Annotated in this window: 103 protein-coding genes and 1 pseudogene (2 of these 104 running past the window's edge); 58 read left to right on the top strand and 46 right to left on the bottom strand. The window is 72.5% G+C overall.

Annotation, left to right across the window (positions count from 1 at the left end):
* The 3 genes from FYC51_RS07505 to FYC51_RS07495 all read left to right on the top strand — a co-directional run.
* Positions 1-1017, top strand: partial view of an alcohol dehydrogenase catalytic domain-containing protein gene (locus tag FYC51_RS07505; protein WP_148732977.1) — the 3' portion only. The gene continues 171 nt to the left of window position 1, outside the view; only the last 1017 of its 1188 coding nucleotides appear in the window; the start codon falls outside the window, past its left edge; the stop codon is at positions 1015-1017.
* 121 nt (positions 1018-1138) lie between these two features.
* Positions 1139-2056, top strand: a complete 918-nt coding sequence (locus tag FYC51_RS07500; protein WP_148732976.1) for an NAD(P)-dependent oxidoreductase — start codon at positions 1139-1141, stop codon at positions 2054-2056.
* Positions 2049-2690 (top strand): DM13 domain-containing protein, encoded by a 642-nt coding sequence (locus FYC51_RS07495; protein ID WP_148732975.1) that lies wholly within the window; start codon positions 2049-2051, stop codon positions 2688-2690. Before FYC51_RS07500 ends, FYC51_RS07495 begins: the two co-directional genes overlap by 8 nt.
* A 15-nt stretch (positions 2691-2705) precedes the next feature.
* Here FYC51_RS07495 and FYC51_RS07490 read toward each other — a convergent pair whose 3' ends face one another.
* Complete coding sequence (locus tag FYC51_RS07490; protein WP_420797242.1) at positions 2706-3128, bottom strand: MarR family winged helix-turn-helix transcriptional regulator; 423 nt, start codon at positions 3126-3128, stop codon at positions 2706-2708.
* 194 nt (positions 3129-3322) lie between these two features.
* Between FYC51_RS07490 and FYC51_RS07485 the strand changes: the two genes are divergently transcribed.
* The gene (locus FYC51_RS07485) at positions 3323-3547 is read left to right on the top strand and encodes a hypothetical protein (protein WP_148732974.1); all 225 of its coding nucleotides are present in this window, start codon (positions 3323-3325) and stop codon (positions 3545-3547) included.
* Positions 3548-3782: 235 nt separating this feature from the next.
* Here FYC51_RS07485 and FYC51_RS07480 read toward each other — a convergent pair whose 3' ends face one another.
* Positions 3783-4343 (bottom strand): GIY-YIG nuclease family protein, encoded by a 561-nt coding sequence (locus FYC51_RS07480; protein ID WP_148732973.1) that lies wholly within the window; start codon positions 4341-4343, stop codon positions 3783-3785.
* Positions 4344-4462: 119 nt separating this feature from the next.
* Here FYC51_RS07480 and FYC51_RS07475 point away from each other — a divergent pair, with 119 nt between their 5' ends.
* A complete protein-coding gene (locus FYC51_RS07475) occupies positions 4463-5119 on the top strand; it encodes a hypothetical protein (RefSeq protein ID WP_148732972.1) in 657 nt (218 codons plus the stop codon).
* A gap of 69 nt (positions 5120-5188) precedes the next feature.
* Here FYC51_RS07475 and FYC51_RS19810 read toward each other — a convergent pair whose 3' ends face one another.
* Entirely contained in the window at positions 5189-5320 is a 132-nt protein-coding gene (locus tag FYC51_RS19810) for a low molecular weight phosphatase family protein (protein ID WP_338014705.1), read from the bottom strand.
* A gap of 109 nt (positions 5321-5429) precedes the next feature.
* A pseudogene (locus FYC51_RS19805) lies at positions 5430-5855 on the bottom strand (three-helix bundle dimerization domain-containing protein); the annotation flags it as partial.
* Positions 5856-5894: 39 nt separating this feature from the next.
* Here FYC51_RS19805 and FYC51_RS07465 point away from each other — a divergent pair.
* Entirely contained in the window at positions 5895-6506 is a 612-nt protein-coding gene (locus FYC51_RS07465) for a DUF1349 domain-containing protein (protein ID WP_148732971.1), read from the top strand.
* 18 nt (positions 6507-6524) lie between these two features.
* Here the strand turns inward: FYC51_RS07465 and FYC51_RS07460 are convergent, their stop codons facing one another.
* Positions 6525-7841, bottom strand: a complete 1317-nt coding sequence (locus tag FYC51_RS07460; RefSeq protein WP_187432532.1) for an FAD-binding oxidoreductase — start codon at positions 7839-7841, stop codon at positions 6525-6527.
* 88 nt (positions 7842-7929) lie between these two features.
* Positions 7930-10104 (bottom strand): S9 family peptidase, encoded by a 2175-nt coding sequence (locus tag FYC51_RS07455; RefSeq protein WP_148732969.1) that lies wholly within the window; start codon positions 10102-10104, stop codon positions 7930-7932.
* A gap of 295 nt (positions 10105-10399) precedes the next feature.
* On the opposite strand from FYC51_RS07455, the gene FYC51_RS07450 reads away from it, so the two are divergent.
* Positions 10400-10585, top strand: a complete 186-nt coding sequence (locus FYC51_RS07450) for a hypothetical protein (RefSeq protein ID WP_148732968.1) — start codon at positions 10400-10402, stop codon at positions 10583-10585.
* A 44-nt stretch (positions 10586-10629) separates the two neighbouring features.
* Here FYC51_RS07450 and FYC51_RS07445 read toward each other — a convergent pair whose 3' ends face one another.
* From FYC51_RS07445 to pdxR, 3 genes are all read right to left on the bottom strand, one after another.
* Positions 10630-11019: a hypothetical protein gene (locus tag FYC51_RS07445; RefSeq protein WP_148732967.1), complete on the bottom strand. Its 390-nt coding sequence runs from the start codon at positions 11017-11019 to the stop codon at positions 10630-10632.
* Positions 11020-11029: 10 nt separating this feature from the next.
* Positions 11030-11509, bottom strand: coding sequence for a LysM peptidoglycan-binding domain-containing protein (locus tag FYC51_RS07440; RefSeq protein WP_148732966.1), 480 nt, complete (start codon positions 11507-11509; stop codon positions 11030-11032).
* Positions 11510-11632: 123 nt separating this feature from the next.
* Positions 11633-13114, bottom strand: a complete 1482-nt coding sequence (gene pdxR / locus FYC51_RS07435) for a MocR-like pyridoxine biosynthesis transcription factor PdxR (RefSeq protein WP_187432531.1) — start codon at positions 13112-13114, stop codon at positions 11633-11635.
* A 93-nt stretch (positions 13115-13207) separates the two neighbouring features.
* On the opposite strand from pdxR, the gene FYC51_RS07430 reads away from it, so the two are divergent.
* The 3 genes from FYC51_RS07430 to FYC51_RS07420 all read left to right on the top strand — a co-directional run bounded on the left by FYC51_RS07430 (position 13208) and on the right by FYC51_RS07420 (position 17547).
* Entirely contained in the window at positions 13208-13882 is a 675-nt protein-coding gene (locus tag FYC51_RS07430) for a pyridoxamine 5'-phosphate oxidase family protein (protein WP_148732964.1), read from the top strand.
* Between the two features lie 342 nt (positions 13883-14224).
* The gene (locus FYC51_RS07425; RefSeq protein ID WP_148732963.1) at positions 14225-14422 is read left to right on the top strand and encodes a hypothetical protein; all 198 of its coding nucleotides are present in this window, start codon (positions 14225-14227) and stop codon (positions 14420-14422) included.
* A gap of 110 nt (positions 14423-14532) precedes the next feature.
* Positions 14533-17547: a helix-turn-helix transcriptional regulator gene (locus FYC51_RS07420; RefSeq protein ID WP_187432530.1), complete on the top strand. Its 3015-nt coding sequence runs from the start codon at positions 14533-14535 to the stop codon at positions 17545-17547.
* Between the two features lie 7 nt (positions 17548-17554).
* Here FYC51_RS07420 and FYC51_RS07415 read toward each other — a convergent pair whose 3' ends face one another.
* Positions 17555-17956: a hypothetical protein gene (locus tag FYC51_RS07415; protein WP_148732961.1), complete on the bottom strand. Its 402-nt coding sequence runs from the start codon at positions 17954-17956 to the stop codon at positions 17555-17557.
* A 36-nt stretch (positions 17957-17992) separates the two neighbouring features.
* Positions 17993-19513 carry a leucyl aminopeptidase gene (locus tag FYC51_RS07410; RefSeq protein WP_148732960.1) on the bottom strand — a complete coding sequence of 507 codons (1521 nt, stop codon included), beginning with the start codon at positions 19511-19513 and terminating at the stop codon, positions 17993-17995.
* A gap of 104 nt (positions 19514-19617) precedes the next feature.
* Between FYC51_RS07410 and FYC51_RS07405 the strand changes: the two genes are divergently transcribed.
* Entirely contained in the window at positions 19618-20502 is an 885-nt protein-coding gene (locus FYC51_RS07405) for a hypothetical protein (protein WP_148732959.1), read from the top strand.
* Positions 20503-20537: 35 nt separating this feature from the next.
* On the opposite strand, the gene FYC51_RS07400 is transcribed toward FYC51_RS07405, so the two are convergent.
* The 6 genes from FYC51_RS07400 to FYC51_RS07375 form a co-directional block, all read right to left on the bottom strand.
* The gene (locus FYC51_RS07400; RefSeq protein ID WP_148732958.1) at positions 20538-23675 is read right to left on the bottom strand and encodes a patatin-like phospholipase family protein; all 3138 of its coding nucleotides are present in this window, start codon (positions 23673-23675) and stop codon (positions 20538-20540) included.
* 101 nt (positions 23676-23776) lie between these two features.
* The gene (locus tag FYC51_RS07395; protein ID WP_187432529.1) at positions 23777-26416 is read right to left on the bottom strand and encodes a DUF4062 domain-containing protein; all 2640 of its coding nucleotides are present in this window, start codon (positions 26414-26416) and stop codon (positions 23777-23779) included.
* A 100-nt stretch (positions 26417-26516) separates the two neighbouring features.
* A complete protein-coding gene (locus FYC51_RS07390) occupies positions 26517-29132 on the bottom strand; it encodes a DUF4062 domain-containing protein (protein ID WP_148732956.1) in 2616 nt (871 codons plus the stop codon).
* Between the two features lie 16 nt (positions 29133-29148).
* On the bottom strand, positions 29149-31791 hold the full coding sequence (locus FYC51_RS07385) for a DUF4062 domain-containing protein (protein ID WP_148732955.1): 2643 nt from the start codon (positions 31789-31791) through the stop codon (positions 29149-29151).
* Complete coding sequence (locus FYC51_RS07380) at positions 31788-34391, bottom strand: DUF4062 domain-containing protein (RefSeq protein ID WP_187432528.1); 2604 nt, start codon at positions 34389-34391, stop codon at positions 31788-31790. The genes FYC51_RS07385 and FYC51_RS07380 overlap by 4 nt, the downstream gene beginning before the upstream one ends.
* A gap of 198 nt (positions 34392-34589) precedes the next feature.
* On the bottom strand, positions 34590-37532 hold the full coding sequence (locus FYC51_RS07375; protein ID WP_148732953.1) for a glycoside hydrolase family 32 protein: 2943 nt from the start codon (positions 37530-37532) through the stop codon (positions 34590-34592).
* 124 nt (positions 37533-37656) lie between these two features.
* Between FYC51_RS07375 and FYC51_RS07370 the strand changes: the two genes are divergently transcribed.
* The gene (locus FYC51_RS07370) at positions 37657-38172 is read left to right on the top strand and encodes a GNAT family N-acetyltransferase (RefSeq protein WP_148732952.1); all 516 of its coding nucleotides are present in this window, start codon (positions 37657-37659) and stop codon (positions 38170-38172) included.
* Between the two features lie 161 nt (positions 38173-38333).
* Here FYC51_RS07370 and FYC51_RS07365 read toward each other — a convergent pair whose 3' ends face one another.
* Entirely contained in the window at positions 38334-39329 is a 996-nt protein-coding gene (locus FYC51_RS07365) for a carbohydrate kinase family protein (RefSeq protein WP_148732951.1), read from the bottom strand.
* Positions 39330-39333: 4 nt separating this feature from the next.
* A complete protein-coding gene (locus tag FYC51_RS07360) occupies positions 39334-40338 on the bottom strand; it encodes a LacI family DNA-binding transcriptional regulator (RefSeq protein ID WP_148732950.1) in 1005 nt (334 codons plus the stop codon).
* 234 nt (positions 40339-40572) lie between these two features.
* Here FYC51_RS07360 and FYC51_RS07355 point away from each other — a divergent pair, with 234 nt between their 5' ends.
* The 5 genes from FYC51_RS07355 to FYC51_RS07335 all read left to right on the top strand — a co-directional run bounded on the left by FYC51_RS07355 (position 40573) and on the right by FYC51_RS07335 (position 44760).
* Positions 40573-41673 carry a substrate-binding domain-containing protein gene (locus FYC51_RS07355; RefSeq protein ID WP_148732949.1) on the top strand — a complete coding sequence of 367 codons (1101 nt, stop codon included), beginning with the start codon at positions 40573-40575 and terminating at the stop codon, positions 41671-41673.
* Positions 41674-41883: 210 nt separating this feature from the next.
* Positions 41884-42882, top strand: a complete 999-nt coding sequence (locus FYC51_RS07350) for an ABC transporter permease (RefSeq protein ID WP_238476356.1) — start codon at positions 41884-41886, stop codon at positions 42880-42882.
* Positions 42879-43688 (top strand): ATP-binding cassette domain-containing protein, encoded by an 810-nt coding sequence (locus FYC51_RS07345; protein ID WP_148732947.1) that lies wholly within the window; start codon positions 42879-42881, stop codon positions 43686-43688. The genes FYC51_RS07350 and FYC51_RS07345 overlap by 4 nt, the downstream gene beginning before the upstream one ends.
* On the top strand, positions 43685-44038 hold the full coding sequence (locus tag FYC51_RS07340) for a putative quinol monooxygenase (protein ID WP_148732946.1): 354 nt from the start codon (positions 43685-43687) through the stop codon (positions 44036-44038). The genes FYC51_RS07345 and FYC51_RS07340 overlap by 4 nt, the downstream gene beginning before the upstream one ends.
* 89 nt (positions 44039-44127) lie before the next feature.
* Positions 44128-44760 (top strand): TetR/AcrR family transcriptional regulator, encoded by a 633-nt coding sequence (locus FYC51_RS07335; RefSeq protein WP_148732945.1) that lies wholly within the window; start codon positions 44128-44130, stop codon positions 44758-44760.
* Positions 44761-44979: 219 nt separating this feature from the next.
* On the opposite strand, the gene FYC51_RS07330 is transcribed toward FYC51_RS07335, so the two are convergent.
* Complete coding sequence (locus FYC51_RS07330) at positions 44980-47778, bottom strand: immune inhibitor A domain-containing protein (protein WP_238476255.1); 2799 nt, start codon at positions 47776-47778, stop codon at positions 44980-44982.
* A gap of 304 nt (positions 47779-48082) precedes the next feature.
* Here FYC51_RS07330 and FYC51_RS07325 point away from each other — a divergent pair, with 304 nt between their 5' ends.
* The 5 genes from FYC51_RS07325 to FYC51_RS07305 all read left to right on the top strand — a co-directional run bounded on the left by FYC51_RS07325 (position 48083) and on the right by FYC51_RS07305 (position 52806).
* A complete protein-coding gene (locus FYC51_RS07325) occupies positions 48083-48949 on the top strand; it encodes a hypothetical protein (protein ID WP_148732943.1) in 867 nt (288 codons plus the stop codon).
* A gap of 32 nt (positions 48950-48981) precedes the next feature.
* A complete protein-coding gene (locus tag FYC51_RS07320) occupies positions 48982-50121 on the top strand; it encodes a glycosyltransferase family 4 protein (RefSeq protein WP_148732942.1) in 1140 nt (379 codons plus the stop codon).
* Between the two features lie 6 nt (positions 50122-50127).
* Positions 50128-51273 (top strand): glycosyltransferase family 4 protein, encoded by a 1146-nt coding sequence (locus FYC51_RS07315; protein ID WP_148732941.1) that lies wholly within the window; start codon positions 50128-50130, stop codon positions 51271-51273.
* Between the two features lie 152 nt (positions 51274-51425).
* Positions 51426-52289, top strand: coding sequence for an alpha/beta hydrolase (locus tag FYC51_RS07310; protein ID WP_148732940.1), 864 nt, complete (start codon positions 51426-51428; stop codon positions 52287-52289).
* 85 nt (positions 52290-52374) lie between these two features.
* Entirely contained in the window at positions 52375-52806 is a 432-nt protein-coding gene (locus FYC51_RS07305) for a hypothetical protein (protein WP_148732939.1), read from the top strand.
* Positions 52807-52852: 46 nt separating this feature from the next.
* On the opposite strand, the gene FYC51_RS07300 is transcribed toward FYC51_RS07305, so the two are convergent.
* The 3 genes from FYC51_RS07300 to FYC51_RS07290 all read right to left on the bottom strand — a co-directional run bounded on the left by FYC51_RS07300 (position 52853) and on the right by FYC51_RS07290 (position 55726).
* Positions 52853-53539: an HAD hydrolase-like protein gene (locus FYC51_RS07300; RefSeq protein ID WP_338014681.1), complete on the bottom strand. Its 687-nt coding sequence runs from the start codon at positions 53537-53539 to the stop codon at positions 52853-52855.
* Between the two features lie 136 nt (positions 53540-53675).
* Positions 53676-54371, bottom strand: coding sequence for an endonuclease NucS (nucS, locus tag FYC51_RS07295; protein ID WP_148732938.1), 696 nt, complete (start codon positions 54369-54371; stop codon positions 53676-53678).
* A gap of 50 nt (positions 54372-54421) precedes the next feature.
* Positions 54422-55726 carry an MFS transporter gene (locus FYC51_RS07290; RefSeq protein WP_148732937.1) on the bottom strand — a complete coding sequence of 435 codons (1305 nt, stop codon included), beginning with the start codon at positions 55724-55726 and terminating at the stop codon, positions 54422-54424.
* 404 nt (positions 55727-56130) lie between these two features.
* Here FYC51_RS07290 and tdh point away from each other — a divergent pair, with 404 nt between their 5' ends.
* The 4 genes from tdh (at position 56131) to FYC51_RS07270 (ending at position 60051) form a co-directional block, all read left to right on the top strand.
* Complete coding sequence (gene tdh / locus FYC51_RS07285) at positions 56131-57174, top strand: L-threonine 3-dehydrogenase (RefSeq protein WP_148732936.1); 1044 nt, start codon at positions 56131-56133, stop codon at positions 57172-57174.
* 2 nt (positions 57175-57176) lie between these two features.
* The gene (locus FYC51_RS07280; protein ID WP_148732935.1) at positions 57177-58370 is read left to right on the top strand and encodes a glycine C-acetyltransferase; all 1194 of its coding nucleotides are present in this window, start codon (positions 57177-57179) and stop codon (positions 58368-58370) included.
* A 65-nt stretch (positions 58371-58435) separates the two neighbouring features.
* Positions 58436-58867, top strand: a complete 432-nt coding sequence (locus FYC51_RS07275; RefSeq protein WP_148732934.1) for an SRPBCC family protein — start codon at positions 58436-58438, stop codon at positions 58865-58867.
* A gap of 116 nt (positions 58868-58983) precedes the next feature.
* A complete protein-coding gene (locus tag FYC51_RS07270) occupies positions 58984-60051 on the top strand; it encodes a LacI family DNA-binding transcriptional regulator (RefSeq protein WP_148732933.1) in 1068 nt (355 codons plus the stop codon).
* Between the two features lie 157 nt (positions 60052-60208).
* Here the strand turns inward: FYC51_RS07270 and FYC51_RS07265 are convergent, their stop codons facing one another.
* Positions 60209-61558, bottom strand: a complete 1350-nt coding sequence (locus FYC51_RS07265) for an MATE family efflux transporter (RefSeq protein ID WP_148732932.1) — start codon at positions 61556-61558, stop codon at positions 60209-60211.
* 259 nt (positions 61559-61817) lie between these two features.
* Here FYC51_RS07265 and FYC51_RS07260 point away from each other — a divergent pair, with 259 nt between their 5' ends.
* On the top strand, positions 61818-63566 hold the full coding sequence (locus tag FYC51_RS07260; protein ID WP_222863217.1) for an LVIVD repeat-containing protein: 1749 nt from the start codon (positions 61818-61820) through the stop codon (positions 63564-63566).
* 113 nt (positions 63567-63679) lie between these two features.
* Here the strand turns inward: FYC51_RS07260 and FYC51_RS07255 are convergent, their stop codons facing one another.
* Positions 63680-64327: a DUF305 domain-containing protein gene (locus FYC51_RS07255; protein WP_187432527.1), complete on the bottom strand. Its 648-nt coding sequence runs from the start codon at positions 64325-64327 to the stop codon at positions 63680-63682.
* Positions 64328-64546: 219 nt separating this feature from the next.
* On the opposite strand from FYC51_RS07255, the gene FYC51_RS07250 reads away from it, so the two are divergent.
* The 4 genes from FYC51_RS07250 (at position 64547) to FYC51_RS07235 (ending at position 69651) form a co-directional block, all read left to right on the top strand.
* The gene (locus FYC51_RS07250; protein ID WP_238476254.1) at positions 64547-65923 is read left to right on the top strand and encodes a TrkH family potassium uptake protein; all 1377 of its coding nucleotides are present in this window, start codon (positions 64547-64549) and stop codon (positions 65921-65923) included.
* Positions 65916-66617, top strand: a complete 702-nt coding sequence (locus FYC51_RS07245) for a potassium channel family protein (protein WP_238476253.1) — start codon at positions 65916-65918, stop codon at positions 66615-66617. The genes FYC51_RS07250 and FYC51_RS07245 overlap by 8 nt, the downstream gene beginning before the upstream one ends.
* A 59-nt stretch (positions 66618-66676) precedes the next feature.
* Complete coding sequence (locus FYC51_RS07240; RefSeq protein ID WP_148732929.1) at positions 66677-68647, top strand: M13 family metallopeptidase; 1971 nt, start codon at positions 66677-66679, stop codon at positions 68645-68647.
* A 95-nt stretch (positions 68648-68742) separates the two neighbouring features.
* The gene (locus FYC51_RS07235) at positions 68743-69651 is read left to right on the top strand and encodes a serine hydrolase (protein WP_148732928.1); all 909 of its coding nucleotides are present in this window, start codon (positions 68743-68745) and stop codon (positions 69649-69651) included.
* 28 nt (positions 69652-69679) lie between these two features.
* On the opposite strand, the gene FYC51_RS07230 is transcribed toward FYC51_RS07235, so the two are convergent.
* From FYC51_RS07230 to FYC51_RS07215, 3 genes are all read right to left on the bottom strand, one after another.
* Positions 69680-70399 carry a hypothetical protein gene (locus FYC51_RS07230; RefSeq protein ID WP_148732927.1) on the bottom strand — a complete coding sequence of 240 codons (720 nt, stop codon included), beginning with the start codon at positions 70397-70399 and terminating at the stop codon, positions 69680-69682.
* 108 nt (positions 70400-70507) lie between these two features.
* Positions 70508-72052: an alpha/beta hydrolase gene (locus FYC51_RS19550; protein WP_238476251.1), complete on the bottom strand. Its 1545-nt coding sequence runs from the start codon at positions 72050-72052 to the stop codon at positions 70508-70510.
* A gap of 20 nt (positions 72053-72072) precedes the next feature.
* A complete protein-coding gene (locus tag FYC51_RS07215) occupies positions 72073-72480 on the bottom strand; it encodes an NUDIX domain-containing protein (protein WP_148732926.1) in 408 nt (135 codons plus the stop codon).
* A 76-nt stretch (positions 72481-72556) separates the two neighbouring features.
* On the opposite strand from FYC51_RS07215, the gene FYC51_RS07210 reads away from it, so the two are divergent.
* The gene (locus FYC51_RS07210) at positions 72557-73861 is read left to right on the top strand and encodes an alpha-hydroxy-acid oxidizing protein (protein ID WP_148732925.1); all 1305 of its coding nucleotides are present in this window, start codon (positions 72557-72559) and stop codon (positions 73859-73861) included.
* 59 nt (positions 73862-73920) lie between these two features.
* Here FYC51_RS07210 and FYC51_RS07205 read toward each other — a convergent pair whose 3' ends face one another.
* Together FYC51_RS07205 and FYC51_RS07200 are read right to left on the bottom strand one after the other, a co-directional pair.
* Positions 73921-76476, bottom strand: coding sequence for a phosphatidylglycerol lysyltransferase domain-containing protein (locus FYC51_RS07205; RefSeq protein ID WP_187432526.1), 2556 nt, complete (start codon positions 76474-76476; stop codon positions 73921-73923).
* A complete protein-coding gene (locus tag FYC51_RS07200; protein WP_148732923.1) occupies positions 76473-77774 on the bottom strand; it encodes an alpha/beta hydrolase in 1302 nt (433 codons plus the stop codon). Before FYC51_RS07200 ends, FYC51_RS07205 begins: the two co-directional genes overlap by 4 nt.
* A gap of 112 nt (positions 77775-77886) precedes the next feature.
* Here FYC51_RS07200 and FYC51_RS07195 point away from each other — a divergent pair, with 112 nt between their 5' ends.
* Together FYC51_RS07195 and FYC51_RS07190 are read left to right on the top strand one after the other, a co-directional pair.
* Positions 77887-79272 carry a glycine--tRNA ligase gene (locus tag FYC51_RS07195; RefSeq protein ID WP_148732922.1) on the top strand — a complete coding sequence of 462 codons (1386 nt, stop codon included), beginning with the start codon at positions 77887-77889 and terminating at the stop codon, positions 79270-79272.
* Between the two features lie 151 nt (positions 79273-79423).
* Positions 79424-80038 (top strand): hypothetical protein, encoded by a 615-nt coding sequence (locus FYC51_RS07190; RefSeq protein ID WP_148732921.1) that lies wholly within the window; start codon positions 79424-79426, stop codon positions 80036-80038.
* A 138-nt stretch (positions 80039-80176) separates the two neighbouring features.
* Here FYC51_RS07190 and FYC51_RS07185 read toward each other — a convergent pair whose 3' ends face one another.
* From FYC51_RS07185 to FYC51_RS07170, 4 genes are all read right to left on the bottom strand, one after another.
* On the bottom strand, positions 80177-80872 hold the full coding sequence (locus tag FYC51_RS07185) for a GNAT family N-acetyltransferase (protein ID WP_187432525.1): 696 nt from the start codon (positions 80870-80872) through the stop codon (positions 80177-80179).
* Positions 80869-82287 carry a glutamyl-tRNA reductase gene (locus tag FYC51_RS07180; protein WP_148732920.1) on the bottom strand — a complete coding sequence of 473 codons (1419 nt, stop codon included), beginning with the start codon at positions 82285-82287 and terminating at the stop codon, positions 80869-80871. Before FYC51_RS07180 ends, FYC51_RS07185 begins: the two co-directional genes overlap by 4 nt.
* Before the next feature lie 74 nt (positions 82288-82361).
* Entirely contained in the window at positions 82362-83084 is a 723-nt protein-coding gene (locus tag FYC51_RS07175) for a hypothetical protein (RefSeq protein ID WP_148732919.1), read from the bottom strand.
* A 327-nt stretch (positions 83085-83411) separates the two neighbouring features.
* On the bottom strand, positions 83412-83954 hold the full coding sequence (locus tag FYC51_RS07170) for a GNAT family N-acetyltransferase (RefSeq protein WP_222863216.1): 543 nt from the start codon (positions 83952-83954) through the stop codon (positions 83412-83414).
* A 77-nt stretch (positions 83955-84031) separates the two neighbouring features.
* Between FYC51_RS07170 and hemE the strand changes: the two genes are divergently transcribed.
* The 15 genes from hemE (at position 84032) to FYC51_RS07095 (ending at position 98356) form a co-directional block, all read left to right on the top strand.
* Positions 84032-85180, top strand: a complete 1149-nt coding sequence (gene hemE / locus FYC51_RS07165) for a uroporphyrinogen decarboxylase (protein WP_148732918.1) — start codon at positions 84032-84034, stop codon at positions 85178-85180.
* Positions 85177-86850 (top strand): protoporphyrinogen/coproporphyrinogen oxidase, encoded by a 1674-nt coding sequence (locus tag FYC51_RS07160; protein WP_148732917.1) that lies wholly within the window; start codon positions 85177-85179, stop codon positions 86848-86850. Before hemE ends, FYC51_RS07160 begins: the two co-directional genes overlap by 4 nt.
* A gap of 112 nt (positions 86851-86962) precedes the next feature.
* On the top strand, positions 86963-87445 hold the full coding sequence (locus FYC51_RS07155) for a hypothetical protein (RefSeq protein WP_148732916.1): 483 nt from the start codon (positions 86963-86965) through the stop codon (positions 87443-87445).
* A 15-nt stretch (positions 87446-87460) separates the two neighbouring features.
* Entirely contained in the window at positions 87461-87865 is a 405-nt protein-coding gene (locus tag FYC51_RS07150; RefSeq protein ID WP_148732915.1) for a phage holin family protein, read from the top strand.
* Complete coding sequence (locus FYC51_RS07145) at positions 87852-88160, top strand: DUF3618 domain-containing protein (protein WP_148732914.1); 309 nt, start codon at positions 87852-87854, stop codon at positions 88158-88160. Before FYC51_RS07150 ends, FYC51_RS07145 begins: the two co-directional genes overlap by 14 nt.
* 21 nt (positions 88161-88181) lie before the next feature.
* The gene (locus tag FYC51_RS07140) at positions 88182-88838 is read left to right on the top strand and encodes a GntR family transcriptional regulator (protein WP_238476250.1); all 657 of its coding nucleotides are present in this window, start codon (positions 88182-88184) and stop codon (positions 88836-88838) included.
* 37 nt (positions 88839-88875) lie between these two features.
* The gene (locus tag FYC51_RS07135) at positions 88876-89997 is read left to right on the top strand and encodes a class I SAM-dependent methyltransferase (protein ID WP_148732913.1); all 1122 of its coding nucleotides are present in this window, start codon (positions 88876-88878) and stop codon (positions 89995-89997) included.
* A gap of 132 nt (positions 89998-90129) precedes the next feature.
* Positions 90130-91389, top strand: coding sequence for a wax ester/triacylglycerol synthase domain-containing protein (locus FYC51_RS07130; protein ID WP_148732912.1), 1260 nt, complete (start codon positions 90130-90132; stop codon positions 91387-91389).
* A gap of 42 nt (positions 91390-91431) precedes the next feature.
* Positions 91432-92169, top strand: coding sequence for a hydrogen peroxide-dependent heme synthase (gene hemQ, locus FYC51_RS07125; RefSeq protein ID WP_148732911.1), 738 nt, complete (start codon positions 91432-91434; stop codon positions 92167-92169).
* Positions 92169-93434, top strand: a complete 1266-nt coding sequence (locus FYC51_RS07120) for a ferrochelatase (RefSeq protein WP_148732910.1) — start codon at positions 92169-92171, stop codon at positions 93432-93434. The genes hemQ and FYC51_RS07120 overlap by 1 nt, the downstream gene beginning before the upstream one ends.
* On the top strand, positions 93431-94390 hold the full coding sequence (gene hemC / locus FYC51_RS07115) for a hydroxymethylbilane synthase (RefSeq protein WP_274379480.1): 960 nt from the start codon (positions 93431-93433) through the stop codon (positions 94388-94390). The genes FYC51_RS07120 and hemC overlap by 4 nt, the downstream gene beginning before the upstream one ends.
* Positions 94387-95196: a uroporphyrinogen-III synthase gene (locus FYC51_RS07110; RefSeq protein ID WP_420797221.1), complete on the top strand. Its 810-nt coding sequence runs from the start codon at positions 94387-94389 to the stop codon at positions 95194-95196. Before hemC ends, FYC51_RS07110 begins: the two co-directional genes overlap by 4 nt.
* Positions 95197-95396: 200 nt before the next feature.
* A complete protein-coding gene (hemB, locus tag FYC51_RS07105) occupies positions 95397-96392 on the top strand; it encodes a porphobilinogen synthase (RefSeq protein WP_148732908.1) in 996 nt (331 codons plus the stop codon).
* A complete protein-coding gene (gene hemL / locus FYC51_RS07100) occupies positions 96392-97750 on the top strand; it encodes a glutamate-1-semialdehyde 2,1-aminomutase (RefSeq protein ID WP_148732907.1) in 1359 nt (452 codons plus the stop codon). Before hemB ends, hemL begins: the two co-directional genes overlap by 1 nt.
* A 225-nt stretch (positions 97751-97975) precedes the next feature.
* Complete coding sequence (locus FYC51_RS07095) at positions 97976-98356, top strand: hypothetical protein (RefSeq protein WP_148732906.1); 381 nt, start codon at positions 97976-97978, stop codon at positions 98354-98356.
* 49 nt (positions 98357-98405) lie between these two features.
* Here FYC51_RS07095 and FYC51_RS07090 read toward each other — a convergent pair whose 3' ends face one another.
* The 6 genes from FYC51_RS07090 to FYC51_RS07065 form a co-directional block, all read right to left on the bottom strand.
* Positions 98406-98786 (bottom strand): DUF1304 domain-containing protein, encoded by a 381-nt coding sequence (locus FYC51_RS07090; protein WP_148732905.1) that lies wholly within the window; start codon positions 98784-98786, stop codon positions 98406-98408.
* A gap of 35 nt (positions 98787-98821) precedes the next feature.
* Positions 98822-99988 carry a winged helix DNA-binding domain-containing protein gene (locus FYC51_RS07085; protein ID WP_187432524.1) on the bottom strand — a complete coding sequence of 389 codons (1167 nt, stop codon included), beginning with the start codon at positions 99986-99988 and terminating at the stop codon, positions 98822-98824.
* Positions 99967-100794, bottom strand: a complete 828-nt coding sequence (locus FYC51_RS07080) for an ABC transporter permease (protein ID WP_148732903.1) — start codon at positions 100792-100794, stop codon at positions 99967-99969. Before FYC51_RS07080 ends, FYC51_RS07085 begins: the two co-directional genes overlap by 22 nt.
* Positions 100791-101738, bottom strand: a complete 948-nt coding sequence (locus tag FYC51_RS07075; RefSeq protein ID WP_148732902.1) for an ABC transporter ATP-binding protein — start codon at positions 101736-101738, stop codon at positions 100791-100793. The genes FYC51_RS07080 and FYC51_RS07075 overlap by 4 nt, the downstream gene beginning before the upstream one ends.
* 107 nt (positions 101739-101845) lie before the next feature.
* A complete protein-coding gene (locus FYC51_RS07070; protein WP_148732901.1) occupies positions 101846-102619 on the bottom strand; it encodes an isocitrate lyase/PEP mutase family protein in 774 nt (257 codons plus the stop codon).
* Positions 102620-102628: 9 nt separating this feature from the next.
* Entirely contained in the window at positions 102629-103849 is a 1221-nt protein-coding gene (locus FYC51_RS07065; RefSeq protein ID WP_148732900.1) for a cysteine desulfurase-like protein, read from the bottom strand.
* Between the two features lie 78 nt (positions 103850-103927).
* On the opposite strand from FYC51_RS07065, the gene FYC51_RS07060 reads away from it, so the two are divergent.
* From FYC51_RS07060 to FYC51_RS07045, 4 genes are all read left to right on the top strand, one after another.
* Positions 103928-105013 (top strand): serine hydrolase domain-containing protein, encoded by a 1086-nt coding sequence (locus FYC51_RS07060; protein WP_148732899.1) that lies wholly within the window; start codon positions 103928-103930, stop codon positions 105011-105013.
* A 60-nt stretch (positions 105014-105073) separates the two neighbouring features.
* Complete coding sequence (locus FYC51_RS07055; protein ID WP_148732898.1) at positions 105074-106012, top strand: LssY C-terminal domain-containing protein; 939 nt, start codon at positions 105074-105076, stop codon at positions 106010-106012.
* Positions 106009-106545, top strand: coding sequence for a hypothetical protein (locus tag FYC51_RS07050; RefSeq protein ID WP_148732897.1), 537 nt, complete (start codon positions 106009-106011; stop codon positions 106543-106545). The genes FYC51_RS07055 and FYC51_RS07050 overlap by 4 nt, the downstream gene beginning before the upstream one ends.
* 120 nt (positions 106546-106665) lie before the next feature.
* Complete coding sequence (locus tag FYC51_RS07045) at positions 106666-107859, top strand: fumarylacetoacetate hydrolase family protein (RefSeq protein WP_148732896.1); 1194 nt, start codon at positions 106666-106668, stop codon at positions 107857-107859.
* Positions 107860-107901: 42 nt separating this feature from the next.
* On the opposite strand, the gene FYC51_RS07040 is transcribed toward FYC51_RS07045, so the two are convergent.
* Both FYC51_RS07040 and trhO read right to left on the bottom strand, forming a co-directional pair.
* Entirely contained in the window at positions 107902-109008 is a 1107-nt protein-coding gene (locus FYC51_RS07040) for a DNA glycosylase AlkZ-like family protein (protein WP_148732895.1), read from the bottom strand.
* A 137-nt stretch (positions 109009-109145) separates the two neighbouring features.
* Positions 109146-110072, bottom strand: coding sequence for an oxygen-dependent tRNA uridine(34) hydroxylase TrhO (gene trhO, locus FYC51_RS07035; RefSeq protein ID WP_148732894.1), 927 nt, complete (start codon positions 110070-110072; stop codon positions 109146-109148).
* A 174-nt stretch (positions 110073-110246) separates the two neighbouring features.
* Here trhO and FYC51_RS07030 point away from each other — a divergent pair, with 174 nt between their 5' ends.
* Both FYC51_RS07030 and FYC51_RS07025 read left to right on the top strand, forming a co-directional pair.
* Positions 110247-110783 carry a YbhB/YbcL family Raf kinase inhibitor-like protein gene (locus tag FYC51_RS07030; RefSeq protein ID WP_148732893.1) on the top strand — a complete coding sequence of 179 codons (537 nt, stop codon included), beginning with the start codon at positions 110247-110249 and terminating at the stop codon, positions 110781-110783.
* A gap of 20 nt (positions 110784-110803) precedes the next feature.
* On the top strand, positions 110804-111382 hold the full coding sequence (locus FYC51_RS07025) for a helix-turn-helix domain-containing protein (protein WP_148732892.1): 579 nt from the start codon (positions 110804-110806) through the stop codon (positions 111380-111382).
* Positions 111383-111515: 133 nt separating this feature from the next.
* Here the strand turns inward: FYC51_RS07025 and FYC51_RS07020 are convergent, their stop codons facing one another.
* The 3 genes from FYC51_RS07020 to FYC51_RS07010 form a co-directional block, all read right to left on the bottom strand.
* Positions 111516-111863 (bottom strand): PLD nuclease N-terminal domain-containing protein, encoded by a 348-nt coding sequence (locus tag FYC51_RS07020; RefSeq protein WP_148732891.1) that lies wholly within the window; start codon positions 111861-111863, stop codon positions 111516-111518.
* 58 nt (positions 111864-111921) lie between these two features.
* Positions 111922-112560 (bottom strand): LysE family translocator, encoded by a 639-nt coding sequence (locus tag FYC51_RS07015; protein WP_148732890.1) that lies wholly within the window; start codon positions 112558-112560, stop codon positions 111922-111924.
* 76 nt (positions 112561-112636) lie between these two features.
* The gene (locus tag FYC51_RS07010; RefSeq protein WP_148732889.1) at positions 112637-112837 is read right to left on the bottom strand and encodes a hypothetical protein; all 201 of its coding nucleotides are present in this window, start codon (positions 112835-112837) and stop codon (positions 112637-112639) included.
* Between the two features lie 136 nt (positions 112838-112973).
* Here FYC51_RS07010 and FYC51_RS07005 point away from each other — a divergent pair, with 136 nt between their 5' ends.
* Together FYC51_RS07005 and FYC51_RS07000 are read left to right on the top strand one after the other, a co-directional pair.
* Positions 112974-113471, top strand: coding sequence for a MarR family winged helix-turn-helix transcriptional regulator (locus FYC51_RS07005; protein ID WP_148732888.1), 498 nt, complete (start codon positions 112974-112976; stop codon positions 113469-113471).
* Complete coding sequence (locus FYC51_RS07000) at positions 113468-114157, top strand: GNAT family N-acetyltransferase (protein ID WP_148732887.1); 690 nt, start codon at positions 113468-113470, stop codon at positions 114155-114157. The genes FYC51_RS07005 and FYC51_RS07000 overlap by 4 nt, the downstream gene beginning before the upstream one ends.
* 18 nt (positions 114158-114175) lie before the next feature.
* Here FYC51_RS07000 and FYC51_RS06995 read toward each other — a convergent pair whose 3' ends face one another.
* Positions 114176-114556 carry a VOC family protein gene (locus FYC51_RS06995; RefSeq protein ID WP_148732886.1) on the bottom strand — a complete coding sequence of 127 codons (381 nt, stop codon included), beginning with the start codon at positions 114554-114556 and terminating at the stop codon, positions 114176-114178.
* Positions 114557-114612: 56 nt separating this feature from the next.
* Here FYC51_RS06995 and FYC51_RS06990 point away from each other — a divergent pair, with 56 nt between their 5' ends.
* Positions 114613-115343: the 5' portion of an enoyl-CoA hydratase/isomerase family protein gene (locus tag FYC51_RS06990; protein ID WP_148732885.1), read on the top strand. The gene runs 397 nt beyond the window's last position; the window shows 731 of its 1128 coding nt (coding positions 1-731); its start codon is at positions 114613-114615; its stop codon lies beyond the right edge, outside the window.

Genomic DNA, 115343 nt, shown 5'->3' with positions numbered 1-115343 from the left:
GCGCCCGGTCCCGACGAGTTGCTCGTGCGCATCGAGGCGGCCGGCGTCTGCCACTCCGACCTCTCGGTGGTCGACGGCAATCGGCCGCGTCCGGTGCCGATGCTGCTCGGCCACGAGGCCGCGGGCATCGTCGAGGAGGTCGGCGCCGCGGCATCCGCTGCTGGCTTCGCCGTCGGCGACCGGGTGGTCACCGCGTTCCTGCCGCGGTGCGGCGACTGCGACGGATGCCGCACCGGCGGCGTCATGCCCTGCGTGCCCGGCACCGCCGCGAACACGGCGGGGACGCTGTTCGACGGGAGCATCCGCCTGCACCGCGGCGGCGAGCCCGTGCACCACCACCTCGGCGTCTCGGGGTTCGCGACCCACGCCGTGGTCGATCGCCGCTCGGCGGTGGTCGTCGGATCCGACGTGCCGGCGGATGTCGCGGCGGTGCTCGGCTGCGCGGTGCTCACCGGCGGCGGGGCGGTCGTGAACGCGGGCGCGGTGCAGCCCGGACAGGACGTGGTCGTCGTCGGGCTCGGCGGCGTCGGCATGGCGGCGCTCATCACCGCGGTGTCGCTGCGGCACGGGCGCGTCATCGGCGTCGACGCCGTCCCGGCGAAGCTCGATCGCGCCCGCGAGCTGGGCGCCACGGCGGCGATGACGCCCGACGAGGCGGTCGCGGCGGGCTTGCGCGCACCGCTCGTGGTCGAGGCGGCGGGGCATCCGCGCGCCTTCGAGACGGCGTTCGCGCTGACCGCGCCGGGCGGGCGCACCGTGACAGTCGGGCTGCCGTCGCCGACCGCGCTCGCGCAGGTGTCGCCGCTCACGATCACCGCCGAGGCGCGCACGATCGTCGGGAGCTACCTCGGGTCCGCCGTGCCGTCGCGGGACATCCCGCGCTACGCCGAGCTGTGGCGCGAGGGCCGGCTGCCGGTCGAGGCGCTCATCTCGTCGCACATCGCGCTCGACGAGATCGCCGCCGCGATGGATACGCTCGCCGAGGGCCGGGCGATCCGCCAGGTGATCCGGTTCTGAGGGTCGGCGGCGGCCCGCGGCATCCGTTGCCCGCCGGATGCCGCGAACGTATCGTGGGAAACGCGGGCACCCCGTGGTGCGACACCTGCCGCACTCCGCGTCGATGAAGTCGGGAGGGGCCATGGCGACGATCGCCTGGATCGGTCTGGGGCACATGGGCGGCCCGATGTCGGGCAACCTCGTCGCCGCGGGGCACGAGGTGCGCGGGGTCGATCCCGACCCGGCGTGCCGAGCGGCCGCGGCCGAGCACGGCGTGCAGGTCGTCGACTCGATCGCCGACGCGGTGCAGGGCGCCGATGCCGCATTCACGTCGTTGCCACGCGGCGAGCACGTGCGCGAGGTGCTGGGTGGCGCGGGCGGCGTGTGGGAGACCGCTCCGACGACGGCGCTGCTGCTCGACACGTCGACCGTCGACGTCGAGACGTCGCGGTGGTCGCACGACCAGTCCGCCGCGCGCGGCTTCCGCTTCGTCGACTCGCCCGTCTCGGGCGGCATCGCGGGTGCGCACGCCGGCACGCTCACGTTCATGCTCGGGGGCGAGGAGGCGGCCGTCGCCGAGGCCGCCGAGCTCGTCGAGCCGATGGCCGGGCACGTGTTCCGCGTCGGCGGGCCGACCATGGGCATCGCGGCGAAGCTCGCGAACAACCTCATGCTGTTCGTGTCGCTGCTCGGCGTCTCCGAGGGGTCGCAGCTCGCGGCGGAGCTCGGGCTCGACGCCGAGACCTTCTTCCAGGTCGCGTCGGTGTCGTCGGGCGACTCGTGGCCGCTGCGCACCTGGTACCCGGTGCCGGGCGTCGTGCCGACGAGCCCGGCCAACCGCAACTTCGACGCCACGTTCACGACCGTGCTGGCGCAGAAGGACCTCTCGTTCGCGGTCGCCGCGGGCGACGTCGCCGGGCTGCACCTGCCTGCGTCGCGCATCGCGCTCGACCAGTTCGACCAGCTCATCGACGAGGGCTACGGCGGCAAGGACTGCAGCCTCATCGTGAAGTACGCGTCGGCCGACGGGAGCATCGAGGGGTTCGATCCCGATGCCTGACGCACCCGACCCGGTCGACCGCGCCACGGATGCCGCAGCACCGCGGTCGGGCCGGCGCCGGGTGTGGTGGTGGGTCATCGGCGGCGTCCTCGTGGCCGGCGCCGTGATCGCAGCCCTCGTGTTCCAGCCGTGGCTGCTCTTCATCGACGTGCGGGTCGACGACGCGATCCCGGTGACGTCGCCGACGGCCGCTGCGACACCGTCGGCGGGCGACGACTCCTCGTCGCCGCCGGTGGCCCGCGACACCCCGCTTCCGTCGACGCCGGCGGAACCCGCGGGACCCGTCGAGCTGTCGAGCGGCTCGCTCATCAGCCACGAGCACGAGACGACCGGCACGGTGCGCGTGATCCAGTTGCCCGACGGAACCCGTCAGCTCGCGATCGAAGACCTCCAGACGACGAACGGTCCCGACGTGCACGTGTGGCTCAGCGCCGGACCGGTGATCGAGGGGTTCGACGGCTGGTTCACCGCAGGCGGTCACCCCTACGTCGACCTCGGCATGATCAAGGGCAACCAGGGGAACCAGCTCTACGACATCCCCGTCGACGTCGACCTCGCCGCGTATCCGACCGTCGACCTCTGGTGCGTGCAGTTCAGCGTCTCGTTCGGCGCCGCCGCGCTCGTCCCGAGCTGAGCGCGGCGCGGCCGATCAGCCGCGCTGCACCGCCGCGATCACCTCGGCGAGGCGGTCGCGCAGCGCGCCGAGCTCGTCGAGGCTCATCCCGAGCCGGTCGACGACCTGCGGCGGGATCGCGAGCGCCCGCTCGCGGAGGGCACGCCCGGCGTCCGTCAGCGCGACGTCGAGCGCGCGCTCGTCGCGGGCGCTGCGCTCGCGGGTCACGTAGCCCTGCGCCTCGAGCCGCTTGAGCAGCGGCGAGAGCGTCGCCGGCTCGAGCTGCAGGGCCTCGCCGAGGTCGCGCACGGTGCGCGGGCTGCGGCCCCAGAGCGCGAGCATCACGAGGTACTGCGGGTGCGTGAGCCCGAGCGGCTCGAGGATCGGCCGGTACACCCCGATCACGCCGCGCGCGGCCACCGCCAGCGCGAAGCAGACCTGGTTCTCGAGGGCGAGCAGGTCGTCGGATGCCACGACGCCGGCGTTGCCGACGGTGGTCGCCGACCTCGGGGTGGTCGCCGACCTCGGGGTGGTCGCCATCTGGCTCGCCGCCGCCGTCTCGGGCGTCACCGGGTCAGCGGTGGCGGTCGTCGTTCGTCGGTCGTCCATGGCTCCAGTATGCATCGCGTGCGAATAGTTAGTACACTAATGATATGACACGACCCACCCGTGGCGACCGCACGGGCTCGCGCGGCTACGCGGGCTTCATCGAGCGCCTCAACGCCCGCCTGCTGCCCTACATCGGGCCGCCGCCCCTCGGCCCCTACGACGAAGAGCCCGTCGCGGCGCGCCCGGCGGCGTGCCCGCTCTGCGGCGCACCCATGTCGGAGCACGACATCGACCGCTCGGGGGAGCGCACGCAGCTCTACTGCCCGTGAGCCCGGGCCGAGCGCGCCGACCCCGAGAACCCGGTGCTCGCCGGGCCGCTGCCCGCGGCATCCGTCGCCGTCGACCCACCTCGACCTGACCCGGATGCAGGAAGAATTCGCCGACACGCCGCCGTGAGCGGCCGCCCGACCGGCGTTTCGCCCGGAAGTTCCTGCAGTCGCTCATGTCGACGCGGATCCACGGGCGCAACTCGAGGTATCGCCGGCATCCGTCGCCGTGCCGCCGCTACGACGTGCGCAGCGCCACCCGCCGCAGCACCCAGCGCTCGTACTCGCGCCACGGGTCGTCGACCCCCGCCGACAGCTCGGCGATGTGCTCGAGCAGCGCGTCGTGCACCGCGAACCACTCGGTGCCCGCGAACCGGTGCGCCGCGAACTGGACGTGTCGCCGCTGCTCGACCGCGCGACCGCCGCGCTCGAAGGCGAGGACCTCGTCGTGGGGCAGGCTCGCGAGCCGCAGGCGCGGATTGACCGACGTGCCGATCTTGATCTGGTCGCGGTAGCGGATGTAGTAGACCACCTCGACGCGCGGCCGATCGAGCTCGTCGTCGGGCACCTCGCCCACGCGCCACTCGCACTCGGCGCACACCCACCCCGACGGGTATCGCACCCCGATGCGCGAGCCGCAGGCGAGGCACGGCGACGGCAGCAGATCGGTCGTGCCGACGGCCCGCGCCACCCAATCGTGCGCCTCGAGCAGGTGCCCGGTGCACAGGTTCAGGGGCGCGCCGGCCTCGACGGGCTCGTCGCACGCGCGCCCGTCGGCGAGGATGATCCCGCACGTCATGCGAGCAGGCTACCCACGACCGCCGACACCCGACGGGCGTCCACCCGCCCGCGATAGGCTCGTTCTCCGACCGCCGACCGGCGTTCGGACGCGGGGGTTCGGAGGCGAAGGGCAGCGCGATGCGGTTCTGGCGGCGGCGGCAGGAGCGGAAGCGGTTCACGCCCTTCGACCGCAAGGCCCTGCCCGAGGTCGAGCCGCTCACGTTCGAGGAGTCCTTCACCGAGGGCCTCCTCGTCGCAGAGGCCGCGGGTCGCATGGCCCTGAAGAACCGCATCATCGTCGAGGCGTTGCGTGGCGCTGAGCCGTGGGATGCCGACCGGGCGGCCGCGGCCGCGCGCGAGGTGCTGCACGAGCTCGTCGTGGAGCTCGACGAGGTCGCGGAGTGGTCGGCGGCCGAGCGGGAGTCCGCGGCGCAGCGCGAGGGTCGCTCCGAGCACCAGCACGACTACCACCGCGCGGATTCCTGGAACCTCCGCTTGCGCGAGCGCATCAACGTCGCCGTGGCGGCGCGGCTCACCGAGCTCCGCAACGACGACGCGTACCTCGCCGAATTCGCCGAGCGCGCCCGCCGCGAGGCGTGGGACGAGATCGCCGGCGTCATCGACCAGCGACTCGCGCGCGAGTGGACGGGCTACGAGGTCGACGAGGACTACGAGCTGGAGCGCGACGACCGCCTCGAGGGGCTCTCGCTCGACCTCGCACGCGACCTCGAGGCGGCCCGCCGCAAGCGCGAGGAGCGCGACGAGCTCGACGACTCCTTCGGCGCCTGGGGCTGACCGGGTCCGCGGCGCCCCGAGAGACGGAGGCCGCGGTCGACGAGGACGTGATGCCGCCCCGAACCGCGCCTACAGCTCGAGCTCGTGGATCAGCTCGCGCACGCGCCGCTCGATGTCGCCGCGGATCTCGCGCACGCGCTCGATCGGCAGCCCGGCCGGATCCTCGAGCTCCCAGTCCAGGTAGCGGGTTCCCGGATACACGGGGCACGCGTCGCCGCAACCCATCGTGACGACCACGTCGGACGCGCACCACCTCGTCGGTGAGGGGCTTCGGGAACTCGCCGCCGAGCGACAGCCCGATCTCGTCGAGCGCCGTGATGATCGTGGACTTCACCGTGCTCGCGGGCCGCGACCCCGCGCTGCGCACGCGGACGCGATCGCCGGCCAGCTGCTTGAGCATCGCGGCCGCCAGCTGCGACCGGCCGGAGTTCTGCACGCACACGAAGAGCACCCGTGGGAGGCGGTCACGCGACGGCGCAGCTTCGGTCGCGAGCGCCTCGAGACGGATCGCCGCGAACGTCGCCGTGCGCGACGGCACGAAGCGGGTGAGCGGCGAGTGGTCGATGAGCAGGTCGTGGCTCTCGCGCACATAGCGGCCGACGGTCTCGGGCGAGAACACACCCGCGTAGCGATCGGCGAGATCGGATGCCACGCGCGCGAGCACCTCGCTCGAAGCATGATCGGCGGCATCCGCCTGCTGAACTGCGCGCGTCGGGTTGCTCGCGGGGGTGCTCATCGAGGGCAGTCTAGGCGCTCGCCGCATTAGCGTGGACCCATGGAGCAACGGCGGGTGGAGTGGACGGCCGGGCGGTGGACGCGGGACCCCGTGTCGACCCGGCAGGACGGCGACGACCTCGTGGTCCGCGCCGCCGAGGGCAGCGACTACTGGCGCACGACCCACTACGGGTTCATCCACGACGACGGGCACGGCCTCCTGGCACCGTGGCCGGCGGATGCCGCGGTCGAGGTGACCTTCGACGCGTCGGCGCTGACCGCGCTCTACGACCAGGCGGGCATCCTGCTGTGGGTCGGCGACGAGCAGTGGGTGAAGGCGGGACTCGAGGTCTCCGACGGGGTGCTGCACCTGGGTGCGGTCGTCACGAACGGGGTGTCGGACTGGTCGATGGCTCCGGTGCCGGAGTGGGCCGGGCAGCTCGTCACGATCCGCGCGAGCCGGAGCGGCGAGCTCGGCGACGACATCACGTTGCGCGCCCGCACGGCGTCGAGCGGCTGGCGTACGCTGCGCGTCGCGCCGTTCCCGGCCGCCGCGGCATCCGCCGGACCCATGGTGTGCGCGCCGCTGCGTGGCGACCTCGAGGTGCGGTTCACCGGCTGGGTCCTCGCGCCGGCCGATGACGACCTGCACGAGGACCCGCCGCTGGGGTGACCTGTCGGGTGGCGAGCCCTACGCCGGCGTGATGTGGTGCGCCGGCCGGAACACGTCGTCGGGGTCGACGTCGGCCTTCACCCGCTTGAGGCGCGCGAGCGTCTCGGGCGGGTAGATGATCGCGGTGACGTCGTCGCCGAACTCCTGCGTGAAGTTCGAGTAGTGCCCGGCCGTGTGCGAGAGCGGTTCGTCGACGACGAGCCGCACCGCGGCGACGTCGGACGCGGGAGCGTCGAGCGGCAGCAGGCTGTTGACCATGAAGAACGCCTGCGCGTCGCGGTAGGCGACCGCTGTCGCGTCGGATTCGACGCGCGTGAACGCGCCGCCGAGGGCACGCAGCATGACCATGGTCGGCGCGGGCCCCGCGTAGGCGCGCTCGGCGGCGGCGAGCAGCTCGTCGGAGACGTCGGCGACGAAGCCGTTGCCGCCGACGAACTGGAACGGCGGACGACCGGGCGGCGCCGCTTCGAGCAGCTCGGCGTACGCGACGGGGCCGAGCGACACGTCGGTGATCGACGGGAGCGACAGCAGCGGCTCGAGCAGGCGGCGGAGCTCCTCCTCGGTGCCGCGGAGCGCCACGGCGAGCTGCGGGCCCGCGGGCAGCTCGGGCATGATCGCGGGCATCACGATCAGCGTGGAGTTGAGCTCGTCGGGGGAGGCGAGCGTGATGTCACGCCACGCGCGAAGCACGTCGCCGACCTGCGACTGGTCGAAGTGCAGGTGGCCGCCGACGAGCTCGCCGACCGGCGAGGCCTGCAGCACGAAGCGGGTGGCGATGCCGAAGTTGCCGCCACCGCCGCGAAGCGCCCAGAACAGGTCGGGGTGCGACTCCGCAGTGACCGTGAGCACCGCACCGGCGGCCGTGACGAACTCGATCTCGCGCACGAGGTCGATCGTGAGGCCGTGCGTGCGGACGAGCCAGCCGATGCCGCCGCCGAGCGCCAGCCCGCCGACGCCGACGTCGAGCGTGTCGCCCGACGTGATGGCGAGGCCGTGCGGCGCGATCGCCGCCGCGACGTCGCCCCAGTGGGCGCCGGTGCCGACCCGCACCAGGTCGCCGTCGAGCAGGTCGACGCCGTCGAACTCGGCCATGTCGATGACCACGCCGCCGGTGGCGGGCATGCTGCCGTGGCCGCCGCTGCGCACGGCGATCGGGAGGTTCGCGTCGACGGCCGCCCGCACGGCGGCCGCGACCTCCTCGGCGGTCGTGGGGCGGAAGACGGCCTCGGGGTCGCCGGGGCCGTAGAAGACGGTGCGACCGTCGTCGTACTCGGTGGAGCCGGGTCCGAATGCCCGGCCGGGAACGCGTTCGCTCAACTCGGAGAGGATCGACATGAGGGGCAGTCTGGCAGCGGCCCCCGACATCCGTCACCCGTGCTCGCTGCCCGCGAACGGCGGATTCCTGCCATCGAGGCCGACCGCGCTACTCGCCCGTCGGGTGCGCCTTCGCCCGGTCGATGACCCACGCGTACGCGAACGCGCGCTCGCGCCACGCGGAGTACCGCCCCGACACGCCGCCGTGCCCGGCCGCCATCTCGGTCTTCAGCAGGGGATCGGCGCCTGCGTCGCGGAGCCGCGCCACCCATTTCGCCGGCTCGACGTAGAGCACGCGCGTGTCGTTGAGCGAGGTGACCGCGAGGATCGGCGGGTAGTGGTTCTGGTGCACGTTCTCGTACGGCGAGTACGACTTCATGTAGGCGTACACCTCGGCGTCGTCGAGCGGGTTGCCCCACTCGTCCCATTCGATCACGGTGAGCGGGAGCGACGGGTCGAGGATCGACGTGAGCGGGTCGACGAACGGCACCTCGGCGAGGATCCCCGAGAAGAACCGCGGTCCCATGTTCGCGACGGCGCCCATGAGCAGCCCGCCGGCGCTGCCGCCCTGCGCGACCAGCCGGTCGGGCGCGGTGACGTCCTCGTCGATGAGGTGCCTGGCCACCGTGACGAAGTCCGTGAAGGTGTTGCGCTTGTCGAACTTCTTGCCGTGCTCGTACCAGAGCCGGCCCATCTCGCCGCCGCCGCGCACGTGCGCGACCGCGAAGATCATGCCGCGGTCGAGCAGCGACAGCCGCGGGATGCCGAACGCGGGGTCGATCGAGTGCTCGTAGGAGCCGTAGCCGTAGAGCAGCGTCGGCGCGGGCACGCCGAGGTCGACGAGGTCGTCGCGGTACACGAGCGAGATCGGGATGCGCGTGCCGTCGTCGGCCACCGCCCACTCGCGGCGCTGCGAGTAGCGCGTCGGGTCGTAGCCGCCGAGCACGGGCTGCTGCTTGCGCAGGCGTCGCTCGCCGGTCGCGATGACCACGTCGTACACCGTGGTCGGCGTCACGAAGCTCGAGAACCCGATGCGCAGGCTCGGCTGCTCCCAGTCGGGGTTGCTGCCGACGCCCACCGAGAACAGCGCCTCGTCGAACGGCAGCTCGTGCAGCGTGTCGTCGGGCGTGGCACCGTCCGTCGGCGCTGTCGCGGGGATGCCGGCCGGCGGCACCTTCGCGATCGCGACCCTGGGCAGCCCCTCACGCCGGTACTCGACGGCCACGAAGTCGCGGAACGCGTCGACGCCCTCGAGGCGCACGGCGGGGTCGTGCGGCAGCAGCATCCGTCGCGGTCCCTGCGGGTCAGATGCCGCGACGCTCACGAGCTCGAAGTTCACCGCGCCGTCGTTGTGCACGATCAGCAGGCGGTCCTTGCCGCCCGCGACGACGTGCTCGACGTCGTACTCGACGCCGTCCTTGCGCGGCCACACCACGCGGAACTCACCCGCTGGATCGTCGGCGTCGAGCAGCCAGGTCTCGCTCGTGACGTTCGACCCGGCCTCGATCATGAGGAACTTCCGGCTGCGGGTGATGCCCACCCCGAGCCAGAACCGCTCGTCGGGCTCACTGAAGACCGAGACGTCGTCGGATGCCGCGGTGCCGACCTCGTGCCGCCAGATCGTGTCGGGCCGCCACGACTCGTCGACCGTCGCGTAGAACAGGTATCGCCCGCTCGGATCGAACACCGCGCCCGCGGCCGTGCCCTCGATCACGTCGTCGTACTCGCGGCCCGAGCCGTCGAGCGAGCGCAGGCGGATCGTGTACCGCTCGTCGCCCTCGACGTCGATCGCGTAGAGGAGCGTCGATCCGTCGGCGGTCACGTCGAAGCTCCCGAGCGCGTAGTACTCGTGGCCCTCGGCCTCGACGTTGTCGTCGAGGAGCACCTGCTCGCCGGGGAGCCGCTCGAACGAGGCATCCGCCAGCTCGTCGCCCGTGGTCTCGGGCAGCACCGGCGGCTCCCAGTCGTCGCCCGTCGCGGGCACCCGGCAGTGGATGCCGTACTGCGCGCCCTCGACCGTGCGGGTGAAGTACCACCAGTCGCCCTCGCGGGTGGGAACGCTGAGGTCGGTCTCCTTGGTGCGCGCCCGGATCTCCTCGAAGAGCTGCTCCTGCAGCAGCGAGAGGTGCTCGGTGCGGGCCTTCGTGTAGGCGTTCTCCTCGTGCAGGTGGGCGAGGACGGCCGGATCGTCCTTGGCCCGCAGCCACTCGTACTCGTCGACCACCACGTCGCCGTGGTGCTCGCGTTCGATCGGTCGCTTCGCGGTCTTCGGAGGAGTGAGCACGAGTCCACGCTACGCCCAAGCGCCGACCCCGTTCGAGGGCGTCGTCCCCTGACCCGCCGCGTCTGCGCCACTTCGACATCCCCTGCGCCAGTCCAAGTGGCGCGGACACCGTAGACGTGGCGCAACGGGCGCAGCGGCAGCGCGGCGGAGTGCTCTGGCCCCCGGGTACCTCAGGCCCCGGGTACCTCAGGCCCGAGCCGGCCGCCTCAGCCCGAAGATACGGCGATCTCCCGATGGGCGACGGATGCCTCAGCGCGCACGCTGAGGTCATCACGCACCACCTGGGAGGGACCCCATGCAGCACTCGGCCGACTTCACGTCGTTCCACGGACACCTCGCCGACGTCGCACGCGCGGAGCGCGAGATCGAGCTCCGCCGACTCATCGCCGAGCGTCGCGCGCTCGACCCGGAGCCGCCCGTCGCGGCATCCGTCGCCCGTCGTCGGCGTGCACGTCGCTCGCCGAGGCTGGCGCTGCGATGACGGCGGTGCGGCTCACCTCGACGGCGCCCGGGCCCCGTCCGACGTCACTCGGGCAGCTCGCGGATCTCCCACCGGTCGCCGTCGAGGGGATGCAGCACGCCGCGCACGCGCTCGCCGTCGCGGATCGCCTGCCACGCCATGGGCGGCAGCTCGCCCCCCACCACGTCAGTGGTGCCCGAGAAGGTCGGCGACTCGTAGCCGGCGGCCACGAGCGCCTCCTCGCGGGCGCTCGCGTCCCAGAGGCCGGACATCGACCAGGTCATCCACGCGGCCGCGAGTCCGCCCACCACGAAGAGCGCGTAGCCCGACTCCCGCATGGTCTTCGAGCGGTAGTGGCCGCCGACGAATGACGCCATGACCGCCACGACGAGCACGATGCCCGGGAACACCAGCGGCCACGGATTCCACGGTGCGATGGTGACCACCTCGCTCACGACCACGGGATCACCCCGTCTTCGTCCAGTCGAGGTTGATGACGTCGCCGATGTAGACCGTCTCCCCGTAGTTGTGGATCTGGGGGTTCATGCGCAGGAGCTGCTGCTGCGGCAGCTCGAAGCGCTGCGCGATGTCGAAGAAGCTGTCGCCCTCGACGACGGCGTAACTGTACGGGACGCCGTTGCCGTCGAGCACCGGGGTGCCGTTCGCGCCCGGTCGGGGGCCTGTGTCGTACGCCGGACCCCATTCGACGACGGGAGCGGGCGCGTTGGGCACCGGCTCGGGCGCGACGGGCTCGGGCGCAGCCGCGGGCGGTGGCGTGGTGACGGGCGGCGGCGTGGGGGTCGCCGTGACGGTCGCGAAGACGGTGACCGGTGGCGGGGTCGCGGCGGGTTGCGCGATGCATCCGCTCAGCGCGACGACCGCGACGACCACGCCGACGATCACGCCGCCGACGGCGCGCGCCGACCTGCCGAGTCCACTCCCCACCGAGCCTCCCCACCGACGTGCCGAACGGCGCGTCAGCATCGGGCGCGCCGCTCGCGCCAGCCTATCGACCGTGCCGGGAAGCGCAATCCCTCGCAGGGCGGATCCGGACGGGCGCCGCGCGGCTCAGAGCACCGCGAGGATCGCCGCGCGGATGCGTCCCAGGCCCTCCACGAGCTGCGTGTCGGCGACGCCCGCGTAGCCGATCACGATGCCCGGCTCCTCCTCGCCCGGCACGGCGGAGTAGTCGCCGAGCGGCGCCACCGCGACGCCCTCGTCGTCGAGCCGTCCGAGCACGGCAGCGGATGCCGCGGCGCCGGGCAGGCGCACCACGGCGTGCAGCCCGCCGTCGAGTCCGCTGAGCGGCGCGCCGGGCAGGCCGTCGAGCGCGTCGAGCACGAGCCGGCGCCGGTGCGCGTAGTCGCGCCGCGTTCCGGCGATGTGGCGCCGCACCGAGCCGTTCGCGAGCAGGTTCGCCACGGCGTCCTGCACCACCCCGGGCACCGGGCACCGGTCGTCGGCGCGCATGGTCGCGTACGCCGCGCGCAGCCCGGGGTTGTCGGGCAGCACGACGTAGCCCAGGCGCAGCCACGGCGTGAGCACCTTCGAGAAGCTGCCCACGAGCACCGCGCGGCCGGCGTCGTCGAGCGACGCGAGTGCGGGCAGGGGCGGGCCGAGGTGCCGGTACTCGCTGTCGTAGTCGTCCTCGAGCACGATCGCGCCCGCCTCGCGGGCCCACTCGAGCAGCTCGAGGCGGATCGCCACCGGCAGCCGCCCGCCGAGCGGGTACTGGTGGCTCGGCGTGACCATGACCGCGTCGGGCGGCCGCGGCATCCGTCGCAGCGACTCGACCACGATGCCGTCGGCGTCGACCGCGACGGGCACGGTGCGCGCGCCGTGCAGCTCGAGCGTGCGCCGGGCCGATGGGTAGCCGGGGTGCTCGACCGCGACGACCGGAGGGCGACCGAGCGCCACAGCCAGGGCGGAGGCGCTCAGCGAGAGCGCCTCGCTCGTGCCCGCAGTGACGACGATGTCGTCGGCCTCGCACGCGACGCCGCGAGCCATGCGCAAGTGGTCGGCGATCTCCTCGCGCAGGCGCGGCACGCCGAAGCGCCGCGGGGACTCCGACGGGATGTCGCGGGCCGCCGCCTCGCGCCAGGCCGACCGCCAGGCGCGCGTGTCGATGCGCGACGTCGAGGGCCGGCCCGGCAGCAGGTCGATGCGGGGCACGGTCCGCTCGCCCACGGCCCGCGCGGCGCGCCCGGCCGTCGTCGACTCGCGTCGGGTGTCCGGCCGACCCTCCTGCGGTCGGTCGCCCGACGCGACCTCCATGCCGACGGATGCCGCGACGTCGCGCCGCGCGAGGTCCGCGACGCGCGTGGGCGCACCCTGCCGCATCTCGAGGTAGCCCTCGCCCGCGAGCTGCTCGTAGGCGCCGACGACGGCGCTGCGCGAGACGCCGAGCTCGGATGCGAGGCCGCGCGTGGAAGGCATCCGGTCGCCCGCACGCAGGGCGCCGTCGAGGATGCCGCGGCGCAGCCCGTCGACGAGCTGCACGCCGATCGGCAGGCCGCCGTCGCGGTCGATCACGAGGATGGGTCCGTCCACGGCGCCCTCCGATCCGCTCGACTGGACTGCCGGATGCTGCGAGAACTGGTCTGCACGGCGAACCAGTGTGCTCGCGAGACTAGCAGCGTGACCATGACGAACACCACCGCCGCCCGCCGCATCCGACGCCTGTCCGAGCGCCAGACCACCGACCGCGACGAGCTCTTCGAGCTGCTCGACACCGAGCTCGTGGGGCACCTCGTGGCCGTGGCCGACGGCACGCCGATCGTGGTGCCCATGGGCTTCGCGCGGGTGGGGGAGCACGTGCTCGTGCACGGCTCGACGGGCGGCGGCTTCGCGCTCCGCGCGGCGGCCGAGCGTTCGACGGTCGCCTTCTCGGTGACCGCGCTCGACGGGCTCGTGTTCGCACGGTCGCTGTTCGACAGCTCCATGAACTACCGCAGCGCCGTGGTCTACGGCGTGCTCGAGCCGGTCGACGACGAGCAGGCGGATGCCGCGCTGCTCGCGCTCTCCGAACGGCTCATGCCCGGCCGGTCCGCCGAGGTGCGTGCGATGACGCGCAAGGAGACGGCGGCCACGCGCGTGCTGCGGCTCGCCCTGGACGACGTCGTCATGAAGCGACGCGCCGCCGGGGCATCCGAGGACCCCGACGACGGCGAGGACCACGCGGTCTGGGCCGGCGTCGTGCCGCTCGCGCGCGCCTGGGGTGCGCCCGAGCCGTCCCCCCTCACTCCAGAGGGGACCCCGATCCCCGATTCCGTGCTCGCCCTGACGACGGGGTCGGGCCGGGTCGACAGACTTCGATGATGGAAAGGAGGTGCGCGATGTTCGCGACCTTGCTCGTGCTGGGCCTGCTCGCCGCTGCGGCGATCACGACCTCGCTCGTGCAGTTCCGGCGTGACGGGTACCACCGTACGCCGACGCTGCTGCACTGAGCCGACACGACCCGACGAACGAACGCGCCTCGCCGATCGACCCCGTCGACCGGCACGCCCGGGCCCCCTGCCGCCCGGGCGCTCGAGGGCACCTCAGGTGCCCCGCATCCCACCGTGCCCGGAAATAGGGCGATCGCCCGATGGGTCCAGGGTGCCTTAGCGCGCACGCTGCAGGCATCCGATCGGAAGCATCGGAACGACTCCAGGAGGAATCATGCAGTTCTCGGCAGACTTCGTCGTCCTCGGCTCGCACCGCGCCGACGTGCTCGCGGCCGAGCGCGAGATCAGCCGCCGCATGGCCGCCGACGAGCGCGACTCGGGTGACGCGGGGGCGTCGCACGAGCCGGTCGCCCACCGCGTCCACCGCCGCCACCGTGCGCACCGCCGTGCGCCGCAGCTCGCCCTGCGGTGAGCCTCGCGGCCGCCATGCGCGGCGATGACGTCCCGCGCGGCGTCGTCGGACCCGATCCCGGTCCCGACGGCGCCGTGCGCGGTGTCGGCGGTGAGTGGCACCATGAGAGGGTGACCACGTCAGCGCCGGCAATGATCGGCCGCGACGCCGACCTCGCGATGCTGAACGAACGCCTCGCCGAGGTGCGCGCGGGCGCCCCCTTCACCGTCATCATCGGCGGCGAGGCCGGCATCGGCAAGACCCGCCTCATCCGCGAGTTCGAGGCCGGCCTCCCCGACGACGTGCGCCTGCTCGCCGGGCAGTGCGTCGACCTCGGCAGCGTCGCGGCACCCTACGCCCCCGTCAAGACCGCGCTCCGCACGCTGCTCTCCGAGGTGGGCGCGCAGCGCATGCTCGACGCCGTCGGCCCCGGCCGCGCGGCGCTCATCGCGCTGCTGCCCGAGCTCGTGTCCGGCGAGTCATCCGTGGCCACCATCGTGCCGCCCGTCACGCCGGTCGCGGCGGGGTCGGCCACCGGCCAGCTGCACGAGGCCATCGCGGTGCTGCTCGAGACGTTCTCGCGCGAGCACCCCATCGTCTTCGTGATCGAAGACCTCCACTGGATCGACGCGGCCAGCCTGGCCCTGCTCCGGTTCCTGATGCGCGCGCTCGGCTCGAGCCGGGTGCTCACGGTGCTGAGCTACCGCACCGAAGACCTGACCCGGGGCCACCCGGTGCGCGACTTCCTCTCCGAGGCCGAGCGCGATCGCTGGGTCGAGCGCCGCGAGCTCGGGCGGCTCACCAAGGTGCAGGTCAAGAAGCTCACGAAGTCGCTCATCGTCGACGAGGTGCCGAGCGAGCGCGTGCTCGACACCGTGTTCCGCCGCAGCGACGGCGTGCCGTTCTTCGTCGAGGAGCTCGTCGGCATCGACGGATGCCGCGACGAGGGCTTCGTGCCCGACACGCTCCGCGACCTGCTGCTCGCCCGCTACGAGCGCCTGCCCGAGCCGGCGCAGGGGCTGCTCCGCCTGATCTCAACGGGCGGGGTGCGCGTCTCCCACGCCATGCTCGAGGCCGTCTACACCGGCACGGCCGACGAGCTCGACGCCGCGGCCCGCCAGGCCGTCCTGTTCGGCGTGCTCACCATCGAGGGCGACGACTACGCCTTCCGGCACGCGCTCGTGCGCGAGGCCATCCTCTCCGACCTGCTGCCCGGCGAGCGTGCGCGGTTCCACGCGCGTTACGCCGAGGCCTACGAGGCCGCGGCTGCGGCGGGCGCCAGGCGTCTCGCCGCCGAGATCTCCTACCACTGGCTCGGCGCCCACGACGCCGCGAAGGCCTTCCCGGCCACCATGCAGGCCATGCGCGAGGCGCGAGCCGCCGCCGCGTACGGCACGGCGGCCCAGCTCGGCGAGCGGGCGCTCGGACTGTGGGACGTGGTGCCCGACGCGGCCGCGCTCGCGGGCATGAGCAAGCTCGAGCTCATGGGCCGCACCGCCTCGCACCTGCGCAACGCCGGCGAGGGCGACCGCAGCCTCGCGCTCGTGAAGGCGGCGCTCGCCGAGTGCCCGCGCGACGACCCCAACTACCCGCGGCTGCTGCGCGACAAGGGCCTCTACCTCGCCAACGTCGGCAAGGCCGGCTCGGTCGCCGTGCTCGAGGAGGCGCTCGCCGCGCTCGACGCCCGCGGCGACACCGGACCCACCGAGCTGCGGGCGACCACGCTCACCGCGCTCGCCGGCCGCCTCATGATCGACGGTCGGCTCGACGACGCCGTCGAGACCGCCGACCGCGCCCTCGCGGTCGCGACCGAGATCGGCTCGCCGCGCTACTCGTCCATCGCCACGAACATCGCCGGCATCAGCCGCGCCGACCGGGGCGACGTCGTCGAGGGGCTCGCGCTCCTCGAGCGCGCCCGCGAGCTCGCCGACGGCGACGGCGCCGCGCTGCTGCGCTACTGGACCAACGCCTCCGACCAGCACTACCTCGTCGGGCACTACCACGAGGCCGTGCGCCTCGCCGAAGAGGGGCTCGCGCAGGCGCGCGCGCAGGGCGTCGAGCGCAGCTCGGGGGTCATCCTCGCGTCGAACGCCGTCGACCCGCTATTCGCGCTCGGCGAGTGGGAGCGCGCAGAGGAGCTCATCGACCGCGCCCTCGCGCTCGACCCGCCGACGCCCTTCACGGTGTACCTGCTGCGCGCGCGCATCTGGGCGCTGCTCTGGCGCGGTGAGACCGAGCGCGCGACGCGACTCTGGCAGAGCTCGCGTCCATCGATGGCCGCGGTCATGGAGGTCGAGATGCAGACGCGCCTCGGCGTCGGTCGCGTCGCCGCCGAGATCGCGCTCGCCAACGACGACCTGCCCGCGGCCTGGCGCGAGGTGCGTCCGCTGCTGCACGAGCGGCACGCCCCGCTCGCCGGCTACGCGCTGCCGTTCCTCTGGGTCGCCGCGCGCGTGGTCGCGGCGGTCCGCGCGCGGCCGCACGCGGTGAGCGAGGCCGTCGCCATCGAGGTCGCCGAGGCCGTGCCCGAGTTCCGTTCGCTCCTCGAGCAGCTGTCGTACTGGCCGACGCAGCCGGTGTGGGCGGCCGCGTTCGAGGCCGAGCTCGCGGAGGCATCCGAGGGCGCAGGAGCCGGCGACGCGGGCACCGACGTCGCGGCATGGCGCGCCGCCGTCGAGGCCGCCGCGGCTCCCGAGGCACCCGGATTCCTCATCGCCTACGCGCTGCTGCGCCAGGGCGAGGCCGAGCTGGCGGGCGCCGACCGCGCGGCCGCGCGCACGTCGCTGCAGGCCGCGCTCGACGTCGCCGACTCGGGCGGCGTCATCGCGGTGCACGATCGGGTCGTGCGCGTCGCCGCGGCGGCCGGCATCGCGCTCGAGGGCGTGGGCGGCGGCGCGGGGCTCGTCGCGCCCGAGGCGGGCGTGGCCGGCACGCCGTCCGACGCCGACGTGCTCGCCGCCGCGGAGCTCACCGCGCGGGAGCGGCAGGTACTCGAACTCATCGCCGAGGGTCTCAGCAACCGCCAGATCGGCGAGCGGCTCTTCATCAGCGGCAAGACCGCGAGCGTGCACGTCTCGGCGATCCTGCGCAAGCTCGGCGCGGCCACGCGCACCGAGGCGGCGTACCGCGCGGGCGCCCTGCGCTGACGGTCGGCTACTTCCACTCCCAGTACTCCGACGTGGTCGCGCCGTCGGCGCCCACGCCGTACTCGAACAGCACGAGCACGTCGGCCAGCCGGGCCCACTCGTCGGGCATCGTCTGATAGCACAGCGATCCACGGTGACTGGCCGCGCCGGCGTGGTCCGACCGGCCGAGGCCGTGGCCGGTCCAGGTGGCAGTCCGCCCGTCCTCGGTCGTCATGATGCCGCGCCCCTCGCTGTACTGCGTCCCGTCGGGGCGCAGCACCGTCACGTAGGTCCCGACGTCGCTGACGCTCACCCCGAGGAACGTCCCGGTCGCCTGGAACGATGTCTCGAGCTTCATGCCGTCGTCGTCGCGGAGCACTCGCTGGTACGTGACGCTCCCCGTGATCTCACCCAACCGGTCTCCGAGCACGATCTCCCCCTTCCGTGCGGTATGCGTCCCGCACGCTCACTTCGCGGGCCGGAACTCCCGCGCCACCTCGATGAGCAGGCGCGCGCCGAAGCCGGTCGCGCCCTTCGACCGCAAGGCGTCGTCCGCCTCCGACTGCATGGTGCCCGCGATGTCGAGGTGCGCCCACGGCGTCTCGCCCACGAACTCCGCGAGGAACAGCGCCGCCGTGGTCGCCCCGGCATAGGGGCCGCCGATGTTCGCGAGGTCTGCGACATCCGAATCGAGCTGCGTGCGGTACTTCCGCTCGAGGGGCAACTCCCACACACGCTCGTCCGTGGCTGCCGCGGCATCCTTCACCAGCGCGATCATCGTCGCGTCGTTGCCGATCACCGCCGCGAGCGACGGGCCGAGCGCCATGAGCGCCGTGCCGGTGAGCGTGGCGATGTCGACGATCGCGTCGACGCCCTCCTCGTTCGCGAGCACGAGCGCGTCCATCATGACGAGCCGGCCCTCGGCATCGGTGTTCCTCACCTCGACCGTCGTGCCGCCGCGGGCGGTCAGCACGTCGCCGAGCTTGTACGCCGACCCCGACGGCATGTTGTCGGTGCACATGAGCCAGCCGGTCACCGTCGCGGTCGCCCGGAGTGCGCGCAGCGTCGTGAACGTCGCGAGCACGGATGCCGCGCCGCCCATGTCCATCTTCATGAGCAGGTGCATCGGGTCCGACGGCTTCAGGCTGATGCCGCCCGAGTCGTACATGATGCCCTTGCCGACGAGGCCGAGGTGGCCGGTGGACGCGCCGCCCGGCGGGGCGTAGCGGAGCTTGACCATGCGCGGCTCCTCGGCACTGCCGGCGTTCACGCCGAGCAGGCCGCCGCAGCCCAGCTCGATGAGCTGCTGCCGGTCGAAGACCTCGACGTCGAACCCGAACCGGCGACCGAGCTGGACCGCCACGTCGGCCAGGTCGGTCGCGGTCAGGTGTCCGGGCGGCGCGTTCGCGAGGTCCCGCGCGATCGCCGCGGCGCTCGCCGTGACGACCCCGGTCTTCACGCCGGCGGATGCCGCGGCGCGATCGAACCCGTCGAGCAGCAGTTCCACGCGTTCGAGCGGGGTGTCCTTCGGCTTCCGCTGCAGCTCGGAGTAGCGGTAGCGGGCGAGGATCGCGCCCTCGGCCAGCGCCTGGGCAGCCGCCGCGGCATCCGTCGACCCGATCGTCGGCACCCGGACCCCGATGCGGCCGAACCGCGAGGTGGCGCGGGTGAGCGCGGCGGCCGCGTCGCGGAGCACCGCCGTGCCGAGGTCGGCCGACGGGCCGGCGCCCACGAGCACGATGAGCGGCGTGCCGCGACCGGGGAGCGCGAGGACCGTGCCCGGCTTCGCCTCGAACCCGGCGCGCGCCTGCGCCTCGCGATCGAGCGGCACGCCTGCCGGCAGGTCGCCGTCGGTCGTGACCACCACGCCGATGGCGTCGAGGCGCTGTTCGTCGAGCTCGCCGACGACCGCGACCGCCGGAATCGCGTCGAGCGACGGGACGGCCGTGAAGTCGTCGGGGATGAGCTTCACCGGATTGCGCGACATGCCAGCGCCTCCTTCGTCGGTGCGCCGATGCAGACGGGACTCACTGTATTGCGCGTCGGACCGGCTGGGAACCGGTCGGGCGGGTGATCCGACAGTATGTGGGGATGGACGATCGGCGATCACTGGGGGAGCGGTCCCCGAGCGAGGCCCGCGCCGAGCTGCTGGCGGCTGCGCGGGCGTTCGCCGCACGACGCCGCCCGGCCGACCTGCTCGCCCAGTGGGCCGACGACCCGAGCGTGCGGCCGAGCCACGTCGACCAGCGCCGGTCGACCCGTCTCGATGCGATGGCGCTCGACGCGGCATCCGAGTACGAGGCGCTGTTGCTGTCGCCGGTCGCCCCCCTCGGCGCGAGTTCGGTGGTCGCGCCGACGTCGCAGGATCGCACGCTCACGACGATGCGCACCACGGAGGTCGTGTCGGATCCGTCCAACGTGCTCGCAGTCGTGGCCGCCTCCCGACTCCGGCGCGAGCCACGGGCGTCGGTGCGGCTCTGCACGGCGCATCAGGTGCTGCGCATGCAGGCGCCGCCTCCGGGACGGGGCTACACGAAGCACTTCCGGATGTTCGCGCTCGCCGACGCCGGGCGCGGACTCCCGTCCGACGGATTCGAGGTCGCCGCGGTGATCCGCCAGCTCGGGGCCCACCGCCGGTTGGTCGACGCAGCGGTGGCCGAGTTCGGCTGGATCGCGGATCGTCCGACCATCGTCGTCCGAACCGACGATCGGTACCCCGCGCTCGCCGAACGCCTCGGGTCGGCGCTCGCCGAGGCCATGCCCGAGGTGGCCGTGCGGACGGAGGCCCTCTCCTCGGGCTACTACGCGGGACTCCGGGTCGGCTTCGGCGTCCACGGTCCGGTCGGCGCGCACCTCGGGCTCGTCGACCTGGGTGTGCACGACTGGGTCGCCCGGCTGACGGGCGACGACCGCCAGCGCTTCGTCGCGAGCGCGATGGGGATCCAGCTGCTGCCGCTCCTCGCGCCGGAACGGTGACGGCGCCCTGAGGGCGGTGGGCCGGGGCGTCGGCGTCAGCCGTCGGTGGTGTCCAGCAGGTCGCGGAGCGTGGCCACGGTCCAGTCCTCCGGCGGATGGACCTGGCGCTCCATCGCCCGTTCGAGCGTCGCGACGCTCAGGTCGCTGAGCGCCCAGCCGAACGGCGGGACCACGGCGGGGACGGTCGACGGCGCGACCGTCACGGCGAGCCCGGGGAATTCGGATTCCACCGCCTCGATGGCCTTCTCGGCAGCCCCGCCCTCGTCGCCGACCGTGCCGAGCGCGCTGGAGGCCCGCTGGAGCAGGACGTCGGCCGTGCCGGCCTTCGACAACGCGGCCATCCCGACGATCGGGACGAGCGGCTCCGCGGCCACGCTCTCGAGATCCTCCCGAAGGTCGTACCCGGCGGAGTTCTTGAGGTACACCACGATCGGCACCATGGGCGGGTCGCCCCTGTCGGCCTCCGCGTTGTGGACCGCGATGCGGTCGGCGATGATCGGCGCGAGGTCGGCCGCGGTGCCGAGCCCCGAGCCCTCCGCGTACCCGCCGTCGACGAGTTGCATCTGCTCCGGCCCGCAGACGCCGTCCTCCACCCTCGCAGCGGGCGTGATCACCGGAGCCCTCGCCGACAGCATCGCCGCGGTCGCCCACTCCATGCCGTCGAAGCACTCCGCCGGGACGGGGAGGCTCGCCGCCGGAGCGGTCGATGCGGTCTCGCAGTCGGGCACTGCCTCCACGGATCCAGCGGTGTCATCCGGCCCATCGCCGGTGTCCGCTGCGACCGAGGTCGCGACGTCGTTCGAGACGAGCACCTTGCACTTCGTGCGGACGTCGGTGGAGTTGAGCACCGGAATGCCGATCCGGCCTGATGCCGCGAGTTCGGCGGGGCTGGCGAGCGCGGGCACCTTGTCGATCCAGACCTCCTCGATGAGCGCGGCCCGGTCGCGCCACTCGATGCCCTCCGCGAGCACCGACGGGAACCGCAGGCCGGTCGCCGACGCGACGGTGTCGCCCACGAGCAACGCGGCGGCGCCCGTGCCGACCGCGTCGGGATCCGCCAGGGCGCGGAGCTCGGTATCGGCCGCCTGCCCACGGACTGCGGTGAGCGCGAGCCCCACCGAGCCGCCGCTGACGCCGCTCGAGAGCAGCACCGACTCCCCGAGGCACGTGTCCTCGGCGAGCTTCTCCATCGCCCGTGCCGTCCAGTAGGCGGCGCGGATGCCCCCGCCTTCCGCGACCACGATCAGTGCCGGGATGAACGTCTCGCCTCCGGCGGTCGCCTCGCATCCGTCCGTCGCGAGGTCGTCGAGCCGGGCGTCGAGCCGATCGGCGAACGCCGATTCGTCGACCTCGTCGGGGGCGCTCGTCGAGGTCTCGGCCACCGGATCAGGCCCCGTCCGCGTGGCGTGCAGCCGGGCGTCGTCGTAGCCGAGGCCGGCGGCCACGACCGACCAGACGAGCGGCACCGTGATGGCGAGTGTGAGCACCGGGTCGGCCCGCAGGCGCATGAACCGGAAGATCGGGGCGGGCGGGTGCTCCTGCACGCCGACCGTGAACGCGCCGAGCACGGCGCCCCAGGACGTGAGCAACAGCACTGTGAGGCCCGGGGCACCGACGAACGACGCGGCGTCCACCGGGAAGAAGCCCACCCACGCGAGGACGAGGATTCCGGCGACGAAGAACCCCACCATGAGGATCAGGTGGAGCCGTCGCAGGGCTCCTGCTCCGGACAGTTCGTCGACCCGCCGCTCAGGGTCGAGGAGGGCGACGAGCCGCTGGGATGTGGAAACCTCGGGCGCGCCTGGCTGGGGTGCGCGAAGTTCGGGCGCCCGAAGCAGGAACGGGGACGCCACCGCCATCGCAAGGCCCATGATCAGGAGCCCGAGCGACAGGAAATAGGTGAGGCTCGCGAGGTCGGGCAGTGCCCCGGTGAAGACGGGCGCCGTGAAGGAGCGCACGAGGCCGAGTCCGGCGATGCCCGCGATCGAGACGGCGATGGCGTCCCCGGTGAGCCAGGCCCATCGCGCTCGCGCGCCCCGGTCGGGACGCTGGATGATCGGCCATGGGGCGTCCCACCAGAGCAGGTAGCTCAGGATGACCAGGCCCGGGACGACCAGGAACGCGATTGCCGACGCGCCGGGTGCCCACGTGCCGGTCGTGAGGCCGGTGACGATCCACAGCGCCGCCCAGACCAGGACGGGGGCCAACCACCAGCGCGCGTGCTTCCGCAACGGCGGGATGTCGAACGCGGTCACCGACGTCGCGAGCGCGCGCGTCCGTGCCCGGCCCAGGATCACGGCCGCGAGCGCGGCGATCGCGATCGCCCCCAGGGCGAGGAGGGTGTGGCGAACGGCCTCGCCGGCAGCGTTCGGGTCGGAGCCCCAGTCGTTCGGCACCCACTGCCGCTGCAGGTCGGGCAGCTGGTCGAGCACATCGGCTGCGGGAATGCACGTGAAGACGAACAGGGCCAGCACGAGCACTGCCGACAGGCGGTGAAGCCAGACCGCCTGCGCGAGCCGCTTCACCAGCCGGCCGAGGTATCCTCGGGCGGCGCCGTCCCGGAGCACCAGGATCGCGAAGAGCACGATCGCTGCGCACTTGAGGGTCGCCAGCACGGCGACCACCCCGGCGAAGACGCCGTCGGCCGCGAGGATCCCGCGCGAGAGGTCGCCGAGATCGCCGGGGTCCAATGACAGCATCAGGAGGATCGCGCCCGCGACGAGGACGACCGCCTCGAGCGCCTCGATGAGGATCAACGCGAACAGGACCCAGCCCGCGGCTCTGCGGAAGGCGGTGACGACGATCCGGCGGAGCACCCGGCTGAGGAGCCACACGTAGGACGCGACGAACACCGCGTCGAACAGCACCGACGCGATGATCCACCAGCCGACGGAGTCGGCGGCCGGCGACGACGCCCAGTCGGCCCATCCGTCCCGTCCGATCAACGCGAGCGGACCGATCACGCTCACGAGGGGCGAACTCCGGCCCTCTGGAGTGAGGACGCCCGCGATGAGCCGATCGATCTCACCCATCGCGATGAGGGTCGCGGCGGCCACGAAGAACGCGACCATGACGTACGACGCCCGCCGGCGTCGTTCCACCACCCACGCCGCGATGGGACCGACCTCGGGTGCCACCGGTACCGGTTGTTGCGACGCTGTCGTCTCGGTCACGGGTTTCCCCCCTCCCCGACCTGATCCGGATGCTAGTCCTGTGCACCAGTTCCCCGTCGCCCCCCGTTCCGGTGGCAGCAGCTGAGGCGATGAGCAAGCGGTCAGGCGGTGACCGGCGCCTCGGCCCCGACCGGCCCCGTCGCGTAGCGCAGGGCCGCCCGACGCGACATCGCGCGTCCGTGGTCGCGCGCGGCCTCGAACACGCCCGCGTACTCGGAGGCGAGCACGCGCTCCACGATGGGGCCCGACGTGGCGTAGGTGCGCTGGTCGACGCTGCCCGTGCGCGTGCGGAGCATGTCGGTGACGCCGAGCAGGATGCCGCCGCGCTCGAGGTCGCCCATCACGATGGCGCAGGCGGCGAGTCCGTCGACGGCGTCGACGACCCCCTCCTCGTTGCCGAGCTGCAGGGTCAGCTCGAGGTGACGGGCGAAGAGCGCGGGCGTGGGCTCGCCCATCGCGATCTTCGCCCATCCGGCGTTCGTGTACTCGATCATCTCGACGAACCGATCGCCGATGCGTTCCGCGATCCCGATGACCTGGTGGAAGGTCTCGAGCGCACGGGCCGGGTCGCCCTGCATGAGCGTGATGCTGCCCAGCTGGCCGCGGAAGAGCGCGTTGAACGTCGCGTCCTCGTCGGGACCGACGAGTTCGAGGGCCTTGCGCTGGAGTTCCTCCGCACCCACGAGGTCGGGCGTCGCGGCCATCGCGCACGCCATGCCCTGCACCGTCAGCGCGGCGCCCTCGCCGAACCGGTCGCCCGCCGCTCGGAACAGGTCGGCCGCCTCGTGCAGTGGTCGGCCGTCCATCTCCGTGCTCCGATGCGCCAGTGCGACCCACGACGAGAAGGTGATCGCGATCGCACGGCTGCGGTCGGTGAGCGGCACGCCCGCGTCGAGCAGCCGATCCATCCAGGCCTTCGCCACCGGGAGCTGGTTGCGGATCCACCAGTACAGGAGCACCCGCCAGATCGCGTCGGCGACGATGTCGACCTCGCCGACGGCGATGAGGTGACGATAGGCCGCTCGCACGTTGTCTCGCTCGGCCTGCAGACGCTCGATGGTCGCCTGCTGCGTGAAGCCGCGCAGGAGCGGTTCGGCCTCGGCGGCGAGTCGCACGTAGTACATGGCATGGGCGGTGCGGACCGCATCGGCGTCGGGCTCGCGCCCGAAGCGCAGCGCCGCGAGCTCGCGCACCGGGACGAGCATCGAGAAGAACGAGACGCCCGCGACGTCGTGCTGTCGCAGCAGGCTGCCGTCGACGAGCTCGAGGAGCGTCCCCGGGAGGTCGACCGCCCACGGCTCGTCGCCGGCCACGGCCTCGGCGGCCTCGAGGCTGAAGTCGCCGACGAACACGCCGAGCCTCACGAACAGGGCCCGGGCGAACGGTCCGAGCAGGTCGATGCTCCATTCCACGGTCGCCCGGATCGTGCGCTGGCGCTCGGGCATGTCCCGGTCGGACGTCGTCAGGATCGGGAGGACGTGGTTGAGCTTCTCGAGCATCACAGTGGGCGTGAGCACGCGGATGCAGGCCGCGGCGAGCTCGATCGCGAGCGGCACGCCGTCGAGGGCGTCGCAGATGCGCGCGATGTCCTGCGCGTTCTCGGCGGTGAGGTCGAACCTCGCGTCGGCGGCGTGCGCGCGATCCAGGAACAGGCGCACTGCCGGCGCGGTGGCGATCTCGTCGAGGGTGCCGCTCTCGGGGTCCTCGGGCAGCCCGAGCGGCTCGACATCGAACACCTGCTCGCCGTGGATGCGCAGGCGCGACCGGCTGGTCACGAGCACCGTCGCCCCTTGGAGCTCGGTGAGCAGCGCGGTGACCTGCGGCGCCGCGGCGACGATCTGCTCGAAGTTGTCGAGCACGATGAGGTCCCGACGGCCGCGGCGCGCGACCGCCAGCCGCTCGAGCGTGGGCGCCGCGTCGTTGTCGCGCACGCCGAGCTCCCGGGCGACCGCGGGCAGCACCCCCGCGCCGTCGCGCACGTTCTGGAGGGGGACGAACGTCACCCGATCGAACCGGTCGCGGGCCTGGCGTCCCGCCTCGATGGCGAGCCGCGTCTTGCCGATGCCGCCCGGACCGACGAGCGTGACCAGTCGGCGGGGTTCGTCGCCGCCCAACCACTCGTGCAGGGTCATGAGGTCGGTCTCACGGCCGAGCACCTCGTCGGGGGAGACGGGCAGGTGATCGGCCGCGTCGTCGGACGGGCCCGAGTCGACCGTCGCGGGGTCGACGACGTGGTCGTCCGCGGCCGCGGCTCGCGACGCGTCGAATCGCTCGGCGAGCAGGATCGCGAGGTCGCCCTCGATGAGCTCGGCGAGCTCCTCGGCCGTCTCGAAGCTCTTGTACGAGGTCGAGTCGTCGTCGCGGATCTCCTCGACGAGCTGCGCCAGCCGCTCCTCGCGCTCGGCCGGTTGCTTCAGGTAGATGAGCTTCGGCATGTCGCGCGGCGCCAGCCGGTACTCGTCCTCGAGGCCCGAGGACTCCTCGTCGGGCGCGATCCAGCCGTACTCCTGCCAGTAGAGGCCCACGAACACCTCGCTCTGGTCGAGGTACGCGCGGTACAGCTCGCGGGGCGGATGCGGCCGCGCCCCGAGTTCGAACATCACGGGCGCGAGGTGCATCCGCTCGATCGCGGCGCGGGCGGCGCGGCGCTCGGGCTGCAGCTCCTGGAGCGTCGAGCTCACGAAGACCCGCAGGCGCTGGTCGGGCGTCCGGATGCCGCGCGCCTCTGCGGAGCCGCCCATCAGGACGGCTCCCTCGACCACTGGGTGCATCCGCAGTGACGCCCCATATGCCCATTGTCCGCGCGCTCGGGCCACCCGTCCAGCACCCGGACGGGTGGCGCTACGCCCAGGCCGCGGCGGCGAGCTCGGGACCGAGCGCGAGGTCGAGCACGGCACGGCGCGGCATCCGTCGACCGGTGGTGCGCGCGGCCTCGAACTCGGCCGCCCTGTCCGAGGCGGCCGCCGCCTCGACGAACGGCTGGTACGTGATGTACGAGCGCTGGTCGCTCAGGCCGGTGCGGGCACGGAGCGCCTCGGACGCCCCGAGGAAGAGGCCGGCATGGGCGAGGTCGCCCGTCGCGGCATCCGTGGCGGCGAGCCCCTCGAGCGCGTAGGCCATGCCGTCGTCGTTCCGGAGTCGGGCGGCGAGCTCGAGGTTCCGCACGAAGGACGCGCGGTCGGGCTCGCCGAGGCCGAGGTGCGCGTAGCCGATCTGGGTCAGGGCGATCGACTCGACGAACACGTCGCCGAGTCGCACCGCGTCGTCCCGCGCCGCCTCGAAGAACGGGAGCGACTCCGCGAATCGCCCTCGAGCCAGGTAGATGCGCCCGAGCGCGCTCCGGAAGAGCGCGTGGAAGGAGGGGTCGCGCCGCATGCCGGGGAGTTCGAGGGCGGTGCGCTGCCGTGCCTCGGCGAGATCGAGGTCGGGCGGCTCGGCCGACATGTAGGCGAGCGCCAGCACGGTGAGCGCGAGGCCCTCGCTGAAGTCGTCGCCCAGCTCGCGGAAGATCGCCACGCTCTCCTCGAGCGGCTCGGCGCGCACCTCGCCGTCGGTCTGCCAGAGCGGCACCCATGCCGAGAAGGCCAGGGCGATCGCTCGCGTGCGCGGGGAGAGCGGCTGCCCCGCGTCGAGCATGAGGTCCGTCCACGCCTTGGCCTCGGGCAGGAACCCGCGGATCCACCAGTACAGGAGCAGCCGCCAGACCGCGTCCGCGACGGGATCCACCTCCGCGATCGCGATGAGGTGGCGGTAGGCGGCGCGCAGGTTGTCCCGCTCCGCCTCGAGCCGCGCCAGCGCCGACAGCTGGGTCGTGCCGCGCAGCAGCGGCTCGGTCTCGACGGCGAGCTGCACGTAGTGGTCGGCGTGCGCGCGGCGGACAGTGGCGGCATCCGACTCGCCGTCGAATCGCGCCGTGGCGATCTCGCGCACGGGAGCGAGCATCGAGAAGAGCGGCATGCCCGCGTCGGCGTGCTGGCGCAGCAGGCTGCTGTCGACGAGCGTGAGCAGCGTGCCGAGCAGGTCGGTCGCGAACGGCGCCCCGACCGTGACGGCCTCGACGGCGTCGAGGCCGAAGTCGCCGGCGAAGACCCCGAGCCGCACGAAGAGCGCACGCGGGCCGGGTTCGAGCAGGTCGATGCTCCACTCGACGGTCGCCTGGATGGTGCGCTGGCGCTCGGGCACGTCGCGCGCCGCATTCACGAGCAGGGGCAGCATCTGGTCGAGCTTCGCGAGCATGGCCGCCGGGGTGAGCGCGCGGATGCAGGCCGCGGCGAGCTCGATCGCGAGTGGCACTCCCTCGAGCGCACGGCAGATGCGGGCGACGTCGACGGCGTTCGCAGGCGTGACCTCGAAGCGCGGATCGGCCGCCTGCGCCCGGTCACGGAACAGCTGCACCGCGGGCGACGCGAGGACCTCCTCGACCGTGGACTGGGCGTACTCGTCGGGCAGGTCGAGCGGCTCGACGTCGAAGACGCGCTCGCCGCGCACACGGAGCCGCGAGCGACTCGTCACGAGGAAGGTCGCACCGGGCACGTCGTTGAGCAGCGACACCACGTCGGTCGCGGCGTCGAGCACCTGCTCGAAGTTGTCGAGCACGACGAGGTCGCGACGGCCTGCACGTGCGACGCCGAGCTGCTCGGAGAGCGGGCGGTCGCCGGTGTCGCGCACCCCCAGCGCGCGGGCGATCGCGGGCAGGACCTCGCTGCCGTCGCGGAGGTGCTCGAGCGTCACGAAGGTCACCCGGTCGAAGGCGTCGCCGGCGCGGTGGGCGATCTCGATCGCGAGGCGGCTCTTGCCGATGCCGCCCGGGCCGGCCAGCGTCACGAGCCTGGTGGCGTCGTCTCGCACCCAGTCGAGCAGGGTCGCGAGCTCGCGGTCGCGGCCAACGGCGTCGGCGTACGGCGCGGGCAACCGGCTCGGCGTCTCGGACGCGGGCGCGGGTGCGGACGCGGTCGCGGCGGGCGCCGGCACGCGCAACGCATCGAAGCGCTCGGCCAGGAGCGTCGCGAGGTCGGCCTCGACGAGCTCGGCGAGCTCGGCGGCATCCGTGAACGGCTTGTAGGAGGCGCGGTCGTCGTCGCGGATGCGGGCGAGCAGGGCCGCGAGGCGTTCGTCGCGGTCGGGTGCCTGCTTCACGTAGATGAGCCTGGGCATGTCGCGGGGCGCGAGCCGCCATTCGTCCTCGAGACCCGAGATCTCCTCGTCGGGCGCGATCCAGCCGTACTCGCGCCAGTAGACGCCCACGAAGACGTCGCTCTGGTCGAGGTAGGCGCGGTAGAGCTCGCGGGGCGGATGCGGCCGTGCGCCGAGCTCGAACATGACCGGGGCGAGCCGGAGCCGTTCGATGGCGGCGCGGGCGGCTCGGCGCTCGGGCTCCAGCTCCTTCAGCGTGGAGCTCACGAACACCCGCAGGCGCTGGTCGGGCGTGCGGATGGGCGTGTCGCCGGAGCCGCTCACACCCCGCTCCCCGTGGTCACGATCGCACCTCCGACGGCCGCGGGATCCCTGTGGCGGCCGCCACCGTCTGAGGATCGAGCGCGAACTCCAGCACCGCCTGACGCGGCATCCGTCGCCCCACGACCCGCGCCGCCTCGAACTCGGCCGCTCGATCGGTGGCGAGCATGGCGTCGATGAACGGCTGGTACGTGCTGTACGAGCGCTGCTCGTGCAGACCCGTGCGCGCCCGGAGCGCTTCGGCTGCGCCGAAGAGGAAGCCGGCGCGCTCGATGTCGCCCATCACCGCGGCCGAGCCGGCCAGTCCTTCGAGCGCATAGGCGTCGCCATCCTCATTGCGCAGGCGCAGCGAGAGTTCCAAGGCACGCCGGAACAGCTCGGGTTGCGGTTCGCCAGCCGCGATGCGGGACCAGCCGATCTGATTGAGCGCGATCCGCTCGGCGAACTCATCGCCCGCGCGCCCGGCGATGTCCCGCGCGCGCCCGTAGCACTCGACCGCTCCGGCGGCATCGCCACGGAGGTGCAGGATGCGCCCGAGCACGCTCTCGAACAGCGAGTGGAACGTCGGATCGCGCTGGACGGCGGGGATCGTGAGCGCCGAGCGCTGCCGCTCCGCGGCGCGGTCGAGGTCGGCGGGGGTGGCCGACGTATAGGAGAGCGACGCGATCGCGAGGGCCAGCCCGACGCTGAACTCGTCGTCGACTGCGCGGAAGAGCGCGACGGCCTCCTCCATGCGCTCGGTGCGGATCTCCGAATCGGGCTGCCAGAGCGCCACCCATTCCGAGAACGCGAGCGCGATCGCCCTCGTCCGGGGTGAGAGCTGCCGGCCGGATTCGAGCACGGCCTCCATCCACGCCTTCACCTCCGGCAGCAGGCTGCGGATCCACCAGTAGAGGAACAGGCGCCACACCACGTCGGCGACGACGTCGACCTCGCCGACCGCGATGAGGTGCCGGCATCCGGCGCGGAGGTCGTCGCGTTCCGCCTCGAGCCGGTCGAGCGCGGCGGACTGCGTCGCGCCGCGGAGGAGCGGCTCCGTCTCGGCGGCGAGTCCGACGTAGTAGTCGGCGTGCGCGCGTCGCACTGCCGCGGCATCCGGGTCGGTCTCGAGGCGTGCGGCCGCGAGTTCGCGAACCGGCACCAGCATCGAGTAGAACGGCACGCCGTGGTCGTCGTGCTGCCGCAGGAGGCTGCCGTCGACGAGCTCGAGCAGCGTGCCGAGCAGATCGGCGGCCCATGGCTCGCCGGCCGTGACGGCCTCCACCGCATCGAGGCTGAAGGCACCGGCGAACACCCCGAGTCGCTCGAACAGCGCCCGCGCGTCGGCCCCGAGCAGGTCGATGCTCCACTCGATCGTCGCCCGGATCGTGCGCTGGCGTTCGGGGAGGTCCCTCGCCGCCGTGACGAGCAGGGGCAGCACCCGGTCGAGCCTCCCGAGCATGGCCGCGGGCGTGAGGGCGCGGATGCGCGCGGCCGCGAGCTCGATCGCCAGGGGCACGCCCTCGAGCCCACGGCAGATGCGTGCGACGTCCTCGGCGTTGTCGTCGGTCACGTCGAACCTGGGGTCCGCCGACCGTGCCCGGTCGCGGAACAGTCGCACGGCCGGAGCTTCGAGGATGGCCCGGATCGACGACTGCGAGGGCTCGGGAGGCAGGCCGAGCGGCTCGACGTCGAAGACCCGCTCGCCCCGCACCCGCAGCCGCACCCGGCTCGTCACGAGGAAGGTCGCGCCGGGCAGGTCGGTGAGCAGCGAGACGACGTCGGGAGCGGCGTCGACCACCTGCTCGAAATTGTCGAGCACGATCAGGTCGCGCCGGCCGGCACGCGCGATCCCCAGTTGCTCGCTCAGCGGCGAGTCGCTCGTGTCGCGGACCCCGAGGTCGCGTGCGATCGCTCCGAGCACCTCATCAGGGTCGCGCACTCGTGCCAGCGACACGAACGTCACCTGGTCGAAGCGTGGGCCGGCGTTCCGGGCGATCTCGATCGCGAGGCGGCTCTTGCCGATCCCGCCGGGGCCCACGAGCGTGACGAGCCGCTGGGCCTCCTCGCCGAGCCATTCGAGCAGGGTCGCGACGTCGCGCTCGCGGCCGACGGCCTCCGAGTACGGGCTCGGGATGCGACCGCCGGGCGTCGCCTCGACCGCGGGCGCCGACGCGGCGGGCGCGGACGCGGCGCGCGAAGCGTCGAATCGCTCGGCCAGGAGCGTCGCGAGGTCCGCTTCGACGAGCTCGGCGAGCTCGGCGGCGTCCGCGAACGGCTTGTAGGAGGCACGGTCGTCGTCGCGGATGCGGGCCAGGAGGCCGGTCAGCCGCTCCTCGCGGTCGGGCGCCTGCTTCACGTAGATGAGCCTGGGCATGTCGCGCGGCGCGAGCCGCCACTCGTCCTCGAGGCCCGACACCTCCTCTCCCGGGGCGATCCACCCGTACTGCTGCCAGTAGAGGCCGACGAACACGTCGCTCTGCTCGAGGTAGGCGCGGTAGAGCTCGCGCGGCGGATGCGGGCGCGCGCCGAGCTCGAACATGACGGGGGCGAGGCGCAACCGTTCGATGGCGGCGCGGGCGGCTCGGCGCTCGGGCTCCAGTTCCTTCAGGGTCGAGCTGACGAACACGCGCAGGCGCTGGTCGGGCGTGCGGATGGGCGGCCCCGAGCGTCCGTCGCTCACGGCACCGCCGTTCCGGCCGGATCGAGCACGAGGTCGAGCACCGTCCGCCGCGTCATCCGGCGGCCTCGGGCGCGTGCGGTCTCGAACTCGTCGGCCCGGTCGGACCCGAGCACCCGGTCGACGATCGGCCGGTACGTGAGGTCGGGTCGCTGGTCGACGAGGCCGGTGCGCAGGCGCACGGTCTCGCTGGCGCCGAGCAGCAGGCCGGCGCGCTCGATGTCGCCGACCGCCGCGGCGCAGGCGGCCAGCCCCTCGAGCCCGATGCCCACGCCGTCCTCGTTGCCGAGCTGCAGCGACAGCTCGAGGTGCCTGGCGAACAGGTCGGGGCGGGGTTCGCCGCGACCGAGGCGCGCCCAGCCGCCGTTCGCCAGTGCGAGGCTCTCCACGAACACGTCGCCCATGCGGCGCGCGTCGTCGAGCACGCCGTCGAAGAGCTCGATCGCGCCGTCATGGTCGCCGCGCAGGGTCGTGAGGGCACCCAGGTTGAGGCGGAACATCGCCTCGAACACGGGCTGGTCGGACGCCGTGACGAGCTCGAGCGCCCGGCGCTGGAGCTTCTCGGCCCGCTCGAGGTCGGGCGGCGACAGCTTCGTCGAGGCGATGCTCAGCACCGTGAGCGCGCAGCCCTCGCCCACCACGTCGCTGACGGAGTGGAACAGGGCGACGCTCCACTCGATCGGACCGAGGTCGACGTTCGATCCCGGCTGGGACAGCGAGACCCACGACGAGAGTCCGAGCGCGATGGCCCGCGTGCGCGTGCGCAACGGGAGGCCCGTCCGGAGGATCTCGTCCATCCACACCTTCGCCTCGGGCAGCTGGCTGCGGATCCACCAGTAGAGGAAGAGTCGCCAGACGGCGTCGGCGACCTGGTCGACCGCGCCGATGCCGATGAGGTAGTGCGCTGCCGCGCGCAGGTTGTCGCGCTCGGCCTCGATGCGGGCGAGGCCGCCGGCCTGCGCGGAGCCCTGCAGCTGCGGCCCGATCTCGGCCGCGAGTCGGAGGTAGTGATCGCCGAAGGCACGTCGCGCCTTCGTCGCGCCCGGTTCGCGCTCGAACCGCCCGGCGGCGATCTCGCGCACCGGGACGAGCATCGAGAACAGCGGAACGCCGTGATCGTCGTGCTGCCGCACGAGGCTGCCGTCGACGAGCTCCAGCAGCGTGCCGAGCAGGTCCTCGGCCCACGGCTCGCCATGCGTCACCGCCTCGATGGCGTCGAGGCTGAAGTCGCCGGCGAACACCCCGAGCCGCGCGAAGAGCCGTTGCGCCTCGTCGCTCAGCAGGTCGAGGCTCCAGGCGACCGTCGATTCGATCGTGCGCTGCCGTTCGGGTATGTCGCGCGCGCCCGTGACGAGCAGCGGCAGCATCCGGTCGAGCCGTCCGAGCATCGCCGACGGCGTGAGCGCCCGGATGCGCGCGGCGGCGAGCTCGATCGCCAGCGGCACCCCCTCGAGTGCGCGGCAGATGCGCGCGATGCCCTCGGCGTTGTCGGGCGTCAGCTCGAAGCGCGGATCCGCCGCACGCGCGCGGTCCACGAAGAGCCGGACCGCCGACGCGTCCCTGATCGCCTCGAACGAGGCGCGGGTCGGATCGGGCGGCACGACGAGCGGCGCCACGTCGAACACGCGCTCGCCGCGCACGCGGAGCCGGGCACGGCTCGTGACGAGGAACGACGCGTCGGGCAGGTCGTTCAGGAGCTGCACGAGCTGCGGCGCCGCGCCGAGCACCTGCTCGAAGCTGTCGAGCACGATGAGGTCGCGGCGCCCCGCGCGCGCGACCCCGAGCTGCTCGCTCAGGGGACGGCCGGACGTGTCGCGCACGCCGAGCTCGCGCGCGATGGCGGGGAGCACGTCGCCCGGCTCGCGCAGGTGCTCGAGCAGCACGAACGTCACGCGGTCGAACGGGTCGCCCGCGTTGTGGGCGACCTCGATCGCCAGCCGGCTCTTGCCGATGCCGCCAGGGCCGACGAGCGTGATGATGCGCCGCGCGTCGTCGGCGAGCCAGCCGAGGAGCGTCGCGACATCCTGTTCCCGGCCGACCGCCTCGGTGTAGGGGACCGGCAGGTGCTCCACCGGGTCCACGGCCTCGAGCGGCTCGTGCGCCGCGACGGGCCCGCGCGAGGCGTCGAAGCGCTCGGCGAGCAGGGTGGCGAGGTCGGCCTCCACGAGGTCGGCGAGCTCCTCGGCGGTCGAGAACGGCGTGTACGACGCGGTGTCGTCGTCGCGGATCCGGCCGAGCAGCTCGGCGAGGCGCTCCTCGCGCTCGGCGGGCTGCTTGATGTAGATGAGCTTCGGCATGTCCCGCGGCGCGAGCCGGTACTCGTCCTCCAGGCCCGAGATCTCCTCGTCGGGCGCGATCCACCCGTAGTGCTGCCAGTAGATGCCGACGAAGACGTCGCTCTGCTCCAGATACGCCCGGTAGAGCTGCTGGGGCGGGTGCGGGCGCGCGCCCAGCTCGAACATCACGGGTGCGAGGCGCAGTCGCTCGATCGCGGTGCGTGCGACCTTGCGCTCGGGCTCGAGCTCCTTCAGCGTCGAGCTCACGAAGACCCGCAGCCGCTGGTCGGGCGTGCGGATCTGGGCCTCGGGAGCGCTGCCGCTCATGGCGAGACCCCCGGCCTCACCAGGGTGCATCCGCTTCGGCGCCCCATTCACACATTGTGGGGCGCGTCGGGGCCGTCGTCCACCACCCGAGCTGGGGATGTCGCGCACGCGCCTGGGACGGTCGCGGTCGGGGTCGCGACGCCGGAGTGCACGGCGGGCGGGATGCTCGGTCAGCAGCGCGCACCCCGCCCGCGTGGCTCAGCCGGCGACGCGCACGACGAGGGTCGCCCCGTCGGTGGTGCCGGCCGAGTTCTCCAGCTCGACCGCGTACCGGTGCTCGCCCGGCGCGGCATCCGTGATCGGGAATTCGACGACCCGATCGGACGACGCCGAGCGGTACACCCGGCCGACGACCGAGCCGTCCTCGACGAGCCGCACGACGGTGGTGGGCTGGCCCTTGCCGACCTTGACCTTCACGACGTAGTCGCCGTCGGCGTCCGGCCCGTGCTTCGGGCCGGTGAGGGCCGTCACCTCCGCGGCGGGCGGCGTCGTGGTGGCCCCGTCCACGCCCGCCTCCCGGTACATCGCGCCATGCAGCGGCGTCACGGTGAGCGACTCGAGCGCGGCTCCCGCGCCTTCCGCCCAGAGTCCGATCGCATCGGCCCCGGCGTTCGGGAACACCTGGTCGGTGATCGTCGTGCGCCCGTCGGCGGTGAACACCTCCACCGAGGCGCGGTCCACGTAGGCGGTGATCGCGATCCGGCCGTCGACGAGCGGCACCGGCGCGTCGTCGAGCGACGCGAACGCCGGGTGGAAGCCCGTGTTCCCCGAGTCGCGGCGGTCGACGAACAGGCGACCGGATGCCGCGTCGTAGCCGATCCACGTCGCGGTCTCGTCGTCGCCGAGCACGCTGATCCCCACCGCCTCCGCGTCGCCCGGCCTGAGCACGGCGTCGATGCGCACGACGTCACCCGAGACGGGCAGCACCTCGGATCCCGGCGCGATGGGCCGCGCGGCATCCGTCCAGGCGAGATCGCGCTGCTCGAGCTGCGCGAACTCCGGCACGACCTGCTGCACGAGCCGCGGGCCGCGTTCGGTCGTCACGAGCGAGACGTCGCGCGGCAGGGCCATGGCGCTCCGCCAGGTGCCCGTCGGGATGTCGTTCGCGTAGTCCCAGTCGTTCATCCAGCCGAGCATCACCCGGCGTCCGTCGGGCGCGTTCGCGAACGACACGGTGGCGTAGTAGTCGCGGCCCCAGTCGAGCCAGTCGTAGCCCTCGATGCGCGGCGCGGCCGGGGCATCCGCGAACATCACCTGGTCGACGAGCACGTGGCCCCAGCCGAACCGGTTGTTGTCGACGATGCGCACGGATGCCTCGCGGCCGGCGTAGTCCGCGACGTCCCAGCTCACCCAGTCGAGGTTCTCGCTGTTGCGCCCGGTCGCCGTGCGCACGACCTCGCCGTCGACGACGAGGCTGACGCTCGTCTCGTCGGACCGCACCTGCGCCGGCTCGGCGCCGAGCACCAGGTGGTCGACGGTCAGATGGCCCCAGCCGCCCGTCGCGTCGTCGTGCACCTGGAAGCTCGCGTCGCGGCCGGCGAACTCCGACACGTCCCACGACTGCCAGTTGAGCTGGCCCGCCTCGGGGCCGGTGGCGGTGCGCACGACCTCGCCGTCGACGAGGAGGCGCGTTTCCAGCGTGCCGTCGATCCGCTTGCCGCCGCCGACGAGGAACGAGAGGTGGTCCTCGCCCGGCTGGATCGTGAACGACGGCGAGGTGAGGTCGCCGAGGTTGTCGTCGCCCTTCGGGCCGCCCTCCCACGTGTTGATCCGCTTCGCGCCGAGGTAGTAGTCGCCGCCCGCGGTCGACGGATTGCGCCACGGCTCGGTCGCGAAGTCGCCCGTGATCCGCCACCCCGAGTCGGCGAGGGTCGTGCCGTCGGGCAGCTCGAACCCGTCGAACAGCAGCCGTCCGGCGGGCGGCTCGTTGCCGAGCTGCGTGCCCTCGACGCGCGGGTGGTTCCCGCCGCCCACGAGCAGGTTCACGAAGGTCCGGTCGATCGTGAAGGTCGGCGACTCCATGGAGCCGACGGGCCAGTCGCCGTCGGTGAAGCCGTTGACGAGGCCGGCCCCGATGAAGCCCGAGACCGGGTTCTGGCCCGCGAGCGTGCCGGCGGCCGGGGCATCCGTCCACGGTCCGTTCTTCCAGTTGCCCGGCTCGTTCTCGACCGACCACCCCTCGTACGTCCCGTCGTCGAACCCGGCGAACACCTCGCCGGCCGGCAGTGCGGCATCCGGCACCGTGCTCTCGGACGTGAAGGTCGTGCCGTCGAAGTCGCCGACGAAGTACTGCCCGCCCGAGCCGCCGGCGACGGAGCCCGGGTTGAGGTTCACCACGAGCACCCACCTGGTGTTCGCGGGATCGCCGTCGACCGCGAGGGGGAACAGGTCGGGGCACTCCCAGATGCCGCCGGTCGCGTTGGCCGGGCCGAAGTCGCTGAGGTGGGTCCAGGTCTTCAGGTCGTCGCTGCGGTAGAGCACGACCTTGTACTGCACCGCCTCGACCGCGACCATGACCCAATAGGACTCGCCCGTCGCGGGGTCGGTGTAGCGGAACACCTTCGGGTCGCGGAAGTTCGACGAGCCCCGGTCGAGCACGGGGTTGGCCGCGTACTTCGTCCAGGTCAGGCCGTGGTCGGTGCTGTAGGCGAGCGACTGCGCCTGCCGTCCGGCGAGCGTCGGGTGCGCCGGGGTGTACGCGCTCGTGTAGATCGCGACCATCGGCGGATCCTCGGTCGTGCCGAAGCCGCTCGTGTTCTGCTCGTCGACTACGACCGAGCCCGAGAAGATGTCCTCGATGGCGCGACCCTCGCCGTCGAATCCCTGCGGGATCGCGATCGGCTGCTCCTCCCAGTGCACCAGGTCGGTGCTCGTCGCGTGGCCCCAGCTCATGTTCCCCCAGCGGGTGCCGTAGGGGTTGTGCTGGAAGAACAGGTGCCACGTGCCGTCCTCGTGCACGAGGCCGTTCGGGTCGTTCATCCAGTTGCGCTCCGGCGAGAAGTGCAGGTACGGCCGGTACTGCTCGCTCGCCGGGTCAGGTCCGTCGTCGGCCATGGCGGGCATGGCGCCCGCCACGCCCAGCGCGAGCACCGCGACGGCTGCCGCCGCCACCGTCGCGCGCCAACGTGATTTCGTGGTCATCGTCTGTTTCGCCCTCCATTGCGCGAGTCACGGGTTCATCGTGACATCGTTGTCAGTCAACGGGCGCGATGCTACGCAGTGTCCGCCGGACAATGCAAGGGCGTCGCTGCCGTAGCCTCGACGCATGGACGCGCACATCCGCCGGGCACAGGTCGCGGATGCCCCGGGCATCGCGCGCGTGCACTGGGACAGCCACCAGACGACCTACGTGCTGCCCGGCCGGGTCGCACGCGACAAGGTCGAGGCGTGGACCATGCGGATCCGCATCTCGACCTGGACCGCGAACCTCGCCATCGCGAACGACGTGTACCCGGCGCCCGAGGGGTTCCACCGCATGGAGATCTGGGTGGCCGAGGTCGACGGCGAGGTCGTGGGCTGGGCCAACACGAGCGCCGGCCGCGATGCCGACGGCCCGCGCGATCTCGAGCTCGAGGGGCTCTACGTGCTCGACGCGCACCACGGCACGGGGGTCGGGCAGGCCCTCGTCGACGCGGCGCTCGGCGGCCGGCCGGCGTACCTCTGGGTGCTCGCCGACAACCCGCGAGCCCGCGCGTTCTACCGGCGCAACGGCTTCGAGCCCGACGGCTCCGAGAAGTTCGACGACGAGTGGCAGGTCACCGAGGTGCGCCTCGTGCGCTGACGGATGCCGCGGCAGCCGTGCTCAGCGTCGATCCGTCGCACCTGCATGGTGATGCCGCGGCAACCGTGCTCAGCGTCGATCCGTCGCACCAGCATGGTGATGCCGCCGTCGACCCTGCATCCGCGACGGTTCGCTCACCAGTCGGCGGAGCGATCCGCGCGTCAGCTCGGGTAGATCGTCTCGTGCGCCGGAACGCGCAGCAGCGCCCCCTCGTGGCGCACCGTGGCCGCCGCGATCGTCATCGCCTCGCGAAGGGTGGCCGCCCAGGCATCCGTCGTCTCGGGCACGCCCTGCGTCGCGACATGGTGCACGATCGCCGACAGCGTCGCATCGCCGGCGCCCATGGTGTCGACGACCGGACCGGGCAGGGGGACGATGTCCGCGTGCACGACGTCGTCGCCGGCGTGCACGGTGGCGCCGTGCCGACCCGCGGTGGCGAGGACCGCGCCCGCGCCGCCCGCCGCGCCCGCGCCGCCCGCGCGGCCCGCTCCGTCCCCGCTCGCGCCGTCGCCCCCGCCCGCGCCGCCGGCTCGGCGGAGTCGCTCGACGAACGCGTCGAGCGTGTCGTCGAGGAGCAGCTCCGCGTCCTCGTCGCCCACCTTCACGAGCAGCGACCGGGCCGCGACGTCCTCGAAGTTGGCGAGGAACCGCTCGCGGTCGGCCATCATGCCCGAGCGGGGGTTGCCGTCGACGATGAGGCGCTCGCCCGGGCGCTCGATGGCCGCGACGAGCGACGCGACCTGCGCGTCGTCGTCGAACGGGTAGCAGCTCACGACCACGAGGTCGGCCTCGTCGAGCGCGGCATGAGTGGCGTCGTCGAAGCGCAGGGCGCGACGCTTGGCCGCCTCGTTGAACTCGTAGCGCGGCTCGCCGCCCTCGCTGCGGTCGGAGACGGCGCGCGACGTGCCGTACGGCGAGGGGCTCTCGACGAGGCGGACGCCGTAGTCGTGGAGGAAGGCGCGGATGCGGTCGGCGGGCTCGTCGTCGCCGAGCATCGCGACGAGCGTCACGTCCTCGCCGAGCAGGGCGAGGCCGACGGCGACGTTGAGCGCGGCGCCGCCGACGAACTCGCGGGAGCCGTGCTCGTCGCGGAGCTCGTCGATCAGGGCGTCGCCGACGACGGCGACCCGCCTCGGCGAAGGTGTCGGGTCGGTCATGCGATCAGCCTCCCTGGCGCGGCGGGAGTTCACCGGAGCCGCGCTCGATCAGTCGGGTCGGCACGATCGTACGCGCCGCGGGCGAGTGGTCGCCGTCGAGCCGGGCGAAGACCCGCTCGGCCGCGATGCGCCCGATCTCCTGCGGATCCTGTGCGACGACGGTGAGGCCGGGCTCGAGCAGGTCGCCGAGCGGCACGTCGTCGAAGCCGACGAGCGCGGTGTCGTGGTGCCGGCCGAGCTCGCGAAGGGCGTGGATGACGCCGATCGTGACGAGGTTCTGGCTGCTGAAGATCGCCGTCGGCGGATTCGGCGAGTCGAAGAGCGCGATCGTGGCCGCACGTGCGGACTCCTCGTCATGGAGTCCTTCGAGCACCGGCACGTCGCGCGTCGCGACCCCTGCGCGGCCGAGCTCCTCGAGGAACCCCCGCCGCCGCTCGCGTGCGGTCTGGATGACGGGACGGTCGCCGAGGTAGGCGAGCCGCCGATGGCCGCGCTCGAGGAGGTGGCGGGTGGCGAGCGCGGCTCCCTCGGCGTTGTCGCTGACCACCGCGTCGGACGTGATGCCGGCGGGCTCGCGGTCGACGAACACGACCGGGGTGCCGCGCCGCAGCTCGGGCGCGAGGTAGGCCTGGCTCTGGGACACGGTCGTGAGGATGAGCCCGTCGACCCGGCGTCGCAGGAACGCGTGGACGGCCTCCTGCTCGCGGTCGGGGTCGTCGTCGAGGCTCGAGGCGAAGACCGCGACCCCGTGCGAGAGCGCGACGTCCTCGACGGCGCGGTGGACGGCGCCCGCGAACGGGTTGTCGACGCTGCCGACGAGGAGCCCCAATGTCCGAGTCCGTCCATCGGCGCGGCGGAGGTTCCCCGCGTGCAGGTCGGGCTGGTAGTCGAGCGTGCGCGCGGCCGCCGTGACCTTCGCGATCGTGGCCGCCGAGACGTTGGGCTCGCCGTTGATCACTCGAGAGACGGTCTTGACCCCGACGCCGGCGAGGGCGGCGACGTGCCGCATCGTGGGGCGGGATCTCGGGTCCGCGGCGGCGCCCGAAGCGCGTTGCGGGGCACGTTCCGCCGCGCTTCCCGCTGCGCCCCCCGAGGCCGGCGGTGTCGCGTTTGACAACGATGTCACCTTCTGATCTCCAATATGCAAGTTCGACTTGACTATACACACGGGCATGGTCTAGACCTAACGTGACATCGTTGTCAGGTCGGCAACGATCGCCACGAAACCGGAGGAGATTCATCGATGAATCGCACAGCACCTGCGGCGTTCCGTCGCCGCATCATCACGGCGGGCGCGCTGACCGCGGCCGCCGCCCTCGCCTTCACCGGATGCGCCTCGGGCGGGTCCGCGTCGGGCGACGACGCGAGCGGCGACGGTCCGATCGGCGTCTCGCTCATCGTCAAGACGACCACCAACCCCTTCTTCGTCGCGATGCAGGACGGCGCCGAGGCGGCCGCCGAGGAACTGGGTGTCGAGCTCACGATGGCGGCCGGCAAGGAGGACGGTGACGAGGACACCCAGATCCAGGCGATCGAGAACGCCATCTCGAAGGGTGACGCCGGCATCCTCATCACGCCGAACGGTCCCGCGGTCGAGGACGCGCTCGTGAAGGCCCGCGACGCCGGGCTCTACGTCATCGCGCTCGACACCCCGCCGGCCGACCCCGAGTCGGTCGACATCACGTTCGCGACCGACAACTTCCAGGCCGGCCAGGAGATCGGCAAGTGGACCGCGGCGAAGCTCGGCGGCGAGAAGGCCACGATCGCCCTCATCGACCTCTTCGACGACAAGGTCGTCTCGGTGGACTACAACCGCGACCAGGGCTTCCTCGACGGCATGGGCATCGACACCGCCGATCCCGAGGCGAACGGCGACGAGGCACCGACCGGCACGTACAGCGGCGGCGACTACGAGATCGTCGGCAACGAGGCCTCCCAGGGCGCCGAGGACGGCGGCCGTACCGCGGCGGAGACGCTCCTGTCGAAGAACCCCGACATCAACGTCGTCTACACGATCAACGAGCCCGCGGCCTACGGCGCGTACGAGGCGTTCAAGGCGGCCGGCAAGACCGACGGGCTCATCGTGGTCTCGGTCGACGGCGGCTGCGCCGGCATCGACGCCGTGAAGGACGGCCTCATCGGCGCGACCAGCCAGCAGTATCCGGTGAAGATGGCCGAGCTCGGCGTGCAGGCGATCTTCGACCTCGTCGACTCCGGCACGGCGCCCGAGGTCACCGACGGCCTCGACTTCTACAACACCGGCGTCGCGCTCGTCACCGACGAGGCCCAGGACGGCGTCGAGTCGATCGACACCGCGGAGGGCGGCGAGATCTGCTGGGGCTGATCCCCGGCACCCGACCGTGAGGCGGTGCGGGTCGGGAGGCGGATGTCGCGAGCGGGCCGCGCCCCGCGGCATCCGTCGCCCCCGCCCGACCCGCACCGCCTCACCTCACCGCATCACGAGACAACGGAGAACCACGTGAGTCAGCACACGACCGAGCCGGCGGCATCCGGCAGCCCACCGCAGGGCGAGCCGCCGACGTCGGCGCTCGACCTGGCCGAGGAGTTCCTCGACCGCACCACCCCGCTCAGCCGCATCCGCAACACGCTGCACCGGTATCCGGCGATCAGCCCGGCCATCGTGCTCGTGCTCGCCGTCATCGTGTTCGGCCTGCTCAACGATCGCTTCCTGAACCCGGCGAACCTCTCGCTCATCACCCAGCAGGTCGCCGTGGTCGGCACGCTCGCGATCGCCCAGACGCTCATCATCCTCACCGCCGGCATCGACCTCTCGGTCGGCGCGGTCATGGTGCTGAGCTCGATGGTCATCGCGCAGACGACCGTGCAGGCGGGGCTGCCCGCGGTGCTCGGGCTGTTCCTGGGCCTCGTCGTCGGCCTCGGCGCGGGCGCCATGAACGGGTTCCTCGTCACTCGGCTCAAGCTGCCGCCGTTCATCGTGACGCTCGGCACGCTCAACATCTTCGTCGCGCTGACGCTGCTCTACTCGGGCGGCGCCACCGTGCGCGGCGCCGAGATGCCGCCGCTGCTCACCTGGACGGGCGCGACCTTCGACGTGCTCGGCGTGAACTTCACGGTCGGCGTCGTCATGATGCTGCTCCTGTACGTGGTCGTCGCGTTCATCCTCGCGAAGACGGCGTGGGGCCGGCACGTCTACGCCGTCGGCGACGACCCCGAGTCGGCGCGCCTCGCCGGCATCCGGGTCAACCGCGTGCTCATGAGCGTCTACCTCGCGGCGGGCGCGATCCTCGCGATCGGCGCGTGGATCCAGATCGGCCGCACCAACGCGGCCTCGCCGAACGCGGGAGTCGACCTCAACCTCGACTCCATCACCGCCGTCGTCATCGGCGGCACGAGCCTCTTCGGCGGGCGCGGAACGGTGTGGGGCACGCTGCTCGGCGCCCTCATCGTCGGCGTGTTCCGCAACGGCCTCTCGCTCGCCGGGCTCGACGTGCTCTGGCAGACGTTCGCGGTGGGCGTGCTCATCATCGTCGCCGTCTCCGTCGACCAGTGGATCCGAAAGGTACGCAAATGACCGACACCATCGCAGCGGATGCCGCGGGCGGCCCGGCCTCGGGCGAGACCCGTACTCCCATCCTGCGGGCCCGCCGGCTCGTGAAGACGTTCGGCCGCGTCGTCGGCCTCGACGGGGTGAGCCTCGAGCTCTATCCCGGGGAGGTGCTCGCGGTGATCGGCGACAACGGCGCCGGCAAGTCGACGCTCATCAAGTGCCTCACGGGCGCCGAGGTGCCCGACGAGGGCGAGATCTTCCTCGACGGCCGGCCGGTGCACTTCAAGCGGCCGCAGGACGCTCGCGCGGCGGGCATCGAGACCGTCTACCAGAACCTCGCCGTCTCGCCCGCGCTCGACGTGGCCTCCAACCTCTTCCTCGGCCGCGAGGAGCGGAAGAAGGGCGTCCTCGGCTCCGTCTTCCGAGTGGTCGACCAGAAGGGCATGCGTCAGAAGGCGAAGGCCGAGCTCACCGCGCTCGGGATCTCGACCCTGCAGGACGTCACCGTCGCCGTCGAGAACCTCTCGGGCGGGCAGCGCCAGGCCGTCGCGGTCGCCCGCGCCGCGGCATTCGGGTCGAAGGTCGTGGTGCTCGACGAGCCGACGGCCGCCCTCGGCGTTCGCGAGTCCAACCAGGTGCTCGAGCTCATCCGGAACCTGCGCGATCGGGGCATCCCCGTGATCCTCATCTCGCACAACATGCCGCACGTGTTCGACGTGGCCGATCGCATCCACGTGCAGCGGCTCGGCAAGCGCGCGGCGACCATCACGCCGCAGACCCACTCGATGACCGACGCGGTCGCGATCATGACCGGCGCGGCGCGCGCATGAGCTGGTCGAGCGAGGAGGGCCGCGTCGAGCTCGTCGCGCGCTTCACGGCACGGCCCGGGCGTGAGGAGGAGGTCGCCGGCCTCCTCCTCGCGCTCACCGCGAAGGTGCGGGAGGAACCCGGATGCCTCGCCTTCGAGCCGTACCGGGTCGCCCCGGCGCCTGCAGGAGCGGGCGTCGCGGCCGGGCCCGAGCGCGCCGGTGCGGCGTTCGCGGTGCTCGAGGCCTATCGCGACGAGGCGGCATTCGCCGCGCACCTCGCCGCGCCGTACGGCGCCGAGTTCAACGCGGCGCTCGGCCCGCTCATCGTCGAGGACCGGTCGGTGCTCACGTTCCTCGCGCCGCTTTCCTGACCGAGCCCTCACGGCGGGGCCCGGAGTCGTCGGAGCGTCCGGGCCCGCCGTACCGAGCGGGTACGGTGGGGAGGACCTCGAGGAGCACCATGAGACCCGGACCCCGGCGCAGCATCAGCCAGGCCGACATCGTCGACGCCGCGTTCGAGCTCCTCGAGCAGAAGGGGATGCCGGCGGTGTCGGTGCGCGGCGTGGCCGCCTCCCTCGGGCTCACGCCCACCGCGATGTACACGTACTTCCCGTCGAAGAACGCGCTGCTGCGCGCGATGGTCGAGCAGCTGCTGTCGACGATCGACCTCGCCGCGGCATCCGATGCCGACATCGCCTGGCGCGACCGGGTGCATGTGCTCGCCGGAGCACTGCTCGCCCGGCTCGGCGAGCACTCGGGCTCGCTCGTGCTCGTCACGAGCGGACCGCTCGACGGCACGCACGCGCTCGGCCTCAACGAGGCGCTCATCGCGGGGTTCACGGGCGAGGGGATGCCGCACGCCGAGGCCGCCCGTGCGGCCGTCGCCGTGCGCGCCTACGTGCTCGGCGCCGCAGCGCTCGACGCCGCGGAGCGTGCGGGCCGCGAGACGTCGGCCGACAACGCCGCGCCCGAGGCCCTATGGTCGGATGCCGCGGCGTTCCCGCTCACCGAGGCGTCGACGGATGCCGCGGGCGACGGGTTCGCGTGGGGGCTCGACCGCCTGCTCGACGGGTTCGAGCGCCGCGCCGCCTGAGGACCCCCTGCCGGTGATCGAGTAGCGCCCGGCGCAGCCGGACGCGTATCGAGATCCTCGCTCCCGGTTGAATTCGGGATCGCGTCTCGATATGCGTCGCCTGCGGCGGCGCTACTCGACGACCGGGCCGAGCGCCTGCGGCGACGCTACTCGACGGCCGGAAACGCGGCGAGGCGCCGACCCCGAAGGGCCGACGCCTCACCGGTGCATCCGGTCAGCTCACTGCGCGCTCGGCGGGGTGATGCTGATCAGCGCGGCGCGGTTGTCGTCCATCGCCTTCATGACCTGGATGACGGTGCCGTAGCCGACACCCGAGTCCGCCGGGTTGCCCGAGCCGAACGGCCCGAGCCCGATGTCCAAGCCGTCGTACGCCGGCAGGCGGTTGCCCAGCATGTCGTACAGCGGCGTCGTGTACTGCGCATTGCCGACCGACGGCATGACGGTCGAGGCGTCACGGTCGCGGTAGTACAGCTGCCCGGTGGCCTCGTTCAAGGCGAAGCCGGGCACCCAGCCCTGGTCGTCGGTGAAGGTGCTCACCGGCGCCTGGCCCGCGATGTCGGTGCAGTACTCCTTCAGCGCCGCATCCGTGATGCACTCCGTGAAGGGGTACGTCTCGGTCAGGCCGAAGGCCGCGTTCGAGGACTGCGCCCGCGACGGCATCACGTTGAGCGCCGACGGGTCGAGGACGGCCGCCGAACCCGTGCGCTGCAGGGGGTCGAAGTGGCTGTCGACGATGAGCAGGCCGCCCTTGGCACCGTAGCTGGGCAGAGCCGTCTCGTTGGCCGTGATCTGGTTCGAGCTGCCGTAGGTGGTGTCGCGGTACCAGACCAGCGCGCCGGGCGCGTTGTAGGCGAGCTTCTCGACCTTCCACGCGTCGACGCTGTACGTCGAGTTGTAGGCGTACTTCAGGCCCTCGTCGAAGCCGTCGAGGTTGCGCCACTCGACCAGGTAGTACTGCGCCTTGATCGAGGTGCCCGTGTCGACGCGCCAGCCGGGGCCGGCGGTCGTCGTGAACGACGAGACCTCGGCCTTCCAGCCGTTGTCACCGCTCTCGACGTCGTCGCTCCAGACGGTGGTGGCGCCGCTCGTCAGCGAGAAGTCGTCGCTGAACCAGCCGCGGTCCTGGTAGGCCGCATCCGTCGCGAGGCGCAGGCGGAGCTGGATGTCCTGGCCGGCGTAGGCCGAGAGGTCGACGTACTGGTGCGCCCAGCCGTGCGAGTCGCCCGTGAGGCCGTACTTCTTGTTGCCGTAGTCCGCCATGCGACCGTTCGGGTCGGCGTAGCCGTCGGGCGTGGAGGCCTCGGTGCCGTCTTCGGCGCGCACCTTCAGCTCGGTCCAGTCGGCGCCGCCGTTCGTCGAGACCTCGACGAAGCCGTAGTCCCAGTCCGCCTCGATGACGAAGTTGTTCCACATCCAGAACTTGGCGTCAGCCGGCACGTTCGTGATCGAGCGGCCCAGGCGCAGGTCGGCCCAGTCCTGGTCGGCGCCGGTGTACCACATGTTCTCGCCGCTGTGCGGCTCGGCCAGGGTCACCACCTTGTCGGGCAGGTTGACCTTGACGCCGTCCTGCGTGCCCTTCTTCGGGCGCGACGTCTGGCCGACCTTGACCGTGGTGGGCTCGTCGCCCGGGTTCAGCTCGACCGGGTCGACCCAGCCGAGCACCCACTTGTCCCAGAGGCCCATGTGCGTCGGCATCGACTGGAAGATCGGGCCCGAGTGCGAACCCGAGCTCATGAGGTCCCAGAAGTCGACGTCGGAGCTGGCCGCGTTCGACGTGTCGTACAGGTCGGGCAGGCCGAGGTCGTGGCCGTACTCGTGCGCGAACACGCCGACGCCCGAGTCCTCGGGCTGCACGATGTAGTTCGACAGCTTCAGCTCGGTGCCGGGGATGTCGGCGCCGCCGGCGACGGCCGACGAGTGCGCCCAGACGGCGTACGTGCCCTGGGCACCGCCGCCGCCCGACTTGTCCTCACCGGCGTGCACGAGCACGACGTGGTCGATCACCCCGTCGGGCTCGAGCAGGTCGCCGTCGTCGTCGCGATCGCCCTGGTCCTCGATGTCGTAGTCGGCCCACGGGAAGTCGGGCTGCGCCGCGGCGAGGGCCGCGACCGCGTCGATCGGCAGCTGGCCGGGCCCGAGCGGGTTGTCGGGGTGGCCCTGCATGTCCTGGATCGCGCCGGCCTGGTACTGGCCCTGCTCGTTCTTGAAGCAGAGGCTCGCGCCGTAGTACGCCTCGGAGTGGGGGACGGTCACCCACGGGGTGGCCGAGCCGTGCACGGTGTAGGCGCCGCGCGACATCTCCTCGTACATGTTCTTCATGGTGTAGCCCGAGATGTCGAAGCCGGGCTTGCCGTCGGGACCGGTGAGGTCCGTGCGCACGCGCTCCGTGATGCCTTCGTCGGTGAAGAGCATCTTGTTGTAGTGCTCGGAGGAGAAGTCGGGCACCCACATCGAGTTGTTGTCGTCGAGGTCGTAGCTCGCCGGGTCAGGGATGTTGTTGTGGAGCGGGCCGTTCTGCACGTCACCGGGCTTGCACTGCGTGGAGCCGAACGCGGTCGGCACGTAGCTGTCGGTGAAGTCGTCGTTCGCGTTGTCGTCGAACTCCACGAGGATCGTGAGGAGCTTCGCCTCCTGCGTCGTCTTCGACTGCTTCAGCTGCTGCTGCTTGAGCTGCTTCGGGCTCTGGCCCGTCTCGACCGACTCCGCCTCGAGCTTCGCGAGCCCGCCGGCCGCGACCGGGTTGCCCTGGCCGAACTTCCGGTCCAGCGCATCGGCCTTCTCGATGGCGGCCTGCGTCGTGTCGCCGCCCAGCGCGGATGCCCCGCCCGAGATCGACCCGACGACGGCCTCCTGGTCGACGCCGAAGGCCTCCTCGGCGCGAGGCGCGACGTAGTTCATGTAGTACTCGTCGTCGCCGATCACCGGCGCGGAGACGTGCGATGGCGCCGCGTTCGCCGTGGTCGTGCCCAGGGTCGCCAGACCGGCGGCCGCGAGCGCGAGCACGGGGATCGTCGCCACCGCGCGCCTGCGCGCGCGAGTGGTGTTTCCGAACATGCTTCTCCCTCCAGGTGCCCGGGGGATGACCCTCGGAGCACGAAACAACGTCCGCCGGGTAGACGGACGTAAGCGGCATCCTGCACTGCCACGACGCCCTATGGAAGGGCTTTCCGAAATCTGTGGATGACGTGCGCACTTCCATTGCGCGGAGCTGCACGAAATCGTCGATTCACCCCCGAAGGGGGCACGGATCCGCTGAAGCTGAGGGGCCCTCGGAAGCCGTCGTGTTGGCGATGCCGCAATCGTGGGGCATAGCCTTGGCGCGATGGGAAGACGGATTCGGATCAACGCCTACGTCCTGGCCGCGGATCCGTGGTGGCTCGAGGAGAGCGTTCGGGCCTACTATCCCGTCGTCGACCGCATCGTCGTGTCCTACGACGAGGACTCGACGTCGTGGACGGGCACGCCGATCCCCGTCGAGGACTGCCTGTCCCGGCTCCGCGCCATCGACGTCGAGGGCAAGTGCGACTTCCGCCCCGGGCACTACGCGCGGCTCGACGAGCACCCGCTCGACAACGACACGTTCCAGCGCGCCGACGCGCTCGCCGCGGCATCCGACGGCGCCGACTGGGTGCTGCAGCTCGACACCGACGAGGTGATCGCCGACGTCGGCGAGTTCGTCTCGTGCCTCGAGGAGGCAGACGAGCGAGGCGCCACCGGGCTCGAGTATCCGTCGCGCTACCTCTACACCCGCACGCGCTCGGGGCGGTTCCTCGAGATGTCGTCGCGACTCTGGGGGACCATCGGGAACTACCCGGGCCCGGTCGCCGTCGTGGCGGGGACGGTGCCGCGGCACGCCCGCCAGGCCGACGTCAGCCCGTTCCGGGTGGACTTCGCGGCGAACAACACCGACCCACGGCATCCGTCGGACGCCATCGTGCAGCGCGTCATCCGGCCCCGTGCCGGGATCCTGCACTACTACTGGGTGCGCAGCGAGGAGCACATGCGTCGCAAGGCCGGGTGGTCGGGCCATGCCGACACCTACTCGGAGCCCGCGCGAATGCGCGCCTGGCGGTGGCGCACGCGGCATCCGCTGCTCACCACCCTGAGCGCGCCGTTCCAGCCGATGGACAACCGGTTCCGGCTGACCACGCTGCCGCCGAGTCGTCGGCACTGGGTGGGGGAGTCGTGAGCGCGTCGGCCGCCCGCGGGACCGTCGCATTCGTGAACAACAGTCGCGAGACGTTCACGCCGACGGTGAGCGGCGCGATCGCGACCTGCGTCCTCGAGGTCGGTCGGGTCGCGCTCGCCGAAGGGTTCGACTGCCCGGTCATCACGCGTCCGGCGGATGCCGCGCCCCACGACTGGCCCGACCTGCGCCTGGTGAGCCCGATCCGGCAGCATCGGGGGGTGTCCGCGAAGGCACTGCGGGCGCGCCGGCGGCTCAACGGCTGGGCGCGTCCCGACCAGTGGGCGTTCGCGCGCGAGGCGCTCGCGGAGCTCGAGCAGCTTCGGCCGCGAGCCGTCGTCGTGAACAACGACCCCGAGGTCGCGGTCTTCCTGAGCCGGAAGCTGCCGGAAGTGCCGGTCGTGCATTGGTTCCACAACCTCGAGATGTCGAGCGACCGGTTCCGGCGCCGGTTCGCCGCCGGCCGCGGCATCCGCTCGGTCGCGGTCAGCGCGTACCTGGCTCGAGCGGTCGAGCAGGTCTACCAGCTCACGCCGCTGACGGTCACGGGCGCGCTCAACGGCGTGGCGGCCGACCGGTTCACCACGGAGCGCACGTCGCCGCTCGTGACCGTCGGCTACGTCGGCCGGCTCGCCGTGGAAAAGGCGCCAGACACGCTCGTCGCGGCCTGCATCCGCGTCGCGGAGCGCGGGGCGCGCTTCCGGTTGCAGCTCGTCGGCGACACGAACTTCGGGTTCTCGAGCCGCAACCCCTACATCAACCGGGTGTACGCGCTCGTCGCCGAGCTCGAGGACCTCGGCGTCGAGGTCGTGCGCACGGGGCACCTCGAGCGGGCGGACATCCCCGGCGCGCTCGCCGCGAGCGACATCCACGTCACGCCCTCCCGATGGGATGAGCCGTGCGGTCTCACGACGCTCGAGGGCCTCGCGAGCGGTCAGGCCGTGGTCGGCAGCGCGACCGGGGGGACGCCAGAGCTGCTCGACGGCGCGGGGCTCCTCTTCCCACGCGACGACGTCGATGCGCTCGCCGACGTGCTGGAGGGGCTGATCCGCGACCCCGTGGCGCGCGCCTCCTGGGGTGCCCGTGCGCGAGCCCGTGCGGAATCGCTCACGTGGGAGCAGACCTGGGACGGCCTGGCCCGCGCCGCGGGGCTTCGCGCCGACGGCAGGAACTGAGCCCGCATGCACATCGTCTTCGTGCTGCCGATCGGCGAGTACTACAGCCAGGCGTGGACGGGCGCCATCGCCACCATCACCCGGCACGTCGCCGGTGAGCTGACGGCGGAGGGCCACGCCGTCACCGTCATCACGCCCGACGACGGTGGGGCGGACTTCACCGAGGGCCGGGTCGTCCGGCTCCGCCACGGGTCGGCCCACCCCGTGCCGTCCGTGCGGCGCAAAGCGGAGACCGCCCGGGCGCGCCTCCGACGGTGGACCTGGCCCGACTACGGGCCGTACCTCCGCGAGGTGCGGCGCGCGCTCCGTTCGCTCGACGCCCCGATCGACGCAGTGGTCGTCGCGAACGATCCGGGCACCGCCGGACGGCTGGCCGAGGACGGCGTCGCGGGTCGCACCGTGCTGTGGCTGCACAACCGTCTCGAGGGCCCCGAGACCCGGCCGTTCGCGACGCTGCCCGACCGCGTCGCGGTCGTCGCCGTGAGCCGGGCGGTCGCCGACTGGACGCGCGACCGCTACCTGCCGGCGACCGAGATCGCGGTCGTGTACAGCGGGGTCGACCACGAGGTCTTCCACCCCCGGAGCGAGTGGCTCGAGGCTCGCGATCCGGTCCGCGTGATCTGCCACGGACGCATCGATCCCAACAAGGGGCACGAGGTCGCCGCGGCCGCCGTCGCCCGCCTCCGCGGCGAGGGCCTGCCCGTCGAGATCACGCTCATCGGGCAGGTGCGCACGTTCGGATTCAGCGCGGAGGAGGAGGCCGAGTACGGGCGGCGGGTGACGGCCGCGATGGAGGCCGCCGGCGGAACCGTGCTGGGCTGGATGCCGCACGCCGTGCTGGCAGAGCAGCTGCGCGAGAACGACGTGGCCTGCGTGCTCTCGCGCGTCGACGAACCGTTCGGGCTCGTGAACCTCGAGGCCATGGCGTCGGGCTGCGCGATCATCGCGACGCGACGCGGGGGCATCCCCGAGGCGGTGGGCACGGCCGGGGCGTTCGTCGACGCGGACTCACCCGATCAGGTCGCCGACGTGCTCGCATCCTGGGTCCGTGATCGGGCGCAGCTCGCCGCGATGAAGCGCGCGGCGGTCGAGCGCGCGAGCGAGTTCACGTGGTCGGCGACGGCGAGGGAGCTGCTCCGGGTGCTGGGCTGAGGCTCGCAGTCGCTCCGCTGCGTCGCGTTCGTGCAACGGATGCCGCGACGTGAACACGGCGTAACAGACCCTGGCGGGCACTGGCCGATGTCGCCGGGCGGACGTACCCTGAGCCGGTGCCGCAGGTGCGGCCTGCGGGTGAGGAGGCGGCGATGAGCGACGCGACGGGATCGACCCTGGCGGACTGGGAGCTGGCCGAGATCGAGCGCGCCAACGCCTCCGATCTCACGCCCATCGTGTTCGTGCACGGACTCTGGCTGCTGTCGAGCAGCTGGCGGCCGTGGCGCGACCTGTTCGAGGACAACGGCTTCATCACGCTCGCGCCGGGCTGGCCCGACGACCCGGCCACCGTCGCCGAGGCGCGCGAGCACCCCGAGGTGTTCGCCCGAAAGATGGTGCAACAGGTCACCGACCACTACCTCGACGCCATCTCCCGGCTCGAGCAGGCGCCCGTCGTGATCGGCCACTCCTTCGGCGGGCTCATCGCGCAGAAGATCGCGGGCGAGGGCGCCGCCGCCGCGACCGTCGCGATCGACAACGCGCCCTTCAAGGGGGTGCTGCCGCTGCCCGCGTCGTCGCTCAAGTCGGCCGCGCCCGTGCTGTCGAACCCCGCGAATGCCAAGCGGGGAGTCGCGCTGTCGTTCGAGCAGTTCCAATACGGCTGGGCGAACGCGCTCGACGACGAGGAAGCCCGGCACCTCTACGACACCTTCCACGTGCCGGCGGCCGGGGCGCCGCTGTTCCAGGCGGCGTTCGCGAACTTCAATCCGTTCGGCGGTGAGACCGCGGTCGACTCGAGGAACCCCGAGCGCGGCCCGATGCTCATCATCGCCGGCGAGGAGGACCACACCGTCGCGCCCGCGATCTCGCACGCGAGCTACCGGATCCAGTCGAGGAACCCCGGTACGACCGAGGAGATCGTCATGCCGAGCCGCGGGCACTCGCTCACGATCGACTCCGGCTGGCGCGCGGTCGCCGACGAGGCGCTCGCGTTCGTGCAGCGGTTCATCCAATAGCAAGCGGATGCCGCGGCGCGCGCCGTCGCGGCGCAGTGTCGAGGCGGATGCCCGGGCGTACGATCGGTCGCGGGGGTGGTTCGCGATGTCGGGAATCGGGAGTTCGGTGCGGCGAGGCCGCGTGGCGGCATCCGTCGCCGTGGTGCTCGGAGTGGCCCTTGGCGGCTTCGGCCTGACGGGCTGCACGGCGTCGGGGGGCTCGAGCGACGACGGCTCGTCGGCGCTGCCGCCGGTCATCGCCGACCTCGGCGACGTCGACGGGACGACCGTCGAGGTGCCCGAGGGCGGGTCGATCGACCTGACGGGAGACGACGAGACCTACACCGACTGGACGGCCGACATCGCCGACCCGGCGGTCGTGGCGTTCGTGCCCGGCCGCGACGACGGGAGCGCGCAGTTCAACCCGGGCCTCACGGCCGAGTCGGTCGGGACCACCGAGGTGACGCTGGACAACAGCGAGAGCGGCGAGTCCGTCACGTTCACCGTCGAGGTCGTGCCGAAGTCCGACGGCTCCTGATGCCTCGGCCTCGCGCCGGCTGCTCGAGTCAGTCGACCCGGAAGGGTCAGCCGAGCAGCAGGTTGCGCAGCTGGTCCGTCGAGTGCACGACCGCGATCGTGTCGGCTGCCTCGGCCGGGGAGCCGTAGCCCCACTCGACGAGGATCGTCGGCACCCCGTTCGCGGCGGCGCCGAGCGTGTCGTAGCCGCGGTCGCCGATCATGACGGCGTTCGAGGTGTCGATGCCCTTGGCCTGCAGGCGGCGGAGCGCCTCGCGCACGACATCGGCCTTCGTGCTCAGCTCCTCGTCGTCGCTCGCGCCCGTGATCTCGGTGAAGTACTGCGAGAGGCCGGCGTGGTCGAGCACCTGGCGGGCCATCGACTCGGGCTTCGAGGTCGCGAGGGCGATGGGGATGCCGGCGGCGTGGAGCCGCTCGAGCAGGCCGGCGACGCCGGGGAAGACGGGCGAGCGCAGGAAGTGCTCGCCGTAGTGGTCGCGATAGACGTTCAGGGCCTCCCACGCCTCGGCGTCGTCGAAGCCGGCGGTGAGACGCAGGCTGTCGAGCAGCGGCGGACCGACGTACGAGCGCAGCACGTCGTCGGACGGGACGTCGAGTCCGAGCGAGCTGAACATGTGCGCGAGCGACGCCGTGATGTCGGCGGCCGAGTCGACGATGGTGCCGTCGAGGTCGAACAGCACCGTCGACCACGTGCGCGTCGGCGCCAGCGTCTGGGTGGGCATCGTGGAAGTCACCGTGTCATCCTACGGCGGCAAAGCTTGAACGATTCTCAGGTACCAGAGGTCGTTCGGCGATCGTGATGCATGCAATCGCATGGGATCCGAGTGTTTCCGCGCCTCGGGCCCGACCCTGCGAATCCGCTGAAACGACTCAGAACAGTCTGGCGTGCCCACTGTCGATGCCGCGCATCGCGTCGTAGTCGAGCACGACGCAGCGGATGCCCCGGTCTTCGGCGAGCGTGCGCGCCTGGGGCTTGATCTCCTGTGCGGCGAACACGCCGCTGACGGGCGCGAGCCGCGGGTCGCGGTTCATGAGCTCGAGGTAGCGGGTGAGCTGCTCGACGCCGTCGATGTCGCCGCGGCGCTTGAGCTCGACGGCGACCGAGGCGCCCGAGGCATCCGTCGCGAGGATGTCGACGGGGCCGATCGCGGTCATGTACTCGCGGCGCACGAGCCGGTGGCCCTCGCCGAGGAGCTCGATCTGCTCGGCGAGGAGCTGCTGCAGGTGGGCCTCGACGCCGTCCTTCTGCAGGCCGGGGTCGACGCCGAGTTCGTGCGCGGAGTCGTGCAGCACCTCGTGGATCGAGACGACGAGCTGGTCGGCGGTCTTCTTGTGCGTGACCTTCCAGACCTCGACGATGCCGGCGGACTGCTGCTCGTCGTCGGGCGCGACGGCCTCGAGCGTGCAGGGCGGGCTCATCCAGTTGAGCGGCTTGTAGCTGCCGCCGTCGGAGTGCACGAGGAGGCTGCCGTCGCCCTTCACCATGAGCAGACGCGTCGCGAGCGGCAGGTGGGCGGAGAGCCGACCCGCATAGTCGACGGAGCAGCGGGCGATGACGAGGCGCACCTGTCGAGTGTACGGCGGGCCGCCGACGCGCTCAGGCCCTCACGCGCGCTTCAGGCCTTCGCGCGCGCCCGCGGCCCCGACTGCTCGCGTGCGGCGGGCGCCGCGATGCCCGCGAGCACCATGAGGCCGAGGAGCACGAGCAGCGCGTTGAGGAGGCCGAAGTGCTCGCCGAGGAAGCCGAGGAACGGCGGGCCGGCGAGGAACGCGCAGTAGCCGATGATCGCCACGGCGCTCACGCGCGAGGCGGCGAGCCGGCGGTCGGGCACGTCGGCGGCGGCCGACATGCCGACCGGGAAGCCGAGCGAGCAGCCGATGCCCCAGAGCACGGTGCCGACGATGAGCATCCAGGGCTCGCTGCTGAAGATGAAGAGCGTGAGGCCGATGACGCCGATCGCGGCGAGGGCCTGCAGCATCCGCACGCGCCCGAAGCGGTCGATGAGCGGACCGCCGACGATGCGGGCGGCGGTGATGGCCACCGTGAAGACCGTGAACACGGCCGCGCCGATCGTCGCGTCGTAGCCGTGCCCGTCGACGACCGCGAGCGCCAACCAGTCGTTGGCGCCGCCCTCGGCGAACGACATGCCGAGCATGACGACGCCGATGAGGAGCAGCCGCACGTCGGCCCACACGGCGAGGCTCTCGCGCAGGCGCTGCGTCCAGGGCGCGCGCGGTGTGTCGTCGTGCGGGTCGTCGCCGAGCTCCTCGCGCACGGGCACGTAGCGCACGGCGACCACGACGCCGCCCGCGATGAGCAGCGCGATCACGCCGAGGTGCACGGCCACCGAGATGGCGAGGGCCGATGCCACGGCGGCGAGTCCGGCGCCGGCGACCGTGCCGAAGCTGAAGAACGCGTGCATGAGCGGCATGAGCGTCTTGCCGATCTCGCGCTCGGCCTCGGCGCCCTCGACGTTCATCATCACGTCGACCGCGCCGTTGCCGAAGCCGAACAGGAAGAGCCCGATGACCACGAGCGGGACGGACGGCAGGAGCGAGCCGCCGACGCCGACCGACACGAGCCCGACCGACACGGTCACGAGCACGCCGATCATGCCGGCGCGCGCGCCGACGCGCGCCATCAGCCACGGGGCGGCGATGAGGCCGAGCACGGCGCCGATGGATCCGCCCATGATGACGAGGCCGACGCCCTGCGTGCTGAGCTCGGTGTAGTCGCGCACCGCGGGCAGGCGGGCGACCCAGCTCGCCATGCTCAGGCCCGAGAGGAAGAAGACGGCGAAGACCGCGTTGCGCCAGGCGGTGAGCTCGCGGCGCGGCCGACCGGCCGCGGATCCGCCGGGCGCGGGGGACGCGTCGCTGCGCTCTGCGAGGGCGGATTCGTCGTCTCGGTTGTGCGACATGGTTCCTCGTCGTCGAAGGGGCCGGCGGCCGGGATGCTGAAGGTGGTTCCAGTGTAGTCGAATCGATTCGAGCGTCAATATCGACCTGCGCTCGGTTTTGCCGCGGCATCCGTTCGAGTGACCCAAGATGAGTCGGATGCCGCAGCATCAGCCGCACCGAATGCAGGAAGTGCTGGCCAGGTGCGGCGTGTCGGCACGGCCTGAGACGGCGCGTGGCGCGGAACTTCCTGCACTCGGATCGAGAGGTCGGGATCCGTGACATCCGCTCGCCGTCGCCCCCCGGCGTCATCCGCCCGCGGCCGCGATTACGATGAACGGGTCACCTCGACGTGCGTCGTGACCCTCGGCGCACGAGCCCGGCGCCGGCCCACCCCGCAGGCGCCCGTACGAAGAAGGCGTCGCCGATGAAGGCCCTGTACAAGCCCGCGCCCGCAGCGGGACTCGAACTCGTCGACCGACCCGAGCCCGAGCCCGGGCCCGAGGAGGTCAAGATCCGGGTGCTCCGCACGGGCATCTGCGGCACCGACCTGCACATCGAGCAGTGGGACGACTGGGCCGCATCCGAGATCCAGGCGCCGCTCATCCCGGGCCACGAGTTCTACGGCGAGGTCGTCGAGGTCGGCGAGCTCGTGCACGACGTCGCGGTCGGCGACCGCGTGTCGGGCGAGGGCCACATCGTGTGCGGCATGTGCCGCAACTGCCGCGCCGGTCGCCGCCAGATGTGCATCCGCACGAAGGGCCTCGGCCTCCACCGCGACGGCGCGTTCGCCGAGTACGTCGTGATCCCCGGCGAGAACGTGTGGGTGCACCACGCCGATGTCGAGCCCGAGGTCGGCGCGATCTTCGACCCGTTCGGCAACGCCGTGCACACCGCGCTCGCGTTCTCGGTCGTCGGCGAGGACGTGCTCGTCACCGGCTGCGGCCCCATCGGCCTCATGTCCATCGCGGTCGCTCGGCACGTCGGCGCCCGGTTCATCGTCGCGAGCGACGTGAGCCCGGCTCGCCTCGAGCTGGCACTCGCGATGGGGGCGGATGCCGCGGTCGACGTGTCGCGCGAACGCATCCGCGACGTGCAGCCGCGCCTCGGGATGCGCGAGGGCTTCGACGTGGGCTTCGAGATGTCGGGATCGGCGAAGGCGCTGCCCGAGATGATCGAGAACATGAACCATGGCGGACGCATCGCGCTCCTCGGCCTGCCGAGCGAGCCCTACGCGATCGACTGGGGCAAGGTCGTGACCCACATGCTCACGCTCAAGGGCATCTACGGGCGCGAGATGTTCGAGACGTGGAACTCCATGAGCGCGATGCTGCAGACGAGCGCCGAGCTGCGTTCGCGCGTGGCATCCATCATCAGCGACCGCTACCCGGCGCGCGAGTGGCGGGCGGCGTTCGATGCGGCCGCATCGGGCGGCGTCGGCAAGGTCATCCTCGACTGGACGGAGGTCTGAGCGTGTACGGATCGGTGAAGGAGCAGCTCCGGGCGGAGCTCGACGAGATCGAGGCCGCCGGGCTCACGAAGCGCGAGCGCGGCATCCACGGACCGCAGTCCTCGGAGATCGAGGTGGCCGGCCGCGAGGTGCTGAACTTCTGCGCGAACAACTACCTCGGGCTCGCGAACGACGAGCGCATCAAGCAGGCCGCGCACCGCGGGCTCGACGAGTGGGGCTACGGGCTCGCGAGCGTGCGGTTCATCTGCGGCACGCAGGAGCTGCACCTGGAGCTCGAGCGCAAGGTCTCGGACTTCCTGGGCTACGACGACACGATCCTCTTCTCGTCGTGCTTCGACGCGAACGGCGGCGTCTTCGAGGTGCTCTTCGGGCCCGATGACGCGATCATCTCCGACGAGCTCAACCACGCCTCGATCATCGACGGCATCCGCCTGTCGAAGGCGCAGCGTTTCCGCTACCGCAACCGCGACATGGCCGACCTCGAGGCGAAGCTGCAGGAGGCGGCGGGCGCCCGCCGCCGCGTGATCGTCACCGACGGCGTCTTCTCGATGGACGGCTACATCGCGCCGCTGCGGGAGATCTGCGACCTCGCCGAGCAGTACGACGCGCTCGTGTTCGTCGACGACTCCCACGCCGTCGGGTTCGTCGGCGACAACGGCCGGGGTACGCCCGAGTACTGCGGCGTCGAGGGGCGGATCGACATCACGACCGGCACGTTCGGCAAGGCGCTCGGCGGGGCATCCGGCGGCTACGTCGCGGCCCGCCAGGAGATCGTCGACCTGCTGCGCCAGCGTGCGCGGCCGTACCTCTTCTCGAACACGCTCGCGCCCGCGATCGTATCGGGCACGCTGCAGGCGATCGACCTGCTCGAGTCGTCGGGCGAGCTGCGCGAGCGGCTGAAGGCGAACGCGGCGCTGTTCCGGTCGCTGATGACGGATGCCGGCTTCGACCTGTTGCCCGGCGAGCACCCCATCGTGCCGGTCATGTTCGGCGACGCCGCGCTCACCGCGCGCATCGCCGACGCCCTGCAGCAGCGGGGGGTGTACGTGACGGCGTTCAGCTTCCCGGTCGTGCCGCGCGGGCTCGCGCGCATCCGCGTGCAGCTCTCGGCGGCGCACTCCGAGGAGGAGATCCGCCGCTGCGTCGAGGCGTTCGCCGCGGCGCGCGACGAGGTCATGGCCGCCGCCGAGTCGTGACGAGATGACGGATGCCGCGGCGCGACGCCGCGGCATCCGATGGGGCCGACCGAAGGGAGCCGACCATGGCGGAGGGATTCGTCGCGACGTCGACGATCACGATCGGTGCGCCGCGCGAGCGCGTCTGGGCGGTGCTGACCGACCCCGATGCCACGCGCGAGTTCATGTTCGGGACCGACCTCGAGACCGACTGGACGGTCGGCGGGCCGATCCGTTGGCACGGGGTCTGGGAGGGCCGCCCGTACTCGGATCACGGCGTGGTCCTCGAGTTCGAGCCCGGACGGCGCCTCGTGAACACGCACTTCAGCCCGCTGAGCGGCGACGCCGACGTGCCCGAGAACCACCACACGCTCACCTGGACGCTCGAGGACGCCGACGGCGGAACCGTGCTCACGCTCGAGCAGGACGGCAACCGCACGACCGAGGCGCGCGACCACTCCCAGGGCATGTGGGACTCGGCACTCGCGAAGATCAAGGAACTCGCCGAGCGGGAGTGAACGAGCGGGCTCGACTCCGGCGCGCCCGGGCCGCGCCTCCCAGCCGGCATCGAATCGATTCGGCCTACAATCAGGGCGAAGGCCGGTTCCGCCGACCGCCGAGGAGCGACCAGACCATGACCGACACCGCAGCACGTCCCACCCTCGCCGACGTCGCGGCGAAGGCCGGCGTCTCCGCGTCGACCGCGTCGCTCGCCTTCAGCGGCTCCGGCCCGGTGTCGGATGCCACGAAGGAGCGCGTGCTCGCCGCCGCCGCCGAGCTCGGCTACGCGGGCCCCGACCCGCGGGCGCGCTCGCTGCGCCGCGGCCGCTCGGGCATCGTCGGCGTCGTGCTGGAGGAGCGCGTGCGCGCGGCCTTCCTCGATCCCGTGAAGATCCAGATGCTCGACGGCATCACCGAGGGCATCGCGCCGCTCGGCGCCGGCCTGCTCCTGCTCACCGACACGGGCGAGGCGGGCGGCAACGCGGTCGGCATCGAGTCCGCGCCCGTCGACGCCGTCGTGCTCGTCGGCTGCAGCCCGCGCCTCGAGCACTCCGTCGACGCGCTGCGACGCCGCGGCATCCCCGCGGTCGCCATCGAGGGAGACCCCGGCGAGGACGTGCCGCAGATCTCCATCGACAACCGCGAGGCCACGCGTCGCGGGGCCGAGCACCTTCGACAGCTCGGGCACACGGATGTCGCGCTCGTCACGCTCCCGTTCGACGCCGCCCGCACGCGGGGCCCGCTCACCGCCGCGCTCGTCGACTCGAGCACGGCCGACACCGCCACCGAGCGACTCATCGGCGCGCGCGAGGTGTTCCCCGACGCGACCGGCCGCGTCGCCGGTGCGAGCTCGATCGAGGAGGGCCTCGAGGCCGGACGCGCCCTGCTCGCCGACCCTTCGCACCGACCGACGGCGATCCTCGCGCAGAGCGACCTGCTCGCCGCCGGCGTGATCTGGGCCGCGGAGGAGCTCGGGATCGCGGTCCCCGCGGAGCTCAGCGTGGTGGGCTTCGACGGCATCCGGGTCGACGGCCTGCAGCACGACCTCACCACACTCGTGCAGCCGTCGGTCGCGAAGGGCCGCGCCGCGGGCGAGGCGATCGTTCGCCTCCTCGACGGCGAGCCCGGGCAGCCCGCCGAGTCGGTGCAGTTCACGAGCACGCTCCACGTCGGGAGCACGACGGCCCCGCCGCGCGCCTGACCGCCCCCGCGCGCGGCACCACGGAGGCGCTACATTCGGCACATGCTCGAAGGCTTCCTCGCCTGGCACGTCGTCATCATCGCCGCCGTCCTGCTCGTGCCCGCCGCCGTCGTCGCGCTGGCGGTCGTGCTCCTGCGCCGATTCCGCCGCGACTGACTCAGGCGGTCGCGCCCACGACCATCCAGCGTGTGCCCCGCGCCCGGAGCGACAGCGTCACCGCCCGCGCGGCGAGGTAGCCGATCGCGAACGACGCCGTGAGCCAGGCGAGGGATGCCGCGCCGGGGAGGCCCGCGGCATCCGCCCACCAGACGGTGCCGAGCGCCAGGGGCACGAACGCCGCGAGGTTCACCAGGCCGGTCCAGGCGAGGTAGCGGGCGTCGCCCGCGCCGATGAGCACGCCGTCGAGCACGAAGACGAGTCCGCCGAGCGGCGCCGACAGCCCGAGCACCACGAGCGACGGCGGCAGCAGCGCCGCGACCTCGGGCGACGAGGTGAACAGCGCGGGCAGCACCCATGCCGTCGCGACCACGACTCCGCCGAGCACGACGCCCGACCAGACACCCCACTCCACGCAGCGGCGGAGCACCGCGCGCACGTGCTCCACGTCGCCCGAGCCGAGGCCCTTGCCGATGAGCGCCTGTGCGGCGATCGCGAGCGCGTCGAGCGCGAACCCGAGCGTGAAGTAGATCGTGATCGCCACTTGGTAGGCCGCGAGCTCGTCGGACCCGAGCGAGGTCGCCGCCCAGGTCGCGAGCAGCAGCGCCACGCGCAGGCTCGCCGTGCGCAGGAACAGCCAGCCGCCCGACACGGCCCCGCGCAGCACGCCCGCGTGATGCGGCCACGGGCTCGCGCCCACCCGGCCGACATGCCGCGCGATGACCACGAGGTACACCGCGACCATGCCCCATTGGGCGACGACCGTGCCGATGGCCGATCCGGCGATGCCCCACCCGAACCCGTAGATGAAGAGCGCGTTGAGCGCGATGTTCGCGGCGAAGCCGATGCCCGCCACCCAGAGCGGCGTGCGCGTGTCCTGCAGGCCGCGCAGCAGGCCGGTGGCCGCGAACACGACGAGCATGGCCGGCAGTCCGGCCATCGAGATCGAGAGGTACGCGGATGCCGCGTCGCTCACCTCGGCGGATGCCCCGAACACCCCGACGAGCCACGGCGTCGCCGCCCAGCCGGCGAGCGCGAGCACTGCGCCGAGCCCGAGCGCGAGCCACAACCCGTCGACCCCGGATGCCACCGCGCCGCGCTCGTCGCCGGCACCGACACGGCGGGCCACCGACGGCGTCGTCGCGTAGGCGAGGAACACCATCAGCCCGATGATCGTCTGCAGTACGGCGCTCGCGAGCCCGAGGCCGGCGAGCGGGGTCGCGCCGAGGTGGCCGACCATCGCCGTGTCGGCGAGGAGGAACAGCGGCTCGGCGATCAGGGCGCCGAGCGCGGGCACGGCGAGTCGCAGGATGTCGCGGTCGACGGCGCGGCGAGTGAGGGTGGTGCTCATGTGCTCCCGAGCCTATGCGGCGCCCCTGACAAGCCGATCATCCGAAAACGGATGCATTGGAACCGCTTTCCTCGGTACGTTGGTCCGAGGTCGGCCCTCGGGCCGGCGAGCGGCACGAGGAAGTGCCGCCGCTCGTCGGAGGGCATCGATCGTTGCGAGACAGATTCGAGAAGCACGAGAAGAGAGGGCATCACCGATGAGAACCTCATCAACACCCGTCCGATGGCGCAGGAGAGCGCTCGCGGCAGTCGGAGCGCTGGTGCTCGGCACGTCGCTGTTCGCCGCCACGAGCGCGAGCGCCGAAGAGGACGACCCGCGCGAAGGCCTTGCGCCCGGGTACCACGACGCAGGCGAGGCTGTGAGCAACATCGAGTGGCTCGCGAAGCTGCCCCGCGTCGCCCCGTTCGACGCGGCTCCGGGCAACTTCGGGTTCGTGAACTCCGACCTGGCGTTCACGGGCGACAACGCCATCGTCGGCAACTTCAACGGCTTCCAGGTCTACGACATCTCGGATCCCGGCGAGCCGACGCTGCAGTCGTCGTTCGTGTGTCCCGGCGGCCAGGGTGACGTGTCCGTCTACGGCGACCTGCTGTTCATGTCGGTCGAGGAGACGCGCGGCCGCATCGACTGCGGCACGCAGGGCGCCGGCGGCTCCGTGAACCTCGAGCGGTTCCGCGGCGTGCGCATCTTCGATATCAGCGACATCTCGAACCCGGTGCAGCTGCCGGGCGTGCAGACCTGTCGCGGATCGCACACGCACACGCTCGTGACCGACCCCGACGACCCGAACAACGTCTACATCTACAACTCGGGCACGTCGGGCGTCCGTCCGGCGGCTGAGCTCGCGGGCTGCGAGAACGCCAACACGAACACGCAGACCCCCGTCACCACGGGCAACCCCACGCAGTGGCGCATCGACGTCATCAAGGTGCCGCTCGCGGCGCCGCAGACGGCGGCGATCGTGAGCCAGCCGCGCATCTTCACCGACCCGGCGACGGGCGCGTTCAACGGCCTGCAGAACACGCCCACCGGCACTCTGCACCCGAGCGGCATCCCGTACAGCCCGCTGCCGAACACCAACACGTGCCATGACGTGACGGCGTTCCCCGAGATCGGGCTCCTCGCGGGCGCGTGCCAGGGCAACGGCATCCTCGTCGACATCACCGACCCGGTGAACCCGGTGCGCCTCGACGCGGTCGCCGACCCGAACTTCTCGTACTGGCACTCGGCGACGTTCAACAACGACGGCACGAAGGTCATCTTCACCGACGAGTGGGGCGGCGGCACGTCGGCCCGCTGCCGTGTGACCGACCAGCCCGAGTGGGGCGCCAATGCGCTGTTCGACATCGTCGACGGCAAGATGGAGTTCCAGAGCTACTACAAGCTCCCGGCCGTGCAGACCTCGCAGGAGAACTGCGTGGCGCACAACGGCTCGATCGTGCCGGTTCCGGGTCGCGACATCATGGTGCAGGCTTGGTACCAGGGCGGCCTCTCGGTGATCGACTTCACCGACACGGCCAACCCCGTGGAGATCGCCTACGCCGATCGCGGTCCGATCAACACGCCGAACCCGACGGGGCTGAACCTCGGCGGGTTCTGGTCGACGTACTGGTACAACGGCAACGTGCTCGGCAGCGAGATCGCGCGAGGGTTCGAGAGCCTGGCGTTCACGCCGAGCGCGATATTGACGGCCAACGAGATCGCGGCTGCGGGGGAGATCCAGCTCGACGAGTTCAACGCGCAGCTGCAGTCGAAGCTCGTGCACGACCCGAGCTACGCGGTCGTGCGGTCGTTCGTCGACCAGGCCGAGCGCGACGGCAGCCTGAGCGGCAACGCGCTCAAGCAGGTGCGCAAGTCGATCGACCAGGCCGAGAAGCTCTCGGCCGGCGGGTCGGCGAGCGCCAATGCGGTCGCCACGCACCTCGGCAACGCGGGTCGCACCTCGGGCCTGCCCGCCGACTCGAACCTCGTGCAGGCGCTCGACGCGCTCGCCGAGGCGGGGAGTTGACGAGCGGATCCGACTGATCGGATGAGGGGGGGGCCGGGCTTCGTGCCCGGCCTCCTTTCGCATCCCGGCCGGGTCGAGCGCGTCGGGTCGTCAGTGCGACGATGGGCTCGGACTCAGGACGTGCGCTCCGCGAGCATCTCCTGCATGCGGGCGATCTCGATGCCCTGGTCGCCTTCGACGTGGGCCGCGAACTGGCCGACGCCCGGCTCCTGGCCGCCGCCCGCCTGGTAGAGGTCCTGCACCATCTGCAGGGCGCCCTGGTGATGCTGGATCATGTACTCGAGGAACAGCAGGTCGAACGCGTCGCCCTTCGCGGCCTCGAGCTCAGCGAGCTGCTCCTCGGTGAGCATGCCCGGCATCCCGTGCCCGCCGCCGTGCCCGTCGTGGCCGTTCTCGCGCAGCGGCTGCGCGCGGTCCTGGAGCCACTGCGCCATCTGGTCGATCTCGTCCTCCTGGCTGACCTCCATGCGCTCGGCGAGCAGGCGGATGTCGCGGTCGTCCGTGTTCTCCTTCACGTACCCGGTCATCACCAGGGCCTGGGAGTGGTGGTCGATCATGTCGAGCATGAACGTCACGTCGGCGTCGACGTGTTCGGGCACACCGATCTCGCGGGCCTCCTCGGGCGTGAGCGTGCGGTTCGGCTCGCCGGGCGCGCCCAGTTGCACGACCGGATCGGTGGAGGCGGGCTCGCCGCCCACCGTGCACGCCGTCAGGCCGAGCGCCAGCACGACCGCCGTCCCAAGCCCCAGAGACCGCCCCATCGCCGTCATCCCGCTCCTCGCCCTCGATTCGACCGACCGCGGCGATCATCGGTGTCGACGTACCCGCGGCGGTGCAGATGACCTCCAGTCAAGCCGATGTCGGCGCAGATGTCGAAGCCGGGGCAAGCGCATGCCAACCGGGAGCGCCGAGCCGCCGGCCGAACGACCACGACGGCGTACCTGCTGCCGAACCTCCGCCCGCGGGCGTATGGTGTGCCCGTGGCCACCCGCAAGCCGGGCGACGAAGGCCCGGCCGAGCAACTGCGCCGTCGATTCCGACTGCATCCGGCGCAGGTGGTGGTCGTCGGGTTCATGGCCGCCATCGCCGCGGGCACGCTGCTCCTGCTGCTGCCGGGGATGACGGCGCCCGGCCGCTCGACGAGCTTCGTCGACGCACTGTTCACCGCGGCATCCGCCGTGACGACGACGGGGCTCGACTCGGTCGGCACCGCGACGCACTGGACCTTCCTCGGCCAGCTCGTCATCATCGTGATGACCCAGCTCGGCGGCCTCGGAATCCTCGTGTCGGCCGCGCTCGTCGGCGTGCTGCTCGCGCGCCGCCTGTCGCTGCGCACGCGCCTGAACGCCGCCGGCGAGTTCCGCGCCGAGGGGTTCACCGACCTGCGCCGGCTCGTGCGCGCCGTCATCGGCATCACGCTGCTCATCGAGGCGGTCGTCGCCGCGCTGCTGTTCCTCCGCTACGTCACCCACTACGGCTGGGGGCCGGGCAAGGCCGTCTGGAACGCGGTGTTCACGTCCATCTCGGCGTTCACGAATCTCGGCTTCACCCTGCAGTCCGACAGCATGATGGGCTTCGTCGGCGACCCGTTCGTCTGCCTCCCGGTCTGCGCCGCGGTCATCCTCGGCGGCTTGGGATTCCCCGTCATCGTGCAGCTCTGGAAGGAGTGGCGGCATCCGCTGCGCTGGAGCATGAACACGAACCTCGTGATCGTGGGCACGATCCTGCTGCTCGCCGGCGGTTGGGCCTACCTCACGGCGGTGGAGTGGTCGAATCCCGGGACCCTCGGCCCGCTCGATCCGGCGACGAAGGTGCTCGCCGGGTTCTTCGCGTCCGTGATGACCCGCTCCGCCGGGTTCAACACCGTCGACATCGCGGCCATGAGCAGCGAGAGCTGGTTCGCCATCGACGTGCTGATGTTCATCGGCACCGGGCCGGCGAGCGTCGGCGGCGGCATCCGCATCACCACCTTCCTCGTGCTGTTCTTCGTCATGCTCGCCGAGCTTCGCGGCGAGGCCCAGGTGAACATCTTCGGCAAGCGGTTGTCGCGCGCGGTGCACCGACAGGCCATCACGGTCGTGCTCGTGGCCGTCGCCGCCGTCGTCGGGCCGACGCTCCTGCTGCTCCAGATCACCGAATCCTCGCTGGACCGGATCCTGTTCGAGGTGATCTCGGCCTTCAGCACGACCGGGATGTCCACGGGCATCACGCCGGAGTTGCCCGATTCCGCCAAGGTCGTGCTCGTGCTGCTCATGCTCCTCGGCCGCGTCGGACCGCTCACCCTCGGCAGCGCGCTCATCCTGCGCGACCGCCGCATCCTGTACGAGTTCCCGAGAGAGAGGCCCGTCGTTGGCTAGACGCTCATTGTTCGGCGACCAGGGGTACACGCGTCGCATCGCGGAGGCCGACTCGGTCGCGGTCATCGGGCTCGGTCGGTTCGGCCGCTCGCTCGCGCTCGAGCTCATGGCGGGCGGCACCGAGGTGCTCGGCGTCGACATCCGCGACGACAACGTGCAGAGCCTCAACGGCCAGCTCACCCAGGTGGTGCGGGCCGACCCGACCAAGCCCGAGGTGCTGCGTCAGCTGTCGATCGACCAGTTCGACCGGGTCGTCGTGGCGATCGGCGGCAACCTCGAGGCATCCATCCTCACGTCGTCGGCCCTGCTCGCGATGGGCCTGCCGTCGATCTGGGCGAAGGCCGACAGCGCCGAGCACGCGGTCATCCTCGAGCAGCTCGGCGTGCACCACGTGGTGCAGCCCGAGAGCGACATGGGCCGCAAGGTCGCGCACCTCGTGCGCGGAGCCGCGCTCGACTACATCGAGATCGAGCGCGGATACGCGATCGTGAAGTCGGCGCCGCCCGAGCGGCTCTGGGGGATCCCCCTCGGCAAGACCGGGCTGCGCAAGGAGTTCGGGGTCACGATCGCGGCATTCAAGAAGCCCGGCGCCGACTGGACCAACGCCGATGCCGAGACCGTGCTGGGAGCCGACGACACGATCCTCATCGTGGGCCCGACGCGCAAGGCCGAGGGGTTCGCGCAGCTGAGATGAGCGGGCGGCGCTCGCACGTGCTCGCCGGGCGGGGACCGGCGAGCGAATAAGCTCAGGGGATGACGAAGCTCCCCTCAGGCATCGCGAAGGACGAACTCGACGACGAGGTGCGCCCGCAGGACGACCTCTTCCGGCACGTCAACGGCAAGTGGATCGAACGCACCGAGATCCCGGCCGACAAGGCCCGCTACGGCTCGTTCCTCGTGCTGCACGAGGAGGCCGAGAAGGCCGTGCGCGAGATCATCGAGGAGGCGCAGCAGGCCGATCCGGGCACCGAGGCCCGCAAGGTCGGCGACCTCTACGCCAGCTTCATGAACGAGCAGCGCGCCGACCTCCTGGGCGCCACGCCCATCGCCGCGCAGCTCGTCGAGGTATCGCTCGTCAACTCGGTCGAGTCGTTCCTCGAGACGCTGGGCAAGCTCGAGCGCCAGGGCATCGCGGGGCTCGTGCAGCTCTACGTCGACAACGACCCGGGCGACCCCGAGCGCTACCTCGTGTTCGTCGAGCAGGGCGGCATCGGCCTGCCCGACGAGAGCTACTTCCGCGAGGAGCGCTTCGCCGCGGTGCGCACCGCGTACAGCGCCCACCTCGAGCGCATGTTCGCGCTGGCGAAGCTGCCCGACCCGGCCGACCGCGCGGTGCGCGTGTTCGACCTCGAGACCGACCTCGCGAAGGCGCACTGGAACAACGTCGACACCCGCGACAGCGAGAAGACCTACAACCTCTACGCCTGGGGGGATGCCGCGGCCGCGTCGTCGCTCGACCTGCAGGTGTGGCGCGACGCCATGGGCGTGCCCGAGGGCGCGTTCGCCGAGCTCGTGCTGCGCGAGCCGTCGTTCGTCGAGGCGCTCGGCGGCCTGCTCACCGAGGAGCGCCTGGAGGCGTGGAAGGACTGGCTCGCCTGGCAGGTCATCCGCTCGACGGCCGCCTACCTGTCGAACGACTTCGTCGAGGCGAACTTCGACTTCTACGGTCGCACGCTGACCGGCACCCCGCAGATGCGCGAGCGCTGGAAGCGCGGCGTCTCGCTCGTCGAGGGCGCCATGGGCGAGGCCGTCGGCCGCATCTACGTGGAGCGCCATTTCCCGCCCGCGGCGAAGGACGCGATGGACGACCTCGTCGCCAACCTCGTCGAGGCGTACCGCGAGTCGATCACCGGGCTCGAGTGGATGGGCGACGAGACGCGCGCGAAGGCGCTCGAGAAGCTCGACAAGTTCACGCCGAAGATCGGCTTCCCCGTGAAGTGGCGCGACTACTCGACGCTCGAGATCGACGCCGACGACCTCGTCGGCAACGTGCGGGCGACGGCCGAGTTCGAGTTCAACCGCGAGCTCGCCAAGATCGGCAAGCCGATCGACCGCGACGAGTGGTTCATGACGCCGCAGACGATCAACGCGTACTACAACCCGGGCTTCAACGAGATCGTGTTCCCGGCGGCGATCCTGCAGTACCCGTTCTTCGACGCCGGCCGCGACGCCGCTGCGAACTACGGCGCGATCGGCGCCGTGATCGGCCACGAGATCGGGCACGGGTTCGACGACCAGGGCTCGAAGTACGACGGCGACGGCCGGCTCACCGACTGGTGGACCGAGGCCGACCGCGCGGCGTTCGAGGACCGCACGAAGGCGCTCATCGCGCAGTACGACGCCCTGAGGCCCGCGCAGCTCGACGGCGAGAACGGCGACGACCACCACGTGAACGGCGCCCTCACCATCGGCGAGAACATCGGCGACCTCGGGGGACTCGCCATCGCCTGGAAGGCGTACGTGCTGTCGCTCGACGGGAAGAAGTCGCCCGCCGTCGACGGCCTCTCGGGCGCCGAGCGGTTCTTCCTCTCGTGGGCGCAGGCCTGGCAGATGAAGGGCCGCGACGAGGAGGTCATCCGCCTGCTCGCGATCGATCCGCACTCGCCGAACGAGTTCCGGTGCAACCAGATCGTGAGGAACATCGACGAGTTCTACACTGGCTTCGGTGTGACTGACGACGACGCCCTCTGGCTCGATCCGGCCGAGCGGGTGACGATCTGGTAGATCGCGCCGAAGAACGATCCGAACCAACCTTCTCGAGCGCGCCGCTGACCGCGGTGGGGGAGCGCCGACCGTCCGAGGAAGAGCGTGCAATCACCGTGGTGACGTCGTCGCAGGGTTCCGAGCGGCGAGCGCGCCACGCGAGCATCCGGAGGGGACGACACCGCACGGACGAGCACAACGAGGACTTCACCCGCGGGTTCAACGCCCTCGGCGAGCTCGCGCTCGCGGGGGTGCAGGTCTCCGCCCGCGCGACCGACCTCGCCACCGGGAAGGTGCTCTTCTCGGTCGACGACCACGTCGTGATGCCGACCGCCTCGATCGGCAAGGTGCTGCTGCTCGTCGAGGTCGCGTCGAGGCTCGCGGGCGCCACGGCGGAGGCGTTCACGGTGCTCGACCGGGCCCCGCGCGACGCCGTCGGCGATTCGGGCATCTGGCAGCACATGCAGTCGCCGTCGCTGCCGCTCGCCGACCTCGCCGCGCTCATCGGCGCGTCCAGCGACAACCTCGCCACGAACGTGCTCATCCGCCACGTCGGCCTCGAGGCGGTGCGCGCCCGCACCGAGGCGCTCGGCCTCACCCGCACGGCGCTGCTCGACCTCGTGCGCGACCACCGCGGCCCCGACGACGCCCCGCAGCTCTCGATCGGCTCGGCCAAGGAGCTCACCTGGCTCTTCGCCTCGCTCGCCCGCGGCGAGGTCGTGAGCCCCGAGGTGTCGCAGCGCGTGGTCGGCTGGCTGTCGCTCAACGCCGACCTCTCGCTCGTGGCGTCGGCGTTCGGACTCGACCCGCTCGCGCACCGCATGCCCGACCACGGCGTGCTGCTCATGAACAAGACGGGCACCGACGGGGGCGTGCGCAGCGAGGTCGGCGTGCTCCGCGGCCCGCGCGCGAGCGTCGCCTACGCCGTGTCGATGTACTTCGCCGACACCATGCTCACCTCGCGCCTCGCCGTGCTCGACGGCATGCGCCAGGTCGGGCTCGACCTGCTCGAGTACGTGCACTGAGCGGGTGCCGCGCGCCCGCGCTCGTGCGTCAGGCGTCGAGCGGATGCCGCAGCAGCCGCACGAGCACCGCGCCGTGCACGGCGCCGACCACGGCCCCTGCGGCGAGGACGCAGGCGAGGAGGATGCCGACGCCGAGCGCGTTCACGCCCACGTCGAACATGAGGCTCGGGCCGAGGTAGGTGAGCGGCAGGGCGATGGCCCACGCGACGGCGTTCGCGGGGATCCACCGCCAGGCGTGCTCGACGTGGCGCCGCAGGACGACGACCTGCGCGCTCGCGAGGACCGGCCCGAGGAGCAGCCCGACTCCGGCCGCGGCGAGGAGGATCACGGCGAGCGGCGGCTCGGCGATGGTCGGGGCGGACGCGGCATCCGTCGTCTCGACCTGGCCGGTGACCAGCGAGATCACGGTGCTCGGGACCATGCCGAGCAGCCAGGCAACGCCCGCGCCGATGGCCGTGGCCCAGACCCACGAGCCGCGCGAGAGCGTCGGCAGCGGTTCGCGCAGCACCCGCCACTGCGCGTACCCGACGACCACGCCCTCGAAGAGCGTGCCGAGCGCGACCGCGGCGATCGCCGTCGCGACCTCGAACCATGGCCCGAACTGCGCGCCGAGCAGCACGACGAGCCCGGCGCCGACGAGGAACGAGCCGCCGAGCCCGACGCCCTCGCCGATCGCGTTGGCGAGCACCCAGCGGACATAGAGGCGGCGGTCGGTGTCGGCGCGTGCCTCGACGTCGGTCATGCCCATGCCTGCAGGGTAGGTCGCGCCGACCCAGCCGCGCGGGCCGTTCGTCCCGTGCCCCGACATCGCCCAGCGACATGTCGGATCCGCCTCACCTGCGGCGGATTCGGTAGCTCACTGAGGGGACGCCGGCCCCGAGGGTTCGGCGAGGTCGACGGCGTCGGAGCGGGTCGGGTCCTGCGTGAGCAGCGCGATGCCCTCGTGCACCGCCTCGAGCGTCTCGGGCGCGGCGAGCACGCGGAAGTGGCCCGCGACCGGCACCTGCACGTTCGTCGCGCCCTCGAGCGCGCTGCCGTCGGGCACGTGCGGGTCGAACGTGCCGAACACCGAGACGATGCGCGCGTTCACGGATGCCGCGTCCCCGAGCATCACGATCGTCTCGTCGCTCGGCAGCAGCGCCCGGATGCTCGGATCCCCGAACAGCCGCGCGCGCCGCGCGCCCGCGAACGGCGTGCAGATCGCCACGACCCCGCGCACGCCGAGCGCCGCGCCCTCGTCGTCGATGAGCACGTGCTTGCCGATGAGCCCGCCCTTGCTGTGCGCCACGATCACGCGTCCGGCCGGCGGCGGTGCCGACCGGGCGAGCGCCTTCGCGACGCGCGCGGCGGTCTCGGCGATCGGACGCCGGTTCGCGCGCATGCCGTGCACGACGACGACGCGGTGTCCGGCCGCGTGCAGCGCGTCGCCGAGGGGGCGCAGGAACGACCAGTGCTCGTACACGCCGGGCAGCAGCACGACCTGCGGCTTGTCGGGGTCGCCGTGGCGCCATCCGGCCGGTTCCCGCCCGGCGCCGAAGACGGCGAGCTGGTGCCATCCCGCGAACGCGTAGTCCCGGGCCATCACGCCGAGCGCGGCCGGCACCCCGAGGTGCGGCGCCGCGGCCCCGGGCGCCTCGACGAGCGACACCGGACGTCCGGCCGGCAGCCCCTGCGCGTGCCGCACGATCAGCTCGCCGACGCGACGGCCGGCCCGGATCATGGTCTCGTGCCCGCGGCCCGGCACCTCGACGTACCGCCCGTCGGGCACGAGCCGGGCGACTTCCTCCGCCCACTCCCGCGGCACGACGCGGTCGTGCTCGCCGCGGACGACGAGCGTCGGCGCCGAGATCTCGGGGAGGATGAGCTCGATGCGATGCTCGAGCATCGGCCGGAGGTTCGCGGCATACCAGCGCGGGCCCGCCTTCGCGTAGAGGGCGATGCCCCAGCCGAGGGCCTTCGGATGCACCAGGGCGATGTCCTGCAGGAACCGCAGGGTCTGCTTCCCGAGCGTACGCTCGCGCGGGTTCACGGTCGGCGCGATGAGCACGAGCCGGTCGACGAGGTCGGGATGCTGCGCCGCCGTCTCGGCGACGACCTGCGCGCCCGTCGAGTGGCCCACGAGCACCGGCCGGTCGATGCCCTCGGCCACGAGCAGCTCGGCGAGGAGCTCGCCAGCCGCCGGCATGCTCAACGGCTCGCGGGGCTGGGGCGCGTCGCCGAAGCCGGGCAGGTCGAGCGCATGCACCGTGCCGGTGGCCTCGAGCACGCCGGCGAGCTCCGCCCAGTAGTCGTGCGCCATGCCGAGGCCGTGCACGAGCACGTAGTCGGGTCCGTCGGGCCGGCCCGACTCGTGGATCACGACGACGTCCTCGCCGCGGCGGAACTCGCGGGTCGGCGCCATGACCGCAGTCTATGGGCGCGTCAGTCGATGACGCCGGATGCCGCGAGCCGACGCAGCACCTCGGCGCCGGCGGGCGGGCAGCGGTCGACGTCGGCCGTCGTGACCCAGTGCAGCTCGCCGACCTCCGCCGAGGCGGCGGGCGCGGCATCCGTCTCGGCTCGGAACACCCGCATGCGCACGAGCCGACCCTCGGGCTCGCCGTGCGCCTGCACGACCACCTCGAAGAGCTCGACGAGTCCGTCGGGATCCAGCTCGAGGGCCACTTCCTCGAACGCCTCGCGGGCGGCCGCCTCGGCGGCGGACTCGCCTCGGTCGATCTTGCCGCCCGGCATGTAGTGCACGTCGCGGTCGCGCGCGGTGACCATGAGCACGCGGCGGTCGCGCACGAGCGCGATCGCGGCGACGAGCAGGGCGGGCAGCTGGGACATCCACTCCACCCTAGGCGGCGGCTACGCTGGCTCGCAGTCCGGTCGCGACGGCGCGACGGAGCGGAGGAGCCGAACGATGGGCGAAGCGCAGCGCGGGTACGCACGGGTCGTGCAGTCGGAGGTGTACCGGGCGGGCGTCGGCGGCGCGAAGCCGGCCGTGCCGGTCGACCACGCGGCGCTCGAGCAGGCGGCCCGCAAGGCGATCTCGGCCGAGGCGTTCGCCTACCTGGCGGGCGGAGCGGGCGGCGAGGCGACCATGGCGGCGAACCGCGCGGCGTTCTCGCGCTGGCAGGTCTGGCCGCGCGTCCTCCGCGACGTCGCCGCGCGCGACCTCTCGATCGAGCTGCTCGGGCGGCGTCGCGCGACCCCGTTCATCCTGTCGCCCATCGGCGTCGCCGAGCTCGCGCACGCCGATGCCGACGTGGCCGTCGGGCGTGCGGCATCCGAGCTCGACGTGCCCTACGTGCTCTCGAACCAGGCGTCGCGGCCCATGGAGGAGGTCGCCGCCGCGATGGGGGCGGGCTCGCGGTGGTTCCAGCTGTACTGGAGCCGCTCCGACGAGCTCAACGCGTCGTTCCTGCGCCGTGCGGAGGCGGTCGGCTGCGAGGCCGTCGTCGTGACCCTCGACACCCACCTGCTCGGCTGGCGCACCCGCGACCTCGACGCGGCGTTCCTGCCGTTCACGCGCGGCCAGGGCATCGCGCAGTACACGAGCGACCCCGTCTTCGCCGAGCTCGTGCGCGACCGCGTCGCTCGCAGCACCGGGCCCGGGGAACGGCCGAGGGTCACGCCGACGCTGCTCCGGTCAGCGTTCTCCATCGCACGCTCGGCCGTCGGCACGCGGCTCGTCGACGGCGGCGTGCGCGACGCCCTGCGCTCGCCGCTGCCGCGCGCCGCGGTGGAGACGTTCCTCGACGTGTTCTCCGACCCGAGCCTCACGTGGGACGACCTCGCCCGCCTGCGCGAATGGACGTCGTTGCCCGTGCTCCTGAAGGGCGTGCTGCATCCCGACGACGCGAGCCGGGCCCTCGACCACGGCGTGGACGGCATCGTCGTGTCGAACCACGGCGGGCGCCAGGTCGACCGCTCGGTCGCGACGCTCGACGCGCTCCCCGCGATCGTCGAACGCGTCGCCGGCAGCGTGCCGATCGTGCTCGACAGCGGCATCCGGGGCGGCGCCGACGCCGTCATCGCGCTCTCGCTCGGCGCGACGGCCGTCGGCATCGGACGCCCGTACGCCTACGGGCTCGCCGTCGCCGGGCAGGAGGGCGTGCGCGAGGTCGTGCGCAACCACATCGCCGAGCTCGACCTCACGCTGGGCCTCGCGGGTCACCGCTCGGTCGCCGAGCTGGGTCCCGAGACGCTGCGGGCCGCCGGCTGACGCAGCGGGCGGCCGGGGCCGAGTGACACAGCCGGCTGCGCCGGCGAGGCATCCGTCGGCTACTTCGTCAGCGTCCGCACGAGCGCGACCGCCTCCTTCGGCGAGACCTCGGGCAGGTAGGCGCGTCCGATCGCCACGCCGATGGTCGGCAGCGCGAGCGGGTCGGGGTAGGCCATCGAGATGGTCTCGTACTCGGGATTGAACTTGGCCTTGAACCGGAACAGCGACGAGAAGCCGTAGGCGGGCTCGAGCGTGCGTCCGAGGAACTCGAGCAGGCGGGTCATCGCGGTCGGCTCGGGCGGCTCTTCGCCGGGGGCGAGCGGCTTCGCGGCGAGCGGAGCACCCGAGAGGCTCAGCACCTCTTGGCCCTCCTCCTTCATGTGCAGGGCGGCCGACGCGATGAGGAACTCCATGATGCCGTTCATGCTGTGGTCGGTGCGCCGCATGAAGTCGATCGTCCAGCCGACGACGTCGCCGTCGCGGTACACCGGCAACCAGCTCGTGATCGCCTGCAGGCGCCCGTCGGGCCCGACCGCGAGCATGAGGCGCACGTCGGGGTCCTTCAGCTCGTCCATGCCGCCGAGCGTGAAGCCCATCTCCGGCAGCTCCTTCTCGGACACCCACTCCTCGGAGATCGCGGTGATCTCGGCGACGGTCGGCCGGGGGAGCTCGTCCCACGTCGTCCAGACCGTGGTCATGCCCTCCTTGATGCCGCGGTTCAGCGCCTGCCGCACCTTCTGCCACGGCTTGCCCGTGAGCTCGAGGCCGGTCGTGCGCACGAGCGTCTCCTCGCCCACCGACATGTGCTGCCAGCCGAGCTCCTCGAACACGGCCAGGTACTGCGGGTGCACGCTGTAGAACACGGGCACCCAGCTGTTCGCGTCGCAGAACGCGGTGAACTCGCGGATGACGCGACCGGCCTCCTCGGGCCGGCAGATGGGGTCGGACATCGTGATCGCGATCCCGTTGATGACGCGGTACGCCACCGCCGACTCGCCGTCCGCGCTGAACCACGGCACGTTGCCGGGCCACGTGCCCATGAAGCCGAGCGTGCCACCGCCGTTGCGCCGGATGATCGTGCGCAGCTTCAGGCGGTCGGCGAAGCCGAGCTCGGCGCGCGTGTGCCGCATCAGCCGGATCGCGGCCACGATGAAGATCGCCCAGAACAGCGGCCCGATCAGCTGGTAGGCGATGCTCGTGAGGTCGTGCGCCGGGATCACGATCGGGTCGACCACGGCGAGGAAGTGCGGCGGCACGAACCGCTTGAGCGTGTCGACGAGGAGGTCGACCGGGGTCGCCGCCGGCCAGTACTCGCCGAGGGTCGCGAACCCGATGGCGTAATACGCGGCCGCGAGCACCACGAACGACACGACGACCGTGGTCACGAACCGCGCGAACGAACCGCGCGGCGAACGGACCTGGAAGTGCCGCCGGGTCACCGTGAGCATCACGATGATGCCGATCGGCAGCGCGAGCACCGCCAGCGCCCAGACGATCAGCTCGCCGATGTCGAACACCGTCCACGCGCCGCTCTCCACGTCGGCGGTCGTGACGGTCACGTCGAACGCCGTGCGGGCGAACAGCAGGATCGCCACGTTCACCGAGATCGCGAGCCAGCGGGCGAACCGACGGCCGGAGCGCAGGCCCCACGCCGCGAGCAGGAGCAGCAGCACCGGCACGAACGACAGGAGGAACATCCCGAAGCCCTGCGAGCTGAGCACCGCGAGCTGCTTCAGGCACTCGTCGCCGACGGCGGATGCCGCGGCCCCGCACTGCGAGATCACCACGTCGATGTCCACCGGGTCGTCGTCGTAGAGGTACGAGCCGAACCCGAACGGCGTGAGCTCCGTGCGGTTGACGAACGCGACGACCGGACCGATCGCCGTCACCGCGACGACGGCCGCGACGAGCGTGCGGGTCTCGGCGTGCGAGCTGCGGCGGGCACGCAGGGTCGACGCGTCGCGCGAAAGCAGTGCTCCGAGGAACAGTCCGACGATCCCTGCAATGAGCCGGTAGACGTTCGAGGAGTCGCCGTCGTAGAGCACGAACACGAGGATGAACGCGAACGTCACGATCCGGATGCGGCGACGCCACAGCACGCCCATGAACGCCGTCGAGGTGATGAGCGCGCCGACGATGCCCGCGAGCGGGTCGAGCGTGAGGTCGGCCGCCGTGCCGGTCGCCCACCACTCGCCGAAGAGCGACCCGATCCACTGCAGCCACGTGCCGATCGCGACCCCGAGCACGCCCGTGACGAGGAACGCGACGATCGCGCGCCACGTGCCCATGCGCCGCTCGGCGATGCCGAGCAGCAGGAACGACAGGACGACGCCGAACACGAGCTGGAACGGGTCGAACGGGATGAACAGGGCAGTCACGACGGTCCACCACTGCGCCCCGTCGATCGTCGTGACGACCCCGGCCGCCCAGGCGTTCGCCGTGGCATCCGATGCCTCGCCGACGATCGTGCCGGTGACGATGGAGGTGACGAGCAGCAGCACCGCGAACGCGATGCTGAAGGGCACGCGCCGAGCGAAGCCTGCGAGCGCCTCGCCCGTGGTGCGGAGCCGGCCCTTCGGCTCGACGTCGGTGATCGCGGGATCGGTCTCGGTCACGGGGCCGCCAATCCGAGTCGTGGGTAGAGCACCTCGAATCCCTTCTCGAGTCCGCCGAGCAGGCCGCTGACGCCGTGGTCGGCGTCGGGCACCACGTAGAAGGTCGTCTGCATGCCGGCCTGCGCCGCGGCATCCGACAGCCGTTGCGCGCCCGGCGCGAACGTGCCGTCGTTCGCGCCGATCGTGAAGATCGCCACCGAGTCCGGGTACGGCGCCTTCAGGGCCATGATCGTCGTCGGCTTCACGGCGTCGTAGGCCGCCTGGTCGCCGTTGAAGACGGAGGCCAGCACGTTCGCCGGCTGCTCCGCGCCCTGGTACTCGGTGGGCGACACGGCGAGGAGGTTTCCGAACACCTCGGGGTACTTCGCGCCGAAGTACGCGGCGCACTGCCCGCCGTTCGAGTAACCTGCCACGGTCGTGAACTGCGGGCCCTGCAGCACGTCGAGGTGCGACTTCGCCCACGGCACCACGTCCTGCATCACGTAGGTCTCGACGTTCCCCATCGAGGTGTCGAGGCAGAGCGGATCGACGTTCGGGTCGCCGAGCTGGTCGACGACGAGTGCGATCGGCGCGAGGCCCTCATTCCGCGATGCGAAGTCGTCGAGCACCTGCGCGATGAACGAGGCGTCGGGATCGCCGGGCTGGCCCATCATCATGATCACGAGCGGCAGCCGTGGCGGATCGTCGACGAGCGCCGCGGGCGGCAGGTACAGCTCGGCGTCGCGCGCGGCGAACCCCGACTGCGTGTTCGGCACGCCGCCCTCGGGCGTGCCGACGCGCCCCTGCGCGGGCATGCCGGCCGGCGGCGTCCACGTGAGGTAGAGCGGTTCCGTCGGGTCGGCCGACGGGCTGGCGCTCGGGTCGTCGAGGTCGATCGTGCCCGCCGTCGAGATGCCGAGGAGGGCGCCGAGCGTGCGGTCGATGCCGTAGGCGGCGTTGATGCCGAAGAGCGCCGTGAGCGAGAAGATCGGCACCGCGAGGATCGCGATCAGCTTGCGCCACCAACGGGAGTACCAGAGGTTCCAGATGGCGAGCGCGCAGCCCGCGAAGGCACCGGCCACCCAGAACCACACTTCGGGCAGGATCGGCCCGGGGATCGCCCCCAGCACGTTCACGCTGACCCAGAGGATGCCCGCGCCGACGAGGGCGCCGACGATCAGGACGACGATGACGGTGAGCACCCACGACCAGCCGGGGCCGCGGCCGAGCAGGTAGATGAACACGGCGGCGGCGATGGCGTACACCGTGTACAGGAACGGTCCGTCGACGATGTTGACGTCAAGCAGGAAGTTCCACACCCTCGCCCCCCTCGGACACCGGCCGTGATGGGGCACAGCGTAGCGCCCGTAGGATGGTGGGACCGTGTCGTCTCCGGGCAATTCGCCCGATCCCCGCACCATTGGAGCCACCGTGGCCGCACCCAGCCGTCTCGAGTCCGTCATCGCCCTCGCCCAGCACCGGGGCTTCGTCTTCCAGGCCGGCGAGATCTACGGCGGTTCCCGGTCCGCGTGGGACTACGGACCCCTCGGCGTCGAGCTGAAGGAGAACATCAAGCGCCAGTGGTGGCGCACCATGGTGACGAGTCGCGCCGACGTCGTCGGGCTCGACTCGAGCGTCATCCTCCCCAAGCAGGTGTGGGTGGCATCCGGCCACGTCGGCGTCTTCACCGACCCGCTCGTCGAGTGCCTGCACTGCCACAAGCGCTTCCGCGAGGACCACCTCCTCGAGCACTACGAGGCGAAGAAGGGCCACGCCCCCGAGAACGGCATGGCCGACATCGTGTGCCCGAACTGCGGGACCCGCGGCCAGTGGACGCCGCCGCGCGACTTCAACATGATGCTGCAGACGTTCCTCGGCCCCGTGCAGGACGAGTCGGGCCTGCACTACCTGCGCCCCGAGACCGCGCAGGGCATCTTCACGAACTTCGCGAACGTGCTGCAGGCGTCGCGGCTCAAGCCGCCGTTCGGCATCGGCCAGATCGGCAAGTCGTTCCGCAACGAGATCACGCCGGGCAACTTCATCTTCCGCACGCGCGAGTTCGAGCAGATGGAGATGGAGTTCTTCGTCGAGCCCGGCACCGACGACGAGTGGTTCCAGTACTGGGTCGACCAGCGCTGGAACTGGTACATCGACCTCGGCATCGACCCCGAGAACCTCCGGCTCTTCGAGCACCCGAAGGACAAGCTCTCGCACTACTCGAAGCGCACGATCGACATCGAGTACCGCTTCGGCTTCCAGGGCGGCGACTGGGGCGAGCTCGAGGGCGTCGCGAACCGCACCGACTTCGACCTGTCGACGCACACCGAGCACTCCGGCAAGGACCTCTCGTACTTCGACCAGTCGAAGAACGAGCGCTGGGTCCCCTACGTGATCGAGCCCGCGGCGGGCCTCACACGCTCGCTCATGGCGTTCCTCGTCGACGCGTACGACGTCGAGGAGGTGCCGAACGCGAAGGGCGGCACCGACAGCCGCACCGTGCTGCGCCTCGACCCGCGCCTCGCGCCCGTGAAGGCCGCCGTGCTCCCGCTGAGCCGCAACGAGCGCCTCTCGCCGCTCGCCCGCGACATCGCCGCCTCGCTGCGCAAGCACTGGAACGTCGACTTCGACGACGCCGGTGCGATCGGCCGCCGCTACCGCCGCCAGGACGAGATCGGCACCCCGTTCTGCGTCACGGTCGACTTCGACTCGCTCGACGACAACGCGGTGACGGTGCGCGAGCGCGACTCCATGGGCCAGGACCGCGTGCCGATCGCGGAGCTCGAGGGGTACCTCGCGGCGCGCCTGATCGGCGCGTAGCGCCGCTCGCGACGCTGCTGATTCGCGGCGGAGTCCCGTTTGCGCTGCGGAATCCCGATCCTGTGGGATTCCACCGCACGAACGGGATTCCCACCGACCGAAGTCGGCGGCCCGCGGATGCCGCGGGGCGGCGGCCGATAGCATCGCGGTCATGCACGTGGCATCCGCCGGCTTCTTCGACATCGGCCCCGACGATTCCGACTCCGAGCGCGTGATCGAAGTCCCGCGAACGCCGCCCTGGCTGCAGCCGCCGCAGGACGTGATGCCCGGACGTGTCGTGCTCGACGAGATCGTGCACCGCGACGACGCGATGGTGATCCTCCTCCGCGAGGTCCGCGTGTACCCCGAGGGCGCCGAGTTTCGGATCCGGTGGGTGCGGCGTCGTCGCGGCGAGACCGAGCGGGAATGGCACCGCTGGATCCAGGATCGGCACATGCCGCCATCGAACGACGTGGAGCCCGACGACCTCCACGTCGGCGTGCGGCTCGCCGACGGCACGCGGGTGCTGCCGCTCGGCATGCGTCGCGCCTGGCAGCCCGACGTCGAGCCCTCCCCGCCGACCCTGACGGTGCTGGGCGGGGGCGGGGGCGGCGGCGTCGATCAGTACGACAGCGCCGTCAACGCGTGGCTCTGGCTCGGCGGGCCCGTCGAGGGCGACCTCGAGACGGTGCTCCAGTGGCGCGCCATCGGACTCGGCGAGAGGAGTGTGCGCGTCCCGGCCGACCTGTTGCAGTCCGCGCCGCCGCCGCGACCGCTGTGGCCGTGAGGATCTCGCTCGGGATGCAGGCGATCGCGCTCGATTCAGGCCGAGATCCGCGATTCCCGCCTGAGCAGCGCGCGTTTGCCTGATCCGCGTTCGCACGTCGTCGCACGATGGCGCGCGCGAGCGGCACAGAGCGACCGGTCAGGCGCGCAGCGCCGCCCACTCGCGGCGGAGGATCCCGTAGACGGCGGTGTCCTGCCACTCGCCGTCGTTGTACTCCTCCTCGAGGAGGGACGCCTCGCGACGCATCCCGAGTCGTTCGCACAGCGCAGCGGATGCCGCGTTCCGCGCGTCGAGGAAGGCCTGCACCCGGTGCGGGTTCAGGTGCTCGAACGCGAAGTCGCGCAGGGCGGCGGCCGCCTCGCGCGCGTAGCCGCGGCCCTGGACGTCGGGATGCAGCACCCAGCCCAGTTCGAGCTGCGCGTGCTGCACGCTCGAGACCCGGATCATGAAGTCGCCGATGAGGCGGTCGCGGGCGCCCGCCGCCGGCTCGTCGGCTGCCGACCCCGGCAGGATCGCGGCGAAGAAGACGAAGTCGCCGTCGGCGGCGAGCACGCGGCCGGCTGCGCGCCGTGCGGTGTGCGCATACGCCTCCGCCCGCTCGCGCATCGGCCACGGCAGGTAGCGGAGCACCTCGGGGATGCGCTGGTACTCGTAGACCTCGGCGGCGTCGGACGCCTCGAGCGGACGCAGCACGAGGCGCTCGGTGCGGAGGGGCTCCTCGGTCAGCGGTGCGGCGTCGTAGGGGAAGCGGAGCGCGGGCGGTCCGTCGGCGGCCGCGGCGGCGGGGCGCCCGGGATCGTCGAGCAGGTCGGAGGTGGACGGCGCCCCGCTCACGAGGCGTCGGCCTGCTCGGCCCGCCCCGCGGCATCCGTCGACGTGGCATCGTTCGACCCCGACACCGACGGGGTCGACGACTCGCGCACCGCCTGCGCGGTCGCGTCGGGCTTCACGCCGAAGAGGGCCTCGAGCCCGTCGATCCAGGCGGCCTGCTCGCCGGCGCGGGCGAGCTCGCGCGAGCGCACCATGGGCGTGTGCAGCAGGACGCCGGCCATGTGGCGCAGTGCCGCCTCGGTGCGTCCGTCGTCGTCGCCGCGGGACTTCGCGCGCTCGATCTCCGCGTCCATGAGGTCGAAGACGTGGCGGCGCAGGGCGACGACGGCCGGCGCGAGGTCGCGCTCCTCGGCGATGTCGCCGAAGGCGCGGGCGTCGTGGTTCACGATCGCGCGCGCGGCATCCGTGGCACCGAGCTCTTCGAGCGGCGCGTGGATCTTGATGGTCTCGAGGTCGAGCAGCTCGACACCGGGAAGCTCGACGACGTCGGGGGCGACGTTGCGGGGGAGCCCGAGGTCGATGACGAGTTGGCGCGGCTCGCCGGGTGCGCCAGGGCCGGCGGGCGACGCGACACCCGGCAGCACCGTGACGGTGCCGGCGGATGCCGCGAGCTCCTCGCGCCCGACGGCGATGAGCGTGCGGTCGACGACGTGGTGCTCGGCCGTGGTGCAGGTCACGATGATGTCGGCGTCGGCGGCCGCGGCGGCGAACTCGCCGCGCGCCACGGCCTCGATGCCGTGGCCGGCCGCGAACTTCGCGCCGCGGCCCGACGGGGAGTGCACGCGCACGTCGGTGACGCCGCGGTCGCGCAGGGCCGCGAGCGACGCGCCCGCGAACCGGCCCGTGCCGACGAGCAGCACCCGGGTCTGCGCCCAATCGGAGACGCGGCTCTCGGCGAGGTCGAGGGCGAGGCGCACGAGCGAGCGGCCCTCGCCGCCGATGCCGGTCTCGTTCTTCACGCGGCGGGACGTCTGCGAGGCGCGCTGGAACAGGCGCTCGAGCTCGGGCGTCGTGGTGCCCTCGCGGCGCGCCTGCTCGAGCGAGCGACGCACCTGGCCGGCGATCTCGCCCTCGCCGACGACGACGGACTCGAGCCCTGAGGCCACCGAGAAGAGGTGTCCGGCGACGGCGTTGCCGTGCACGAAGCCGAACGTGGTGCGCAGCTCCTCGGCCTCCAGCCCGGCGACCGAGCCCACGGCGCGGATCGCCTCGTGCACCGCGGCGACGGGCGACGCGCCCTCGGGCGTGTCGAGGTCGAGGTACGCCTCGAAGCGGTTGCAGGTCGCGACGACGACGGCGCCCTGGAGGGAATCGTGCCCGTCGAGGATGCGGGGCGCGGCGTGCTCCGCGTTCGCCGAAAGACGCTCGAGCATGTCGAACCCGGCGTTCTTGTGACTCGCGGTGAGGCAGATGAGCACGAGGGGATTCTACCCGCCGTCGAATGGGGCTTCGAATCGAGTGGACGCCGGGCGACTCGGGAGCCGAGGACTCCTCAGCGGCGACCCATGGCCGCGGCGGCCTGCATCGCGGGCGTGATGATCGGGATCGGCGCCGTCAGCGGCGGGAGCTCGAGGCCCTCGGCCGCGAGGGCCGCCCGGTGCATGGCCTTCCAGCTCCGGACGGTCGCGAAGAACGGCGCGTCGGCGAGCGCGTACCGGCCCACCTTCCCCGCCGAGAGGATGATCGGCAGCTCGACGCTGTGGCCGTGGTGGCGGATGCGCAGCACGGCGACGGGCACCTTCGCGTCGCCGACGACCATCGAGTCGGCGCGGATCGTGCGCACCTCGCGCCACGGGAAGTGGGCGGCACGTCGCGGACGGCGCCCGCCGTTGAAGAAGGCGATGCCGAGCTCGTCGACCACGATCGAGTAGCGGGCGCCGAGGCGCACGCGCTCGTCGGGCAGCAGCTCGTTCATGCGCTGCTCGAGCAACCGGCTCCGGATGCCGCAGCTGAGCTCACCGCGAACCGACGACGCGAGGGCGGCCCGACGGGAGCGGGCGCGGGCCGACCGGGCGAGCCGGGCGATCGCCCAGACGAGGAACACGATCACGCCGATGCCGACGATGACCGTGCCGACCCCGTTGGCGGGAACGGCCGGCATGCTCGGCAGGTACCGCTCGAGCATCGGGGTGCCGGCCATGATGCCGGCGACCACTGCCACGGCGGCGAGCGCGACGAGCACCGTGAGGCTGACGCGATGGGCGGCGGGATTCATCGGCCCCCTCCGCCCCCCGGAGCCGGGTGCCTTCGCCGCGTCGGGTCGCCGGGGCGAATGATGGACCTGGTGTTCGAAACGATCGGGGACACGTCGTTCTTCTTCTCCGTCGGGGGCGGAGGCGCGCCAGCGCTGGCACGTCGTCGTGCGGGGAGACACGACGTGACCGACTGTATCGTGCGAGCGCTCTCATGCAACAGGGGGAATCGCGTGTCATCGTGCCGATCGACGCGTGATTCCGTTTTCCACGAGGATGCCTCAGCGTCGTTCCGAGGAGGCGGCGGTCGCCGACGGGGCGGTCGCCCCCCGGCGAAGAACCTCCGAAGTTCACAACTCCTTGGAGAACGCGACCCGGTGCTCGCCGGGGCCGTCGTAGTCGCGCCACGCGCGCACGCCGTCGAAGTCGGTGTCGCCGGATGCCGCGAACCCGAGCGAGGCGTGGAACGCCTGCGAGCGGCGGTTCGGCACGCCCGTGATCGCGTCGACGCGGTGGCATCCGGCCGCGCGCGACTCGGCGAAGAACACCTCGTAGAGGGTCCGCGCCAGGCCGTGCCCGCGCAGGTCGGGACGCACGCCGACGAAGTGGACGTACGCGACGCCGGGCTGCGCGTGCGACCGGAAGCCGATGAGGAACGCGGCGAGCCCCGCGGCATCCTCGCCCAGCAGGCTCGTGTCGCTGAAGTGCTGGAAGAACAGCGGCGGGAGCAGCAGCGGGAGCGGGGTGCCGGGCATGCCCCACCACTCGGGGATCGCGTCGACGACGGCGGGATGGTCGGCGACGAGCGGCCGGCGCAGGGCGAGGCCGGGCGGGAGCGCGGCGTCGGCGGGGAGCTCGATGGGCGGCTGCAGCATCCGTGGTTCGCGGGCCATGCTCGATCCTCCCAGCCGCCGCCGGCGGGAACGCCCCGACCGGCCGCCGAGCGGCACGCCCAGCCCGATACGCGACAATGTCACGCGTGATCCTCTCGCCCCAGCATCCCCTGTCCGCCGGCCTCACGGGCGACTCGCGCCTCGTGCGCGCCTACCGAGGGGAGCGCAGCGACACCACGCCCGTGTGGTTCATGCGCCAGGCCGGGCGCTCGCTGCCCGAGTACCGCGACCTGCGGGTCGGCACGCGCATGCTCGACGCGTGCCTCGACCCGGCGATGGCGAGCGAGATCACCCTCCAGCCGGTGCGCCGCCACACGGTCGACGCGGGCATCTTCTTCAGCGACATCGTGGTGCCGCTGAAGCTCGTCGGCGTCGACGTCGAGATCCAGCCCGGTCGCGGTCCGGTCTTCGGTCGTGGGTACGCGGATGCTGCGGGCGTCGCCGAGCTGACGGCCGTCGACCCCGCGCGCCTCGACGAGGCATCCGGCCCCATCACCGAGGCGGTCGCGCGCACGGTCGCGGAGCTGAACGACACCGACAACGGATCGGGCACAGCGACGCCGCTCATCGGCTTCGCGGGCGCGCCGTTCACGCTCGCCGCGTACCTCGCCGAGGGCGGTCCTTCGAAGGACCACCTCGCCGCCCGCACGCTCATGCACGCCGACCCGGGCGCGTGGCGCGCCCTCATGGACTGGACGGCCGAGCTCACCGGCCGCTTCCTGCGCACCCAGGTGCTCGCGGGCGCCTCGGCTGCGCAGCTCTTCGACTCCTGGGCGGGCGCGCTCTCGCTCGCCGACTACGAGACCCACGTGGCGCCGGCGTCGGCGAAGGCCCTCGCGCACGTGCACGACGTCGAGTACGAGACCACGGATGCCGCGGGCGCCGGAGTGACCCGCGCCGTGCCGGTCGTGCATTTCGGCGTCGGCACCGGCGAGCTGCTCGGCGCCATGCACGGCATCGGCGTCGACACGGTGGGCGTGGACTACCGCGTGCCCCTCGACGTCGCGTCGCAGCGCGTGGGCGCCGACGTGCCGCTGCAGGGCAACCTCGACCCGGCGCTGCTCGCCGCGCCGTGGCCCGTGCTCGAGGCCGCCGTGCGCGACGTGCTCGCCCGAGGCCGGGTCGCGCCCGCGCACGTCTTCAACCTCGGCCACGGCGTTCCGCCCGAGACCGACCCCACGGTGCTCACGCGCGTCGTCGAGCTCGTGCACGAGGCCGGCGCATGACCGACGCCTCCGACGCCTCAGGTGGTCGAGCGGCGCCCGGCGAAGCCGGACGCGTCGCGAGACCCGACGCCCAGCGCACCGACGTCATCGTCGTGGGCGGCGGTGTCGCGGGCCTCGTCGCCGCGCTCGAGTGCGCGAAGGTCGGCCTGCGCGTCACCGTGCTCGAGCGGCGCGAGGCGATCGGCGGATGCGTCGGCCGCATCGAGCTCGACGGGCTCTCGCTCGACAGCGGCGCGGAGTCGTTCGCGACCCGCGGCGGCACGGTCGCCGAGCTCGTCGACGCGCTCGGACTCGCCGACGCGGTCGAGTCGCCGAACGCCGCAGGCGCCTGGCTCGTCTGGCCCGCATCGAGCCGCCGCCTCGACGCCGCGCCGCTGCCGCGCACCGGCATGCTCGGCATCCCCGCGAACCCGCTCGGCGACGACGTGCGCCGCATCATCGGCTGGCGTGGCGCCTGGCGCGCGTATGCCGACCGCCTCATGCCGATCCTCACGATCGGACGCGCGCACAGCCTCGGGAAGCTCGTCCGCAGCCGCATGGGCGACGCCGTGCTCGAGCGCCTCGTCACCCCGATCTCCGCAGGCGTGTACTCGACCAACCCCGACGACCTGGACCTGGACGTCGTCGCGCCCGGCCTCAACGAGGCGATGACGCGCACCGGCTCGCTGTCGGGCGGCGTCGGCCAGCTCGTCGAGGAGCGCCGCGCCGGAGGCGCCGTGCAGGGCCTCCGCGGCGGGATGCACACGCTCGTCGACGCGCTCGCCGCGCAGCTCGAGCGCTTCGGGGTCGAGGTGCTCACCGGCACGGAGGCGACGAACCTCGAGCGGCTCGGCAGGCGTGCCGAGACGGACGCCGAGCCGACGCACGAGCGCTCGGGCGCGCCCGCGACGGGATGGCGCGTGAGCGCGACCCGGGTCGACGCACCCGCCGAGCCCGCGGCGGCAGGTGACGTCCTGGTCGCGGGCGAGCCCGCCGGCGCCGAGCCGCGCGAACTCGCGCTCGACGCGCCCTACGTGATCCTCGCGGCGCCGGCCGACGCCTCGCGCCGGTTGCTCGACGAGGCCGCGCTCGGGTGGTCGGATGCCGCGGACTGGCCGAGTGCGGCATCCGTCGAGCTCGTGACGCTCGTGCTCGACGCGCCCGCGCTCGATGCGGCCCCACGCGGAACGGGCGTGCTCGTCGCCGCCGGCACCCCCGGCGTGACCGCGAAGGCGCTCACGCACTCGACCGCGAAGTGGTCGTGGCTCGCGGAGCTCGCCGACGGGCGGCACGTCGTGCGCCTCTCCTACGGGCGCGCGGGCGAGTCGAACCCCCTCGACGGCCGCACCGAAGACGAGGTCGCGGCGCTCGCGCTCGCCGACGCGAGCGCACTGCTCGGCACGCCGCTCGACGCCTCGATGCTCCGCGCCTCCGGCCGCAGTGCGTGGCGCGACGCGCTCTCGCAGGCGACGATCGGGCAGCGCGACCGGGTGCGGGCGCTCGAGGACGTGCTCGCCGCCGAGCCCGGCATCGAAGCGACGGGCTCGTGGGTCGCGGGCACGGGGCTGGCGTCGGTGATCCCGCACGCGCTCGAGGCGGCACGCCGCATCCGCCACCTCGCCGTGAGCCCCGGCGACGTGCCCGGCTCGGGGGCCGACACCTCGACCGACGCTCCCGCAGACGACGCATAGCCGCAACGGCATACTTTCTCCGCAACCCCCTTGCGCCACTTCGCACGGGGTCTACGCTGGAGGGGTCGCTGTGGTCATCCAACGGCCGGCCACAGGGGGAGATGGGGTGCACATGAAGGGCAAGATCCTCTTCGTCGTCGGGCTCGGCGTCGGCTACGTGCTGGGCACGCGCGCCGGCCGCGAGCGCTACGAGCAGATCAAGCACGCGGCCGAGAACGTCTGGAACACGCCGGCGGTGCAGCAGGGCGTCGGCACCGCGAAGGAGTTCGCGATGAGCCGCGTCGGCGACCTGAGCGACACGGTGCTCGACAACGTGAAGGGCCTCATCGGCAACGCCACGAAGAGCTCGGGCGCGACCAAGGCCGACGTGAACCGCGCGGCGCGCAGCGCGAAGGCGAACATCTCGAAGGCCGCCACCGCCGCCCGCTCGGCGGTCGACGACGCCGCGTCCAAGCTCGAGGACGCCGTCGACGGCGCCGCCGACGTGGCGTCGAAGTCCGCCTCGTCGGGCACCTCGAAGTCGAGCTCGTCGAGCTCGAAGTCGACCGGGAAGGGCGGCTCATCGTCGCGCGGGTCGACCACGTCCGGCTCCTGACCCCCGGAGGCGACCATGCCAGCACCGTCGAATGACGATCGTTCGCTGTTCACCCTCGTCGGCGAGCTGCCCGACCGGGTGTCCGACCTCGTCCGCGCCGAGCTCGACCAGATCAAGGCCGAGATCAGCTACAAGCTCAAGCACTTCGGCATCGGCTCGGGCCTCTTCGCCGGCGCGGCGGTCGTCGGGGTGTTCCTGCTCTTCACGCTCATCGTCGCCGCGATCTTCGCGCTCGCGCTCGTGATGCCGGGCTGGGCCGCGGCGCTGACGGTCTCGGGCATCCTGGTGCTGATCATCGCGATCCTCGTGTGGATCGGCGTCGTCAACTTCAAGCGCGGCAGCGAGCCGCTCGAGTCCATAGAGAGCCTGCGCAAGGACCTCGACGTGGTGAAGGGAACGGGCGAGTATGACCGCGACTGACGCCGGCAAGGTCAGGGGGCGCGATGCCAAGACGCGTCAGCGCAACCTCACGCGCCTCGAGGCGCGGGCGAACTCCGAGCGCGCCCGCAAGGCGTTCGCGGGCACGCTCGACGCCCTCGAAGACAAACTGAACGTGCCCAAGCAGGTGCGCGCAAAGACCCAGCGCGCGAAGGTCGAGTTCCGTCGCTTCGCGAAGGAGCAGCCGGGTGCGGCGATCGCCACGGGCGTGACCGTCGCCGCGGTCGTCGGCGTGACGGTCTGGCTGATCGTGCGCGCCGTCGTCTCCGACACGTGACCCCGGCGAGCGGATGCCGCGATGTCACCGCTCGACGCCACGGGCGCTGAAGCCATGCACCCCGCGCCGACCGCGGTCGAGCGCGTGGCCGACGAGGTGCGCGCCGAGATCCTGAGCGGCGAGCTCGCGGCCGACGCCCCGCTCCGCGAGGAGGCCGCGGCCGCTCGCTACGGCGTCTCGAGGCACACCGTGCGCGCCGCGTTCCAGCGGCTCGTGGCCGAGCGGCTCGCCGTCGCGCTGCCGTACCGCGGGGTGCGGGTGGCGAGCTTCGACCGCGACACGATCGTCGCGCTGCAGCAGCTCCGGGCCGCGCTCGAGGTCGAGGCGGTGCGCATCGCGCGAGAGCGCCTCGGGCAGGAGTGGCCCGATGCCGTGCTTGCGCCCGCCCGCGACGCGCTCGATCGGCTCGCGGCATCCGCCGACTGGCTCGAGGCCGAGCGGGTGCACGCGGAGTTCCACCATGCGCTCGTCGCGGCATCCGGGAGCCCCCGGATCATCGAGGCGCACGCCGCGCTCGGCAGCGAGCTGCTGCTGTTCCTCCTGCACGTGCGACCGCACTACACGCTCGAGTCGCTCGTGGCCGAGCACCGCGAGCTGCTCGACGCGGTGCAGGCCGAGGGACCCGAGGCGCTGCGCGAGCATCTCGAGCACTCCACGCGCCTGCTCGTGGGGGAGTGAGGCCGCACCTGGGCGGCTGCGATCGAAGGAGATCGAGATGACGGATTCCGCAACGGCACCCGAGGCCGCGCCCGACGGCGCGACCGCAGCGACCCAGGCCTTCGCCGATCGGGTCTTCGGCTCGGTGCTCGGCGCGATCGAGCTGCTGAGCATCCACCTCGGCGATCGGCTCGGCTGGTACCGCGCACTCGACGAGTCCGGTCCGCTGTCGTCGGCCGAGCTCGCCCAGCGCACCGGAACGGTGGAGCGCTACGCCCGCGAGTGGCTCGAGCAGCAGGCGGTCAACGGCATCCTCACCGTCGACGAGTCGGATGCCGCGGCGCCCGCGTCCGAGCGTCGCTTCGCGCTGCCCGCGGCGCACGCCGTAGTGCTCGCCGACGCGGCCTCGCTCGACTACATGGCGCCCGTCGCGCGCATGATCACGGCGGCCGCGATGCGGGCCGCCTCGCTCGTGGAGGCGTATCGCGGTGGCGGCGGCGTCTCGTGGGAGCAGTTCGGCGACGACGCCCGCGAGTCGCAGGCCGACGTCAACCGGCCCTGGTTCGAGCGGCGCCTCGGCGACGCCGTCGCCTCGGTCACCGAGCTCGACGCCGTGCTGTCGCGGCCCGGCGCGCGCATCGCCGACGTCGGGTGCGGGCACGGCTGGTCGACGCTGGCGCTCGCGCGGGCGTATCCGTCGGCGCGAGTCGTCGGCATCGACGTGGACGAGCCCTCGATCGTGGCCGCCCGCGAGAATGCGGAGGCTGCGGGACTGGCCGACCGGGTCGAGTTCCGGTTGGCGGGCGGCGAGGAGCTGGCCGAGCCCGGCGCGTTCGACGCGGCGTTCGTGTTCGAGGCGCTGCACGACATGCCGCGACCCGTCGAGGTGCTCGACGCGATGCGGCGGGCGGTGCGCGACGACGGCGCCGTCGTCATCATGGACGAGGCGGTCGCGCCCGGGTTCGCTCCCGACGGCGACGAGGTCGAGCGGCTCATGTACGGCTACAGCATCCTCATCTGCCTGCCCGACAGCCTCGCGACGCCGGGGTCGGTCGGCACGGGCACCGTGATGCGCCAGGCGACGCTCGAGCGATACGCGACCGAGGCCGGGTTCTCGCGCATCGAGGAGCTGCCGATCGAGGACTTCGCGATGTTCCGGTTCACGCGGCTCGTGCACTGACGGTGGCCGCGGCATCCGCTGCGCCACTTCGACGCGGTCTGCACCCATACGACTGGCGCGATGCGCGCACAGGTGGCGCAGCGGTGAGCCGGCGGCGGCCGGAGCGACCGCCGCCGGAGTAGGCTCCGGCGCGTGGAGGGGCAGGCGGCGGCGCGCATCTCGCCGATCGACGCGGCGACGTTGGGCATCAGCGTGCACGGCGGCCAGCCGTACCTCATCACGCTGGCGGGTGTCCTCGGTACGGGCGAGCTCGTCGACGCGGCGGGGCGACCGGATGCCGCCGCGATCCGCCGCCTGCTGGCTCGCCGGATCGGCGGCCTCCCAGTCCTCAGGCAGCGCGCGGTGCGCCGCGACGAAGCGTGGTGGTGGGAGCCGCAGGAGCCCGACCTCGCCGCGCACGTGCTGGTCGAGGAGCCCGGCGCGGGTGGGCGCGGCTTCGAGGCGGTGTGCGCGCGCCTCCTGATGCGGCCGCTGCCGCCCGATCGACCGCTGTGGGAGATCGTGCTCGTGCCCGGCGCCCGCCCCGGCGGCTGCGGCATCGTGATCCGCTTCCACCACGTCATCGCCGACGGCGCGCACGCCGTCGCGCTCGTCGAGGGGCTCTTCGATCCCCTGCCGGTCACGGTCGAATCGGATGCCGCGAGCCCGCCGTCAGTGGCGAAGGCAGGCGCACCCGCCGCCGGGCATCCGTCCCGCACGGCCGTGCTCGCCTACCGCCTCCGCCAGTTCCTGCGCCCGTGGATCCGCTCGCGGGTGCTGCTCGGACCGCTCGGACCGCGAAGGGATGCGGCCGGGGCATCCGTCGACCTGGACCGACTGCACCACGCGGCGCACGCTGCCGGCGGCACGATCGGCGACGCGTTCGTCGTCGCCGTCGGCCGCGGGCTCGCGCACGCGATGCGCGCGGGAGGCGAGCGCGTGCCCGCGACGGTCACCGTCTCGCAGCCCGTGCGCCTGGCCTCGCACGACGGACAGCTCAACGCGGTCGGCGTGATGCTCGTGCCCGTTCCGCTGGGAGGCGCCCTGCGCGACGCCATCGAGCGGATCTCACGCACCACGCGTGCGGCGAAGCCCGTCGCGCGGGCGTCGGGCACGGTCATCCGCTCGCCGGCCGCCGCTCGCGGATTCGACGCGTTCGCGCGGCACCAGCGGCTCATCGCCGCGGTCGTGTCGAACGTCCCCGGACCGAGCAGGCGGCTGTCGCTCGCGGGCTCACCGCTCGTCGAGCTCCTGCCGCTCGCCCCGCTCGCGGGGAACGTGCGCGTCGGCGTCACCGCCGCGTCGTACGACGGGCGCCTCTGGATCGGCGTCGTGACGGACGCCGAGCACGTCGCCGCGGCATCCGATGTGGCCGACCGCATCGCCGCCGCGCTCGAGGAGCTCGGCACCTGACCCCTTTTTGGCCGATGGCCCCGGAAGGGGGAGACTGGAGGCATGTCTTCCCCCGCTGCCGAAGCGGCAGCCGACGCGCTCCAGACCGATTCCGACGCCGAGCAGTCTCCCGAGGGCTACACGGTGTTCGTCGTGCTCCGCAAGGACCCCGCACGACCCGACGACCTCGACGGCCACGACGTTCCCCGATTCGTCGAGGAGCTCGACGGCGTCATCGCCCTCGTCGAGGACGAAGGCGTCACCCTGCGCGGCATCTACGACGTGTCGGGCCTCCGCGCCGACGCCGACGTGATGCTGTGGCTGCACGGCCCCACCGCGGAGGGCCTGCAGTGGGCCATCCGCGAGCTGCGCCGTGCGCGCCTGTTCCGCGCCCTCCTGCCCACGTGGAACGCCATGGGCGTGCACCGCGACGCCGAGTTCAACAAGGCGCACGTGCCCGGCTTCCTGCGCGGCCTCGAGCCGAAGCAGTGGCTCACGGTCTACGCGTTCGTGCGCAGCTACGAGTGGTACCTGCTGGCGCCCGAGGAGCGTGGGCGCATGCTCGCCGAGCACGGCCGCAAGGGCGCCGCCTTCAGGGGCGTGATCGCCAACACGGTCGCGTCGTTCTCGCTCGGCGACTACGAGTGGCTCCTGCCCCTCGAGTCCGACGAGCTCACCGACCTCGTCGACCTCATGCGCGACCTGCGGGCCACCGACGCGCGCCGCCACTTGCGCGAGGAGGTCCCGTTCTACACGGGCCGCCGCGTCTCCACGGCCGAGCTCGTCGAGGTGCTGCAGTAATGGCGGCGGCGAACCTCGGCTCCACCGGCGCAGCGGATGCCCCGGGCACCGCGCATCGCGGTCGCAAGCCCGCCCCCGCGGCATCCGCCCCCTGTGCGCCCGGAGCGGTCGTGCCGGGCGCGACGCGCGCTGCACAGGCCGGCCCCGAGCACGTGACGGAGCCCGTCGCGTACGACGCGATCCTCCTCGCCGGCTTCGGCGGGCCCGAGGGCCAGGACGACGTGATCCCGTTCCTGCGCAACGTGACGAGCGGTCGCGGCATCCCCGACGAGCGGCTCGAGGAGGTGGCGCACCACTACCGCCACTTCGGCGGAATCAGCCCGATCAACGAGCAGAACCGGCAGCTGAAGGCCGGGCTCGAGGCCGAGCTCGCGCGGCGCGGCGTCGAGCTGCCGGTCATCTGGGGCAACCGCAACTGGGACCCCTACCTCAACGACGCGCTCGCCGAGGCGAAGGAGCGCGGGTTCACGAAGCTCATCGCCATCGCGACGAGCGCCTACAGCTCGTACTCGAGCTGCCGTCAGTACCGCGAGGACTTCGCCGACGCGCTCGCCGACACCGGCACGGGCGACGAGATCCAGATCGACAAGGTGCGGCAGTTCTTCGACCACCCGGGCTTCGTGCAGCCGTTCATCGAGGGCGTGCGCGATGGCATCGGCGGCCTCGTGGCCGACCACCCTGGGCTCGACCGCACGACCGAGGTCGAGGTGCTGTTCGCGACGCACTCCATCCCGTCGACGGATGCCGCGAAGTCGGGCCCCGCCGAGCGCGGGTTCGGCGAGGGCGGCGCCTACGCCGCCCAGCACCGCGCCGTGGCCGAGGTCGTCATGCGCGAGGCCGGCGCGACCGACGTGCCGTGGCAGCTCGTCTACCAGTCGCGCTCGGGGCCGCCGTCGATGCCGTGGCTCGAGCCCGACATCAACGACGCGATCGAGCAGCTCCCGACCGCGGGCCGCAAGGCCGTCGTGATCGTGCCGCTCGGATTCGTCAGCGACCACATGGAGGTGCTCTGGGACCTCGACAACGAGGCGCTCGAGACGGCGCAGGAGCAGGGCCTCGCCGCCGTGCGCGTGCCGACGCCGGGCACCCACCCGGCGTACGTCGCCGGGCTCGTCGACCTCGTGCTCGAGCGCGTGCACGGCACGCCCGTCGCCGACCGTCCGGCCATGACCGAGCTCGGTCCCTGGTACGACGTGTGCCGCCCCGGATGCTGCGAGAACGTGCGCCTCGGGTTCCGCCCGGCGCTGGCGGGGATCGCGCCGTGAGCGGGTCGAACGTCATCCGCGTCGGCACCCGGGCGAGCGCACTCGCCATGGCGCAGACGACGCAGATCGCCGAGCGCATCGCGAAGGCCGCCAAGGCCGACATCGAACTCGTGCCGGTGACCACCGAGGGCGACACCTCGCGCGCGTCGCTGGCGTCGCTCGGCGGCACGGGCGTGTTCGCGGCGGCCCTGCGCGAGGCGCTGCTGCGCGGCGAGGTCGACGTGGTCGTGCACTCCCTGAAGGACCTGCCCACGGCCGACCACCCCGGCCTGCGCATCGGGGCGATCCCGAAGCGCGCCGACGCCCGCGATGCGCTCTGCGCCCGCGACGGCCTCGCGCTCGCCGACCTGCCCGGGGGCGCCCGCGTCGGCACCGGCTCGCCGCGCCGCATCGCGCAGCTCGCCGCCGCGCGCCCCGACGTCGTCGCCGTCGACATCCGCGGCAACGTCGACACCCGCCTCGGCAAGGTCGCGTCGGGCGAGCTCGACGCCGTGCTGCTCGCGGCAGCGGGCCTCGGTCGACTCGGGCGATCGGATGCCGCGACCGAACTGCTCCCGCTCGCTGCATGGCCCACGGCACCGGGCCAGGGCGCGCTCGCGATCGAGGTGCGCCGGGAGCGCGGCGACCGTGCGCTGGAGCGTGCCCTCGAGGCCGTCGACCACGCCACGACGCGCGCCACGGTGCTCGCCGAGCGCCTCGTGCTCGCTGGCCTCGAGGCCGGTTGCTCGGCCCCCGTCGGTGCAAGCGCGTTCATCGAGGACGAACTTCTGTTCCTGTCCGCGAGCGTGTACAGTGCCGACGGGACGCGGCAGCTGACCAGCTCGCATGCCGCCACCCCCGACAGCCGCTCGGCCGCCGATCTGGCGGACGCGGCTCGTGACGTCGCCGATCGCGTCGTCGCAGAACTCCTCGGCAACGGCGCCGCCGATCTTGCACCTCGTGAGGAGTCGCCGTGAGCGAATTCGAATGGACCGGCGCGATCGGACTGCCGTTCCACGACGGCAAGCCGCTCGCCGGATGGCGCGTGCTCGTGCCCAGGGGCGGCCCCTGGGGCGATGGCGTGGCCGCTGCGCTGCGCGCGCGCGGCGCGACGCCGATCGTCGCGCCCATGATCAACTTCGCGCCCACCGACGACCAGCCCGCGCTCGAGGCGGCCCTCGCGAAGCTCGCCGCCGGCGGGTTCGACTGGGTCACCGTGACGAGCGCCACGACGGTCGACGTGCTCGCGTCCTACGGCGCGGTCATTCCGGCCTCGACGAAGGTCGCCGCGGTCGGCGAGACCACCGCGGCCGCCCTCGTCGCGGCCGGCTACCACGCCGACATCGTCCCGTCCGAAGACAACTCCGCCCGTGGCCTGCTCGAGGAGTGGGAGGCGGCGACCGAGGGCCAGAAGGGCCTGCGCGTGCTCGCGCTGCGCTCCGCGATCGCGAAGCAGGTGCTCTCGATCGGCCTCGCCCGCATCGGCCACCACGTCGAGGCCGTCGTCGCCTACCGCACGGTGGGCGTGCCGGTCGCGGCGAAGGTCGTCGACGACGTGCGTGCCGGCAACGTGCACGCCGTGCTCGTGACGTCGGGCAGCGTCGCCGAGCAGGTGCAGCAGCAGCTCGGCCCCATCCCCGAGTCGATCCTCGTCGCGGCGATCGGCCCGCAGACGCAGCGGGATGCCGCGCAGATCGGTCTTCGCGTCGACGTCATCGCCCGCGAGCGCAGCGCCGAGTCCCTCATCGACGCGCTCGTCGAGGCGGCCACCACCCGCGCCTGACGCGGTCCTGCACGTCCGCGTCCGGCGTGCTCAATTCAGGCGATCGTTCGGCATTCAGGCGATCCGCAACCGAACTCGCCTGAATCCAGCGCGATCGCCTGAATCGGCGCTGACGAGGCCACGCAGAGCCCCGACCGCCCGCGCGTGATGCTGTCGTCCCGCCGGGCGAGCGCCCAGCCGGCGCGACGTAGGCTGTTCGGGTGACTTCCACGCCCCTTCCCCGCGTCCGTCCGCGCCGCCTCCGCGAGACCCCCGCGCTGCGGCGACTCGTGTCGGAGACGCGCCTGCACCCGGCCGAGCTCGTGCTGCCGCTGTTCGTGCGCGAGGGCGTCACCGCGCCGATGCCGATCGCCTCGATGCCGGGCGTGGTGCAGCACTCGCTCGAGAGCCTTCCCGATGCGATCGACGAGGCCGCGGCCGCCGGTGTCGGCGGCGTGATGCTGTTCGGCGTGCCCGAGGTGCGCGACGCCAGGGGCTCCGGCGCGACCGATCCCGACGGGATCCTCAACGTGGCCACGCGCGTCGCCGTCGAGGCATCCGCGGGCCGGCTCGTCGTGCAGACCGACCTGTGCCTCGACGAGTTCACCGACCACGGCCACTGCGGCGTGCTCGACGATCGCGGCCGCGTCGACAACGACGCAACGCTCGAGCGCTACCAGGCGATGGGCCTCGAGCAGGCCCGAGCCGGCTCCCAGGTGCTCGGCCTCTCGGGCATGATGGACGGCCAGGTCGCCGCCGTGCGCGAGGCGCTCGACGACCAGGGGCACACGGATGTCGCGATCCTCGCCTACTCGGCCAAGTACGCGTCGGCGTACTACGGGCCGTTCCGCGACGCGGTCGAGTCGACGCTCGAGGGCGATCGCCGCACCTACCAGCTCGATCCGGGCAATCGGCGCGAGGGCCTCCGCGAGGCGATGATCGACATCGACGAGGGCGCCGACGTCGTCATGGTGAAGCCCGCGGGCAGCTACCTCGACGTGCTCGCCGACGTCGCCGCGGCATCCGAGGTGCCGGTCTGGGCGTACCAGGTGTCGGGCGAGTACTCGATGGTCGAGGCCGCCGCCGCGCACGGCTGGATCGACCGCAAGCGCGCCGTGATCGAGTCGGTCCGCGGCATCCGCCGCGCCGGCGCCGACGCGGTGCTCACCTACTGGGCGACCGAGCTCGCCGGCTGGATCCGGGAGGGGATCGACTGATGACGGATCTCGATACGGCTGCTTCGCTGCCTACTCGATCACCGGGAACGAACGCCGACCTGTTCGCCCGCGCGCAGGCCGCGATCCCGGGCGGCGTGAACTCGCCCGTGCGCGCGTTCCGCTCGGTGGGCGGCACGCCGCGGTTCCTCGTGTCGGCGCGCGGCCCGTACGTCACCGACGCCGAGGGCCGCGAGTACGTCGACCTCGTCGCCGGCTGGGGTCCCGCGATCCTCGGCCACGCCGACCCGCGCGTCATCGAGGCGGTGACGGATGCCGCGCGCCGCGGCCTCTCGTTCGGCTCGTCGACGCCCGCCGAGACCGAGCTCGCTGAGCTCGTCGAGCAGCGCGTCGCCCCGGTCGAGCAGCTCCGCCTCGTGTCGACCGGCACGGAGGCGACCATGAGCGCCATCCGCCTCGCTCGCGGCTTCACCGGCCGCGACCTGCTCGTGAAGTTCGCCGGCCACTACCACGGGCACTCCGACGGCCTGCTCGCCGAGGCGGGTTCGGGCCTCGCGACGTTCGCGCTCCCGGGGTCGGCCGGCGTGCCCGCCGACATCGCGGCGCTCACCCTCGTCCTGCCCTACAACGACCTCGACGCGGTGCGCGCCGCATTCGCCGACCACGGCGACCGCATCGCGGCCGTGATCGTCGAGGCCGCCGCGGCGAACATGGGCGTCGTGCCGCCGCTGCCCGGCTTCAACCGCGCGCTCGTCGACCTCGCGCACGCGCACGGCGCGCTCGTCATCTCCGACGAGGTGCTCACGGGCTTCCGCGTCTCGAAGGCCGGCTGGTGGGGCGTCGAGCGCGGCACCGACGGCGAGTACACGCCCGACCTGCTCACGTTCGGCAAGGTCATCGGCGGCGGCATGCCCGTGGCCGCGCTCGGCGGTCGCGCCGACATCATGCAGCAGCTCGCGCCCGTCGGCCCCGTGTACCAGGCCGGCACGCTCTCGGGGAACCCCGTCGCGGTCGCCGCCGGCGTCGCCACCCTGCGCGCAGCGGATGCCGCGGTCTACGCGCACCTCGACGCCGCCGCTGCGACGATCAGCTCCGCGGTGTCCGATGCGCTCGCAGCCGAGGGCGTCGCGCATGCCGTGCAGCGGGCCGGCAACCTCTTCAGCTTCGTGTTCGGCGACGGCGTGGCATCCGGCGTCACCGACTACGCGGGCGTGCAGCGGCAGGAGGGCTGGCGGTACGCGCCGTTCTTCCACGCGATGCTCGACGCGGGCGTCTCGCTGCCGCCGTCGGTGTACGAGGCGTGGTTCGTCACGGCCGCCCACGACGACGCGGCGATCGGGCGCATCGTCGAGGCGCTGCCCGCGGCTGCGCGCGCCGCGGCATCCGCCCGACCCGCGTAACCGCCTTACCCCCGGTCGTCGAGTAGCGCCGCCGCAGGCGACGCGTATCGAGACGAATGACGGGTCTCGATACGCGTCCGGCTTCGCCGGGCGCTACTCGACCACCGGAGGGGTAACCGCCTCGCGCGGCGCTACTACTCGACGACCGGGCGGGGTACGAAACCGTTACGCCATTGTGGGGTGGCGACACGGCGCGCGTCGGTCGGCTCGGGCAGGATGGAAGGCATGGCCCAGCTTCGCGTGCACAGCGACCGGATCGAGGTTCACCTCACTCCGGCCGAGAAGGCGCTCGCGTTCCGCTCGGACGACCTGGTGGTGCAGCGCGACGACATCCGCTCGGCGACCATCACCGACGATCCCTGGGTGTGGATCCGCGGCATCCGCCGGCGGGGCTCCGAGATCCCGCTCGTCGTGGCGGTGGGCGTGTGGAAGTACCACGGCGGCACCGACTTCGTCATCATCAAGGGCAAGCGGCAGGCGGTCGTGCTCGAGCTCGCGGCGGGCGAGTTCACCCGCATCATCCTGAGCACCAACCAATCGGCGCGCCTCATCGATCGCCTCAAGCTCACCGAGCCGCCGACCGAGGCCGACGCGTCGCACGACTGAGCGATTCGCAATCACCGGCACGCGCGCTCGGCGGCGCCGGCGGCCGGCCTCAGGCGAAGACGAACAGCACGAACCCGATGAGCGGCAGCGTGCCCTGGATGAGCGCCGCCCGGATGTAGCCGCGCCCGGTCGTGGTGAGCACCGCCGCGGCGAGCACCATGCACGCCGTCGTGAAGAGCACGAGCGTCTTGCCCGGGGCGGTCGCGCCCGCCCAGTAGAGCACCAGGCCGAGCGTCGCGCCGATCCCGAGGAACAGGTTGTAGAAGCCCTGGTTGTAGGCCATCGGCTTCGTCGTGTCGGCGGCCGCCTGGTCGGCGACGCCGAAGCGCTTCCAGGTCGAGGGGCGCGTCCACCACACGCTCTCCATGAGGAAGATGTAGCCGTGCAGCAGCGCGGCGAGGGCGACGAAGATGCTCGCGATGACGGCCATGGCGCGATCGTAGCGGGCGCGTGGCCCGCGACGGGTCAGGCCGACGGGATCGGCTCGCGCTCGACCGTGACCGGCTGTCCGAGGAAGCGCTCGACCTCGGCGACGGATGCCGCGAGCGCGCGCTCCTCGGCAGGGGTGAACTCGCGCCACGGCACGATCCGCACCCGGGCGCGCTTCGCCTCGACGACCGGGGCCCAGCGCCCGGCCATGGTGCCGTCGATCACGAGGGCGTGCAGCGGGAACTCGGGGTGCACCGGATCCGAGCGGCCCGGCGGCTGCAGGTACGAGCGCGGCGGCGCGTAGCCCATGATGTACTCGTCGTACGCCTGCAGCAGGTCGACGACCGGCGCCGCGGCATCCGACACCGGCTCGGCCGGTTCCAACGAGGCCACGGTTGCCGCGTCGAGCACGTGCGCGGCGCCGTCGACCTCGAGCTCCTCGATGCGTCCGCCGCCGAGGCCCTCGGGATCGGCCGCATCAGCGAACGCCCGCCGCGCATCGCCCAGCGTGAAGCCCGACCACGCGGCGAAGTCGCGCTCGGTGACGGGACCCCGCGAGGCGATGAACCGCGCGGCGAGCTCGGCCAGCGCCTCCTCGCGCGGACGCGGCGCCGACGGCGGCACCCGCTCGTCGAACGCGGCATAGGTGCGCTGCTTGCCGGCGTTGGCGCCGCTGATCGCGACGCGCTCGAGCTCGGCCAGCATGAGCACGTACGTGAACGCGAGTCCCGTGAGCGGCAACCCGCCCGCCTCGAGGGCCGCGGTCAGCTCGGCGCGCGTGCGGTGCCCGCCCTCGAGCGACGCCGCCACGATCGCGAGCCCGCGCGTGCCCGTCTCGCCCTCGAGGCCGGAACGGCGGATGTACGTCCGGCTCGCGCCGTAGACGCGCTCGGCCGAGACCTCCATGATCCAGCGGGCGTCGTCGGGATGCAGGAAGTGCCATGTGGGCCGGAGCACGTGCGTACGGAGGATCCCGCCGTCGTCGAGCGCCGCGGCGAGGGTCGCGGCATCCGGTCGCCGATCGTGGGGAACGCGGGCGGCGAGACCCCACTGCGCGGGCAGGAACTCCTGCGCCTGCACGGCCGCGAACCGGCGCACGACCTCGGGACCCGAGGCGTCGAACGGCGCCCGGAGCCCCTGCACGCGGAGCCGGAGGGTCCGCAGCTCGGCGAGGTCCACCGTCAGGTCACGTCCCGCCGCCACGTGGTCGCGCCGCCGAGGATCGTCGCCACGGCGCCGATCGCGAGGAGCACGAGCCCGCCCTGCCACCACTCGAGCGACTCCGACGAGCCGACCGACGCGATCGTGTAGAACGAGGCGCCGACGAGCGCGTCGCTCGCCGCGCCCGGCAGGTACTGCCCGATCTGCGCGGTCACGTCGTTGAGGGATGCCCCGAGCCGCAGGATCGGCTCGACGAACTGCGTGAACGCCAGCACGATCACGATCGCCGCGACCTGGTTCGGCACGAGCGCGCCGAGGCCGACGCCGATCGTGGCCCAGAGCGCCATCGCGAGCACGCCGCGGCCGATGAGCGCCCACGTGTCGGTCTCGTCGAGGCCGGTGTCGAGCCCGAACGCCGAGAGGGCCGCGGCCCCGCCGGCGACCGACGTGGCGAACGCGATGACGCCGAAGCCCGCGCCGAGCACGAGTTCCGACACGTACTTCGAGCCGAGTACGACCGAGCGGTGCGGCACGGCGAGGAAGGTGGGCGTCAGCGTCTTGTGCCGGATCTCGCCCGTGACGGCGAGCGCGCCGAGCAGCACGGGGAAGACGTAGCCGACCGAGGAGGCGAAGCTGTAGAGCAGCGGGCCGAGCTGGATGCCGGGCGGCAACTGGGTGTTGCCGACGTTCTCGGCGGCATCGGGGTTCTCGACGGCCCACCCGAGGAACGCGCCGAACCCGCCCGCGAGGAACAGCACGTATGCGACGAGCAGGATCGCGAGCAGCCACCACATGCGGGTGGTGAAGACCTTCTGGAACTCGGAGCCGATCGAGCGGAACACGGTCATCGCACCTCACCTCCGCCGACGCGCACGGGTTCGAGGCCCGGCGTGCCCTCACTCCCGCCGTCCCCGACGAGCGAGAGGAACGAGTCCTCCAGCCCCGCCGCGACCTGGTGCAGTGCGCTGAGCTCGACGCCGCCGACGAACGCGGCGTGCCCGACGCGGCCCGGGTCGGGTTCCTCCACGATGAATCCCGCACCCTCCTCGGTGTACTCGAGGCCGGCCTGGTCGAGTGCCGCGGCGAGTCGGTGCGGGTCGGGCGATTCCACGACGGTCCGCGGAGCGGCGCCGATCTGAAGCGTCGAGAGCGGGCCGCTGCGCACGAGCCGGCCGCGCGAGATGATCACGACGTCGTCGACGCTCTGCTGCACCTCGCTGAGCAGGTGGGAGCTCACGAGCACCGTGCGACCCTCCTTCGCGAGGCTCTGCAGGAAGCCGCGGATCCACCGGATGCCCTCGGGGTCGAGCCCGTTGATCGGCTCGTCGAGCACGAGCACGCCCGGGTCGCCGAGCAGCGTGTACGCGAGCGAGAGGCGCTGGCGCATGCCGAGCGAGAACCCGCCGACGCGGCGGCCCGCGAACTCCGAGAGCCCGACCATGGTGAGCACGGCCGGCACGCGCGACTTCGGGATGCCGGCGGCGGTCGCGTAGACCGCGAGGTGCTGCTTCGCGGAGCGACCGGGGTGGAAGTTCGCGTCGAGCGCGGCGCCCACCGTCTCGAGCGGCCGGGCGAGGTCGCGATACCGGGTGCCGCCGAACGTCGCGGTGCCCGAACTCGCGCGCACCAGGCCGAGGAGCACGCGCAGCGTGGTGGTCTTGCCCGCACCGTTGGGTCCGAGGAACCCCGTGACGCGTCCGGGCTGGACCGTGAAGCTCAGATCGTCGACCGCGGTCACCGGTCCGAATCGCTTGCTCAGCCCCGTGACCTCGATTGGGATTCCCGCCGCCATGCACGCCACCCTAGCGAGGGGCGCGGGCGCGGGGCATCCGCCGCGTGGGGGAGACCCGAAGGTCGTCTCCGCCGATCGGGCGAGCAGGACAGCGGATGCCGCGGGCCTCAGCCGCGCGGCCGGATGTCGCGGGGCAACGTGCCGCCGTCGTAGAGGTAGCTCGCCAGGTCCTGCAGCTCGGCGAGCACGACGCGCTGCGGATACGGCCCGTACGAGAGGCGGGCGACGCCGAGCTCCTGCAGGCGTGCGGGCGCGGGGATGTCGGGCAGGCCGATGAGGCTCACCCGCTGCTCGCCGAGGCCGGCGACGAGTTCGACGACGACGTCCTCGCCGAAGTTCCCGGGCACGAAGACCGTCGTCGCGCCCGCGTCGAGGTAGGCGCGCCCGCGCTCGATCGCGTCGGCGATCCACACGTCGCGCCCACGGTCGCGGCCGTGCACGAACGCATCGGTGCGCGCGTTCAGTGCGAACGGAACGCCCTCGGCCTCGGCCGCGGCGACGGCGGCCTCGACCGCGGCCACCGACTCGGCGAGCGGCTTCAGCTGGTCTTCGAGGTTGGCGCCGACGATGCCCTCGCCGACCGCGCGGCGGACGGTCTCGCCCGCGTCGCCGTACCCAGCTTCGAGGTCGGCGCTCACGGGCACGTCGACGGCGCGCGCGATGCGCCCCGCCATGTCGAGCATGAGCTCGACCGGGATCTGCTCGCCGTCGGGGTACCCGAACGCGGCCGCGATCGAGTGGCTCGCGGTCGCGATCGCGCGCGTCCCCGGCAGGGCGGCGACGGCGCGGCCGGTCGCCACGTCCCAGACGTTGACGACCTGCAGCAGCTCGGGGTCGGCGTGCAGGCGGCGGAGTGCTTCGGCGGTCTCGGCGATGGTCATCCGCACAGCCTAGGCGGCGCCCCCGACGGCGGCGGCGAGCCCCTCGAGCAGCCGGTCGACGTCGGACTCGTCGGTGTAGGGCGCGAGGCCCATGCGCAGCCCGCCCTCGTCGCCGAGGCCGAGGTGCCGCGACACCTCGAGCGCGTAGAAGTTGCCCGACGGCGCGAGGACCTTCCGCTCGGCGAGCGATCGGGTGACCTCGGACGCGTCGCGGCCGCCGAACGTGACGAGCAGCGTGGGCGTGCGGCGCGCCGCACGCGACCGGATGTCCACGCCGGGCAGCTCGCGGAGGCCCGACTCGAGCCGGGCCCGCAACGTCTCCTCGTGATCGTGCAGCGCCGCGTACGACGCCGCCAGGCGCTCGCGCCGCGACTCCGCCGCCTCGGCTGCCTCGGGGTCGAGCCCCGCGAGCACGTCGACCGCTGCGGTGACGCCCGCGAGCAGCTCGTACGGCAGCGTGCCGAACTCGAACCGCTCGGGCACGACGTTCGTGGCGGGCAGCAGTTTGTCGGGCATGATGCCCTCGAGCAGCTCGGGGCGCGCTGCGAGCACGCCGCAGTGCGGCCCGAGGAACTTGTACGGCGAGCACACGAAGAAGTCCGTGCCCATCTCCTCGACGTCGGGCAGCTCGTGCGCGGTCAGGTGCACGCCGTCGACGAACACGAGCGCGCCGGCCTGGTGCGAGGCGGCGGTGATCGCGGGGATGTCGGGCATCGTGCCGATGAGGTTCGATGCGCCCGTAACGGCCACGACCCTCGTCCGGTCCGAGAGCAGGGAGGCGACGGCATCCGGCGGCAGCTCGCCCGTGGCCGGGTCGAACTCGGCCCACCGCACGGTGGCACCGCGGTGCTCGGCGGCCTGCACCCACGGCCGCACGTTCGCGTCGTGGTCGAGCCGGGTCACGATCACCTCGTCGCCCTCGCCCCAGTCGCGCGACAGGTTCCGCGCGAAGTCGTAGATCAGTTGGGTCGCACTGCGCCCGTGCACGATGCCGCGCGGGTGCGCGTCGAGCAGGTCGGCCATCGCGAGCCGGAAGCCGTGCACCGCCGCCTCGGCGCGCTCCTCGGACTCGCCCACGGTGCCGCGGTTCGAGAGCGGCCCGGTGAGCACGGATGCCACGGCGTCGCCCACTGGTCGCGGAGTCTGCGTGCCGCCCGGTCCGTCGAAGTGGGCCCAGCCGCTCTCGAGCGACGGGAACAGGGATCGGATGCGCGCGACGTCGTAGGCCATGGGCGAGAGCCTACGACGAGGCCGGCCCCCGCGGACTGGGGTCGGCGCACGATCGCCGCCGCTTCCTACGATGAAGCGATGCGATCCCGTCGATCCGCCGCCAGGCGCACGCTCCCGGTGCTCGTCGCCGTCGGATGCCTCGCCCTCTCGGCGTGCGTCGGCACGTCCCAGCCGGCTCCCGACGTTCGGGCGACGGATGCCACGGGCGACGCCGAGCTCCTCCGGCTCATCCGGCCGTCGTTCCTCGCCGAGACCGACCGGGTGGCGGTCGCGGTGATCGACGGCGACGAGGTGCGTCGGGCGTTCCTCGACGCCGACGAGACGACCGTGTTCGAGATCGGCTCCATCACCAAGGTCTTCACGGGCGAGCTCCTCGCCGAGGCCGTCGAGCGCGGCGAGGTCGAGCTCGACGACGAGCTCGGCGACCATCTCGACCTCGGCGATGCGCCCGCGGCATCCGTCACCCTGCGCGACCTCGCGGCCCACCGGGGCGGCCTGCCGATCTTCCCGACCGACCCCGAGTGGGTGGAGCAGGCCCAGGCCGACGTGGACGCCGGCGGCGACGGCGTCGACGAGACGGTCGACGAGCTGCTCGAGCTCACGCGGACGGTGGAGGTGCAGCCCGAGCAGGGCTTCGGCTACAGCAACCTCGGCGCCGCACTCGTGGGGCAGGCCCTCGCGGAGGCGGCGGGCACCGACTACCCCACGCTCCTGTCGGAGCGCCTGTTCGAGCCACTCGGGCTCGACGGCGCCTCGCTGCCCATCGACGACGGGGACGTCGACCCGCAGCACGCCGGCGGCTTCGGGGCCGACGGCTCGCCCGCAGAACCCTCGTCGCTCGGCGCCTTCGCGCCGGCCGGCGGCATCCACGCGACCGTCGACGACCTCGTCGCGTTCGCGTCCGCCGTGATCGACGGACCGCTGACCGACAGCGCCGCCCAGGCCGACACCGTCGAAGGCGGCGGCGGGGGCGCGCAGATCGGCTACTTCTGGAGCGTGGACGACGACCGGGACCATGTGATCCTGTCGCACAACGGCATGACCGGCGGCTTCACGAGCATCATGGTCATCGACCGCACCGCGGGCACCGCGGCGATCGTGCTCGCCAACCGCTCGGAGAGCGTCGACGACGTGGGCTACGACCTCCTCGCGCAGTTCGGCTGAGTGCCCGCGGGTCGCCGTCGGCCGCCAGACCGCCGAGAGGGGTGGGGCTACGATGCAGGCATGGGCGGGGCGGGCGCCGAGGGGAACGGCGCGACGGTCGAACCGGTGCAGCGGCGCCGGTTCTCGATCAACGCGATGCTCGACGGCTTCTTCTTCGTGTTCGCCGGTCTCGCGTCGCTGTGGCTCGCCTACCTCCTGCTCAGCGAGTCGTTCGCGTTCGGCTGGTGGGGCATCCTCGTGTTCCTCGCGTTCTGGCTCGTGCTCGCCTACCTCGTGCTGCCGCGCATCCACCGGATCCTCACGACCATCTACGTGCCCGACTACTTCATGGGGCGCACGCGCACGAGCGACGGGCTGCTCGGCGATCCCGTGAACCTCGCCCTGCTCGGCGACCATGAGCAGTTGCTGGCGGCGATGGCGGCCGCGAAGTGGACGCGCGCCGACGACGTGACCCTGCGGTCGAGCTGGCGCATCGTGACCTCCACCATCACTCGGCGCAGCTACGACGAGGCGCCCGTCAGCCCGCTCTTCATCTTCGGCCGCATGCAGGACTACGCGTTCCAGCAGGAGGTCGAGGGCAACCCGGCCAAGCGCCACCACGTGCGCTTCTGGCGCTGCCCCGACGGGTGGCTGCTGCCCGGCGGCGCCCGCGTCGACTGGCTCGCCGCCGGCACGTTCGACCGCGCGGTCGGGCTCTCGCTGTTCACCCTGCAGGTCACGCACAAGATCGACGCCGACACCGACATCGAGCGCGACCACATCATCGCGACGCTCCGCGCGGCGGATCCCGCGGTCGCGGTCACGGTGCTGACGGACTTCTCGACGGGCTACCACTCCCGCAACGGCGGCGGCGACACGATCCGCACCGACGGAGACCTGCCCGTCGTCGACCTCCGCGCGGTCGCGGTGACGGATGCCGCGGGCGCGCCTGTGTCCGCCGCGGCATCCGTCGACGGGGGAGTGCCGTCCGCGGCATCCGTCACCGGGGGAACCCCGTGAGTCGCGACACCACCAAGCGGCCGGCCTTCGAGCCGGCGTCGGAGCTCGCGCAGGCGGGGCCGCGCGACCCGCGGATGCGCCGGCCGGTCCCGACGTCGATGGGCGCCGCGCTCGTGCTGCTGCGGGTCTTCGCCGGCATCGTCTGGCTCATCGCGCTCGCCGCGCAGTGGAACGACCTCATCGCCGAGCAGGTCGTCGACATCCCGATCGACCCCGACGACCCCGCCGTCGGCGCCGCACTGTGGGTCATCCTCGCGTTCGGCGGCGTGCTGCTGCTGTTCGACCTCGTGATGGCCCTGCTCATCTACCTCGGCTTCAACTGGCCGCGGATCGTCGTGATGGTGTTCTCGACGCTGAGCATCAGCGGCACGTTCGCCGCCTGGTGGGCGGGCGACCAGAACATCGCGCTCGACCAGACGTTGTTCACGCTCGCGCTCGACATCCTCATCATGCTGGCGCTCTCGAGCCGCGCCGCTCGCGACTACGCGCGCCGCAACGACAGACGGCTGCCGCGGGTGCCGGCGTCGGCCTGACCATTCGGGCCTCCGCGGGTCCGATCGGCCGCAATCTTCGCCGCGACGGGTGCGATTGATCGGATGTCTGGCAGACTCGATCCGGCGAGAGCCGAAGCGGGCCGACGAACGGAGACGACGATGACGACGCCCTCGACCACCGCGTGGCCGTCGGGAGCCGAGCTCCTCCCGCTCGACGGCGTGTCCGGCACGCTCGTCGGGCGCGCCTGGGTACCGGATGCCGCGGGCCCGAGCGTCGTCGTCGTGCGCGAGTCGGGCGTGGTCGACGTCTCCGCCGCATTCCCGACGATGCGCAGCCTCACCGAGCAGGCGGACCCGCCGGCGGCGGTCCGGGCCGCAGACGGCCCGGTGCTCGGCTCGCTCGACGACCTCGCGGCGAACACGCCGCCCGAGCTTCGCCGCCCCGACCGGCCCTGGCTCCTGTCTCCGATCGACCTGCACGTGGTGAAGGCGGCGGGCGTCACGTTCCCCGTCTCGATGCTCGAGCGCGTGATCGAGGAGCGCGCCCGCGGCGACCAGGACGCGGCGGCCGCGATCCGCGACGAGATCGGCGCGACGATCGGGGGATCGCTCGACGCGCTGCGGCCGGGGTCGCCCGAGGCGGCCGAGCTGAAGGCGTTCCTCGTCGACCGCGGCTGGTGGAGCCAGTACCTCGAGGTCGGGATCGGCCCCGACGCGGAGGTGTTCACGAAGGCGCCCGTGCTCTCGACCGTCGGCACCCTGGTCGACGTCGGTGTGCACTCGGTGTCGGAGTGGAACAATCCCGAGCCCGAGGTCGTGCTCGTCGTGGCATCCGACGGGCGCATCGTCGGCGCGACGCTCGGCAACGACGTGAACCTGCGTGACGTCGAGGGACGCAGTGCGTTGCTGCTCGGCCAGGCGAAGGACAACAACGCCTCAGCCGCCGTCGGGCCGTTCATCCGGCTCTTCGACGACACCTACGACCTCGACGCCCTGCGCGGATCCGTCGTGCGCCTCGAGATCGACGGCGAGGACGCCTTCCGCCTCGAGGGCGTCAGCGAGCTCGGACGGATCAGCCGCGATCCGGCCGACCTGGCGCGGCACGTGATCGGTGCGCACCACCAGTACCCCGACGGATTCGTGCTCTACCTCGGCACGATGTTCGCACCCGTCGGCGACCGCGACGCTCCCGGCCGCGGCTTCACCCACCACGACGGCGACCTCGTGCGCATCTCGGAGCCGAGGCTCGGCGCGCTCGTCAACCGCGTGCGCTCGAGCGAGGCCGCGGCGCCGTGGACGTTCGGGATCGACGCGCTCTACCGGAACCTGGCCGCCAGGGGGCTGCTGACCTGACCGACGGATGCCGCGACCCGAAGCTGCGACCGGATGCCGCGACTACGCGAGCCCGACCGCGCGGCCGCCGATCTCGAGCCCGAGCCATCCGGCCAGCGAGTCGAGCTCCCCGAACACCGCCTCGACGAGGTCGCGCGTGAACGGCTCGTCCTCGTGGATCGCGTCGACCCGCAGCACCCCGGCGGCCCGGTCGGCGGTCGCGTCGACCTTGCCGATGAGCCGGTCGCCGTGCAGGATCGGCATCGCCCAGTAGCCCCACCGGCGCTGGTCGCGCGGCTTGTACATCTCGAGCACGTACTCGTAGCCGAACAGCTCCTCGAGGCGCTTGCGGTCGAACACGAGGCGGTCGAGCGGCGACAGCAGTGCGGTGCGCTCGGCGAGCGGCTTGTCGACGTGCTCGAGCGCGGCGGGGTCGACCCGCCAGGTTCCGCGGAGGCCCTCGACGTGCGCCGGCTCGCCGATGCCGCGCGTGTCGATGGGCTCCGCCGGCGACCCGCCCGCCTTGCGCTCCCGCAGGATGCCGAGCGACGCGAGCCGCCGCTCGTTCCGCTGCACGTAGGCGTCGGAAGCCTCGAGCTCGGGGACCTCGGGGTAGACGCGCTCGGCGAGGTCCCACAGCCGCTGCCCGTCGCGACGGGCCGACATCGCGACGTCGCCGCGCATCATGAGGCACTCGAGCATGATCGTGACGTTGCGATCGTTCGTCCACCCCGTCGACGACCACGGCACGGCCGAGGTGTCGGGGATCTCGGACGCGGGAAGCGGACCCGAGCCGCTCAGCCGGATGAGGATGTCGCGGCGGAACGCGTCGTTCGCCTCGATCCAGTTGCGCGTGCGCTCGTGCTTGGGCCAGCGGCGCATCATCGGGCGGAAGATCTGCAGGTCGTCCATCGGCCGCACCATGAGGTCGAGCTCGAACAGCGTGCGGTCGACCTCGAGCCCGGCGGTCACCTCGGCCGGGTCGTACGCCTCGCCGAGCCGGCTCCAGAGCACCACGTCGGCGCTCGGCGCGATGGCCGAGACGGGGTCGACCTTCACGAACGTGAGCCGGTCGATCGCGTCGAGCACGCCCCCGGGGCGCTCCGCCTCCAGCGCCTGGGCGCGCACGGCGATGCGCCGCGCCTGCTCGACGGTCAGCTCCACGACCATGCGGGCGATGCTACCGACGACGACCGTCGCTCGCCCGCGGCATTCAGGCGTTCGGCCGCCCGTCAGGCATGGGAGCGTCGAATCGTCCTGAGCCGCGCCCGATCGCCTGAACCTGGTGCCCGGCGCAGAGAGGCGGCTCAGCGGGCTGCGGCGTCCGCGGCCGCCGAAGCCGGAACCGCCGCGTGCTCGTCGCAGGCGACCGCGTCGCATGACGCGCACACGACGAACTGGCGGCGGCACGCGGCATCCGGGCAGTTGGCGGTGCGGTTCGTCGGCTCGTCGCAGCCCGCGCATCGACCGATCACCGCGGTGTCGTCGCTGAAGTCGACGGAGCCGCGGCCGTCGAACACGTAGAGCGAGCCCTCCCAGAGTCCGCGATCGCCGAAGCGCTCGCCGTACTTCACGATGCCGCCCTCGAGCTGGTACACCTCGCCGAAGCCGCGGTTCGCCATCAGGCTCGAGAGCACCTCGCAGCGGATGCCGCCCGTGCAGTAGGTGACGACGGGGCGCCCCTTGAGGTGGTCGTACGCGCCGGCGTCGAGCAGGCCGACGAAGTCGCGCGTCGTGTCGACCGGTGGCACGATCGCGTCGCGGAACCGCCCGATCTGCGCCTCGAGCGCGTTGCGCCCGTCGAAGAACACGACCTCGTCGCCGCGCGTCGCCACGAGCTCGTGCAACTCGTCGGGCGACAGGCGCGCCCCGCCGCCGACCACGCCGTCGGCGTCGACCCGCAGCTCGCCGGGCGCCCCGAACGAGACGATCTCGTCGCGCACCTTCACGCTGAGCTTCGGGAAGTCGAGGCTCGCGCCCGACTCGTCGAGGCCCGTGCCCTCGCTCCACGTGAAGTCGACGTGCTTGAACGCGGGATAGTCGCGCGTGCGGCGCACGTAGCGCTTGAGCGCGCCGAGCTCGCCGCCGAGCGTGCCGTTGAGGCCGTCCTTCGAGACGAGGACGCGCCCGCGCAGCCCGAGCGACTCGGCCAGGTCGCGCTGCCACAGGCGCACGGCCTCGGGGTCGGCGAGCGGCGTGAACGCGTAGTACAGCAGGATCTTGGCGACGGGCATCCCGCGATCATACGAGCGGATGCCGCGAGCCGCCCGAGTGCCCACGAGCGCGCACCGACGTCCGGCCCGATCCCGCGGCGATTCCGCCGACCCGCCGGACCCGCCTCCCGGTCGCGGAACGGGCGACGTAGGCTGGCGGCGACGGCACCCGCCCATCCGATGAGGAGGATCGCGATGCTCGACGTCCATCCCTACGAGGCACTCCAGCGACTGCGGCCGGTCGAGTCGTTCACGGTGACGAGCACCGACGTGGCCGAGGGGGAGCCCCTCGCTCGCCCGCAGTGGAGCACGGCGGCCGGCGGCGTCGACCGTTCGCCGCAGCTGTCGTGGTCGGGGTTCCCCGAACGCACGCGCAGCTTCGCCGTCACGTGCCTCGATCCCGACGCGCCGAGCGGCTCGGGTTGGTGGCATTGGGCCGTCGCGAACATCCCGGTGTCGGTCACGAGCCTCGAGTCGGGCGCCGGTTCCGCCGGCGGCCCGGCCCTTCCCGGCGGCGTCATCGTGCTCCGGAACGAGGACGGCACGCGCGGCTTCATCGGCGCGGCGCCGCCGCGCGGCACGGGCGTGCACCGCTACCACTTCGTCGTGCACGCGCTCGACGTGCCGAGCCTCGACCTCGATCCGGATGCCACGTCGGCCCAGCTCGGATCGCGGTGCTTCTTCCACGGGATCGCCCGCGGCATCCTCACGCCCACCGCCACGCGCGACTGACCGGCTAGCGTGGCAGCATCATGCGCCCGATGCCGCTGGAACCGAACACCCGCCGGGTGGCGATCGGATCGCGCCTGCGCGCGGCTCGTAAGGCGCAACAGCTGACGATCGACGAGGTCGCCCGCATCACCGGGCTCACCAAGGGGTTCCTCTCGCGGGTCGAGCGCGACATGACCTCGCCGAGCGTCTCGTCGCTCATCACGCTGTGCGACGTGCTCTCGATCTCGGTCGGATCGCTCTTCGAGGCGCCCGACGTGCAGTTCGTGCCGGCCGGCACGGGTCCTCGCATCAACCTCGGCGGCGTCGCCACGGAGGAGCGCCTGCTCTCGCCGCGCTCGGAGTCGCGCGTGCAGGTCATCCGGTCGGTCATCGAGGCCGGCGGGCACGGGGGCGAGGAGCTCTACGCGGTCGCCGCCGAAGTCGACGTGCTGCACGTGCTCACGGGCCGCATCGAGGTGCGGTTCTCCGACCAGGACTGGGAGCTCGGCCCCGGCGACAGCCTCACGTTCAACGGGCACGAGCCGCACAGCTGGCGCGTCGCCGACGACCGCGGGGCCGAGGTCATCTGGGTGCTCGTGCCCGCGCTCTGGAGCTCCTGACCCCGGTCGTCGAGTAGCGCCGCCGCAGGCGACGCGTATCGAGACGCAGCACGGGTCTCGATACGCGTCCGGCTTCGCCGGTCGCTACTCGACCACCGGACCTTCGCCGGGCGCTACTCGACCACCGGCGGGCTCAGCGCTTCGCGCGACGCTTGCGCCGCTGCGCGGCGCGGTCGGGCATCCGTCCGAAGACGAAGTAGGAGATCGGCCCCACGAAGTTGATCGTGATGGCGAGCGCCCACAGGGGCTTCGGCCCGCGCACGTACTTCGCCGGCCGTCGCGCGAGGTCGGTCCACGCGATCACCGCGAGCGTGAGCTGGATCAGTCCCGTGAGGAGCGAGCCGGTCCGCTCCTGCGGCGTGAGGTCCTTCCAGGTCCGCTTCGCCTTCCTCCCGGCCTTCTCGCCGAGTTGCCCGGCCTTCTCGCCGAGTTGCCCGGCCTTCTCGCCGAGTGCGGGGGCCTGCTGATCGGTGTCGGTCATGGCCACTCCCTCCCGTGGTTCAGTCTTCAGTGCCGGTCGGGTCAGTGCGTGTTCCCGCTCAGTGCTTGTTCCCGCTGAGGGCGAGCACGCCGCCGAGCCCGATCATCATGACGCCGCCGGTCGCGGCGAGGTGGGCGGCGCGCTTCGGCGATCGTGCGAACCAGTCGCGCGCGGCGCTCGCGGCGATCGCCCAGATCGAGTCGCACAGCAGGGCGAGCACGACGAACACGACGCCGAGCTCGAACAACTGCAGCGGGATCGAGCCGGCGTGGAAGTCGACGAACTGCGGCAGCACCGCGACGAAGAAGGCGATGGTCTTCGGGTTGGTGAGGCCCACGACGAATCCCTCGCCGAGCTGGCGCCAGTGCGAGCGTGACGGGACCTCGCCGTTCACGGCGGCCGCGGCATCCGCTCGATGCCTGATGGCCTGGATGCCGAGGTAGACGAGGTAGAGCGCGCCCGCGAACTTGATGACCGTGAAGAGCACGACCGACTGCGCCACGATGGCGCCCACGCCCAGGGCGACCGCCGCCACGAGGGGCAGCATGCCGAGGGCGTTGCCGAGCACGCTGAGCAGCCCGCCGAGGCGCCCGAGCGCGAGCGATCGCCCGATCACGAACAGCACGCTCGGGCCGGGGATGACGATGAGCACGATCGACGCGAGGACGAACGCACCCAGGTTCTCGAGGGGGATCACCCGAGCATGGTACGCCCGCACCTGCACATCCACAGCGCCTCGCCGGGAGATGGGCGCGTGCCGGGACGGTTCCGGGTCACGGGCCTGCAGCGATGACGAGGACGGGCATGACTCGCCCGAGCGCGAGTTCGAACTCGTGCTTCACGAGCGTGAAGTCCCGGGCGTCGAGGCGCCGCTGCACCCGGACCTGGCCGAGCTGCGTGCCCAGGAGGATCCCGGCGGCCAGACCGACGAGGACGAGGCTCGCGAGCATCGTGAGCGGGATCGCGACGTCCATGGCGCCTCCCTGCGTTCCGAGAGCGGACTCCTCCACGGTCCCATATCCGTAGCCCTCCCGGCGCTCGCGCGACGACGCATAAGGTATAACGTGTTATATAACACGTTATGTAATTCTCGTGAGAAGGGGATGCGGCATGGTCGACGACGTCGTGGAGCAGCTGGGGCACCTCGCGCTCGGCACACGGCTCAAGCGCATCGGCGAGCGCCTGCAGGGCGAGACGACCCGGTTCATCGCCGCCGACGGGCTGGCCGTGCCCGCGAGCGCGTTCCCGCTGCTCGCTGCGCTCGACCGCCCCGGCGGCCTGACGGTGGGCGAGCTCGCCGACGCCGTCGGCGTGAGCCAGCCCGCGGTGACCCGCAGCGTCACGCGGCTCGCGCACGACGGCCTCGTGACCGTGGCGAGCGAGGCGTCCGACCGCCGGCGCCGGTCGGTGCGGCTCACCGAGGCCGGCGACGACGTGGTGTCCCGAGCCCGCGCCGCGGTGTGGCCGCACGTCGAGGCGGCGGTCGCCGAGGCATGCGGCGGTCTCGAGGGCCTGCTGCTCGCGCAGCTCGCCGAGCTCGAAGCCCGGCTCGACGCGGAGCCGATCGACCGCCGCGCGGCGCGGCTCGCGGGGGAGGCGGCGCGATGACGCGGCATCCGCTCGACCGGCCGATCTGGAGCGCGCTGACGACGCGGCAGCACGGCTTCGCGGTCGGCGACGCCCTCGCGCGCCGCTTCGACCCCGAGGTCGGCCCGTTCGCTGCGATCGGCGAGGACGACGCGGCGCACCTCGACGCGCTGTCGGCGTTGATCGACGTGCACGGGCCGGTCGTGCTGCTGCAGCGCGGCGAGATCCCGCGGCCGCCCGGCACGCGCACGACGATCGACGCCCCGGGCGTGCAGCTCGTGCTCGACCGACTGGCGCCCGTCGCGGCATCCGTCGACCTCGTGCCGCTCGGCCCGGACGACGCGCCCGAGATGCTCGCGCTCGCGTCGCTCACGAAGCCCGGCCCGTTCGGCCCGCGCACGCACGAGCTCGGCGGCTTCCTCGGCGTGAAGGTCGACGGCCGGCTCGTCGCCATGGCGGGCGAGCGCATGAAGCCCGAGGGGTTCGCCGAGGTGAGTGGCGTCTGCACGCATCCCGACCATCGCGGACACGGCTACGCGGCGATGCTCTCGACGGCGGTCGCCGAGCGGGTCCTCGCCCGCGGCGAGGTCCCGTTCCTGCACGCGTACGCGTCGAACGCCGCCGCCATCACCCTGTACGAGCGGCTCGGCTTCCGCCTGCGCACCGACGTCGGCGTCGTGCGACTGGTGTCGGACGCCGACGGCTGACGCGCCGGCGGCGCCGGGCTACTCCTCTTCAGGCGGCGGCGCGATCGCCGCGCCCAGCCGGATGCGCGTGCCGAACGGGTCGGTCACGAGCGACGTGCGCTCGCCCCAAGGCTGGTCGAGCGGCTCCTCGACGACGGATGCCCCGGCCGCCTCGAGCTCGCGCGTCATCCGGTCGACGTCATCGACGTAGAACCAGAGCAGCATGTTGCCGGGCGCGGGCGGCTCCTCGGCGAGTCCGATGCCGAGCGACGACGAGCCGACCGCCAACGACACGTAGACGGGCGCGCCGTCCTCGCCGGGGAACTCGTACGTGACGACGCCGCCGAACGCGTCGCGGTAGAACGCGAGCGCCGCCCGGACGTCGGAGACCTCGAGGATCGGGAACGCGGATTCGATCATGACCCCTCCTGAAGGGGAGGCTACGCGACGGGCGACGATGCGGCTACGGTGGCACCGTGAGCGACCAGATCTCGGTGACGGTGGACGACGGGGTCGGCCACGTCACCCTCGACCGCCCCCAGGCGCTCAACGCCCTGAGCTACGAGATGATCCGCGAGCTCACCGACGTGTTCGAGTCGTGGATCGACGACTCGGAGGTCGGGCTCGTGGTGCTCGACGGCGCGGGGGAGCGGGGCTTCTCGGCCGGCGGCGACATCCGCGAGCTCTACGGCTACGCCGTGGACGGCAACGCGGGCGAGGCACGCGACTTCTTCCGCGCGGAGTACCGGCTCGACGCCCTCATCGCGCGCTACCCGAAGCCCGTGGTCGCCATCATGGACGGCATCACGATGGGCGGCGGCATCGGCCTCGCGGGCCACGCCGCGATCCGCGTCGTCACCGAGCGCTCGCGCGTGGCGATGCCCGAGACGCGCATCGGCTTCACACCCGACGTGGGCGGCTCGTGGCTGCTGGCGAGGGCGCCCGGCGAGCTCGGCGTGCACCTCGCGCTCAACTCCCGCACCATGGACGCCGCCGACGCGCTGCACGCCGGCTTCGCCGACGCGTTCGTGCCGTCGGAGCGGCTGCCGCACCTGCTGCAGGCGCTCGCCGAGCGGGCCGACCCCGGCACCCCCGCCGAGATCGTGATGCTCTTCGACGAGACCCCCGGCCCATCGGCACTCGCGCTCGCGCGCGACTGGGTCGACGCGTGCTACTCCGCGCCCACCGTGCGCGAGATCATCACGCG

The sequence above is a fragment of the Agromyces mariniharenae genome, from assembly GCF_008122505.1.
In the GTDB taxonomy this organism is placed as follows: Bacteria; Actinomycetota; Actinomycetes; order Actinomycetales; family Microbacteriaceae; genus Agromyces; species Agromyces mariniharenae.
The sequence above is the reverse complement of the archived record's forward strand: the minus strand, read 5'-3'. Positions and strand labels throughout refer to the sequence as shown.

Bases quoted from the DNA above. Each gene is read 5' to 3' on its own strand.
- FYC51_RS07265 (WP_148732932.1), bottom strand. From the start codon at position 61,558: ATGAGCACCACCCTCACTCGCCGCGCCGTCGACCGCGACATCCTGCGA.
- FYC51_RS07430 (WP_148732964.1), top strand. From the start codon at position 13,208: ATGACGAACACCACCGCCGCCCGCCGCATCCGACGCCTGTCCGAGCGC.
- FYC51_RS07190 (WP_148732921.1), top strand. From the start codon at position 79,424: ATGCACGTGGCATCCGCCGGCTTCTTCGACATCGGCCCCGACGATTCC.
- FYC51_RS07360 (WP_148732950.1), bottom strand. From the start codon at position 40,338: ATGCGGCACGTCGCCGCCCTCGCCGGCGTCGGGGTCAAGACCGTCTCT.
- FYC51_RS07075 (WP_148732902.1), bottom strand. From the start codon at position 101,738: ATGGCGGCGGGAATCCCAATCGAGGTCACGGGGCTGAGCAAGCGATTC.
- FYC51_RS07240 (WP_148732929.1), top strand. From the start codon at position 66,677: ATGACGAAGCTCCCCTCAGGCATCGCGAAGGACGAACTCGACGACGAG.
- FYC51_RS07380 (WP_187432528.1), bottom strand. From the start codon at position 34,391: ATGAGCGGCAGCGCTCCCGAGGCCCAGATCCGCACGCCCGACCAGCGG.
- FYC51_RS07215 (WP_148732926.1), bottom strand. From the start codon at position 72,480: ATGTCCCAGCTGCCCGCCCTGCTCGTCGCCGCGATCGCGCTCGTGCGC.
- FYC51_RS07045 (WP_148732896.1), top strand. From the start codon at position 106,666: ATGACGACGCCCTCGACCACCGCGTGGCCGTCGGGAGCCGAGCTCCTC.
- FYC51_RS07355 (WP_148732949.1), top strand. From the start codon at position 40,573: ATGAATCGCACAGCACCTGCGGCGTTCCGTCGCCGCATCATCACGGCG.
- FYC51_RS07255 (WP_187432527.1), bottom strand. From the start codon at position 64,327: ATGGGGCGGTCTCTGGGGCTTGGGACGGCGGTCGTGCTGGCGCTCGGC.
- FYC51_RS07500 (WP_148732976.1), top strand. From the start codon at position 1,139: ATGGCGACGATCGCCTGGATCGGTCTGGGGCACATGGGCGGCCCGATG.
- FYC51_RS07055 (WP_148732898.1), top strand. From the start codon at position 105,074: ATGGGCGGGGCGGGCGCCGAGGGGAACGGCGCGACGGTCGAACCGGTG.
- FYC51_RS07095 (WP_148732906.1), top strand. From the start codon at position 97,976: ATGGCCCAGCTTCGCGTGCACAGCGACCGGATCGAGGTTCACCTCACT.
- FYC51_RS07060 (WP_148732899.1), top strand. From the start codon at position 103,928: ATGCGATCCCGTCGATCCGCCGCCAGGCGCACGCTCCCGGTGCTCGTC.
- FYC51_RS07365 (WP_148732951.1), bottom strand. From the start codon at position 39,329: ATGACCGACCCGACACCTTCGCCGAGGCGGGTCGCCGTCGTCGGCGAC.
- FYC51_RS07315 (WP_148732941.1), top strand. From the start codon at position 50,128: ATGCACATCGTCTTCGTGCTGCCGATCGGCGAGTACTACAGCCAGGCG.
- FYC51_RS07335 (WP_148732945.1), top strand. From the start codon at position 44,128: ATGAGACCCGGACCCCGGCGCAGCATCAGCCAGGCCGACATCGTCGAC.
- FYC51_RS06995 (WP_148732886.1), bottom strand. From the start codon at position 114,556: ATGATCGAATCCGCGTTCCCGATCCTCGAGGTCTCCGACGTCCGGGCG.
- FYC51_RS07135 (WP_148732913.1), top strand. From the start codon at position 88,876: ATGACGGATTCCGCAACGGCACCCGAGGCCGCGCCCGACGGCGCGACC.
- FYC51_RS07375 (WP_148732953.1), bottom strand. From the start codon at position 37,532: ATGACCACGAAATCACGTTGGCGCGCGACGGTGGCGGCGGCAGCCGTC.
- FYC51_RS07175 (WP_148732919.1), bottom strand. From the start codon at position 83,084: ATGAATCCCGCCGCCCATCGCGTCAGCCTCACGGTGCTCGTCGCGCTC.
- FYC51_RS07120 (WP_148732910.1), top strand. From the start codon at position 92,169: ATGGCGGCGGCGAACCTCGGCTCCACCGGCGCAGCGGATGCCCCGGGC.
- FYC51_RS07370 (WP_148732952.1), top strand. From the start codon at position 37,657: ATGGACGCGCACATCCGCCGGGCACAGGTCGCGGATGCCCCGGGCATC.
- FYC51_RS07140 (WP_238476250.1), top strand. From the start codon at position 88,182: ATGTCACCGCTCGACGCCACGGGCGCTGAAGCCATGCACCCCGCGCCG.
- FYC51_RS07010 (WP_148732889.1), bottom strand. From the start codon at position 112,837: ATGGACGTCGCGATCCCGCTCACGATGCTCGCGAGCCTCGTCCTCGTC.
- FYC51_RS07145 (WP_148732914.1), top strand. From the start codon at position 87,852: ATGACCGCGACTGACGCCGGCAAGGTCAGGGGGCGCGATGCCAAGACG.
- FYC51_RS07305 (WP_148732939.1), top strand. From the start codon at position 52,375: ATGTCGGGAATCGGGAGTTCGGTGCGGCGAGGCCGCGTGGCGGCATCC.
- FYC51_RS07025 (WP_148732892.1), top strand. From the start codon at position 110,804: ATGCGCCCGATGCCGCTGGAACCGAACACCCGCCGGGTGGCGATCGGA.
- FYC51_RS07005 (WP_148732888.1), top strand. From the start codon at position 112,974: ATGGTCGACGACGTCGTGGAGCAGCTGGGGCACCTCGCGCTCGGCACA.
- FYC51_RS07340 (WP_148732946.1), top strand. From the start codon at position 43,685: ATGAGCTGGTCGAGCGAGGAGGGCCGCGTCGAGCTCGTCGCGCGCTTC.
- FYC51_RS19550 (WP_238476251.1), bottom strand. From the start codon at position 72,052: ATGGCGCCGACCCGCGAGTTCCGCCGCGGCGAGGACGTCGTCGTGATC.
- FYC51_RS07270 (WP_148732933.1), top strand. From the start codon at position 58,984: ATGACCGACACCGCAGCACGTCCCACCCTCGCCGACGTCGCGGCGAAG.
- hemE (WP_148732918.1), top strand. From the start codon at position 84,032: ATGTCACGCGTGATCCTCTCGCCCCAGCATCCCCTGTCCGCCGGCCTC.
- FYC51_RS07030 (WP_148732893.1), top strand. From the start codon at position 110,247: ATGCTCGACGTCCATCCCTACGAGGCACTCCAGCGACTGCGGCCGGTC.
- FYC51_RS07155 (WP_148732916.1), top strand. From the start codon at position 86,963: ATGAAGGGCAAGATCCTCTTCGTCGTCGGGCTCGGCGTCGGCTACGTG.
- FYC51_RS07040 (WP_148732895.1), bottom strand. From the start codon at position 109,008: ATGGTCGTGGAGCTGACCGTCGAGCAGGCGCGGCGCATCGCCGTGCGC.
- FYC51_RS07480 (WP_148732973.1), bottom strand. From the start codon at position 4,343: ATGACGTGCGGGATCATCCTCGCCGACGGGCGCGCGTGCGACGAGCCC.
- FYC51_RS07275 (WP_148732934.1), top strand. From the start codon at position 58,436: ATGGCGGAGGGATTCGTCGCGACGTCGACGATCACGATCGGTGCGCCG.
- FYC51_RS07495 (WP_148732975.1), top strand. From the start codon at position 2,049: ATGCCTGACGCACCCGACCCGGTCGACCGCGCCACGGATGCCGCAGCA.
- FYC51_RS07065 (WP_148732900.1), bottom strand. From the start codon at position 103,849: ATGGCCTACGACGTCGCGCGCATCCGATCCCTGTTCCCGTCGCTCGAG.
- tdh (WP_148732936.1), top strand. From the start codon at position 56,131: ATGAAGGCCCTGTACAAGCCCGCGCCCGCAGCGGGACTCGAACTCGTC.
- FYC51_RS07405 (WP_148732959.1), top strand. From the start codon at position 19,618: ATGGACGATCGGCGATCACTGGGGGAGCGGTCCCCGAGCGAGGCCCGC.
- FYC51_RS07230 (WP_148732927.1), bottom strand. From the start codon at position 70,399: ATGGGCATGACCGACGTCGAGGCACGCGCCGACACCGACCGCCGCCTC.
- FYC51_RS07000 (WP_148732887.1), top strand. From the start codon at position 113,468: ATGACGCGGCATCCGCTCGACCGGCCGATCTGGAGCGCGCTGACGACG.
- FYC51_RS07460 (WP_187432532.1), bottom strand. From the start codon at position 7,841: ATGTCGATCCTCTCCGAGTTGAGCGAACGCGTTCCCGGCCGGGCATTC.
- FYC51_RS07310 (WP_148732940.1), top strand. From the start codon at position 51,426: ATGAGCGACGCGACGGGATCGACCCTGGCGGACTGGGAGCTGGCCGAG.
- FYC51_RS07325 (WP_148732943.1), top strand. From the start codon at position 48,083: ATGGGAAGACGGATTCGGATCAACGCCTACGTCCTGGCCGCGGATCCG.
- FYC51_RS07080 (WP_148732903.1), bottom strand. From the start codon at position 100,794: ATGACCGTGTTCCGCTCGATCGGCTCCGAGTTCCAGAAGGTCTTCACC.
- FYC51_RS07395 (WP_187432529.1), bottom strand. From the start codon at position 26,416: ATGGGCGGCTCCGCAGAGGCGCGCGGCATCCGGACGCCCGACCAGCGC.
- FYC51_RS07090 (WP_148732905.1), bottom strand. From the start codon at position 98,786: ATGGCCGTCATCGCGAGCATCTTCGTCGCCCTCGCCGCGCTGCTGCAC.
- FYC51_RS07170 (WP_222863216.1), bottom strand. From the start codon at position 83,954: ATGGCCCGCGAACCACGGATGCTGCAGCCGCCCATCGAGCTCCCCGCC.
- FYC51_RS07410 (WP_148732960.1), bottom strand. From the start codon at position 19,513: ATGTCGCGCAATCCGGTGAAGCTCATCCCCGACGACTTCACGGCCGTC.
- FYC51_RS07210 (WP_148732925.1), top strand. From the start codon at position 72,557: ATGGGCGAAGCGCAGCGCGGGTACGCACGGGTCGTGCAGTCGGAGGTG.
- FYC51_RS07475 (WP_148732972.1), top strand. From the start codon at position 4,463: ATGCGGTTCTGGCGGCGGCGGCAGGAGCGGAAGCGGTTCACGCCCTTC.
- FYC51_RS07150 (WP_148732915.1), top strand. From the start codon at position 87,461: ATGCCAGCACCGTCGAATGACGATCGTTCGCTGTTCACCCTCGTCGGC.
- FYC51_RS07160 (WP_148732917.1), top strand. From the start codon at position 85,177: ATGACCGACGCCTCCGACGCCTCAGGTGGTCGAGCGGCGCCCGGCGAA.
- FYC51_RS07020 (WP_148732891.1), bottom strand. From the start codon at position 111,863: ATGACCGACACCGATCAGCAGGCCCCCGCACTCGGCGAGAAGGCCGGG.
- FYC51_RS07450 (WP_148732968.1), top strand. From the start codon at position 10,400: ATGCAGCACTCGGCCGACTTCACGTCGTTCCACGGACACCTCGCCGAC.
- FYC51_RS07485 (WP_148732974.1), top strand. From the start codon at position 3,323: ATGACACGACCCACCCGTGGCGACCGCACGGGCTCGCGCGGCTACGCG.
- FYC51_RS07345 (WP_148732947.1), top strand. From the start codon at position 42,879: ATGACCGACACCATCGCAGCGGATGCCGCGGGCGGCCCGGCCTCGGGC.
- trhO (WP_148732894.1), bottom strand. From the start codon at position 110,072: ATGCCCGTCGCCAAGATCCTGCTGTACTACGCGTTCACGCCGCTCGCC.
- FYC51_RS07425 (WP_148732963.1), top strand. From the start codon at position 14,225: ATGCAGTTCTCGGCAGACTTCGTCGTCCTCGGCTCGCACCGCGCCGAC.
- FYC51_RS07465 (WP_148732971.1), top strand. From the start codon at position 5,895: ATGGAGCAACGGCGGGTGGAGTGGACGGCCGGGCGGTGGACGCGGGAC.
- FYC51_RS07290 (WP_148732937.1), bottom strand. From the start codon at position 55,726: ATGTCGCACAACCGAGACGACGAATCCGCCCTCGCAGAGCGCAGCGAC.
- hemL (WP_148732907.1), top strand. From the start codon at position 96,392: ATGACGGATCTCGATACGGCTGCTTCGCTGCCTACTCGATCACCGGGA.
- hemQ (WP_148732911.1), top strand. From the start codon at position 91,432: ATGTCTTCCCCCGCTGCCGAAGCGGCAGCCGACGCGCTCCAGACCGAT.
- FYC51_RS07070 (WP_148732901.1), bottom strand. From the start codon at position 102,619: ATGACCATCGCCGAGACCGCCGAAGCACTCCGCCGCCTGCACGCCGAC.